The 111,685-nt window shown below is 56.3% G+C and carries 123 protein-coding genes and 1 tRNA gene; 35 read left to right on the forward strand and 89 right to left on the reverse strand.

Going from position 1 to position 111,685, the window contains the following annotated elements; all coding sequences use genetic code 11:
• A partial coding sequence (locus tag D9K61_RS27310) for an ATP-binding protein (protein WP_216825814.1) occupies nt 1–116 on the forward strand: 116 nt, incomplete at its 5' end.
• 154 nt (nt 117–270) lie between these two features.
• Complete coding sequence (locus D9K61_RS14160) at nt 271–1,845, forward strand: hypothetical protein (RefSeq protein ID WP_162946902.1); 1,575 nt, start codon at nt 271–273, stop codon at nt 1,843–1,845.
• A 230-nt stretch (nt 1,846–2,075) separates the two neighbouring features.
• Here the strand turns inward: D9K61_RS14160 and D9K61_RS14165 are convergent, their stop codons facing one another.
• The 3 genes from D9K61_RS14165 to D9K61_RS14175 all read right to left on the reverse strand — a co-directional run bounded on the left by D9K61_RS14165 (nt 2,076) and on the right by D9K61_RS14175 (nt 4,126).
• Entirely contained in the window at nt 2,076–2,588 is a 513-nt protein-coding gene (locus D9K61_RS14165) for a TetR/AcrR family transcriptional regulator (protein WP_162946903.1), read from the reverse strand.
• A gap of 56 nt (nt 2,589–2,644) precedes the next feature.
• Nucleotides 2,645–3,181 (reverse strand): dihydrofolate reductase family protein, encoded by a 537-nt coding sequence (locus D9K61_RS14170; protein WP_120633870.1) that lies wholly within the window; start codon nt 3,179–3,181, stop codon nt 2,645–2,647.
• Nucleotides 3,182–3,253: 72 nt separating this feature from the next.
• A complete protein-coding gene (locus D9K61_RS14175; RefSeq protein WP_162946904.1) occupies nt 3,254–4,126 on the reverse strand; it encodes a LysR substrate-binding domain-containing protein in 873 nt (290 codons plus the stop codon).
• 149 nt (nt 4,127–4,275) lie between these two features.
• Here D9K61_RS14175 and D9K61_RS14180 point away from each other — a divergent pair, with 149 nt between their 5' ends.
• The 9 genes from D9K61_RS14180 (at nt 4,276) to istB (ending at nt 15,575) form a co-directional block, all read left to right on the forward strand.
• Entirely contained in the window at nt 4,276–5,796 is a 1,521-nt protein-coding gene (locus tag D9K61_RS14180) for a trimethylamine methyltransferase family protein (RefSeq protein ID WP_256386758.1), read from the forward strand.
• 12 nt (nt 5,797–5,808) lie between these two features.
• Complete coding sequence (locus D9K61_RS14185; protein WP_120633872.1) at nt 5,809–6,900, forward strand: aminomethyltransferase family protein; 1,092 nt, start codon at nt 5,809–5,811, stop codon at nt 6,898–6,900.
• Nucleotides 6,901–7,151: 251 nt separating this feature from the next.
• A complete protein-coding gene (locus tag D9K61_RS14190; RefSeq protein ID WP_120633873.1) occupies nt 7,152–8,159 on the forward strand; it encodes a BMP family protein in 1,008 nt (335 codons plus the stop codon).
• A 6-nt stretch (nt 8,160–8,165) separates the two neighbouring features.
• A complete protein-coding gene (locus D9K61_RS14195; protein WP_120633874.1) occupies nt 8,166–9,707 on the forward strand; it encodes an ABC transporter ATP-binding protein in 1,542 nt (513 codons plus the stop codon).
• Entirely contained in the window at nt 9,697–10,746 is a 1,050-nt protein-coding gene (locus D9K61_RS14200; RefSeq protein ID WP_120633875.1) for an ABC transporter permease, read from the forward strand. Before D9K61_RS14195 ends, D9K61_RS14200 begins: the two co-directional genes overlap by 11 nt.
• Nucleotides 10,747–10,750: 4 nt before the next feature.
• On the forward strand, nt 10,751–11,695 hold the full coding sequence (locus D9K61_RS14205) for an ABC transporter permease (protein ID WP_120633876.1): 945 nt from the start codon (nt 10,751–10,753) through the stop codon (nt 11,693–11,695).
• A complete protein-coding gene (locus D9K61_RS14210; RefSeq protein ID WP_120633877.1) occupies nt 11,695–12,972 on the forward strand; it encodes an amidohydrolase family protein in 1,278 nt (425 codons plus the stop codon). Before D9K61_RS14205 ends, D9K61_RS14210 begins: the two co-directional genes overlap by 1 nt.
• A 342-nt stretch (nt 12,973–13,314) precedes the next feature.
• Nucleotides 13,315–14,814 (forward strand): IS21 family transposase, encoded by a 1,500-nt coding sequence (gene istA / locus D9K61_RS14215; RefSeq protein ID WP_120633986.1) that lies wholly within the window; start codon nt 13,315–13,317, stop codon nt 14,812–14,814.
• The gene (gene istB / locus D9K61_RS14220; protein WP_120633878.1) at nt 14,811–15,575 is read left to right on the forward strand and encodes an IS21-like element helper ATPase IstB; all 765 of its coding nucleotides are present in this window, start codon (nt 14,811–14,813) and stop codon (nt 15,573–15,575) included. Before istA ends, istB begins: the two co-directional genes overlap by 4 nt.
• A 730-nt stretch (nt 15,576–16,305) precedes the next feature.
• Here istB and D9K61_RS14225 read toward each other — a convergent pair.
• The 4 genes from D9K61_RS14225 to D9K61_RS14240 form a co-directional block, all read right to left on the reverse strand.
• A tRNA-Arg gene (locus tag D9K61_RS14225) sits at nt 16,306–16,382 on the reverse strand.
• 64 nt (nt 16,383–16,446) lie between these two features.
• On the reverse strand, nt 16,447–17,829 hold the full coding sequence (locus D9K61_RS14230) for an ATP-binding protein (RefSeq protein ID WP_120633879.1): 1,383 nt from the start codon (nt 17,827–17,829) through the stop codon (nt 16,447–16,449).
• An 18-nt stretch (nt 17,830–17,847) separates the two neighbouring features.
• The gene (locus D9K61_RS14235; protein ID WP_120633880.1) at nt 17,848–19,266 is read right to left on the reverse strand and encodes an NAD(P)/FAD-dependent oxidoreductase; all 1,419 of its coding nucleotides are present in this window, start codon (nt 19,264–19,266) and stop codon (nt 17,848–17,850) included.
• A gap of 3 nt (nt 19,267–19,269) precedes the next feature.
• Nucleotides 19,270–20,001 (reverse strand): TVP38/TMEM64 family protein, encoded by a 732-nt coding sequence (locus tag D9K61_RS14240; RefSeq protein WP_120633987.1) that lies wholly within the window; start codon nt 19,999–20,001, stop codon nt 19,270–19,272.
• Between the two features lie 295 nt (nt 20,002–20,296).
• Here D9K61_RS14240 and rpmH point away from each other — a divergent pair, with 295 nt between their 5' ends.
• The 3 genes from rpmH to yidD are packed head-to-tail and all read left to right on the forward strand — an operon-like array spanning nt 20,297 to nt 21,112.
• Nucleotides 20,297–20,431: a 50S ribosomal protein L34 gene (gene rpmH, locus D9K61_RS14245; RefSeq protein ID WP_005632162.1), complete on the forward strand. Its 135-nt coding sequence runs from the start codon at nt 20,297–20,299 to the stop codon at nt 20,429–20,431.
• A gap of 25 nt (nt 20,432–20,456) precedes the next feature.
• Nucleotides 20,457–20,882, forward strand: a complete 426-nt coding sequence (gene rnpA, locus D9K61_RS14250) for a ribonuclease P protein component (protein WP_120633881.1) — start codon at nt 20,457–20,459, stop codon at nt 20,880–20,882.
• The gene (yidD, locus tag D9K61_RS14255; RefSeq protein WP_120633882.1) at nt 20,879–21,112 is read left to right on the forward strand and encodes a membrane protein insertion efficiency factor YidD; all 234 of its coding nucleotides are present in this window, start codon (nt 20,879–20,881) and stop codon (nt 21,110–21,112) included. The genes rnpA and yidD overlap by 4 nt, the downstream gene beginning before the upstream one ends.
• A 5-nt stretch (nt 21,113–21,117) precedes the next feature.
• Here the strand turns inward: yidD and D9K61_RS14260 are convergent, their stop codons facing one another.
• Complete coding sequence (locus D9K61_RS14260; protein WP_120633883.1) at nt 21,118–22,053, reverse strand: alpha/beta fold hydrolase; 936 nt, start codon at nt 22,051–22,053, stop codon at nt 21,118–21,120.
• Nucleotides 22,054–22,167: 114 nt separating this feature from the next.
• On the opposite strand from D9K61_RS14260, the gene ttcA reads away from it, so the two are divergent.
• The 10 genes from ttcA (at nt 22,168) to D9K61_RS14310 (ending at nt 32,021) form a co-directional block, all read left to right on the forward strand.
• The gene (gene ttcA / locus D9K61_RS14265; protein ID WP_120633884.1) at nt 22,168–23,061 is read left to right on the forward strand and encodes a tRNA 2-thiocytidine(32) synthetase TtcA; all 894 of its coding nucleotides are present in this window, start codon (nt 22,168–22,170) and stop codon (nt 23,059–23,061) included.
• Between the two features lie 64 nt (nt 23,062–23,125).
• Nucleotides 23,126–24,658, forward strand: a complete 1,533-nt coding sequence (locus D9K61_RS14270) for a bifunctional diguanylate cyclase/phosphodiesterase (RefSeq protein WP_120633885.1) — start codon at nt 23,126–23,128, stop codon at nt 24,656–24,658.
• Nucleotides 24,659–24,784: 126 nt separating this feature from the next.
• Nucleotides 24,785–26,614 (forward strand): membrane protein insertase YidC, encoded by a 1,830-nt coding sequence (gene yidC / locus D9K61_RS14275; RefSeq protein ID WP_120633886.1) that lies wholly within the window; start codon nt 24,785–24,787, stop codon nt 26,612–26,614.
• Nucleotides 26,611–27,348, forward strand: coding sequence for an MOSC domain-containing protein (locus D9K61_RS14280; RefSeq protein ID WP_120633887.1), 738 nt, complete (start codon nt 26,611–26,613; stop codon nt 27,346–27,348). The genes yidC and D9K61_RS14280 overlap by 4 nt, the downstream gene beginning before the upstream one ends.
• Complete coding sequence (gene yihA / locus D9K61_RS14285; protein WP_120633888.1) at nt 27,345–27,998, forward strand: ribosome biogenesis GTP-binding protein YihA/YsxC; 654 nt, start codon at nt 27,345–27,347, stop codon at nt 27,996–27,998. Before D9K61_RS14280 ends, yihA begins: the two co-directional genes overlap by 4 nt.
• Before the next feature lie 26 nt (nt 27,999–28,024).
• Nucleotides 28,025–28,363 carry a DUF2946 domain-containing protein gene (locus D9K61_RS14290; RefSeq protein WP_254055785.1) on the forward strand — a complete coding sequence of 113 codons (339 nt, stop codon included), beginning with the start codon at nt 28,025–28,027 and terminating at the stop codon, nt 28,361–28,363.
• 66 nt (nt 28,364–28,429) lie between these two features.
• Complete coding sequence (locus D9K61_RS14295) at nt 28,430–29,833, forward strand: PepSY domain-containing protein (protein ID WP_120633988.1); 1,404 nt, start codon at nt 28,430–28,432, stop codon at nt 29,831–29,833.
• 113 nt (nt 29,834–29,946) lie between these two features.
• Entirely contained in the window at nt 29,947–30,810 is an 864-nt protein-coding gene (argB, locus tag D9K61_RS14300) for an acetylglutamate kinase (RefSeq protein ID WP_120633890.1), read from the forward strand.
• 21 nt (nt 30,811–30,831) lie between these two features.
• Nucleotides 30,832–31,527, forward strand: a complete 696-nt coding sequence (locus D9K61_RS14305; RefSeq protein WP_162946906.1) for a ferredoxin — start codon at nt 30,832–30,834, stop codon at nt 31,525–31,527.
• Nucleotides 31,524–32,021 (forward strand): histidine phosphatase family protein, encoded by a 498-nt coding sequence (locus tag D9K61_RS14310; RefSeq protein WP_120633891.1) that lies wholly within the window; start codon nt 31,524–31,526, stop codon nt 32,019–32,021. Before D9K61_RS14305 ends, D9K61_RS14310 begins: the two co-directional genes overlap by 4 nt.
• A gap of 48 nt (nt 32,022–32,069) precedes the next feature.
• Here the strand turns inward: D9K61_RS14310 and D9K61_RS14315 are convergent, their stop codons facing one another.
• From D9K61_RS14315 to D9K61_RS14475, 33 genes are all read right to left on the reverse strand, one after another.
• Nucleotides 32,070–32,861, reverse strand: coding sequence for an amino acid ABC transporter ATP-binding protein (locus tag D9K61_RS14315; RefSeq protein ID WP_120633892.1), 792 nt, complete (start codon nt 32,859–32,861; stop codon nt 32,070–32,072).
• Between the two features lie 12 nt (nt 32,862–32,873).
• Complete coding sequence (locus tag D9K61_RS14320) at nt 32,874–34,172, reverse strand: amino acid ABC transporter permease (RefSeq protein WP_120633893.1); 1,299 nt, start codon at nt 34,170–34,172, stop codon at nt 32,874–32,876.
• A gap of 3 nt (nt 34,173–34,175) precedes the next feature.
• Nucleotides 34,176–35,408: an amino acid ABC transporter permease gene (locus D9K61_RS14325; protein WP_120633894.1), complete on the reverse strand. Its 1,233-nt coding sequence runs from the start codon at nt 35,406–35,408 to the stop codon at nt 34,176–34,178.
• 124 nt (nt 35,409–35,532) lie between these two features.
• Entirely contained in the window at nt 35,533–36,549 is a 1,017-nt protein-coding gene (locus D9K61_RS14330) for an amino acid ABC transporter substrate-binding protein (protein ID WP_120633895.1), read from the reverse strand.
• A gap of 206 nt (nt 36,550–36,755) precedes the next feature.
• The gene (locus D9K61_RS14335; RefSeq protein ID WP_120633896.1) at nt 36,756–37,463 is read right to left on the reverse strand and encodes an ATP12 family chaperone protein; all 708 of its coding nucleotides are present in this window, start codon (nt 37,461–37,463) and stop codon (nt 36,756–36,758) included.
• 4 nt (nt 37,464–37,467) lie between these two features.
• A complete protein-coding gene (locus D9K61_RS14340; protein ID WP_120633897.1) occupies nt 37,468–38,139 on the reverse strand; it encodes an HAD-IA family hydrolase in 672 nt (223 codons plus the stop codon).
• Nucleotides 38,136–39,179: an RluA family pseudouridine synthase gene (locus D9K61_RS14345; protein WP_120633990.1), complete on the reverse strand. Its 1,044-nt coding sequence runs from the start codon at nt 39,177–39,179 to the stop codon at nt 38,136–38,138. Before D9K61_RS14345 ends, D9K61_RS14340 begins: the two co-directional genes overlap by 4 nt.
• Nucleotides 39,180–39,635: 456 nt before the next feature.
• On the reverse strand, nt 39,636–40,946 hold the full coding sequence (locus tag D9K61_RS14350; protein WP_120633898.1) for a replication-associated recombination protein A: 1,311 nt from the start codon (nt 40,944–40,946) through the stop codon (nt 39,636–39,638).
• A 3-nt stretch (nt 40,947–40,949) separates the two neighbouring features.
• Nucleotides 40,950–42,305 carry a trypsin-like peptidase domain-containing protein gene (locus D9K61_RS14355; protein WP_120633991.1) on the reverse strand — a complete coding sequence of 452 codons (1,356 nt, stop codon included), beginning with the start codon at nt 42,303–42,305 and terminating at the stop codon, nt 40,950–40,952.
• A 255-nt stretch (nt 42,306–42,560) separates the two neighbouring features.
• On the reverse strand, nt 42,561–42,983 hold the full coding sequence (rplQ, locus tag D9K61_RS14360) for a 50S ribosomal protein L17 (RefSeq protein WP_120633899.1): 423 nt from the start codon (nt 42,981–42,983) through the stop codon (nt 42,561–42,563).
• Nucleotides 42,984–43,100: 117 nt separating this feature from the next.
• A complete protein-coding gene (locus D9K61_RS14365) occupies nt 43,101–44,117 on the reverse strand; it encodes a DNA-directed RNA polymerase subunit alpha (RefSeq protein WP_120633992.1) in 1,017 nt (338 codons plus the stop codon).
• Between the two features lie 115 nt (nt 44,118–44,232).
• Nucleotides 44,233–44,622 (reverse strand): 30S ribosomal protein S11, encoded by a 390-nt coding sequence (gene rpsK / locus D9K61_RS14370; RefSeq protein WP_037311698.1) that lies wholly within the window; start codon nt 44,620–44,622, stop codon nt 44,233–44,235.
• A 14-nt stretch (nt 44,623–44,636) separates the two neighbouring features.
• Complete coding sequence (gene rpsM / locus D9K61_RS14375) at nt 44,637–45,005, reverse strand: 30S ribosomal protein S13 (protein ID WP_120633900.1); 369 nt, start codon at nt 45,003–45,005, stop codon at nt 44,637–44,639.
• 280 nt (nt 45,006–45,285) lie between these two features.
• On the reverse strand, nt 45,286–46,449 hold the full coding sequence (locus D9K61_RS14380) for a glycosyltransferase family 87 protein (RefSeq protein ID WP_120633901.1): 1,164 nt from the start codon (nt 46,447–46,449) through the stop codon (nt 45,286–45,288).
• Nucleotides 46,450–46,576: 127 nt separating this feature from the next.
• Nucleotides 46,577–47,239: an adenylate kinase gene (locus tag D9K61_RS14385; RefSeq protein ID WP_120633902.1), complete on the reverse strand. Its 663-nt coding sequence runs from the start codon at nt 47,237–47,239 to the stop codon at nt 46,577–46,579.
• Entirely contained in the window at nt 47,236–48,600 is a 1,365-nt protein-coding gene (gene secY, locus D9K61_RS14390; protein ID WP_120633903.1) for a preprotein translocase subunit SecY, read from the reverse strand. Before secY ends, D9K61_RS14385 begins: the two co-directional genes overlap by 4 nt.
• 109 nt (nt 48,601–48,709) lie before the next feature.
• Entirely contained in the window at nt 48,710–49,183 is a 474-nt protein-coding gene (gene rplO / locus D9K61_RS14395) for a 50S ribosomal protein L15 (protein WP_120633904.1), read from the reverse strand.
• A 232-nt stretch (nt 49,184–49,415) separates the two neighbouring features.
• Complete coding sequence (locus D9K61_RS14400) at nt 49,416–49,631, reverse strand: DUF1127 domain-containing protein (RefSeq protein WP_120633905.1); 216 nt, start codon at nt 49,629–49,631, stop codon at nt 49,416–49,418.
• Between the two features lie 240 nt (nt 49,632–49,871).
• A complete protein-coding gene (locus D9K61_RS14405) occupies nt 49,872–50,222 on the reverse strand; it encodes a hypothetical protein (RefSeq protein ID WP_162946907.1) in 351 nt (116 codons plus the stop codon).
• Nucleotides 50,223–50,375: 153 nt separating this feature from the next.
• Nucleotides 50,376–50,564, reverse strand: a complete 189-nt coding sequence (gene rpmD, locus D9K61_RS14410) for a 50S ribosomal protein L30 (protein WP_008757946.1) — start codon at nt 50,562–50,564, stop codon at nt 50,376–50,378.
• Between the two features lie 12 nt (nt 50,565–50,576).
• Nucleotides 50,577–51,146, reverse strand: coding sequence for a 30S ribosomal protein S5 (gene rpsE / locus D9K61_RS14415; RefSeq protein ID WP_120633993.1), 570 nt, complete (start codon nt 51,144–51,146; stop codon nt 50,577–50,579).
• Nucleotides 51,147–51,262: 116 nt separating this feature from the next.
• Nucleotides 51,263–51,622: a 50S ribosomal protein L18 gene (gene rplR / locus D9K61_RS14420; protein WP_120633907.1), complete on the reverse strand. Its 360-nt coding sequence runs from the start codon at nt 51,620–51,622 to the stop codon at nt 51,263–51,265.
• An 11-nt stretch (nt 51,623–51,633) separates the two neighbouring features.
• Entirely contained in the window at nt 51,634–52,167 is a 534-nt protein-coding gene (rplF, locus tag D9K61_RS14425; protein ID WP_120633908.1) for a 50S ribosomal protein L6, read from the reverse strand.
• Nucleotides 52,168–52,179: 12 nt separating this feature from the next.
• A complete protein-coding gene (rpsH, locus tag D9K61_RS14430) occupies nt 52,180–52,572 on the reverse strand; it encodes a 30S ribosomal protein S8 (RefSeq protein WP_120633909.1) in 393 nt (130 codons plus the stop codon).
• A gap of 13 nt (nt 52,573–52,585) precedes the next feature.
• A complete protein-coding gene (gene rpsN / locus D9K61_RS14435; protein ID WP_010437098.1) occupies nt 52,586–52,891 on the reverse strand; it encodes a 30S ribosomal protein S14 in 306 nt (101 codons plus the stop codon).
• A 19-nt stretch (nt 52,892–52,910) separates the two neighbouring features.
• Nucleotides 52,911–53,471, reverse strand: coding sequence for a 50S ribosomal protein L5 (rplE, locus tag D9K61_RS14440; protein ID WP_120633910.1), 561 nt, complete (start codon nt 53,469–53,471; stop codon nt 52,911–52,913).
• Nucleotides 53,464–53,775: a 50S ribosomal protein L24 gene (gene rplX / locus D9K61_RS14445; protein ID WP_120633911.1), complete on the reverse strand. Its 312-nt coding sequence runs from the start codon at nt 53,773–53,775 to the stop codon at nt 53,464–53,466. Before rplX ends, rplE begins: the two co-directional genes overlap by 8 nt.
• A 2-nt stretch (nt 53,776–53,777) precedes the next feature.
• Nucleotides 53,778–54,146: a 50S ribosomal protein L14 gene (gene rplN / locus D9K61_RS14450; protein ID WP_068340767.1), complete on the reverse strand. Its 369-nt coding sequence runs from the start codon at nt 54,144–54,146 to the stop codon at nt 53,778–53,780.
• 76 nt (nt 54,147–54,222) lie between these two features.
• Entirely contained in the window at nt 54,223–54,453 is a 231-nt protein-coding gene (rpsQ, locus tag D9K61_RS14455; protein WP_037311742.1) for a 30S ribosomal protein S17, read from the reverse strand.
• Nucleotides 54,454–54,457: 4 nt separating this feature from the next.
• Nucleotides 54,458–54,664 carry a 50S ribosomal protein L29 gene (gene rpmC / locus D9K61_RS14460; protein WP_037311745.1) on the reverse strand — a complete coding sequence of 69 codons (207 nt, stop codon included), beginning with the start codon at nt 54,662–54,664 and terminating at the stop codon, nt 54,458–54,460.
• A 194-nt stretch (nt 54,665–54,858) separates the two neighbouring features.
• The gene (locus tag D9K61_RS14465) at nt 54,859–55,077 is read right to left on the reverse strand and encodes a hypothetical protein (RefSeq protein ID WP_162946908.1); all 219 of its coding nucleotides are present in this window, start codon (nt 55,075–55,077) and stop codon (nt 54,859–54,861) included.
• A gap of 185 nt (nt 55,078–55,262) precedes the next feature.
• A complete protein-coding gene (locus D9K61_RS14470; protein ID WP_010437077.1) occupies nt 55,263–55,469 on the reverse strand; it encodes a cold-shock protein in 207 nt (68 codons plus the stop codon).
• 204 nt (nt 55,470–55,673) lie between these two features.
• Nucleotides 55,674–56,294: a 2OG-Fe(II) oxygenase family protein gene (locus D9K61_RS14475; protein WP_120633913.1), complete on the reverse strand. Its 621-nt coding sequence runs from the start codon at nt 56,292–56,294 to the stop codon at nt 55,674–55,676.
• Between the two features lie 145 nt (nt 56,295–56,439).
• Here D9K61_RS14475 and D9K61_RS14480 point away from each other — a divergent pair, with 145 nt between their 5' ends.
• Nucleotides 56,440–56,985 (forward strand): peptidoglycan-binding protein, encoded by a 546-nt coding sequence (locus tag D9K61_RS14480; protein ID WP_120633914.1) that lies wholly within the window; start codon nt 56,440–56,442, stop codon nt 56,983–56,985.
• Nucleotides 56,986–57,233: 248 nt separating this feature from the next.
• On the opposite strand, the gene D9K61_RS14485 is transcribed toward D9K61_RS14480, so the two are convergent.
• From D9K61_RS14485 to D9K61_RS14560, 17 genes are all read right to left on the reverse strand, one after another.
• Nucleotides 57,234–57,578 (reverse strand): hypothetical protein, encoded by a 345-nt coding sequence (locus tag D9K61_RS14485; protein WP_162946909.1) that lies wholly within the window; start codon nt 57,576–57,578, stop codon nt 57,234–57,236.
• 141 nt (nt 57,579–57,719) lie between these two features.
• Entirely contained in the window at nt 57,720–58,133 is a 414-nt protein-coding gene (gene rplP / locus D9K61_RS14490; RefSeq protein ID WP_085823145.1) for a 50S ribosomal protein L16, read from the reverse strand.
• Between the two features lie 12 nt (nt 58,134–58,145).
• A complete protein-coding gene (gene rpsC / locus D9K61_RS14495) occupies nt 58,146–58,856 on the reverse strand; it encodes a 30S ribosomal protein S3 (RefSeq protein ID WP_037311761.1) in 711 nt (236 codons plus the stop codon).
• The gene (rplV, locus tag D9K61_RS14500) at nt 58,856–59,236 is read right to left on the reverse strand and encodes a 50S ribosomal protein L22 (RefSeq protein ID WP_120633916.1); all 381 of its coding nucleotides are present in this window, start codon (nt 59,234–59,236) and stop codon (nt 58,856–58,858) included. Before rplV ends, rpsC begins: the two co-directional genes overlap by 1 nt.
• Nucleotides 59,237–59,239: 3 nt before the next feature.
• Complete coding sequence (rpsS, locus tag D9K61_RS14505; protein ID WP_010437056.1) at nt 59,240–59,518, reverse strand: 30S ribosomal protein S19; 279 nt, start codon at nt 59,516–59,518, stop codon at nt 59,240–59,242.
• A 3-nt stretch (nt 59,519–59,521) separates the two neighbouring features.
• The gene (gene rplB, locus D9K61_RS14510; protein ID WP_120633917.1) at nt 59,522–60,364 is read right to left on the reverse strand and encodes a 50S ribosomal protein L2; all 843 of its coding nucleotides are present in this window, start codon (nt 60,362–60,364) and stop codon (nt 59,522–59,524) included.
• 429 nt (nt 60,365–60,793) lie between these two features.
• A complete protein-coding gene (locus D9K61_RS14515) occupies nt 60,794–61,024 on the reverse strand; it encodes a hypothetical protein (protein ID WP_120633918.1) in 231 nt (76 codons plus the stop codon).
• Nucleotides 61,025–61,027: 3 nt separating this feature from the next.
• A complete protein-coding gene (locus D9K61_RS14520; protein WP_162946910.1) occupies nt 61,028–61,429 on the reverse strand; it encodes a hypothetical protein in 402 nt (133 codons plus the stop codon).
• A gap of 108 nt (nt 61,430–61,537) precedes the next feature.
• Nucleotides 61,538–61,714 carry a hypothetical protein gene (locus tag D9K61_RS26990; RefSeq protein ID WP_162946911.1) on the reverse strand — a complete coding sequence of 59 codons (177 nt, stop codon included), beginning with the start codon at nt 61,712–61,714 and terminating at the stop codon, nt 61,538–61,540.
• A 66-nt stretch (nt 61,715–61,780) separates the two neighbouring features.
• On the reverse strand, nt 61,781–61,999 hold the full coding sequence (locus D9K61_RS14525; protein ID WP_120633994.1) for a DUF6500 family protein: 219 nt from the start codon (nt 61,997–61,999) through the stop codon (nt 61,781–61,783).
• A 148-nt stretch (nt 62,000–62,147) separates the two neighbouring features.
• Nucleotides 62,148–62,444: a 50S ribosomal protein L23 gene (locus D9K61_RS14530; protein ID WP_085823275.1), complete on the reverse strand. Its 297-nt coding sequence runs from the start codon at nt 62,442–62,444 to the stop codon at nt 62,148–62,150.
• Nucleotides 62,441–63,058: a 50S ribosomal protein L4 gene (gene rplD, locus D9K61_RS14535; RefSeq protein WP_120633920.1), complete on the reverse strand. Its 618-nt coding sequence runs from the start codon at nt 63,056–63,058 to the stop codon at nt 62,441–62,443. Before rplD ends, D9K61_RS14530 begins: the two co-directional genes overlap by 4 nt.
• Nucleotides 63,055–63,780, reverse strand: coding sequence for a 50S ribosomal protein L3 (gene rplC / locus D9K61_RS14540; protein WP_120633921.1), 726 nt, complete (start codon nt 63,778–63,780; stop codon nt 63,055–63,057). Before rplC ends, rplD begins: the two co-directional genes overlap by 4 nt.
• An 18-nt stretch (nt 63,781–63,798) precedes the next feature.
• Complete coding sequence (gene rpsJ, locus D9K61_RS14545) at nt 63,799–64,113, reverse strand: 30S ribosomal protein S10 (protein WP_037314942.1); 315 nt, start codon at nt 64,111–64,113, stop codon at nt 63,799–63,801.
• A gap of 189 nt (nt 64,114–64,302) precedes the next feature.
• The gene (locus D9K61_RS14550) at nt 64,303–65,202 is read right to left on the reverse strand and encodes a helix-turn-helix domain-containing protein (RefSeq protein WP_162946912.1); all 900 of its coding nucleotides are present in this window, start codon (nt 65,200–65,202) and stop codon (nt 64,303–64,305) included.
• A gap of 452 nt (nt 65,203–65,654) precedes the next feature.
• Nucleotides 65,655–66,077 carry a hypothetical protein gene (locus D9K61_RS14555; RefSeq protein WP_120633923.1) on the reverse strand — a complete coding sequence of 141 codons (423 nt, stop codon included), beginning with the start codon at nt 66,075–66,077 and terminating at the stop codon, nt 65,655–65,657.
• Nucleotides 66,067–66,297, reverse strand: a complete 231-nt coding sequence (locus D9K61_RS14560) for a hypothetical protein (RefSeq protein ID WP_120633924.1) — start codon at nt 66,295–66,297, stop codon at nt 66,067–66,069. The genes D9K61_RS14555 and D9K61_RS14560 overlap by 11 nt, the downstream gene beginning before the upstream one ends.
• A gap of 78 nt (nt 66,298–66,375) precedes the next feature.
• Between D9K61_RS14560 and D9K61_RS14565 the strand changes: the two genes are divergently transcribed.
• The gene (locus D9K61_RS14565; protein ID WP_120633995.1) at nt 66,376–66,717 is read left to right on the forward strand and encodes a RidA family protein; all 342 of its coding nucleotides are present in this window, start codon (nt 66,376–66,378) and stop codon (nt 66,715–66,717) included.
• Between the two features lie 174 nt (nt 66,718–66,891).
• Here the strand turns inward: D9K61_RS14565 and D9K61_RS14570 are convergent, their stop codons facing one another.
• Nucleotides 66,892–67,332 (reverse strand): MarR family winged helix-turn-helix transcriptional regulator, encoded by a 441-nt coding sequence (locus D9K61_RS14570; protein WP_120633925.1) that lies wholly within the window; start codon nt 67,330–67,332, stop codon nt 66,892–66,894.
• 80 nt (nt 67,333–67,412) lie between these two features.
• On the opposite strand from D9K61_RS14570, the gene D9K61_RS14575 reads away from it, so the two are divergent.
• A complete protein-coding gene (locus D9K61_RS14575; protein ID WP_120633926.1) occupies nt 67,413–67,781 on the forward strand; it encodes an antibiotic biosynthesis monooxygenase in 369 nt (122 codons plus the stop codon).
• Nucleotides 67,782–67,856: 75 nt separating this feature from the next.
• Nucleotides 67,857–68,252, forward strand: a complete 396-nt coding sequence (locus tag D9K61_RS14580) for a hypothetical protein (RefSeq protein WP_254055786.1) — start codon at nt 67,857–67,859, stop codon at nt 68,250–68,252.
• A 74-nt stretch (nt 68,253–68,326) separates the two neighbouring features.
• On the opposite strand, the gene tuf is transcribed toward D9K61_RS14580, so the two are convergent.
• The 4 genes from tuf to rpsL are packed head-to-tail and all read right to left on the reverse strand — an operon-like array spanning nt 68,327 to nt 72,553.
• Complete coding sequence (gene tuf, locus D9K61_RS14585) at nt 68,327–69,502, reverse strand: elongation factor Tu (protein ID WP_120633928.1); 1,176 nt, start codon at nt 69,500–69,502, stop codon at nt 68,327–68,329.
• 57 nt (nt 69,503–69,559) lie between these two features.
• On the reverse strand, nt 69,560–71,677 hold the full coding sequence (gene fusA / locus D9K61_RS14590; RefSeq protein ID WP_120633929.1) for an elongation factor G: 2,118 nt from the start codon (nt 71,675–71,677) through the stop codon (nt 69,560–69,562).
• Between the two features lie 18 nt (nt 71,678–71,695).
• Entirely contained in the window at nt 71,696–72,166 is a 471-nt protein-coding gene (gene rpsG / locus D9K61_RS14595; protein WP_008756926.1) for a 30S ribosomal protein S7, read from the reverse strand.
• 15 nt (nt 72,167–72,181) lie between these two features.
• A complete protein-coding gene (gene rpsL, locus D9K61_RS14600; protein WP_005621086.1) occupies nt 72,182–72,553 on the reverse strand; it encodes a 30S ribosomal protein S12 in 372 nt (123 codons plus the stop codon).
• A gap of 394 nt (nt 72,554–72,947) precedes the next feature.
• On the opposite strand from rpsL, the gene D9K61_RS14605 reads away from it, so the two are divergent.
• Complete coding sequence (locus D9K61_RS14605) at nt 72,948–73,754, forward strand: putative rhamnosyl transferase (protein WP_120633930.1); 807 nt, start codon at nt 72,948–72,950, stop codon at nt 73,752–73,754.
• Here the strand turns inward: D9K61_RS14605 and D9K61_RS14610 are convergent.
• From D9K61_RS14610 to rplJ, 6 genes are all read right to left on the reverse strand, one after another.
• Nucleotides 73,751–74,608, reverse strand: a complete 858-nt coding sequence (locus D9K61_RS14610) for a DMT family transporter (RefSeq protein ID WP_120633931.1) — start codon at nt 74,606–74,608, stop codon at nt 73,751–73,753. The genes D9K61_RS14605 and D9K61_RS14610 overlap by 4 nt on opposite strands.
• Nucleotides 74,609–75,255: 647 nt before the next feature.
• Complete coding sequence (locus D9K61_RS14620; protein WP_120633933.1) at nt 75,256–75,798, reverse strand: hypothetical protein; 543 nt, start codon at nt 75,796–75,798, stop codon at nt 75,256–75,258.
• Between the two features lie 165 nt (nt 75,799–75,963).
• On the reverse strand, nt 75,964–80,205 hold the full coding sequence (rpoC, locus tag D9K61_RS14625; protein ID WP_120633934.1) for a DNA-directed RNA polymerase subunit beta': 4,242 nt from the start codon (nt 80,203–80,205) through the stop codon (nt 75,964–75,966).
• Nucleotides 80,206–80,254: 49 nt separating this feature from the next.
• Nucleotides 80,255–84,388 carry a DNA-directed RNA polymerase subunit beta gene (gene rpoB / locus D9K61_RS14630; RefSeq protein WP_120633935.1) on the reverse strand — a complete coding sequence of 1,378 codons (4,134 nt, stop codon included), beginning with the start codon at nt 84,386–84,388 and terminating at the stop codon, nt 80,255–80,257.
• A 251-nt stretch (nt 84,389–84,639) separates the two neighbouring features.
• Entirely contained in the window at nt 84,640–85,014 is a 375-nt protein-coding gene (gene rplL / locus D9K61_RS14635) for a 50S ribosomal protein L7/L12 (protein ID WP_010441182.1), read from the reverse strand.
• Between the two features lie 79 nt (nt 85,015–85,093).
• Nucleotides 85,094–85,612: a 50S ribosomal protein L10 gene (gene rplJ / locus D9K61_RS14640; RefSeq protein WP_120633936.1), complete on the reverse strand. Its 519-nt coding sequence runs from the start codon at nt 85,610–85,612 to the stop codon at nt 85,094–85,096.
• Between the two features lie 563 nt (nt 85,613–86,175).
• Between rplJ and D9K61_RS14645 the strand changes: the two genes are divergently transcribed.
• On the forward strand, nt 86,176–87,003 hold the full coding sequence (locus D9K61_RS14645; RefSeq protein ID WP_162946913.1) for an aminoglycoside phosphotransferase family protein: 828 nt from the start codon (nt 86,176–86,178) through the stop codon (nt 87,001–87,003).
• Between the two features lie 72 nt (nt 87,004–87,075).
• On the opposite strand, the gene rplA is transcribed toward D9K61_RS14645, so the two are convergent.
• Nucleotides 87,076–87,774: a 50S ribosomal protein L1 gene (gene rplA, locus D9K61_RS14650; protein WP_120633938.1), complete on the reverse strand. Its 699-nt coding sequence runs from the start codon at nt 87,772–87,774 to the stop codon at nt 87,076–87,078.
• 1 nt (nt 87,775) lies between these two features.
• Entirely contained in the window at nt 87,776–88,225 is a 450-nt protein-coding gene (rplK, locus tag D9K61_RS14655) for a 50S ribosomal protein L11 (protein ID WP_085823307.1), read from the reverse strand.
• 273 nt (nt 88,226–88,498) lie between these two features.
• On the opposite strand from rplK, the gene D9K61_RS14660 reads away from it, so the two are divergent.
• Nucleotides 88,499–89,320 carry an SDR family NAD(P)-dependent oxidoreductase gene (locus tag D9K61_RS14660; protein ID WP_162946914.1) on the forward strand — a complete coding sequence of 274 codons (822 nt, stop codon included), beginning with the start codon at nt 88,499–88,501 and terminating at the stop codon, nt 89,318–89,320.
• 126 nt (nt 89,321–89,446) lie between these two features.
• Here the strand turns inward: D9K61_RS14660 and nusG are convergent, their stop codons facing one another.
• From nusG to D9K61_RS14695, 7 genes are all read right to left on the reverse strand, one after another.
• Nucleotides 89,447–89,980, reverse strand: coding sequence for a transcription termination/antitermination protein NusG (nusG, locus tag D9K61_RS14665; protein ID WP_120633996.1), 534 nt, complete (start codon nt 89,978–89,980; stop codon nt 89,447–89,449).
• Nucleotides 89,981–90,215: 235 nt separating this feature from the next.
• Nucleotides 90,216–90,413, reverse strand: coding sequence for a preprotein translocase subunit SecE (secE, locus tag D9K61_RS14670; RefSeq protein ID WP_120633940.1), 198 nt, complete (start codon nt 90,411–90,413; stop codon nt 90,216–90,218).
• Nucleotides 90,414–90,513: 100 nt separating this feature from the next.
• On the reverse strand, nt 90,514–90,672 hold the full coding sequence (gene ccoS / locus D9K61_RS14675) for a cbb3-type cytochrome oxidase assembly protein CcoS (protein WP_120633941.1): 159 nt from the start codon (nt 90,670–90,672) through the stop codon (nt 90,514–90,516).
• Nucleotides 90,673–90,677: 5 nt separating this feature from the next.
• Nucleotides 90,678–92,855 (reverse strand): heavy metal translocating P-type ATPase, encoded by a 2,178-nt coding sequence (locus D9K61_RS14680; RefSeq protein WP_120633942.1) that lies wholly within the window; start codon nt 92,853–92,855, stop codon nt 90,678–90,680.
• Nucleotides 92,856–92,860: 5 nt separating this feature from the next.
• Nucleotides 92,861–93,319, reverse strand: coding sequence for a FixH family protein (locus tag D9K61_RS14685; protein ID WP_120633943.1), 459 nt, complete (start codon nt 93,317–93,319; stop codon nt 92,861–92,863).
• Nucleotides 93,320–93,321: 2 nt separating this feature from the next.
• Nucleotides 93,322–94,749 (reverse strand): cytochrome c oxidase accessory protein CcoG, encoded by a 1,428-nt coding sequence (ccoG, locus tag D9K61_RS14690; RefSeq protein WP_120633944.1) that lies wholly within the window; start codon nt 94,747–94,749, stop codon nt 93,322–93,324.
• A 98-nt stretch (nt 94,750–94,847) separates the two neighbouring features.
• A complete protein-coding gene (locus D9K61_RS14695) occupies nt 94,848–95,726 on the reverse strand; it encodes a LysR family transcriptional regulator (protein ID WP_120633945.1) in 879 nt (292 codons plus the stop codon).
• A gap of 127 nt (nt 95,727–95,853) precedes the next feature.
• Between D9K61_RS14695 and D9K61_RS27705 the strand changes: the two genes are divergently transcribed.
• Nucleotides 95,854–95,985, forward strand: a complete 132-nt coding sequence (locus tag D9K61_RS27705) for a hypothetical protein (RefSeq protein ID WP_256386756.1) — start codon at nt 95,854–95,856, stop codon at nt 95,983–95,985.
• A gap of 147 nt (nt 95,986–96,132) precedes the next feature.
• Here D9K61_RS27705 and ccoP read toward each other — a convergent pair whose 3' ends face one another.
• Genes ccoP through ccoN form a run of 4 tightly spaced genes read right to left on the reverse strand, consistent with a single transcriptional unit; the run spans nt 96,133 to nt 99,540 of the window.
• Nucleotides 96,133–96,996, reverse strand: a complete 864-nt coding sequence (ccoP, locus tag D9K61_RS14700; RefSeq protein ID WP_120633946.1) for a cytochrome-c oxidase, cbb3-type subunit III — start codon at nt 96,994–96,996, stop codon at nt 96,133–96,135.
• A complete protein-coding gene (locus tag D9K61_RS14705; RefSeq protein WP_120633947.1) occupies nt 96,993–97,178 on the reverse strand; it encodes a cbb3-type cytochrome c oxidase subunit 3 in 186 nt (61 codons plus the stop codon). Before D9K61_RS14705 ends, ccoP begins: the two co-directional genes overlap by 4 nt.
• Before the next feature lie 11 nt (nt 97,179–97,189).
• A complete protein-coding gene (gene ccoO / locus D9K61_RS14710; protein ID WP_120633948.1) occupies nt 97,190–97,918 on the reverse strand; it encodes a cytochrome-c oxidase, cbb3-type subunit II in 729 nt (242 codons plus the stop codon).
• Nucleotides 97,919–97,932: 14 nt separating this feature from the next.
• Complete coding sequence (gene ccoN, locus D9K61_RS14715) at nt 97,933–99,540, reverse strand: cytochrome-c oxidase, cbb3-type subunit I (RefSeq protein WP_120633949.1); 1,608 nt, start codon at nt 99,538–99,540, stop codon at nt 97,933–97,935.
• A gap of 201 nt (nt 99,541–99,741) precedes the next feature.
• Here ccoN and D9K61_RS14720 point away from each other — a divergent pair, with 201 nt between their 5' ends.
• Complete coding sequence (locus tag D9K61_RS14720) at nt 99,742–100,581, forward strand: universal stress protein (protein ID WP_120633950.1); 840 nt, start codon at nt 99,742–99,744, stop codon at nt 100,579–100,581.
• A gap of 42 nt (nt 100,582–100,623) precedes the next feature.
• On the opposite strand, the gene D9K61_RS14725 is transcribed toward D9K61_RS14720, so the two are convergent.
• Nucleotides 100,624–100,875: a GlsB/YeaQ/YmgE family stress response membrane protein gene (locus D9K61_RS14725; RefSeq protein WP_120633951.1), complete on the reverse strand. Its 252-nt coding sequence runs from the start codon at nt 100,873–100,875 to the stop codon at nt 100,624–100,626.
• A gap of 73 nt (nt 100,876–100,948) precedes the next feature.
• On the reverse strand, nt 100,949–101,692 hold the full coding sequence (gene fnrL, locus D9K61_RS14730) for a transcriptional regulator FnrL (protein ID WP_120633997.1): 744 nt from the start codon (nt 101,690–101,692) through the stop codon (nt 100,949–100,951).
• Nucleotides 101,693–101,753: 61 nt separating this feature from the next.
• On the opposite strand from fnrL, the gene hemN reads away from it, so the two are divergent.
• Together hemN and D9K61_RS14740 are read left to right on the forward strand one after the other, a co-directional pair.
• Nucleotides 101,754–103,109, forward strand: coding sequence for an oxygen-independent coproporphyrinogen III oxidase (gene hemN, locus D9K61_RS14735; RefSeq protein ID WP_120633952.1), 1,356 nt, complete (start codon nt 101,754–101,756; stop codon nt 103,107–103,109).
• A 213-nt stretch (nt 103,110–103,322) separates the two neighbouring features.
• Nucleotides 103,323–105,251 (forward strand): elongation factor G, encoded by a 1,929-nt coding sequence (locus D9K61_RS14740; RefSeq protein WP_120633953.1) that lies wholly within the window; start codon nt 103,323–103,325, stop codon nt 105,249–105,251.
• 20 nt (nt 105,252–105,271) lie between these two features.
• Here the strand turns inward: D9K61_RS14740 and D9K61_RS14745 are convergent, their stop codons facing one another.
• The 5 genes from D9K61_RS14745 to D9K61_RS14765 form a co-directional block, all read right to left on the reverse strand.
• The gene (locus tag D9K61_RS14745) at nt 105,272–106,849 is read right to left on the reverse strand and encodes an ABC transporter ATP-binding protein (RefSeq protein WP_120633954.1); all 1,578 of its coding nucleotides are present in this window, start codon (nt 106,847–106,849) and stop codon (nt 105,272–105,274) included.
• Nucleotides 106,846–107,952, reverse strand: coding sequence for an ABC transporter permease (locus D9K61_RS14750; RefSeq protein WP_120633955.1), 1,107 nt, complete (start codon nt 107,950–107,952; stop codon nt 106,846–106,848). Before D9K61_RS14750 ends, D9K61_RS14745 begins: the two co-directional genes overlap by 4 nt.
• Nucleotides 107,953–109,038: a microcin C ABC transporter permease YejB gene (locus D9K61_RS14755; RefSeq protein WP_120633956.1), complete on the reverse strand. Its 1,086-nt coding sequence runs from the start codon at nt 109,036–109,038 to the stop codon at nt 107,953–107,955.
• Nucleotides 109,039–109,044: 6 nt separating this feature from the next.
• Nucleotides 109,045–110,985: an extracellular solute-binding protein gene (locus D9K61_RS14760; protein WP_254055787.1), complete on the reverse strand. Its 1,941-nt coding sequence runs from the start codon at nt 110,983–110,985 to the stop codon at nt 109,045–109,047.
• A gap of 173 nt (nt 110,986–111,158) precedes the next feature.
• A complete protein-coding gene (locus tag D9K61_RS14765) occupies nt 111,159–111,671 on the reverse strand; it encodes a cytochrome c family protein (RefSeq protein WP_120633958.1) in 513 nt (170 codons plus the stop codon).
• Between the last annotated feature and the right edge of the window lie 14 nt (nt 111,672–111,685).

Consider the following 111,685-nt stretch of genomic DNA (forward strand, 5'->3'; position numbering starts at 1 on the left):
GATCAGAGCGCCTCACCGGTGCCTTGCTCGACCGGCTGACCCACCATGTCAGCATCCTGGAGATGAACGGAGAAAGCTATCGTCTGGCACAGAGCAGGGCTCGGCAGAACTCCTAATACGCGGAAAAGATTGGTCCTGACGGACCAAGACGCCTTGGCAACCGCCAGCTATTTGGGAGCGCGTTTGCCAAGGCGTCGGCCACCCAAGCAATGGACGACTTTTGCTCCGCCCCGTGGCAGAATTTTACTCCGCCGTTGACATTGGTGACAGTTGGCAATTATCTTTGCAGTAATTGATGAAGCCCAAATTATGACCCAAATACTTGTTACGCCTGACTCTCTTCAAGAAGCTCTTGATAAGGCTTCTGCAGGCGACAGAATTCAGTTGCAGGCTGGACGGTATGACGGAGTTTACACGATCAGCCGCCGCCGCGGGACAGAGCACAACAAAATTGTGATCGAACCAGCTCAAGATACCGACCCTACAGACTGTCAAATCAGCCAACGCATGACTGCCGAAGAGTTTAGGCCAAAGTCCAACCGCCTGGCGCAAAGCTCTCTCGATCTCGGCTACAGCTTCCCTGGGCTCTATCCGTGGATTGACGACGCGCGTCTGAGAGTTTTTCGCTGCGAGCACGTTACGGTTAGAGGCCTCTGCTTTCGTCAATCGTGGCCTACGCATATTTTTATCGACGCATCACGGGATGTCGTTGTCCAGGACTGCCGCTTCGAAGATGCCACATTCTGCATTGGTGCATTTGGGCCGACAACGCGAGATATCCTCGTCGAGCGTTGCACTTGGACTCAGGACATCGTGCCCAATCGAATTTGGCATCAAATACCTTGGCACCGGATTCATGGCGCAACAGTCGACACAGCCGGCGATTATCGACTGTTTGACGGAGACTTTTTTCGATCCAACGAAATCTCTGGTGGAGTAACAATTCGACACTGTAAAATCAAAGCAGCCTTCAATGCAATTCACGGCTACAATACGTCGTTGCAGGCTCCGCTGAACAGAGATTTCAACATTTACCAAAACAGCTTCGAACAGATCCGTGACAACGTGTTCGAACCTGAAGATGGTGCTTCGAACTGGTGGTTTCACCACAATGATCTGGTGGATGTCCACAAGTGGTTTTCAATTGAATGCGTCACGCGTGGTCCCATGTTCATTTTTTCAAACATTGGGTCTTTCCGAACTTGGCAAGGTTCAGACCCCTTGCCTGGTGACACAGATGAAAACACCGGGGGAGCAGTCTTTAAGGCCTTAAAGAAAGCGACGGACGCCAAAGGACCTTTCGACAGACTAAATGTGTTCCACAACAGCTTCCTCACAAGGTCGGCTTACATAAAGAAAGGCCTGCTGCCAGGGATGAACCACTTAAACAACGCCGTGTCCTATTCTCCTTCTTCTGGTGAACCGCCGAGAACGAAAGGTTTTTTTGGAAGTGTAGAGAAAGCGGAGTATCGGAAGAGGTTTACGTCCAGCTGGCAGAAGTGGAACATTCGGTTTGACGGTGATGTCATTGGATTTCCGGCCTTCGCCCAAGAGCTAAATCAGCCCATGTATCCGCTTGGTGCTGACATTGTCGAATGTGATCCAATGTTCATTGGCCAGGGACGAAATGCCGCCGATTTCGAGTTGGCCGCAAATAGCCCAGCCAGAACTGCGTCGATACCAATGCATCTCCAGCTTCCATCCAGCCAGTGGTCTTCCAACGGAGGAGACAACGTCGGAGCACTTCAAGGACCTCCAGGTTCACCCACATCAAACCGCTTCCCAGGACCATCATTTGCGCCAACTCTGGCCAAGCTGGATTACGAGACTTTTATGGGATCCTAAATCGCTTGCGAAGACGGCCCTAAGGCGACATCCAACAACCAGCTGAGATGCTGCGTTTGCATCCCGCTTTCCAGACATTCGCCGCGGGGGCGAAACTACTCCGATAGTAAACTCAACTCAGCCAGCGACAAATTACCCGATCCTGAAACGCCAGTGAACACTACAATCTGGTTCCGGGGGATGCTTAAAGATTGTTCCGGCGCGCTGCGCGGATGCGTTTGTTCTTCATGTTAGATCGCATCGTCCTTTCCGGCTGCTTGGCTCAGAATCCAGTCAACGCCGCGCAGAAAGTCGTCGATTGTCAGGGGATTGTTTTCTCCGCTTGAGGCCGAAAGCACAAAGCCATGCGCATAGTCGATTAGGAGGTGAACCAGGACATTGCCACCGTCGCTGTTCTTCAGCTGGTCCGTGCTGGGCTTTAGTTCCGCCGCCACAAGGGCGAGGTCCGCGCTCATGAGCGTCACATCATTCAAGATCGCGCGCAGCAGATTGGCGTTCTTCAACGCATACCGGTAGTAGGCCGCCAGTATGCTACGGGCCCGTTTGACCGGGGACCTCTCTTCGATGCCGTCTGCGACCCCCTTGAAGGCAAGCTCCACCAGATCGGTCAAAAGCTGTTTCTTGTTGCCAGCGTGATAGGTGACTGCCATCGGGCTGACGCCCAGCTGATCGGCAAGCACACGGAAAGACAGCGCATCGACATCGCCTTTCTGAACGATTGGCAGCGCAGTTCTAAGGATCACTTGCTTTGACAGGTGTTGCGACGATTTTACCGGTCGTCCAACGGACGCAACCTTGGTCACCGTTTCACCTTGTATTCAAGATCCACCAGCCCGGACGGGAAGGCGGTCGATGACACCAGATCCAGATCAATATCCGTGTCATTGGAGCCAAACAACCGGATGCCTTCGCCAAGAAGGATCGGCACGATGGATATTTTCATGTCCTCGATAAGCCCCGCCTGGATAAAGGACCGAATAATCGCGCCGCCATCGACATATGCCTGTTTCAAACCGCGCTTCTCCAACGAGGCCAACAGGGCTTTGGGCTCAAGTGTTGAAACCTCAACCCGGTCGCGCAGCTCCAAGGGAACGCCTTCTTCAGTCAGTTTGCGGCTCAGCACGATGCAGGGAATGGTATAGGGCCAGCCCCCAAAACCCAGCACCGTACGGAATGAGCCTGATCCCATGACGATCACATCCATGCGCTCCTGAAACTCTGCAAAGCCGTGATCTTCGTCTTGCGTCGCTTGCTTATTCAGCCAGTCAAGCGCGTGGTCGGGTCTCGCAACAAATCCATCGAGGCTCATGGCCATCATGATGTGCCCGGTTGTCATATCGGTGTCTCCGTGGGTCCTAATTTATACGGCGTATAAATATAGAGCCTATGACGTTCAAGTCGAATGTGGTCAGGATTGGGCTCTCAGCCAGGCCGAGAATGTAGCCACGGCGTCCGTTGCAACGGTGCCGTTCGGCTGAACCAGAAAGTACCCGTAGTCGGGAAGTTCAATTTCTGACAACCGGAACAGCAGTTGCGCCTCCAGGTCGGCCGACACCAGGTCATCCATCAAGGCAATCCCTTGCCCGTTGATGACAGCCTGTACCCGAACGTTGGGGTCGGGGACGATCAACACATCTTGACGCGTCTGCTGGGGCAGACATGCGGCGGTCAGCCAATCGGACCAGGCATTGCTGTCGTCCCGGTCTCTGAGCAATGTGAGCTGTGATATCGCCACGCCCATTCCTAATGCCTCAACTTTTTGAGCCACAGAAGAGTTCCCGACGGGATAGGGCGACAATGACATTAAGGGGGTCACCACGCCTTCCCCCCAATCTCCATTCCCCCACCTGATCGCCACATCAACCTGCTGCATTTCCCGCTCAGAAAACTGGATCATCGGCTGAATGCGCAGCTGCACATCCGGGTGGCGCTGCAAAAAGGTCATCAGACGCGGGGACAGCCATCGCGCTGCGAAATAGGTCGACACTCCAACAGTCAGGGATCGCGATGCGCGCCCCTTCATCTCCAGAATATCAGCTTCGATTTCCTGATAACGGGTCTGGCAAGCCGCCAGCAGCCTCAACCCTTCATCCGTCAGGGTAACGCCGCGTGTCGTGCGGCGGAACAGGGCCATCCCCAGATCAGCTTCAAGCGTCTTGATCTGATAGCTAATCGCACCCTTGGTCATGTTCAGCGCTGCGGCAGCGTCCGAGAAACTGGAATGCCGGGCGATCTCAGCGAACAACCTGAGCAGGTCATGATGGCGAAAGTGTCGGCGCATATCAAGCTTGTACAAAAATTTTGAACGCAATGGCCAGAAAATTTCGATTTTCAACTGCGCGGCAAACGCCAATCCTGCTGGGGAACAAATGAATCGGAGTTTCGCGTTTGAGTGCTTTGAACATCACCACGGACTTCTCGATACCAGCAGTGCGCCGCAGCCGTTCCCGTCGAAATCGACCGTCATGTCGCGACACGGTGTCTCCAGGCGCTCCATTCACGACGCGAAAAATCCCTGCATACGCGATGCTGAACTATGCGGCTTTGGCGCGGATCGAAGATCAGGCGGACTGGATTCTGAGCAAGATAGGCGTCGAATTCCGGGGGGATCATGAAGCGCTCGAATTGATTGCCGCGTCCGGTGCCCAAGTCGATGGTGAGCGCGTCAGGTTTGAGCCCGGGCATGCGCGCAACATTTGCGCCACGGCTCCGTCCGAGTTCAAGCTGCACAGTCGGGATCCGGCCAGGACCGTGACCCTCGGCGGAGACAATATTGTCCTGATGCCGGGATACGGGTCACCCTTTGTCAGCGATCTGACCAATGGCAGGCGATACGCCACGCTCGAAGACTTCCGGAACTTCGTAAAACTCACCTACAGCTCCCCTGCGCTGCATCATTCCGGCGGCACGGTGGTCGAGCCAACGGATGTGCCGGTGAACAAGCGGCATCTGGACATGTTGTTGGCCCACCTCACCCTGTCGACCAAACCCTTCATGGGGTCGGTCACTGCACCTTACCGCGCTCATGACAATATCGAAATGGCGCGATTGGTCTTTGGACGCGACTTCATGAACCGCAACGCCGTCATGCAGGCCAATATCAACGTCAACTCTCCGCTCGTGTTCGATGACACCATGTCCTCCGCGCTCCGCATCTATGCCGAAGCAAACCAGTGCGTGTGCGTCTCTCCGGCGATTTTCGCTGGGGCCATGGGGCCGCTCTCGCCTGCGGCAGTGGCAGCCCAAACGCTGGCCGAAGCGATGGTCGGCATCGCCCTGACACAGCTTGTCCGCCCCGGTTGCCCGGTTGTCATGGGGTCGTTTCATTCCAGCATGAACCTGCGCACGGGTGCGCTGACCTTCGGATCGGCAGAAGCGAACATGGTCACCATGGCACTGTCGCAACTGGGGCGCAGGCTCCGCGTTCCGGTGCGTTCAGGCGGCGGACAAATCACAGCATCCAACGCCCCCGACGGGCAGGCGATGCAGGACAGTACGGGGGCCATGTGGTCCACCCTTCTGTCCGGCGCGCATCAGGTCTGGCATGCGGCGGGTTGGCTAGAAGGCGGGTTGGTCATGTCCTACGAGAAGTTCATCATGGACGTAGATCACTGCGGCGCGATGCTGAAACTGTTGCAGGGTTTTGAAGTCGACGACGAAGCCTTCGGCCGCGATGCCTATCTCGAAACCCGCCCGGGCGAGAATTTCCTCTCCACCAGCCACACGCTGCGCCACTACAGATCGGCGAATTTTGAACCACAAATCCCGGATGCCGGTCCTTTCGAGACCTGGACAGAGAACGGCGCGCTCACGTCGGACCAACGCGCCACGGCGCGGTGGCGTCAGATGCTGGACAACTATCAACAGCCCGAAATCAACCCCGGCATCCAGACCGCGCTCGAAGACTTCGTGTCCGAGCGCAAGGCAGGCGTGCCGGACCAATGGTACTAGAAAGGAAGACCCATGACCGACGAACTCAGCCGCACATCCGCCCTCGCATCGCGCCACGCAGCGCTTGGTTCAGGATTGGAGGACTGGAACGGCATGGGTACGGCCTGGACCTATAACTCGGATCCCAACGATGAGCACGATGCGGTCCGTGAACGGGCCGGTATGTTCGACATGACTCCCCTGAAGAAAGTGTTCGTTCGAGGCCCCGAAGCCCTGGATGTGTTGGATCATCTCACCACGCGCGATCTGTCCAAAGTTGGACCGGGCAAGGCAGCCTACCTTTGCGTTCTGACGGATCAGGGCGGGATCGCCGACGATGCGATCGTGTCGAACAATGGCGGCAACGAATGGATGATCGTGCACGGGTCCGGCGACACTATGGCGCTTCTTGAAGCTTCGGCAGCGGGTCGCGACGTTCAGATCATCTTTACCGACGATCTGCATGACCTTTCGGTGCAGGGCCCCGCCTCTCTGGAGATCCTGAACGCCCACACGGATATCGACCTGGCCGAACTGACCTATTTCGAACACGCGCCAGCGGTTCTGTTCGGCCATCCGTGCCGCATCTCGCGCACGGGTTATTCCGGCGAACGCGGCTACGAGATCTTCGCAGACGGGACAGTGATTACGGATATCTGGGACAAGCTCGTGCAGGAGGGCGTCATGCCCTGTTCCTTTACTGCTCTGGACAAGGTGCGTATCGAAGCCGGGCTGTTGTTTTATGGCTATGATATGACCAAGGGCAACACCCCATGGGAGGTCGGCCTTGAGTTCACCGTCAGCACAACCAAGGCCGATTATCGCGGAAAAGCGGCCGTCGTGGCGGCAAAGGGGGCCGAAAAAGTAAACAATGTGTGCCTGGAAATAAATCACCCCGACATTGTGGCCGGTGGTGAATTGCTATCATTGGATGGTGAACCTGTCGGCGTAATCAACAGCCCCTGCTACTCACACCGGATGGGTAAATCCCTTGCCCTTGCGCATGTTGTTCCAGGACTGGCCGTTGGAACGACGCTGGCCGTGTCAGGCGATGGCCTGAACACGCAAGCAACCATCGCAGCAAGCCCCATCTACGATCCAAAGAAACTTCGCACCCACGAATAGAGGAGTCGTTGTCAGTTGCTGTAGAGCGCGGCCCGAAGCCGCCGCTCAACGGCACTAGTCAAGCCGCATTGCAAAACGCCAAAGCAGACGTTGCCAACACAGCAGGTCTATGAAGTTGACCTATTCCTGTTCCTGACCCTAAGCACATTTTCTAAGCAAGTTCTGATCGTATGGGCCCCTCATTCTCAAAATTCTTGACCAAATGATAAAATTACGTGTTACTTAGCGTCAATTGCCACGGGGAGGACATCATGAAAACATCACTATTTCTCAACCGCCGCCAATTTCTGATGACGACCGCAGCGTCGTCACTTTTGCTTGGGGCTGGTCGCGTTGCTGCCGCAGAACCGATCAAAACCGCCGGGATCTATACCGTGCCCGTCGAGCAGCAATGGGTCAGCCGCATCCACAACGCCGCGCTGACGGCACAGGATCGCGGGGATATTTCCTATTTCTTCTCAGAGAACGTCAGCAACACGGACTACGCCCGTGTGATCCGCGAATATGCCGAGGCGGGCAACAAGCTGATTATCGGCGAGGTATTTGGCGCCGAACAAGAGGCGCGAGAAGTCGCCGCAGAATATCCCGACGTTGCCTTCCTGATGGGCTCAAGCTTCAAGGAAGACCCGGCGCTGCCTAATTTTGCGGTTTTTGACAACTATATCCAGGACGCATCTTACTTGTCCGGTATCATTGCCGGCTCCATGACCGAGACGGGCAATATCGGCATGGTTGGCGGCTTTCCAATCCCGGAAGTGAATCGCCTGATGCATGCCTTCATGGCCGGTGCACGTGAGATGAACCCAGACATCACCTTCCAGGTCAGCTTTATCGGTAGCTGGTTTGACCCGCCAAAAGCCAAGGAAACGGCCTTTGCAATGATCGAAAACGGCGCGGATATCTTGTATGCTGAACGTTTCGGCGTTTCCGACGCCGCTAAGGAAAAGGGCATTCTTGCAATTGGCAACGTGATCGACACGCAGCCGGAATATCCTGACACCGTGGTCGCCTCGGCGATTTGGCATTTTGAACCAACCCTGGATAAGGCCATTGCCGAAGTGCAGGCCGGTAGCTTTACAGCCGCTGACTACGGCATCTACTCCTTTATGAATCAGGGCGGAACCTCCCTGGCACCCTTGGGCACATTCGACGGCAAGGTACCCGCACCGGCGCTTGACCTTGTCAAGAAACGCGAGGCCGAAATCAAATCGGGTGCATTCTCTGTGACCATCAACGACGACGAACCGACGTCGTCATAACCACCCATGGATACCTCTGTTGTTGAGGCGCTGACCCTCGATGCTATCACCAAGCGCTTTGGCACGCTGACCGCAAATGATGCGGTCAGCCTTTCTTTGAACAAAGGCGAAGTTGTTGCCTTGCTCGGTGAAAACGGGGCAGGCAAAACAACGCTAATGAACATCCTCTTTGGCCAATATACGGCTGATAGCGGAACCGTTCGGGTGTTCGGAAAAACTCTGCCACCGGGAAACTCTCGCGCTGCGCTGGATGCGGGTGTGGGGATGGTACACCAGCACTTCACCCTGGCCGACAACCTGACTGTGTTGGAAAACATCACTCTTGGGGTCGGTTCACTATTGAGCACAAGCGCGGGACGATCGGCAGCCCGCGACCGGATCAAGGCGCTGTCTCAAAAGTATCACCTGTCCGTGTCGCCGGGCGCCCGTGTCGGGGCGCTGACGGTGGGTGAACGGCAAAGGGTCGAGATACTCAAAGCGCTTTACCGCGATGTGCGCATTCTTATTCTTGATGAACCGACCGCAGTTCTGACGCCACAGGAAACGGATGATCTGTTTGCGACCCTCCGGCTGGCCATAGCGGATGGTTTGTCGGTTATCTTCATTTCCCACAAGCTGCATGAGGTTATGGCGATATCGGACCGAGTTGTCGTGTTGCGCCACGGGAAGATAACGGGCGGCGTTCGCACTGCCGATACTGACAAACACGCGCTGGCGACCCTGATGATGGGCACAGAGGCGACACCACCCAAGGTACCCCAATCGACGCCCGGGCCTGCTTTATTGAAACTGGATCGCGTCGCAACACCGGATGTCGGCAACGCTCCGGGGCTCAAGTCGGTGTCTCTATCTTTGCATGCCGGGCAAATCATCGGCCTGGCTGGCGTTTCCGGCAATGGCCAAGCCGCGATCGCAGATGTGGTTGGTGGGCTGGTGAAACCCGCCGAGGGGCGGATCGAGATCGGCGGATCTGACATCGACCGCTGGACCCCGCGCGAAGCAGTAAAAAGTGGCATCGCTCGCATCCCCGAAGACCGGCACAAAACCGGAACGATTGCGGATTTTGACCTGACCGAGAATGCAATTCTTGAGCGCTACCGTTCAGCGGGGTTCAGCAAGGCTGGTTGGCTGAATTGGCGCAGTTCACGGGCCTTTGCCGAGGCCATCATCAATAAATACGATGTGCGTTGTCCGGGCCCGGACACGCCAATCCGACTTTTGTCCGGTGGGAACATGCAAAAGCTGATCCTGGGGCGCGTGCTTGAGGCCGCACCGCAGGTTATTCTGGCCAATCAACCCGTGCGCGGGCTGGATATCGGCGCAGTCAATTATGTGCACGGCCAGTTGCTGGAAGCCCGCGCCAGAGGGGCCGCGATCCTGCTGATCTCGGAAGATCTGGATGAGGTCATGGCCATGTCCGATGTCATCCATGTGATTGCTGACGGACAGCTCTCACCCGGATTTGGCCGGGGCAGTATGACACCCACGGAACTGGGCCTATGGATGGCCGGACAAGGGTTTGAAAACGAGAATGCGCATGCGTCTTGAACCGATAAACAACCCCAGCTTTGGGCGCAAACTAGTCCCACCTGCATTGGCGTTGTCTGCGACAATTGTGATCGCATCGCTTTTGGCAATGATCGCTGGCGCAAACCCCTTTTCGGTTCTGGGCCTGATCATCAAGGGCGCATTTGGGTCGAAATTCGCGCTTCTTGAAACGCTCAATCGGGCGACACCGCTGATCTTTACGGGGCTTGCCGTTGCCGTGGCTTTTCGGGCCAAGTTCTGGAACATCGGGGCCGAAGCGCAGCTATACGCCGGAGCTCTGATCACGGTTTTATTGGGAACCGGAGCCTTGGCGTGGCCAAGTAGCCTGGTCCTTCCTGTAATTGCGTTGATTGCCGTGTTTGCGGGTGCGAATTTGCTGCTGGTACCGGCGCTTCTGAAAACCCGGTTTGGGGTGGACGAGGTGGTGACGACCCTGCTTTTCAACTTCATCTTCCTGCTGTTTATTTCAATGCTGTTGGAGGGGCCATTGAAAGATCCGATGGGGATGGGCTGGCCAAAATCGGCCCGACTGATCCCCGAGGCCCGCCTACCACGGATCGTCGACGGGCTGCGTCTGCACTGGGGTTTCGCCCTGGCGATCATATCGGCGCTTTGCGTCTGGGTGATCCAGACCCGCAGTACCTTAGGCTATGAGATGCGAGCCGTGGGCCTAAACAAACAGGCAGCAGGTTTCGCGGGCATTCCGGTGAATTTGGTGTTGGTCAAAACCGCGCTGCTTTCTGGCGGGCTTGCCGCCCTGGGAGGCTTTTCCGAGGTCGCCGGGCTGAAGGGGAGCCTGACCCTCGATCTGTCACCCGGATTTGGTTACACTGGCATCATCGTGGCGATGCTCGCCCTGCTCAATCCGCTGGGTGTGGTGATCGCGGCCCTGTTTGTGGCAGGCATTTTTGTCGGCGCCGACAGCATGAGCCGGGCCGCAGGCGTACCAACCTACCTAGCCGACATCATGCTGGCCGTCGCCCTTTTGCTGATGGTTCTGGCGATCATGCTGACGCGGTTTCGCGTGGTGAGGGACTAGCGCCATGGACATCATCGACATCCTCTTCACCGCCAGTTTCTGGGCCGCAGCGATCCGCATCGCCAGCCCACTGATTTTTGCGACCCTAGGCGAATTGATCTGTGAACGCGCCGGTGTGCTGAACCTTGGCATCGAGGGCATCATGGTTTCCGGTGCATTTGCGGGCTGGATGGCGGTCTATTCGGGCACCGGGCTTTGGGTTGGTGTCGGCGTTGCAATGGCTGTGGGGATGTTGTTTGGGCTGCTGCACAGCACCCTGACGGTGCCCTTTGGTCTGTCTCAGCATGTCGTTGGTCTGGGTGTCACACTGCTAGCGACCTCCTCAACCTACTACGCCTATCGGCTGGCCCTGCCAGAGGTTACCAGCCCGCCCAAGATCGTTGCGTTTCAGCCCTATGAAATCCCGTTGCTGTCGGACATTCCACTGCTTGGGCCCGCTCTTTTCTCGCAAACGCCGCTGACCTATCTGGCCTTTGTACTTGTTGCAGTTGTCGGGTTGGTTCTTTACCGAACGCCCTTGGGTTTGGCCGTACGTGCCGCAGGCGAAAACCCGGCAGCAGTGGCCGCACAAGGCCTGTCGGTGACCGCCATCCGCATGGGGGCCGTTATCATAGGCAGCGGGTTGATGGCCGTCGGCGGCGCGTTTCTAACGATGTCCGCGTTTGACAGTTTCTTTTTTGAGATGGTCAATGGGCGCGGCTGGATCTGCATTGCTCTGGTTGTCTTCGGGTCATGGCGGCCGGGCAAGGCAATGCTTGGGGCAGTGCTGTTTGCTGCCTTCGATGCGCTGCAGATCCGGGTTCAGCAAACAAGTCTTGGGGCGCAGGTCCCCTATCAGATATTCTTGATGATGCCCTACATACTCTCCATTCTCGCATTGGTAGTAATGTCACGCCGGGCTGAAGTACCCGCCGCACTTATGGTGCCATTCAACAAAGGGGAGCGGTGATGTTTGACCTGATTGTAAAAGGTGGCTTTCTGCCGAACGGCAGCGTCGCTGATATCGGCATCTCAGGCAGTAAGATCACCGCCATAGATCAACTCGGCACTGCCAAAGCAGGGCAGATCATTGATGCAACCGGCGATTTGGTTAGCCCGCCCTTTGTTGATCCGCATTTTCATATGGATGCGACGCTGTCCTATGGTCTGCCTCGCATCAACGCCTCAGGAACCCTGCTGGAGGGCATTGGGCTTTGGGGTGAACTCAAACAGGTCATGACCCAGGACGAGGTGATTGATCGCGCCCTGCACTACTGTGACTGGGCGGCCAGCATGGGATTGCTTGCGATCCGCAGCCATGTCGACACATGCGACGACCGGCTGTTAGGGGTCGAGGCGCTGCTCGAGGTTCGAAATAAGGTCAAAGACTACATCGATCTGCAACTGGTCGCATTCCCCCAAGATGGGTTCTACCGCGATCCCACGGCGCGCGAGAATACCATCCGCGCGCTGGATATGGGCGTGGATGTTGTCGGCGGTATCCCGCATTTCGAACGCACGATGCAGGATGGTGCTGCGTCAGTGACTGAACTGTGCGAAATTGCCGCCGCACGCGGCCTGCAAGTGGATATGCATTGTGACGAGACGGATGACCCACTATCGCGCCACATCGAAACGCTTGCGTTTGAAACCCAGCGGCTTGGACTGCGCGGGCGTGTGGCGGGCTCGCATTTGACCTCAATGCACTCTATGGACAACTACTATGTCTCGAAACTGCTTCCACTGATCGCAGAAGCTCAGATCAGCGCGATCCCGAACCCTTTGATCAACATCGTTCTGCAGGGGCGGCACGATACATACCCCAAACGCCGCGGTCTGACCCGGGTGAAAGAGATGCTAAGCGCTGGGATCAACGTTGGCTGGGGACAGGATTGCGTGCTTGATCCGTGGTACTCACTAGGAACAGCAGACATGCTGGACGTGGCCTTTATGGGGCTACATGTGGCGCAGATGACCAGCCCCGAAGAAATGCGGATCTGTTTTGATATGGTAACCGTGAACAACGCAAAGACGATGGGTTTGCAGGACTACGGGCTTCACGTCGGGGCCAAAGCATCCCTGGTCGTGCTTGATGCTGGCACCCCAACCGAGGCCCTGCGGCTACGCGCAGCGCGTTTGCACGTTGTGGCAAATGGCAAACTCATCAGTCAGTCCCCCCGCCCAGATGCAAGGCTCAATATCCAGGATCGCCCTTCTACGTCACACAGACGACATCTGGGAGTTTAGCAGAAGACCTAGGGTTAGGATTCAAAACTAGAACAAGCCGGTAGCAGTTCTGTGCGTTTTATCTTTTTGTTATTGATCTTGAGCCTGGTGGCTGAAACGCAGTACACCTGAAAACGTCCTTGGCCAAATCCGACCCGACTGTCTCTGCCGTCATTGGGTGGCTCCATTCCTCGCAGTCGAAAACACCTGCACCTTCGCTCCATCTCCCGGTCCCCCTGAATTGGTTCTGGCTGGTGTGCACGGCGGAGCAATACTCGGCCACGGTAGCGGCGGCATTGTGCTGTCGCGGGCGGCGTAAAAGTCGGCCACTTTTGCCCTTTCGGTATTCGGGAGGGTTTGGGGATATTCACCGTGGATTTGTATTTGAAGGTTCGTCACGCTCACTTTGAGGAAGGTTTGAGCGGGCGTCAGATTGCTCGGGATTTTGGGATCAGCCGGGACAGTGTTTCTAAGATGTTGGCGTATTCCGAACCGCCGGGGTATCGGCGGACATCGCCGATCAAATGGCCCAAGCTTGATCCGTATGTTGCACAAATTGACGAGTGGCTTGCAGAAGACAAAACCCGCCCGCGTAAGCAGCGCCATACGGCAAAGCGCATTTTTGAGCGGCTGCGCGATGAGTGCCGGTTTGATGGCGGATACACGATTGTCAAAGACTATGTGCGAACAAGGAAACGCGTATCACGGGAGATGTTTGTTCCCCTGAGCCATCCACCGGGACACGGCCAAGCGGACTTTGGCGAAGCGTTCGTTGTGATCGGCGGGATTGAGCAGAAGGCGTATTTCTTTGCCTTTGATTTGCCGCACAGCGATGCCTGCTATGTTCGCGCGTATCCCGCGGCCAACACCGAGGCCTGGCTTGATGGGCATGTGCACGCCTTTGCCTTCTTCGGCGCGGTGCCGCGCTCCATCCTTTACGACAATGACCGCTGCCTTGTGGCCAAGATCATGTCGGACGGCACCCGGCAGAGAACCCAGCGGTTCAGCGCGATGCTGTCTCACTACGTGATCGGGGATCGGTATGGCCGCCCCGGCAAGGGCAACGATAAGGGCAAGGTCGAGGGTCTGGTTGGCTATTCCCGTCGCAACTTTATGGTGCCGATGCCGCGTTTTCCAGGTTGGGACGCATTCAACGATTACCTGGAAGGCCAGTGTCGCAAAAGACAGGCCGACATCCTACGCGGACACAAGATCAGCATTGGTGAACGGCTGGAAGCAGATTTGGCGGCGATGCGTACCCTGCCAGCCGCTCCTTTTGAAGCCTGTGATCTGCAAAGCGGTCAGGTGACATCGACATCCCAGGTGCGTTATCGCGGCAATGATTACTCTGTGCCCGTTGCCTATGGCCACCGTGAGGTTTGGATCAAAGGCTTCGTTGACCGGATCATCATTGGGTGCGCAGCCGATGTCATCGCAGACCACCCTCGTTCTTACGACACAGGCGACATGATGTTCGATCCAGTACATTACCTGCCGTTGATCGAGCGCAAGATCATGACCTTCGACCAGGCAGCGCCATTGCAGGGCTGGGAGCTACCAGAAGCCTTCGCAACGTTGCAGCGTTTGTTAGAAGCGAGGCAGGGCAAAACCGGCAAGCGGGAATACGTGCAGGTTCTGCGCCTGTTGGAACGCTTTGAGATGGAGGTGCTTCATCTGGCGATTAAAGATACGTTGCAGATGAGGGCCATCAGCTTTGACGCCGTCAAACACTTGGCTCTGTGTCGCGTCGAGCGCCGTCCGGCCCGGCTGGATCTGGATGTCTATCCCTTCCTGCCCAGAACCAATATCGCAACGACATCTGCCGCGTCCTATATGAGCCTACTGGTAGGTGGTGGCGCATGACAGACACACCAGAACTGTTGTTTGCCCATCATCTCAAAACCCTGCGATTGCCCACCTTCCTTCGCGAACACGACAAGCAGGCCCGGATATGTGCCGCCGAAGGCGTGGATCATGTGCGCTATCTGGCCCGGCTGACGGAACTGGAACTGATCGACCGGGAACGGCGCATGGTCGAGCGCCGGATCAAATCTGCAAAGTTCCCGGCAGTCAAAAGCCTCGATAGCTTCGACTTCAAAGCCATCCCCAGCCTCAACAAGATGATGGTGCTGGAACTGGCCCGCTGTGAGTGGATTGAACGCAAAGAAAACGTCATCGCGCTCGGCCCGTCAGGAACTGGTAAAACCCATGTTGCCCTCGGGCTGGGGCTGGCTGCGTGCCAAAAGGGATTGCCGGTCGCCTTCGTGACCGCAGCCTCGCTGGTCCATGAACTGATGGAGGCCAGAGATGAGAAGCGCCTACTGCGACTGCAACGCCAACTGGCAAAGGTCAAACTGCTGATCATTGACGAGTTGGGGTTTGTGCCGCTGAGCAAAACCGGCGCCGAACTGCTGTTCGAGTTGATATCGCAGCGCTACGAGCGGGGTTCCACCCTGATCACCAGCAATCTGCCGTTCGAAGAATGGACCGAAACCTTCGGCACCGAACGCCTCACCGGTGCACTGCTGGACCGGCTGACCCATCATGTGAACATCCTGGAAATGAACGGCGAAAGCTATCGCCTTCACCAGAGCCGTGCCCGCCTCGCAAATACCGGAAAATGACCTTCACATGATTGGCCTGACGGCCAATGCGCCTTGGACCGTGCTTGCTATTTGTGGGCCGCAAGCTCCAAGGCGCGTGCACCAAACTGGCCTACTTTTGCGCCGCCCTAGTGGCAGGATTTTACGCCGCCGTTGACAGCTGGCCAAGAAAAACAGTTAGCTGACGAACTAAAGTGTACTTTGGGAATGCTGAGCTTCAAGCGGTAATGCGGTGCTGGTGCATCTAAGCGGATTTGGCATAGGGCAAATGTCTGCTTCCGCCGAGGTTACGCGTCCTGTGCGCACCTGCGGCGAAAGTCTGGTTTCCGCCTGATTCATTAGAATAACAACGCGTTCTGGCGCAAAAAGTACCGGCGCGGCCTGCACCGTCGCACTTGTTTTTGTGAGACAGCGGGATTTGGACAAGCCAAACGCCCCTGGCCATCAGGGGTAAGGCGCTGCCTTCCCCCTCGGGCAACCCTATTAGACAAAACCGTGTCCTCGGCTACGCCTGCGGGCCGCACCACTATTGTCGAATAGCATTGCCTCGCCCCCATCCGCGTTCGCCACGTGGCAGATCAGCAGGAACAGGCGCCTTCAGCGTCTGATCTGCAAATCAGCCCTGATTTTCCCAAAAGGGAAGTCAGGATCATTGAAATCGGTCTAGGTGCTGGATGATGGAAGTGAGGCGAAAATGGCAAGGTTCTGTCGCTGGTGGCAGAACTATGTGTCGCCTGACACAGCAAAAAAGTGGCGGACCGAGGAGGATTCGAACCCCCGACCCCTTGATTCGTAGTCAAGTACTCTATCCAGCTGAGCTATCGGTCCGCGTTGGTGAGGCGCTATTTAGACCCGGGGCGCAGGACGTGCAAGACGATTCTTCGAAAAATCTTCAAAAAGTCACGTCCCCGCGTGGAAGCCTTATTTCAAACGTGGTTCCCTCGGATCCTGTGTCTTTCAGAACCAAGTCACCGCCGTGGCCCCGCATCAATTCTTGCGAAATTGCCAAGCCCAGACCAGACCCACCTTTGCGCACCCCGCCCTGGAACGGAGTGAACAGATTCTCGCGCGCTTTGGGCGGCAACCCCGGGCCAGTGTCGCGGATCTCAACGCACCAACTGTCTTCATTTTCCTGGCCGACAATGGTGATTTGGCCTGGTTTGCCAGAAGCGACCAAAGCCTGCCTGGCGTTACGGACAAGATTCATGATCACCCGAAAAAGTTGTTCCGGGTCCGCTCGGGCCACAAGGTCATTGGGCACATCATTCACTATCTCTACGCAGGCATCAGCGATCGCAAGTTGTTCGCTGGCCGCAACATCTTCGGCCAAATCCCGCAACCGGACCATGTTCAGCGTCGGGGCAGGTTCTTCGGCGCGACCGAAGGCCAATGTGTTTTCGCAAAGGGAAACGGCGCGCGTTATCGAGTTCACCAGCTTCGGAGCCATCCGCCGGACAAGCGGGTCATCGCTGGCCTCGATCCGATCTGTGAACAGCTGAGCGGATGTCAAAATGTTACGCAAATCATGACTGACCTTGGCCACTGCCCCACCCAGTTGAGCCAATCTCTCACGTTGTTTGAGTGCCTGGGTCAGATCCGTTTGCAGCATCTTCAAGGCTTCCTCCGCCTCGCGCAGCTCGGTCACTTTGGAATTCGGCGAGATGATACCCCGGGCATCCTCAGGCGCGCTGGCGTAGCGCTGCATATAGCCGACCACGCTTTTGATTGGCCGGACAAGCACCACCCGCACAGCGAGAAACAAGAACGAGGCGGTAATGATCGAAATCACAAAGGACAGGCCCAGGATGCGCCATCCGTAGTCCGTCATCGCCATCCGCAAGGGGGCGCTGTCAGTGGTCACCTCGATCAGCAAACCGGCACCCTTGACCGGCTCACCGATCACACGGATGACCTGATCTTCGACTGTGAACAAACGGGTCATCGCGTCACGGATCAGAACCCAGGGCCCCGCATCCCTAAGGTCGTATGTTTTGGCGATTTGTTCAGGAATGGGGGACGACAGCATCAGCTGCCGCACTTCGTCACGGCGCAGAACGACGTTGTAGACACCGGCATTTGCCAGCAGTTCGGCCTCAAGGTCTTCGGCCAGCATATCGTCGGCCAATAGGGCCAGCGACGCGATCTGGGCGCGTTCCAGACGGTTCAGCAGGAAATCTTCCCGAAACCGCGCGATGGAGGGCACGAAGATCAGTACCTCGGCCAACATCACGAAGACCGTTGTCAGGATCAGGAAACGGCCGGACAGGGAATTCAAAGGACGCTCCTTTCCCGGTCAGGGAATCCAGCGCTGGACGAACCTGACCACTCGTTTAACTGTCTGATTCTCAAACAGCCTTGGCGAGAAATAGGCGCCCGCGGCGCGTTTGTTAAGCTCTCCGATTGTCGGATACGGGGCCACCATCGCAGCAATCTGTCCCATTTTCAGGTTATTGGCTATCGCCAGAGACCACAAATTGATCAATTCACCTGCCTGGTGGCCAACGATTGTTGCGCCTACAGGCCGACCTTTGACAACCATAACCTTGATGAATCCGGGTGTTTTACGTTCAGCCACAGCACGGTCGTTGTGGTGATAGTCAAACTGGGCAGTTTCGACGTTGCCGCCGTATTGCGCGTGTGCCTCTGCTTCACTCATCCCAACTTGCGCCAGTTCCGGCTGCGTGTATGTGGCCCATGGGATATGATTTGTCTTGGCTTTGGACGGCAAACCAAACAAGGCCGAGCGGATGATAATGCCCGCGTGGTACCCCGCAACATGGGTGAATTGCAGCCCGCCAGCGACATCCCCAATCGCATAAACCTTGCGGTTTGTCGTACGTAGAGTGTCATCTGTTTTAATGCCGGCCCGTGTTTGGTCGATGCCAGCGACTTCGAGATTCAGACGGTCGACATTGGCCTTGCGCCCTGCCGCCAGCAACAGGTGGGAACCAGCATAAATCTCACCGTTTTCGGTAACAACTTCGACTGCGCCATCAGAGCCTCGGATTTGCGCGACCATTGCGCTCTCGTGAATGGCGACGCCTTCCAAGCGCAAGGCATTGAGCACGACATCTGCCGCCTCGGGGTCATCTTTGCCCAGCGCCTTCATGCCTTCGATCACGGTCACTTTGCATCCCAGCCGAATATGGGCCTGCGCCATCTCCATGCCGATTGGACCACCGCCGATGATCAGCAGGTGGTCGGGTTTTTCCCGCAGCTCAAAGATGGTTTCGTTTGTGTAAAAAGGGACCTTGTCGAGCCCGGGTATGGGCGGGACCAGCGGGGAAGACCCCGTCGCAATCACGACGCGCCGCGCTGTGATCACCTGATCACCCGCCTGAACCTGGGTTGGAGAGACAAATGATCCGTATTCCCGGATCACCCTGACACCAAACCCCTCGAACCGCTCCTGACTGTCCATGGGCTCGATCTGGGCGATAACATCACGGACGTGATCCTTGGCAACGGCATAGTCCACTTGCGGTTTGTGGTCGGCAACACCGAAGACTGCCGAATGTGCTTGTCCGTAGGCTGCCTTACCGCTTGCAATCAGCGCCTTTGATGGCACGCAACCGAAGTTCAAGCAGTCACCCCCCATCTTGTGGCCTTCCAGCAAGATGACATCGGCGCCCATCTGGCTGGCACCCGCGGCAACGGACAACCCACCCGACCCGGCCCCAATCACCAGGATATCGGTTTTTGACTCGTTCATGATTCAGACGTCCTTCCGGCCACGCAGGTATTTGATGACGATCGGCAATGCAGCCAACACGCATAATCCAATGATTGGGCCCATCACAAAAGGTTCCCACAACAGTGACACGTCAGGCGTTTCACCGCGGTCGAATACGCCACCCAGGCCAACACCGATCCAAGTATAGACGATCCCGCCGGGAATAATGCCCAGCGCTGTTGTCAGCAGAAAGTTGCGGAACCTCACGCCAACCAAAGCTGGAACAAGGTTTGCGACAAAGAACGGAACAACAGGCACAAGCCGCAGCAGGAACAGCACCGAGATTTCGTTTTCCCGCAACCCGTCCTTGAGCTTTTTGATGGAGCCTTCCGACGTTTCCAATCGTGCTGTCAGCGCCTGACCCAGCCCCCATCGTGCCGCCAGAAATATCGCCGAGGCGCCGACAGTCGCTGCAAAAACATTGAACGCAGTTCCTGCAACCAGGCCAAACAGAAACCCTCCGGTCATCGAAGCAACAGCCGCACCCGGCAAGGAAAACGCCACGACCACGATGTAGATCGCCATAAACGCTACCGCCATCGCCCAATAATTCGCGTCTCTCCACGTTAGCAATGCCTCGCGGTTGTCACGCAGAGTTTCAAAAGTCAGGTAATCCCCAAGTGTAAAGAACCCGACCGTGGCAACGGTAAGGATAACAAGCAATGGGATGTGGCGTGCAATCCCGCTGCGGGGTTGCTGGGTTGTTTCGCTCATCTGGTTGTCCGGTTTATTGGGTTCCATCCTTCCCCCAAGATGCGCTGCCTGCGCGCCCAGCAACAGGGTGTTCACGGCGCCTTGAAGTTTGCGACTGTGAAAGTGAGTGTTTTCCGCATAAAAGCCGGTTTTTGAAATGTTTTGCGACAGCGGGTTACAGAATTGTTGCAAAAGGCACAAAAACCCCGACCTAGGGGTTTGACTTACCCTACTCTTAGCAGTAGAGGACGGGCTTCGAACACCACGGGCAGGCGAATCCGCGCCGCACCCGACCGCATAGATTGGAGACGGAGCGATGAAACGCACCTATCAGCCTTCGAACCTGGTTCGCAAACGCCGCCACGGTTTCCGCGCGCGCATGGCCACCAAGGCCGGCCGCAAGATCCTGAACTCGCGCCGCGCACGTGGCCGCAAGTCGCTGAGCGCATAAGCCGCTCACCGATCAGGTTATGAACATGACGCCGCCGGAGGCCCCTGAGGATGGTAAGAACCAGCCCGGGGAAACGCCCCCGGCGGCGTCCGTTTGCGCGCCTGAAACTCTGATCGTTCTCAAGAATCGTTCCGACTTCCTCAATGCTGCGCGGGCGCGCCGGCAAGGCACCTCCTCGATGATGGTGCAGGCCCGCAAACGCGCCCCGGATGAAGCGCCAGGGATTCGCGTTGGCTTCACCTGCTCCAAGAAGGTTGGCAACGCCGTGGCCCGAAACCGCGCGAAACGTCGGTTGCGCGAAGTCGCGCGTGCCGTTCTGCCGGTGCAAGGTCTTGATGGCTGGGACTATGTGCTGATCGGACGCGCCGACGCCACAGCAGAGCGTTCGTTTGACGCGCTGTTGAACGACTTTCAGTACGCGCTGCGCAAATTGCACAGTGTCAAGAAATGACCCTGCTTGCGCATCTCCTCGGCTTGCCCGTACGGGCCTATCGTCTGATCTTTAGCCCTTGGGTTGGCTTCAATTGCCGCTATCAGCCGACTTGTTCGGCCTACGCGCTGGAAGCCTTGGAAAAACACGGCGCGGCCAAGGGCACGTGGTTGGCCGCGCGCCGTATCTGCCGGTGCCATCCCTGGGGCGGTGATGGCTATGACCCGGTGCCCGATGACCAAAAGGACTGATCTGCTCAGAACAGCGCCAGATTGCCCCGATTCGTATGAGCTCGGGTTGGAATCACTTCGCGGTCCAGCTTGCCCATAAAGGTATGGTGCAGGTCTTCATAGAAGCGCGGTGAGTCGAAATACCAGCTGTGGCTTGCTGATTTACCGTCTGGAAAATCACCGCGATTGTCTTTGAAAAACTTGCCACAGTAAAGGTTCACTGCCTTTTCCGGATGTTCATCTGGCATACCCACGCGGCCAAGCCTGCGTGACACCCCGACACGTTTGACCTCGGAAATCGACAGTGCCTCGTCGAAGGGGCTGTAGTAACAGGTCAGCCGAGTACACCTGCGCAGAAGCGATGAGGATTTCGGGTTACCAACGGCAAGCGATTTCGACGAAATATCCGCCGCCACAAAGGCGACCTGACTGGTTGTCCAGCTGTGTTGTGCGGTTGTGTGATCGTCATCTGCATAATCCATCGCCTCGCGCACCAGAAAGGTTCCCATGGAATGCGCCAGAACGTGGATATTGTAGCGGCAATCAGGCGTCTGCATCCGCGATAGCCTTTTGATGCCATGGGTGAACAGCTTGTCCGCAGACCGACGTGCATCGGCCCGGTCCGAGTTGTAGCCAAGAACCGACCCGTCGCTCGGCCAATCAAAGCTTATCACCGTTCCCTTAAACCCGTGCGCCTCTAACCCCGAGCGGATTTTGCGGTGGCGTTCCAGCATTTCAAATTGCTCGGTATTGAACCCGTGCACGAAAATGACGATGTGACCGTTCTCTTCATCTGTTGCACCTGCCCCGGCCTGAACCCGTCCAATCCAATCCGAAACCGGGATTTCGTGCCGTCGCGCCGGGCGTCTGGCATTGGAGGGGATGGCCAGATATCGCGTGCCACCCGGTTTGTTCGAATAATGGTCGCCATCGCGGCCGCGGACAGAAAAAAAGTAGTCCATCGATCAATCCTTTCAAAAAATATCTGCGCACCATAGCACAGCTTGCCTCTTGAATCAGGTCTTTGCAGCGCGGCGCTTCCATGGCATATGCCCGCAAGCCTGAGGAGAGCCGACATGCTGGACGATGACAGCGATATCCATCCCCTATTCGCCGGTGCGCCCTCGACCACCGAATTCAAGAAGCTGCGCAAGCGCATCGTGCGTCAGACTCGCGAGGCGATTGAACAGTACGGGATGGTGGCCCCATCAGCACATGACAAAGACGGCAAACCGCCCCGCTGGCTGGTTTGTTTGTCCGGTGGCAAGGACAGCTACACCCTTTTGGCGGTTCTATACGAATTGAAGTGGCGCGGACTGCTGCCGGTTGATCTATTGGCCTGCAATCTGGATCAGGGGCAACCGGGCTTTCCAGCCACCGTCCTGCCGGAATTTCTAGGCCGGATGGGTGTGCCCCACCGGATTGAATATCAGGACACGTATTCAGTGGTTATGGACAAGGTCCCGCAGGGCCGGACATTCTGTGCACTATGCTCGCGTTTGCGGCGCGGAAACCTGTATCGCATCGCGCGCGAAGAAGGGTGCTCGGCCGTTGTACTGGGTCATCACCGGGACGATATCCTTGAGACGTTCTTCATGAATCTCTTCCACGGCGGACGTCTGGCCACAATGCCGCCCAAGTTGGTGAATGAAGAAGGTGATCTTTTTGTGTATCGCCCGCTGGCCCATGTGGCCGAGGCCGATTGTGAGAAATTCGCCAAAGCCATGACATATCCTATCATCCCGTGCGACCTCTGCGGGAGCCAGGACGGGCTGCAACGTCAACAGGTCAAACAGATCCTGGATCAATGGGAGAAGAACAGCCCCGGCCGTCGCCAGGTCATGTTCCGTGCCCTGACAAACGCGAGGCTGTCTCATCTTTTGGATCCGAAACTATTTGATTTTGCCGGTCTTTCTTTGAAATCCGGCGAAAACGCAGAAAATTCAGACGAAATTCCTCTGTTGCGTTAACGACTGACTCAGACTGGTTTCCTACGCTCCACCTTGCGCGATCCATGCCCAGGGCCGAAAACCAATGCGGAACCATCCTTTCTTTGAGCGATTAATCCATTCTCTGATCAGCATGCTGAACAGCCCGGCCGCGCTGGCCTTTCTGCCAGCGCTCTGCCTGGGCGCCTTTTGGGTTGGAGGGGAACGCGCGCTAGTCGCCGCAGCGCTGGGCCTGCCATTGATTTATGCAGGCGTTGGCATTTTGGGTGTTGGCGCTGCTCGGGCCAACCGGCACATTGGTGGTCTTTTGGCAAACGATCAGTTCAATCTTGAGCTGGAAAAGGTATTCGAGGCTGCAAATCGCAGCGGCGAAGCGTCGGCCTGCATTGCTGTGGCACTGGATGACTACAACCAGCTGCTTGATCTCCACGGACAAGCGGCAGCAAACCACGTGACCGAACAGTTCTGCACCCGCGTTCTGTCCATGATCCGCAGCCACGACATCGCCACACGCATCGGTGGAAACAAAATGCTGATCGGTCTGCGACCAGCACAACAGCTGGATCTGGAAGCGTGCATTCAAATGACGGGGCGCATCCAATCCGTTGTCGAGGACCCCGTGATGTTGAATGGCACAGGTGTGTACATGTCATGTTCCATTGGCTTTTGCCTAAGTACGAATGAACCCGATAGCAACGTGGAACAGTGGATCGACGCCGCAACTGGCGCACTTGTAGAGGCCCAACAAAATGGACCATCTACAATCAGGGCGTTTTCAACGGAAACACGGCGCAGGTCGCGGATCAGAACCAATTTGCGCAAGGAATTTGATGCGGCGCTAACCAGCGGAGAGATCTGCCCCTGGTTTCAACCGCAGGTGTCGACTGACACCGGGCGCGTTACAGGTTTTGAAGCACTGGCCCGTTGGGAACATCCGCAAAAGGGCGTTCTTGGACCGCATATCTTCCTGCCTTTTGCCGAGCAGGCAGAACTTATGGAGCGTCTGGGGCAAACAATAAGACACCACGCATTCACTGCCATTCGTGCCTGGGATCGCGCTGGTGTTGTCGTTCCCCGGATTGGCGTGAACTTTTCGTCGGACGAGCTGAGAGACCCGGGCCTTACTGATCGCCTCAAGTGGGAGCTGGACCATTTCGACCTGACGCCCGACCGGTTGGCCGTCGAGGTTTTGGAAACCGTTTTTTCAAGGCGACCCGACGACGTGATCACCCGCAATGTCACCGGTCTCGCTGCGCTGGGATGTTGCATTGATCTTGATGATTTTGGCACCGGACACGCGTCGATTGCATCAATCAAACGCTTTAACGTCACGCGGATCAAGATCGACCGATCGTTTGTTGCCAAATCAGATCAGGACCCCAGCCAACAGCAACTCGCCAGCGCCATTCTGACCATGGCGGAACGGCTACAGCTTGAAACATTGGCCGAAGGCGTTGAGACACCTGGAGAACATGCTTTGATGGCGCAACTGGGCTGTGACCACGTTCAAGGGTTCGGGATTGGGAAGCCCATGCCCTTTGACCAGACCCTGGATTGGATTGCCACGTATCGCAATAAAGTCAACGGTGTTCCGAAAATCGGAAGGCAAACTGGGTAAAGGACCTGAGTTTACCGCAAAGAAGACCCATCCGTGACGAAATGACGGGCGATTCCGCTTGACCTTTCGGCCTGCACTCTGTTGAACCCTGCGGGTGTCTTTCACTGCTCAAGGTGCCTGTCCCAGATGGACGATCAGAACAAGAATCTCATCCTCGCAACCGCGCTCAGCTTCCTGGTGATCCTGGTTTGGTTTGTCCTGTTCCCTCCGCCAGAGCCGGCACCTGTACCCGAGCAGTCCGAAATCACCGCTGCGCAAGGCGATGAGGTTCAAGCCCCAAGCGCGTCCGGCACGGGCACCGTGGGCGAGGCGACAGCTTCCGCCGAGGAGGCTTTGCCCGAAGATCAGGCCCCCCGTGTTCAGATCGATACGCCGCGCCTGCAAGGCAGCCTGTCTCTGTCGGGTGGACGTATCGATGAGCTGTTCTTGAAGGATTACAAGGTTTCGATCAAAGAAGGCGCACCTATCGTCGAACTCTTGTCCCCCGTCGGATCAGAATCCGCCTACTACGCGCTATATGGCTGGGCGCCAGGTGCCGGAGTGACTGGCACGGATGTTCCAGGCCCAAACACCCTGTGGACGCTTGAGCAGGGCGATACGCTGGGCGTTGACACGCCTATTACGTTGGTCTGGAACAATGAAAGCGGTCTGACATTCCGCCGCACCATATCGGTGGACGAGGATTACATGTTCTCGGTGACACAGTCAGTGGAAAACGCCACTGACGCCGAGGTTGGTATGGCCCCCTATGGCATTCTGGCCCGTCACGGAATTGGCGAAGACGGGGACCTGCCCGGGTTGAAGAACTTCTTCATCCTGCATGAAGGCGTGATGGTCATGGCCGATGGCGTTCTCGACGAAATCGATTATGGCGACGTTCAGGATTTCGACATCGATCCAGTCGAACGCGCCCAAGCCGAGGTATTTCAGGTCAAAGAAGGTGGCTGGGTTGGGTTTACCGATCACTATTGGATGACCACCCTGATCCCCGCAGAAGGTGCGACCTTCAAAGCTGCGGCAAAATACGATGCCCGCCGCAAGATTTATCAGACAGAAACGGTTCTGCCGACCCTGACCGTTGCGCCCGGTGCGACCGAGCAGGTCACCACACGCCTGTTTGCCGGGGCAAAGGAATGGGAAACCATCCGCGAATATGAGGCGGAAGGGGTGCAAAAGTTCATCGAGAGCATCGACTGGGGCTGGTTCTCTTTCCTGACCAAGCCGATTTTCTGGTTGCTGCACAACATCAACGCCCTGATTGGCAACATGGGCTGGTCGATCATCGCCCTGACCCTGATCATCAAAGCAATCCTGTTCCCGCTTGCCTTCAAATCCTACGTCTCGATGGCGAAGATGAAGGAATTGCAGCCGCAGATGGAGGCCCTGAAAGAGGCCGCAGGTGACGACCGTCCGAAGATGCAGCAAGGTATGATGGAACTGTACAAGAAGGAAAAGGTGAACCCGGCCGCAGGCTGTTTGCCGATCCTGATGCAGATCCCCATCTTTTTCTCATTGTACAAGGTGATCTTTGTCACGATCGAACTGCGTCAAGCCCCCTGGTTTGGGCCGTTCCAGGATCTCAGCGCGCCAGATCCGACCTCGATCATGAACTTCTTTGGCTGGCTGCCTTGGGCCGGTCCGCAGCCAGATAGTTTGATGGCATTGATCTTTATTGGTATCCTGCCTCTGCTATTGGGCATTTCGATGTGGCTGCAGCAGAAACTGAATCCGGCACCAACGGACGCGACACAAGCAATGATCTTTGCCTGGATGCCATGGGTCTTCATGTTCATGCTGGGCGGTTTCGCCAGCGGCCTGGTTGTCTACTGGATCGCCAACAACACGATAACGTTCACCCAGCAATACTTGATCATGCGTAGTCAGGGATTTAAGCCGGACGTGTTTGGCAACATCATATCCGGGTTCAAACGGACGCCAAAAACGGATGACAAATGAGCGGATCGATCACCAGCCTGTGGCGGCATCCAATCAAAAGCCATGGGCGCGAAAGCCTTGATGACGTAACTGTATCTCCCGGGCAGACACTGCCCGGGGATCGCGTTTGGGCGGTCGCCCATGAGGCGTCTAAGGCCGACGGCAGCAAATGGGTGCCTTGCGCCAACTTCAGCCGCGGATCGAAGGCACCAAATCTGATGGCTATTTCTGCACGTCTTGAGGGCGACACTGTTACGCTCAGCCATCCTCAGCAGCCGGATTTGCAGTTTGCCCCTGATTCCGAGCAGGACGCGTTTCTAAACTGGGTCAAACCACTGATGCCCGCAGATCGCGCCGCATCCGCGCGGATCATTCGTGTTCCGGGTCGCGGGATGACAGACAGCGATTTTCCGTCGATCAGCTTGTGCAACATGGCCTCGCACCGTGCGGTAGAACAGAAGCTGGGCCGTGACCTGTCGGTTTGTCGCTGGCGTGGAAACATCTGGTTTGATGGCCTGCCCTTGTGGGAAGAGTTTGACTGGCTGGGTAAGGATGTTCAGATCGGCGAGGCCGTGTTCAACGTGCGCGAGCGCATAGTGCGCTGCCTCGCAACCACTGCCAATCCAGAGACCGGTGAGCGGGATGCAGATACGCTGGGCGCCTTGAACAGCTGGGACCATCAGGATTTCGGCGTTTATGCCGTCGTGGTTCGGGGCGGCAACATCCGTGTTGGTGACAAGGTTCAGGTGCTATGACCTCACTTCCTTTTCCACTGGCTGAAGACCCCGACGCCTTTTCCTTGGAACGCGGCCGCAAACTGTTCGCAGGCCCATCAGAGTTCGTCAAAGGTGTCGTCGGAATGGATGGCCTGCCGGCCCCTGACCGGCTTGAGGTTTGTTTCGCAGGACGGTCAAATGTGGGGAAATCCAGTCTGATCAATGCACTGACTGGTACCAAAGGTTTAGCGCGCGCATCAAACACGCCAGGTCGCACGCAAGAGATCAACTTCTTCACACAAGGCCCAGAGCTGTATTTGGTCGACCTGCCAGGATATGGCTACGCCAATGCGCCGCTTAAAATTGTCGAGAAATGGCAGCGGCTGCTGAAAAAATACCTGAGCGGACGCCAAACCCTGCGTCGCGCCTTTGTTCTGATCGACGCGCGCCACGGGGTGAAATCGGTCGATGACGAGATCATGAAACTTTTGGACACCAGCGCGGTTACATTTCAGTGCGTTATGACCAAGGCGGATAAGGTTAAAGTCAAGGATCGTGAAAAAGTGCTAGATCAGGTGCGCACCGCCTTGTCCAAACACCCGGCAGCCTACCCTGAAATCGTACTGACCTCGTCTGAAAAGAATGACGGTGTTCCAACTTTGCGCTCGATCATCGCGCATCTGGAATGAAAGCGATCGCGCGCCTCCTCAGTCTTGTGACCCTTCTTGCCTTGGTCGCGACCGGAGCGATCCCGCAGGGTTGGATGCCAACGCAGGGTCAGGACGGCAAAGTCCTGCTTGTCATATGCACCGGGGAAGGAACGATCGAGCAATGGGTTGATCTGGACCCAAGCGATCCAATGCATGACGAGACAGACAACCGATCGAAGTGTTCGTTTGCGGGGCTGTTTGCAGATGCGAATGTGCCAAATTCGGGCGCCCTGAAACACCTCGACTTTCCACTACAACTGCGCTGGGCGTACGCGGAATTCACACACCGCAGCGCGGGTTTCCATGCCCGCTATGACGCGCGAGCGCCACCTCAAACCTCCTGAAACAGCGAAGTCTTGTTTGCACCTGCGCACCTCGTGCGCAGGGCAATTCCGCATCTGGAGATTGATATGGCAATGAACAGCCAAACTATGGGGCAAAGCCCCGCGCAGAACCGTACTGTGCAAAAATTCTACTTTGCTGCCTGGAGGTGGCATTTCTACGCCGGGATATTTGTGATCCCATTTCTGATAACTCTCGCCGTAACTGGGTTGATGATGATGTTCATCACGCAATTCGACGGCCGTGACGGCGAAAAGATCAGCGTCGAGATTCAGGGCACAGCCCTGCCCGTTTCTCAACAAGCCGAGGTCGCGCTGACCGAGGTGCCGGGGTCGGTGGTCGAATGGATTGGCCCAAAGGGAGGCTATCTGGCCACTGTTTTCCGCATCAAAACGGAAGGCGGTCAGCGCCTTGTGGCCGTGGATCCCTATGCCGGCGAGGTACTGGAAATATGGGACCGTCGGGCGGGTTGGTATGATCTTGCAGACAACATTCACTCGTCCCTCATGATCGGAACGACCGGAGACCGGATCCTCGAAGTTGCCGCTGGTCTGAGCCTGGTTCTGATCTTTACCGGACTCTACCTTTGGTGGCCGCGTGGAAACGCTGTATCGGCCTTTGTGCCCAATTTCCGCGCCAGGGGACGGGCCCTGTGGAAGTCGCTTCACTCTGTCGTCGGGATTTGGATGTCGGGTTTGCTGGTCGTCTTCTTGATCTCAGGCCTGTCCTGGGCTGGCGTCTGGGGCGGTATGTTCGTCCAGGCCTGGAGCAGTTTTCCAGCCGAGAAATGGGACAATGTGCCATTGTCGGATGATCTGCATGCCAGCATGAACCACGGACATCAAAATGACGTCCCTTGGGCACTTGAGCAGACACCGATGCCCGCCTCCGGATCTAAGGCAGGTATTGACGGCGTGCCCGAGGGAACGACGATCAATATCGACGCGCTTGTTGCGCTTGGAACAACTCTCGACATGACAGGGCGTTTCCGCGTGGCTTACCCAAGTGGTGACAGCGGGGTCTGGACCCTGAACCGCGACAGCATGAGCAGCGATTCAACAGATCCGGGGAATGACCGCACCGTTCACGTAGATCAGTACACCGGAAAGATCCTCGCCGATGTGCGATACGAGGATTACTCGCTGATGGGTAAAAGCATGGCCCTAGGTATCCCGTTTCACATGGGATTGATGGGCACGTGGAACTTCGTACTCAATGTCGTCTTCTGCCTGTCTGTGATCTTTGTCTGCATCTCAGGCGTTGTGATGTGGCTTATGCGTCGCCCCCAACGCGCCGGACGATTGGCAGCCCCGCCATCGCCGGCGGAAATGCCGCTTTGGAAAGGTGCCGTCCTGATCGGACTGTTCACGGCAATGGCCTTCCCCTTAGTCGGCCTGACACTGCTTGGTGTTCTGGTCTTTGACCTGCTGATCTTGAACAACATCCCCGCGATGAAACGGGCCTTAAGCTGATCTGGTGCGGCTGCGCTGACCAGGCGCAGCCGCACTTTGCAGCAATTGCTGCTATCTGGTCTTGGCAGCCCGTTCCAAAGGCCCTAACAGGGTTGATCAGAGGACTGACAGCCATGAAGACAAGAGATATGAACCGGGATTGGATCGCAACTGCCGCCACATTGAACAGCGCACTGCCTTATCTGCAGCGCTATGACGATGCTATTGTCGTCATCAAACTGGGCGGCCACGCCATGGGCAGTGACGAAGCCATGGAGAGCTTCGCACGTGATGTGGTTCTGATGCGGCAGGTCGGTGTGAACCCTGTTGTCGTGCATGGTGGCGGGCCGATGATCAACGCGATGTTGAGCCAATTGGATATCCAGTCCGAGTTTGTAAATGGCAAACGTGTCACCGACAAAGCAACGGTTGAAGTCGTCGAGATGGTGCTTTCGGGCCTTGTGAACAAACGTATTGTTCAGGCGATCAACCGTCAGGGTGGCACCGCTGTTGGCCTTTCGGGCAAAGACGCCAATCTGATGACCTGCGACCAAACGGATGCCTCCTTGGGGTTCGTCGGTTCACCCGCGCAGATGAACCCAAAGGTTTTGCACGATCTGTTTTCGCATGACGTGATCCCGGTCATCGCACCGCTGGGTGCTGGTAATGACGGGGAAACATTCAACGTCAATGGCGACACTGCAGCGGGGGCAATCGCCTCGGCCTTGAAGGCAGACCGCCTGTTGTTGCTGACGGACGTTTCTGGTGTCAAAAACGCTGCCGGTGATGTGGTCACTGAACTGAAAGCGGGGCAGATCCGCGAGATGACGCTCGAAGGGACGATTGCTGGCGGGATGATCCCGAAAACCGAAACCGCGCTGGATGCCTTGCACAGCGGAGTACGCGCAGTTGTCATTCTGGACGGGCGTGCGCCGAATGCGGTACTGCTGGAATTGTTCACGGAACACGGTGCCGGTTCGCTGATCCGGCCAGACTAAGCCAAAAGGCGCGGAGGGGGTATGGCGGAACAGTCTGAAACTACCTCTGAGACAAGCAGCCGTTTGTCCTACGCCCGCGTCGAAGAAACCGCGAGCGAGACAGGATTGATCGTTATGGGGGCACTGCACCCCCGCGTGACCCAGGCCAAACACCCCGAAGGTGGTACACTGGTCCTGCTCGGCGCAGGTGATGCGTTCTGGCCTGCGTTAAAGGCCTCGCCCGAATGGCTCGATCAACACCCTGATCCGGTTGATCGGTGGTCTTCGCGGGTCATCGGGGACATGGCCAGTGATCTGGGCGCACAGGCGCATTTTCCCTTTGGCGGCCCGCCATATGCCCCTTTCATCGACTGGGCGCTTAAGTCAGGGCGGACGTTCAGCAGCCCCGTAGGGGCGCTGGTGCATGACACGGTGGGGATGATGATCTCGTTTCGCGGCGCGCTCCACTTCCCCTCTGAATTTGACGTACCAGAAGCATCGGCACCCTCACCCTGCATCACCTGTGACGCGCCCTGTACATCAACCTGCCCTGTGGGCGCCCTGAATGCCGAGAGTTTTTACAATGTCGACGCCTGCCACAGGTACCTGAGCACAGCTGCGGGCCAAATCTGCATGACCGGTGGATGTGCCGTACGGCTGGCTTGCCCTCTCAGTAAAGGCGCAGGTCGCCGTGCGGAACAGTCCTCCCACCACATGAGAGCATTTCACCCGACATGAGCCGCACCCTGATCCTGACACGCCATGCAAAATCAAGTTGGGACGACCCGCTACAGTCAGACCATGACCGTCCTTTGAACAAACGCGGGCGAAAGTCGGCACCTGCCATTGGTGCTTGGCTGACAAGAAATGGCTGGCTCCCTGATGAGGTTATCTGCTCTACCGCTGCCCGCACACGCGAGACATACGAAAGGATGGGGTTGCAGCCCAACTCGACTGGCTTCGCGCGCCGCCTGTATCACGCCGGGGCCCATGACATGCTAAACGTCCTGGAAGGCGCCACAGGGACCTGTGTGTTGATGCTGGGGCACAACCCCGGGATCGCGGCCTTCGCCGATCAGATCGTTCGGCAAGCGCCGAACCACATAAGGTTCCACGATTACCCTACCTGTGCGACGACCGTTGTCCGCTTTGATGTTGCCAGTTGGGCAGATGTCCAATGGCACAGCGGTGAGGTTTTGGGTTTTGTCATTCCGCGTGAGTTGCTGGAATAGAAAAAGGCGAGGACCTGCCCCGCCTTCTTGCATTGATATTGAACTGGGTCAGTGCCCCAGAATCTGGCTGAGGAACAGTTTGGTCCGCTCGCTTTTGGGGTTGTTGAAGAACTCTTCCGGTTCATTCTGCTCCACGATCTGACCCTCATCCATGAAGATCACGCGGTTCGCCACCTGACGGGCAAAGCCCATCTCGTGCGTCACGCACAGCATGGTCATACCCTCTTCGGCCAGCTCAATCATAGTGTCGAGCACCTCTTTGATCATTTCCGGGTCAAGGGCCGAGGTCGGTTCATCAAACAGCATGATCCGCGGCATCATGCACAGGCTTCGGGCAATCGCCACACGCTGCTGCTGACCACCCGAAAGCTGACCAGGATACTTATCCGCCTGCTCGGGGATCTTCACCTTTTCCAGGAAGTGCATGGCGCGCTCTTCGGCCTCTTTCTTGGGCGTCTTGCGCACCCAGATCGGGGCCAGCGTGCAGTTCTCCAGAATGGTCAGATGCGGGAAAAGGTTGAAGTGTTGGAACACCATGCCAACCTCGGACCGGATCTTGTCGATGTTCTTGAGGTCATTCGACAGCTCGATCCCATCCACAACGATAGAACCCTGCTGGTGTTCTTCCAACGCGTTCAGGCAGCGGATCAGGGTTGATTTCCCTGACCCCGACGGCCCCGCGATCACGATCCGCTCGCCCTGATTGACGGTCAGATTGATGTCGCGCAGCACGTGGAAAGATCCGTACCACTTGTTCATTCCGTTGATGTCGATGGCGATCTCATCGCTCACCTGCATTTTCGAGCGGTCGATTTCACGTTCAATTGCAAGTTCAGACATGTGTTGAACTCCTTAATGATGATCAGTGGCAAGACGACGTTCGAGCCACTGCGAATATTGTGAGATGCCGTAGCACACGACAAAGAACAGGAGCGAGGCAAAGCCCAGCAGCTCCCAGTAGACGCCATTCCATTCGGTCGAAGCCAGGATCGGCCCGCGAATCATACCCAACAGGTCGAACATCGAGATGACCGAGACCAGCACGGTATCCTTGAACAGACCCACCGCGACATTCACGATACCAGGGATCGAGATCTTCAATGCCTGTGGCAGGATGATCAGCCGCATCGCCTGAGGGTAGTCGAGACCCAGACTGTCCGCTGCTTCGTACTGCCCGCGCGGCAAGGCTGCCAGACCGCCGCGGATCACCTCGGCGATATAAGCGGCCGAGAACATGGTGATCATGATCACGACGCGCAGGAACAGGTCGACCGTGCTGTCAGGCGGGAAGAAATACGCCAGCATCACCGAAGCCACAAACAGCAGCGTGATCAACGGCACGCCACGAATGAATTCGATAAAGATGACGCAGACCCACTTGATCAGTGGCATGTTCGACTGACGTCCCAATGCCAAGGCGATACCCAAAGGCACAGAGAGCGACACGCAGGTCACACCCAGCATCATGTTCAGCATGAAGCCACCCAGATCACGGCTGGGCACGGATGAAAGCCACGCATTTTGTGATGCGCTTTCAGGGATCAGCGCACCGCCGATATTCCAGATGACCAAAGCGACAACGATGGCCCCAAAGAACCCTGCAGCAAAGCTGTTCTTGCCAAATTTCTGGAAGACGCCGCCTGCGACCACACATCCGATCAGAGCGACCAGCGGTACCAGGATGCTGCCACCCCAGATCAGCCAGAACGCGATGAACGGGTATACGGCCGTGAACAACAGCAGTTTGCGCGGCAGGTCAAAGAACAGAACCGGAGCAAACGCAACCAGCATAAGGACAAGGGCCAGGTTCGGACGCCAATAGGAATCGACCGGGTATTTGAACCCATAGATCAGCTGTGGCCAGCGTTCGGCAAGCACCGCGAAACACGCACCGGTTTTGCCCGCCAGTATCTCTCGGCATTCTGCCAGCGAATTCGCATTCCAGACCCCGTTAAAGATCCAAGGCAACGTGTTTTTCAACAACAGGTAGACCAGGATCAGCGACAGAACCGTCAGGATCGTGTTCGCCACGCCCGAAAATAGGTTTTCACGAAGCCATTTGACCACGCCGGTTTCGCGGGCAGGAGGAGGTGATTCCGGGATGTTCCCGTCAGCCACAAACGCGATCGGATTATTTGTTTGATCAGCCATGGCTCAGCGCTCCTTCAGCTTAACGGAAGCGTTGTAGAAGTTCATCACCGTCGAAATCAGCAGCGAAGCTGTGAGGTAGAACAACATCAGCAACAGAACACATTCGATCGCGCGACCAGTTTGGTTCAGCGTGATGCCACCCAGCGTCGCAGTGATATCCGCATACCCCACGGCAATCGCCAGCGACGAGTTTTTGGTGATGTTCAGATACTGCGAAATCAATGGTGGAATGATCACACGCAGTGCCTGCGGCAGGACCACAAGGTTCATGATCCGACCCTGACGCAACCCCAGAGCGCCCGCAGCCTCGGTTTGACCTTTCGAGATGGCCTGAATGCCCGCACGCACGTTTTCTGCGATAAACGCGCCAGTATAGATCGACAGCGCAAACCACAGGGCGATCAGCGGGCCGCCGACATTGATGCCGCCACTGAAGTTGAACCGTTTGAGTTCCGGGATGTTCCAGGTCAGACCCATCACGACCATCAGCAGGGCAAACGGCACCAGCCATACAGCCAGATTCAAGATCAGTGTCTTGGGCCGTTCACCGGTCTCTTCCTGCTTCTTTGTTGCCCTTTTGTTGATCTCGCGCGTGGCGAACCAGGATCCAATCAGAAACGCAATAACCAGCAACCAGTTCAGCGCTGTTGAGCTGAACAACCCGTTCGCGAACTCAGGTCGCGGGACATATGCACCCCGGTTGGTGAACGCAAAAGCGTCAAACAACATGCTGGATGACGGGTTTTCACCACGGAAGGCGCTTGGTGCAGGTAGAACCGCCGTCATTATCGTGAAGATGATGATGATCCAGATCAGCACCGGAATATTCCGGAAGATCTCGACATAGACCGCCATAAGTTTCGACACGAGCCAGTTGTTGGACAGCCTTAGAACACCGGCAGTCACACCAAAGATGGTTGCGGTGATACAGGCAAGAAACGCCACCAGCAGCGTGTTCAACAGACCAACCAAAGCCGCACGTGCGTGCGAGGACTGGCTATCGTATTCGACCAGTCGCTGGTTGATGTCGTACCCGGCGGCATCGCCGAGGAATGAATATGAAATATTGAGCCCTGCGGCTCTCAAATTCTGGATCAGGTTGTTGCCCAGATACCAGATACAAAGCGCAATAACGATGGCCGCGATCACCTGAAATGTCAGTGAGCGATAGCGGGTATCGTTTATGAGCATCGACAGCCGAAATTCAGATTTCGGCGGGTCAGTCATAGTCGACATATTTTGGGATCCCCGTAGCTTGCGGGCTACTTATTCTGGCGAGGTTTTCCCCGCTCTACATCTGCCCGCAGCAGTTTATTATGGAAGAGGGCGCGAGTTGCCCCGCGCCCTCTTCCCTTTAGTCTTAGCGGAACGGCGGTGAATAAAGCAGACCACCATCGGTCCACTGTGCGTTCAGACCGCGTGCCAGACCGATCGGAGTTTCTTCCCCGATGTTTTTGGCAAACACTTCACCATAGTTGCCACCCGCTTTGATCGCGCGTGCAGCCCAGTCAGCGTCCAGACCCAGCATCTCGCCCAAGGTACCTTCGGTGCCCAGCAGACGGTTGACTTCTGGGTTGTCGGTGCCGGCGCTCAGCTCATCGATATTGGCCGAGGTGACGCCCAGTTCTTCTGCTGAAATCATGGCGTTCAGAGTCCAGCGTACAACGTCGCCCCACTCGTGATCGCCGTGACGGACCAGCGGGCCCAGCGGCTCTTTCGAGATGATTTCAGGCAGCAGCACGTGCTCATCCGGGTTTTCGAACGTAGCACGGGTTGCGGCCAGGCCCGAAGCGTCGGTGGTGTAAACGTCACACGCACCTGCCAGGTACTGCTGCTGTGCTTCAGCGTTGGTTTCGATCGGAACCGGCTCGTAGCTGATGTTGTTGGCACGGAAGAAATCGGCCAGGTTCAGCTCGGTGGTGGTGCCGGTCTGGATACAAACGCGGGCGCCGTCCAGTTCCTTGGCCGAGCTTACGCCCAGTGCCTTGGGAACCATGAAGCCCTGACCGTCATAGTAGTTTACGCCAGTGAATTCGAACTTCAGGTCGACGTCGCGGCTGAAGGTCCAGGTCGTGTTACGAGCCAGCATGTCGATCTCGCCCGACGCCAGCGCGGTAAAGCGTGTCTTACCGGTGGTCGGAACAAATTCAACAGCGTTCGCGTCACCCAGAACGGCCGCGGCAACCGCGCGACAGACGGATACGTCAAAACCCTGCCATTCGCCATTTGCATCGGGCGCAGCAAAGCCGACCAGACCTGTGGTCACACCGCAGTTCAGTGTACCGCGCGCCTTAACGTCGTCGACGGTTCCTGCCACGGCTGCACCAGCGGCCAGACCGGCAATCGTTGCCGCGCCCAAGATTACGGATTTTTTCATTTTTACCTCTTCCTGATTTTCCGCCCCTGATTGAGGCGGCTCTGTCCGGCAAGTGGATGCCGGAAAGGTTACCCCAAAGGTGTCTCCCCTTTAGTGGGCATGAGTTTGGTCGCATTCATAAACAAACGTCAAGGGTTGGATCAGCGAAAACGATGGGTCGAGCCCATTGGTTTTGCTCATGCGGCCAATTTTTAGGTCAGAAAGGATCAAACCGATATATCGAAGAAGTTCTTGGCGTGCAAAAACGCAGTTTTCTTGGTTTCAGAAGCTGCATGGGCTTCATCATCATGGCCCCATTGTTCGATCTGCCACAGCTCATCCAGCCTTGAAATACGCCAGATCTCGTCCGGCGCGCGCCAATTCATCGCCGCCGCAAACCCGAGAATCAAAGACCCCGACAGGCTGACTAGATCGTGGAATGCAGCCAGTTGAAACTCATCCAATGCGTGAACATGCTGTCGCAGGTTCGCCAGGGCTTCATCTGATTGCGGTTGATGCAGAACTCCGGACACGGGCACCAACCGAGCCGAAAACGTGTCGGCCGCCCAATCCAGTGCCGGATCCCATTCAGCAGACTGCTTGTTCAGCAATTCCTGAGGATGCGTTGCCCGGTAACACAGCAGATCGGAATCGCCGTAGTCGGCCAGCATATCGGCGACCTCGCGATGCTGAATGCGCACCTTATCGATCGCCGCGTTGGCCGTGCGGGTGAACGGCATCAGTGCCGGGTCCACCACCTTGTCCTGCGCGTCCCATTCGGCGCCGACAGCCTCAGCCATGGCGCGGGTCGGCAGGGTCAATGTTTCCCTCGCCGGTGTTTTGACCCGGCTGCCATCCAGTTCAACCGTATAACCGCCATCGGCTTCGACAACTGCGCTTTCTGTCCAAAACCGTTTCGGTTTCCACTCGCTCATGAGTTCAAGTCCAGATCTTGGCCAGTGTGGTGGGCAACTGGTCGAAGGTTTCAATCACACATGCCGCAGCGGTCAGGGCGGAGTTATCGTGATAGCCCCAGGATACACCGATGCCGGTCACCCCAGCAGCTGCCGCCATATCCATGTCAAAGCTGGTGTCGCCAATCATCGCGGCATTCGCCTCTGACACACCGGTTTCCGCCAATGCCGTCTGCACCATCGAAGGATGCGGCTTCGACGGATGGTGATCGGCAACTTGCCGGGTCACAAAGTACTGCTCAAGCCCATGCACCTCGATCAGCGCATCCAGTCCGCGCTGAGATTTTACTGTTGCAACACCCAGGAGCACTTCGGGGATTGCGTGCAGCGTTTCAATAACCTCTCTGGCGCCTGGATAAAGCGGAGAGCTGGCCGCGCCCAGTTCCAGCCGATGCGCGTGATAGGCCTGCTTGTAACCCTCGACCAATGCCTCTTGAACCGAAGTCGGCTGATCCGGTGCCAGTTGGGCCATGGCGTGGGGCAATGACAATCCAACTATCGACAAAATCGCATCGCGATCCGGCACAGCGACCGAAGCAGCCCGAAAGCTGGCCGTCATTGCGTGGACGATGCTAACCTGACTGTCGACCAACGTACCGTCGACATCAAAGAGAACCAACCGCAAGGGTGCGCTCATTGCAGCGCCTCAAACGGATCGTCAGCTGCCAGATCTTCGGTCCAGCCGAACGTGTCCCAGCTATGTTTCATATGCTCGGGTAGCGGGGCAGTCACTGTGATCGGTTTGCGGGTCGTTGGGTGTTGAAAGGACAAGCGCTGCGCATGCAGATGCAGCTTTTTGCTGATCATGCCACCCAACTGAGCACCCCAACCGTCGCCCATGTTTTCCTGACCCGAGCCACCGTATTTTCCATCGCCGATGATCGGATGCCCAATAGCAGCCATATGCGCGCGCAACTGATGGGTGCGACCGGTAATCGGCTCCATCGCCACCCAAGCCGCGCGACCGGCCACGCGATACAATGTGGCGTACAGCGTATGGGCGCGTTTTGCGCCCGGCGTGTCGTCAAGGTCGCCCAGATGAACTGGTATCATCTTTTCGCCTTCGCCCTGTTTGCCGTGACCAGACGCCTTGACCAGACCTGTCTTGATCTCTCCCAGATAAGGGGTCGGTACACCGGCGACCAAGGCCCAGTAGATCTTGCGCGTGTCACGGTGCCGAAAGGCAGCCGTTAAGCCTTTGGCGGCCTCGCGGGTGCGGGCCATCAGCAAGACGCCCGAGGTATCCTTGTCCAAACGATGCACGAGGCGTGGGTTTTCGTCGTAGCCAAACCGCAAAGCCTCGGACAAGCTGTCCACATGGCGGGTCTGACCACTGCCGCCCTGAACTGGCAAACCCTGGGGCTTGTTCAACGCCAGGACATGGTCGTCTCGGTAGATGACACAGGACTGGATCATCTTGGTGTCAGCATCGGAAATCCGCCGTTTGACGTCGACGGGCTTGTGATCTGCATCCGGCAGAGGCGGAACCCGCACAACCTGCCCGACCTCAAGCCGGGTAGAAGCTTTGGCCCGGCCGCCATCTACGCGCAGCTCACCCTTGCGGCACATCTTTTCGATGCGGCCTTGGTTGACGTGCGGGAACAGACGGCGCAGCCACCGATCCACGCGTTGATCGCCATCACCTTCTGCAACCGTAATCATCTGCACGCCACTCATGCCATTGCCCCTTGCGCCGTGCGGCTGCCCCGCTCGGACTGTCCCGATGTCAGTGTGTTTGAAAACATGCGCGTCTGTCGCGCGCAAAGCCAAAAGAGTCAAGGACAAGCGCCGCCAGATCATGATCTCAGATGTTGGAAATCGCCGCCCCGCCCCGCACCGTCGCGAAACCTAACAGCGTCTGCGGTGCCTTCGCGCCGGATCGCCTCGAGCCCGCTGGCCCGTTCAGCCTCACGAGCGTCGTGTACGGCCCAGACCACAGGGTTCGATGAGCGAACCAGCGATCAAAGCTTTTGCATGTTCGGTATCAACAGCGTTTCTGACTTCGGACCGATCATGGATGATCGTTCAAACGTCGTCCATTCACTTGCCTATAATACGACGACCTAATTGGGCAAAAACTGTCCCAACCGGCCACTAATCACGTTTCAAGAAAGACCAGCTAACTGAAGTTAACTAGCTGTTTCGCTGCGCCCGTAGCTTCGCAAAGTAATCCAGCCGCTTCTTCAACTCGCGCTCAAAGCCACGCTCGACAGGGTGATACAACACTGGCCGCGTCATGGTTTCGGGGAAATAGTTCTGACCGGAAAACCCATCTTCTGCCTCATGGTCATAGGCATAACCGGCCCCATACCCCTGATCTTTCATCAGTGATGTCGGCGCGTTCAGGATGTGTTTTGGCGGTGGTTCACTGCCGGACTGCTTGGCCAGTTTCATCGCGGCCTTATACCCGACATATGCACCGTTGGATTTAGGCGCCAGTGCAAGATAGACCAATGCCTGCGCCAGCGCCAATTCACCCTCGGGTGAGCCAAGGCGTTCGTATGTTTCCCACGACTGCAGGCAAATCGCTTGTGCCTGAGGATCGGCAAGCCCGATATCTTCAACGGCCATTCGGGTGATCCGGCGTGCCAGAAACCGAGGGTCCTCGCCCCCCGTCAGCATCCGCGCGAACCAATATAGCGCCGCGTCCGGATCCGAGCCGCGTACCGATTTATGTAGCGCCGAGATCAGGTTGTAATGCTCGTCACCCGATTTGTCGTATTTTGCCGCGCGCCTCATCAGCCGTGTCGACAAGGCATCAGAATCCAGTGGGGTTTCGACATTCCATGCTGCAACCTGCTCAATCAGGTTCAGCAGGGCCCGCCCATCTCCATCTGCCATTTCGTGAAGCGCATCGCGCGCGGCTGGTGTCAGCGGCAAGGCGCGGTCCAGCTCTTTTTCCGCGCGTTGGGTCAGGCGCTCCAGATCTGTAAGGCTGAGACGTTCGAGCACCAGAACCTGTGATCGGCTCAGAACCGCGGCGTTGAGTTCGAATGAAGGGTTTTCCGTCGTTGCCCCTACCAGCAGGATGGTGCCATCCTCCATATGGGGCAGAAATCCGTCCTGTTGGGCCTTGTTAAAACGGTGAATTTCATCAACGAACAACAGGGTGCCCTGCCCGTTCTGACGCCGGATTTTTGCGGCCTCGAACACTTTTTTCAGGTCCGGAACACCCGTGAAAATTGCACTGATCTGGACAAAATGCAGATCCGTTTCCTGCGCGAGCAACCTTGCAATCGTGGTCTTTCCGACACCCGGAGGCCCCCAGAAAATCAGACTGGACAGGCTGCCCGAGGCCAGCATGACACCCAATGGCGCATCTGGACCCAACACCTGTTCCTGCCCGATGACCTCGGACAGCGTTTGTGGCCGTAGTCGGTCGGCCAGCGGGCGGTGCGGTGCTGGCACGGGCTCGGTCGCCCCGGTGTCGAACAGATCGCTCATGATCTACAGCCGAAACCGCAAGGAAACGGTGCGCCCGCCGCGTTGGATAGTCATTTGCACTTTGCGACCTGGATCAGTCAAAGCCATCTTGACGTCCCTAGGATCTTGTATCTCATCACCATTGATGTCGATCAAAATATCGCCCACCCGAAGACCGGCGCGGCCCCCATAGGGCCCAGGATCGACGACAACGACGCCGGTTTGGGACAACAACAACCCCAGCCGAGAAATCACGGCCGGGTTGATCCGTGAGATCGTCAGATCGGGCAATACGGTATGTTCGCTCAGGGTTGTTTCATCAGCTGTTGGCGTCTCAGGGGCCTTGATCAACGCGACTTCGACCTCAGCGCTCTGCTCACCTCGCATCCGTGTCAGGACCGATGTGCCCCCAACACCGGCCACAGACATGCGAAACTTCATTTCGGCGGGCGAGTTCACCTCATCCCCATCCACATGCGTCACAACATCCCCGACCCGAAGTCCCGCTTCTGCCAGTGGGCTTAGCTCATGCAGATCAGAGATCACGACGCCCTGCGGGATGACCAGACCCAGCGATTCAGCGATATCGGCGCTCATATGCTGACCCGCCATACCAGCCCAAGGGCTGACAAAACTGTTGTTTCCCGCCTGCGCCTGCCGCAAAAACTCGGCCACCAGATTGGCGGGGATGGCAAAACCGATCCCGTTCGATCCGCCAGATCGTGTCAGGATCGAGGTGTTGATCCCAATCAGGTCCCCGTTCACATCTATCAATGCCCCGCCCGAGTTCCCCGGGTTGATCGCCGCATCGGTCTGGATGAAGTAGCCGCGGGCGTTGCCGGTGGCCGTACCCGTTCGCGCCAACCCGGAAATGATGCCGGACGACACAGTCTGACCCACCCCAAACGGGTTCCCGATGGCAAGCGCCAGCTCGCCCACTTCGACCTGATCTGAATCGCGCAGGTTTAAGTAAGGAAGATCCTCGGCCTCTTCCAGACGGAGTATGGCAATGTCGCTTTCCTCGTTCCCCAGCACGACTTTGGCCGAGAACTCCCGCCGGTCGGTTGTAACAACGCGAATTTCGGTCGCCATGCCCACGACGTGATAGTTGGATACGACATAGCCATCACCGGACAAGATCACGCCGGATCCTAGCGAATTCTGAACACGCGGCTGCGGCGCACCAAACCCTCGGCCAAAGAAATCCTGGAAAAACGGATCGGAAAATAGGGTATTTGCCCGACCCTGTCGGACAATCTTGGCATAAATGTTAACAACCGCCGGTGACGCCTGTCTGACCACCGGTGCAAATCCAAGGCTGATTTCGGCCTGGCTTTTAGGAACCCGCGTATCTGCGCCCGCCGCAAATGCGCTTACCATCAGCACAAGGGAACATATGATCTTTCGCACCGCCGACCCTCCGAAAATCTTGCTCAACGGATATGCGGGGCGATTGGCTTGAATGCAAGCAGCTTGGACTTTGGAGCACCTCAAGAGAATACATATGCGTCATACCAAAAAAACAACCGCGCTGTTGAATTGGGCTGATCTTCTTTGGGTTGAAGAAGATTGACTGCACAAAAGAAAACCCCCGCGTCCGGGACACGGGGGTTTTACCTCGGATATGCGCGAGGTTTATTCTTCGTCTGCGGCCTCTTCGGCAGCAACGCGGGCTTTGTCAGCCGCGCCTTTGGCGTCCAGATCACGATCAACGAATTCGATGATCGCCATCGGCGCCATGTCGCCATAGCGGAAGCCTGCTTTCAGGATGCGGACATAACCGCCCTGACGCTCGGCGTAGCGGGGGCCCAGGATTTCGAACAGCTTTGCGACGTATTGGTCTTCTTTCAGCTGCGATGCGGCCTGACGACGAGCGTGCAGGTCGCCGCGTTTGCCCAGAGTGATCAGTTTTTCAACGATCGGGCGCAGTTCTTTTGCCTTGGGCAAAGTTGTCTTGATTTGCTCATGTTCGATGAGCGAGCCTGCCATGTTCGCAAATAGAGCCTTACGGTGCTCATGAGTACGGTTCAGGCGGCGATAACCACGTGCGTGACGCATTTTCTAGTTCCTTCTTAAGCTTTTGCTTTGTCTGGCCGGCGATGCGTGTCACCGGCTCTCCTTGGGGCGGAAGTGCCCATATCGTCCCCGGCAGCCCGGGCATTGGGGAAGACGCGTTTAAAACGCGTCTTCGAATTTCTTGGCCAGATCTTCGATGTTGTCTGGCGGCCAGTCCTCGACATCCATGCCGAGGTGTAGACCCATGCCAGACAGCACTTCTTTGATCTCGTTCAGCGACTTGCGGCCAAAGTTCGGGGTGCGCAGCATCTCGGCTTCGGTCTTTTGGATCAGGTCGCCGATGTAAACGATGTTGTCGTTCTTCAGGCAGTTTGCCGAACGAACCGACAGTTCCAACTCGTCCACTTTCTTCAGCAGCAGCGGGTTGAACTCCAGACCATCGTCCTCGTCCTGGCGGCCAGCCGATTCAGGCTCGTCGAAGTTGACGAAGATCGACAGCTGATCCTGCAGGATACGTGCGGCGAAAGCCAGCGCATCTTCCGGCGTGATCGAGCCGTCGGTGTCGATCTTCAGGGTCAACTTGTCATAGTCCAGAACCTGACCTTCGCGGGTCGGCTGAACGTCATAGGCAACCTTTTTGACCGGCGAATAGATCGCGTCGATCGGGATCAGGCCGATGGGGGCGTCTTCCGGCTTGTTCTTTTCAGCCGAGACGTAACCCTTGCCGGTGTTGACGGTCAGTTCCATGAACAGGTCGGCGCCATCGTCCAGGTGGCAGATGACGTGATCGCGGTTCAGAACCTCGATACCGGCGCTTTCGCTGATGTCACCAGCGGTGACAACGGCGGGGCCTTTGGCATTGATCGACAGGCGCTTGGGTCCTTCGACTTCCATGCGCAGGGCAACCTGCTTGAGGTTCAGGATGATGTCGGTGACATCTTCGCGAACGCCAGCGACTGACGAGAACTCGTGCAGGACGTTGTCGATCTGAACGCTGGTGATGGCCGCGCCTTGCAGCGAGCTCATCAGAACGCGGCGCAGCGCGTTGCCCAGTGTCAGACCAAAGCCACGCTCCAGCGGCTCGGCAACCAGGGTTGCCTGACGCGCCGGATCGTTGCCCGGCTTGCCGTCAAGCTGGGTCGGCTTGATCAATTCTGCCCAATTCTTATGGATCATGTAATCCCTCCATTCCTGTCCGCGCCCCATGACCAACAAGGTGCAGACGCCCGAGGTTCAAAATGACGTGCTGGGGCCGTGCGAAAACGCGGGCCCCAGCTCAATTCTAATTCGCTTAGACGCGGCGACGCTTCGGCGGGCGGCAACCATTGTGCGCAATCGGCGTCACGTCGCGGATCGACGTGATGTTGAAGCCCACGGCAGCCAGCGCGCGCAGTGCCGATTCACGACCCGAACCGGGGCCCTGAACTTCGACTTCCAGCGTCTTTACGCCGTGATCCTGCGCCTTCTTGCCGGCGTCTTCCGCAGCCATCTGAGCAGCATACGGAGTAGATTTACGCGACCCCTTGAACCCCATGGTCCCGGCCGACGACCATGCAATGGCATTGCCCTGCACGTCCGAGATCAGGATCTTGGTGTTGTTGAAGGTCGAATTCACATGGGCGACGCCCGATGCGATATTCTTGCGCTCTTTTTTCTTGGTACGAGTCTTTTCGCGTGCCATCAGTCAGACCCCCCTTATTTCTTTTTACCGGCAATGGCCTTTGCGGGGCCTTTGCGAGTACGAGCGTTGGTGTGAGTACGCTGACCGCGAACGGGCAGGTTACGACGATGGCGCAGACCGCGATAGCAGCCCAGATCCATCAGGCGCTTGACGTTCATCTGAACTTCACGACGCAGGTCACCTTCAACGGTGAAGTTCGCGTCGATGTGCTCGCGGATGGCCAGAACTTCGGCATCCGACAGTTCATTGACACGACGCGATGCGTCGATGCCTACGGCTTCGCAGATGGCCTGCGCCGAGGTGTTGCCGATACCGGTAATATATGTGAGGGCGATAGGTACCCGCTTTGCAGTCGGGATGTTTACGCCGGCAATACGTGCCACGTGTCACTTTCCTTTTTTGTTGCGGTTCCGTAGCTCCGGAACCTTTTTTCACAACATAGGCCCGAAGCGCAAAGCGACGAGCTGCAGCTGATTCAGATGGCGATTCAAGGCGGAAAAAATCCGGACCAAGGAATCGCTTCTCCGCTGAGATAGCGCTGGTTAGGGGTAAACGCCATAGCCGTCAAGAGGAAGTGCTCAGATTATGCGCAACAAGACCTTTGGTCACCTTTTTTAACGCCTAAAACCAACGCACTTCTTCTGTCCTCCAGTGGTGAAATTCTTACGGCTCCACCCGCGTCCGAGGTAGATGATAGAGCACGAACAGCAGGACAAATGGCGCCAATTGAACCCTGAAAGCAAGCGCGCCCAATGCGCTTAATAGAGGCAATAGCCAAACGACTGCAATCACAACGGGCTCCCGTTGCCGAAAGCGCCCGGAAAGCAGGTGATGGTCGCCCTCAAACCACAACGCCGCTGCAAATTGCAACATGACCAGGTCATAAACAAAGCTGTACGGCAAAAGCAGCAGAGTACCCAACACCAGCCAGAGAACCCAGTGGCTTTGGCTCTGGCTTCGGCCAGGCCAGCGCAGGATGAGCAAGACGAGGCAAATCGACGCGAACGCAACATGAAACAAATAGGATTGACCGGTCCCAAAATCCCAAAGACGCCCTTGCATGAATGAGCTTGGCATCATCCATTGGACGGGTCCCTCCCACGTTTCAATGACGTGGACTTGCGCCTTTGACGTCACGGCCAGAAACAACTGCCACACCTCAACACCGTAGACAAACACCGTGGCCGCGATTGCACCGACAAGAAAAACCGCACCCCATGCAATCACCTTGAAACGGCGCTGGGCGACCAACATCGGCAGAACGCAAAGACCCAGGTGCGGTTTTACGGCGACCATCGCCCAGATCAAACCAGCGCCAACGCTCCGCTTATTTAGCGTCAATGCGACTGCGGTCGTCATCAGGGATGAGATAAAAAAACCGTTCTGACCCGCAACTATGTTCCAGACGCTGGCAGGCGAGAGGCATATAAACACCCCCCAAAACCATTTGAGCCCACATATACGAGTCGCCACAAAAACGAGGCCCATTCCGGACAATGTCCAGATCAAGTAAGCGGGGAAATAAGAGAAAAGCGCAAGAAACTGCGAAACTGGCCACAATAACGGGGGATAGGACCATCCGTGCACTGGATAGTCCGCTCCATGTAACTTCTTGATCTCCGCCCAATAGTCGTTGGGCTGAAACAGGATATCCCAGCGACCTTCCGAGATGAGTATGCCACCGGTATGGGTGTTCAGAAAATCCCGACCGACAACATGATCGCCAAAGTCATAGCCGTTTTGCGTCGTTACAAAATACAGGACCAACACAGCACAACCGAGCAGGCTGACCAAGGTGAAGAAGAGGTACTTGTTGCACCGAACCATTTCAAACACCGTTCGAACGTATTCTGGAAGAATGGATACCGACTTCAGCCCGAAATGCGACCTATCGTAACGACCAACCCCGCCTTTCAGATGCGGCGCTCAGGTGGGCGTAGCTTCGATTTTCTTGTCAGCCGTTAGATTTCACTGCCGCCAACACATCAGAGATCGCACCCTGAACCTCCTCAATCTCGCCCAGACCATTGATCTTCGAGAGCTGCCCATTGGCATAGTAGTAGCCAATCAGAGGAGAGGTCTTCTTGTAGTATTCCATCAAACGGGTGCGCAGGCTTTCTTCGTTGTCGTCGGCCCGACGTTTGAATTCGTTTTCCTTGCCGCAATTGGTGCAGTGCCCGTCTGCAGGGATGGGTTTGGTCATGTCGTTATAGACCTCACCGCAACCGGCGCATGTCGAGCGGGCCGTGATGCGCTGAACCAGCGCCGCGTCATCAACTTCCATCTCGATCACAACGTCCAGGCTCTCGCCCGTGCTGTTCAGCAACTCACCCAAAGCGTCCGCCTGAGCCAAAGTGCGTGGGAAGCCGTCAAAGATGAACCCACCGCCGGCGCCTTGCTCCAGCTTTTCGCGGATCAGCCCGATCACAATCTCGTCGGTGACGAGTTCGCCTTTGGCCATCACTTCGGCCACGCGCTTGCCCATCTCTGTGCCGCTGTCCTTGGCCTCTCGCAGCATGTCGCCGGTGCTCAGCTGCACCATGTTGCGGGTATCAACCAAGTGCCGCGCTTGCGTGCCTTTGCCTGCCCCTGGGGGGCCCAAAAGTATGATGTTCATCGACGAGAGGGTCCCTTCCTGCCGCGTTTCTTGCTTTTGCCGCGCAGTTGGGACTTTTCGATAAGACCTTCGTATTGATGCGCCAACAGATGGCTCTGAACCTGCTGGATCGTGTCCATGGTCACTGAGACGATAATCAGAACCGAGGTGCCGCCGAAGTAAAACGGAATGGCGAATTGACCGCGCAGGATTTCCGGCAGCAGGCAGACCGCCGCCAGATAGGCCGAGCCCAGAACCAGCACGCGGTTGACCACATATTCCAAATACTCGGCAGTTTTCTTGCCAGGGCGAATGCCGGGAACAAAACCGTTCTGCTTTTTCAGGTTATCTGCAACATCATCCGGCTTGAACGACACGTTGAACGTATAGAAGTACGCAAAGAACACGATCATCGAAGCGAAGAACAGCAGATACAGCGGCTGTCCGGGGCCAAAGTTGGCCAGCAGCCAGGACATCACCGGTCCGTTCGCAGCGCCTGACGAAAAGGTTGAGATCGTCACAGGCAACAGCAGCAACGAACTTGCAAAGATCGCGGGGATAACGCCCGCCGGGTTGACCTTGACTGGCAAGTGGCTCGAACCGCCTTCATAGACCTTCATACCCGCCTGTCGACGCGGATACTGGATATGAACCTTGCGCAATGCACGCTCCATGAACACCACGAAGGTGATCACTGCGATGACCATAATGATAACGCCGACGATCACTGCAGGGCTGATTGCACCTGAACGGCCCGACGCGAAGAACTGCGCCAGAGCGGCAGGAACCTCGGCGATAATGCCGACGAAGATGATCAGAGAGATACCATTGCCGATGCCGCGCGCGGTGATCTGTTCACCCAGCCACATCAGGAACATGGTGCCGCCAACCAACGTAATCATGGTGGACATGCGGAAATAGAGGCCAGGATCGGTTGCCAGATCGCCGGATTCCAGCGAAACCGCCAGACCATAGGCCTGAACCGTGGCCAGCGCCACAGTACCGAAACGGGTATATTGGTTGATCTTCTTGCGGCCCTGCTCGCCCTCTTTCTTGAGTTGTTCAAGCGCGGGAACCATGGATGTCAGCAGCTGCACGATGATCGAGGCCGAAATGTAAGGCATGATGCCAAGGGCAAAGATACCCATCCGACCCAACGCCCCACCGGTAAACATCGAAACCATGCCACCGATGCCCTGCCCCGCTTGTTCCATAAACTCGCGCAGCGCCTGACCATCAATGCCTGGCACCGGAATAAAGGTGCCCAGACGATAGACGATCAGCAAAGCGAGCGTGAACAGGATGCGGTTGCGCAAATCGGTGGCTTTGCCCAAAGCAGCCCAGCTAGTGTTGGCTGCCATTTGTTCAGCTGCTGATACCATAAATCGGTCTCTCTTATGCAAACACCGCCCGGAACCGTTTTCCGGCTCGGGCGGCGTCTTGGAAAACTCTGAGGACTATGTAAGCGGGTCTTGGCCCGCTCACAAGCGCTTACTCTGCCGCAGCAGCTTTTGTGACCGCAAGTGATCCGCCCGCATTCTCGACCGCTTCAACAGCAGCTTTCGAAGCACCGGTGACTTCCAAGTTCACTTTCGCGCTGATTTCGCCTTTGGCCAGAACGCGGATGCCGTCCAGTTTGCGGCGCACCAGGCCAGAAGCAACCAATGCATCCTCGGTGATCGCAGCTTTGGCGTCCAGCTTGCCGGCTTCGACAAATTTCTGGATCAGGCCCAGGTTGATAACAGCAAATTCCTTGCGGTTCGGCTTGTTAAAGCCACGCTTTGGCAGGCGCTGGTACAGTGGCATCTGGCCGCCTTCGTAGCCATTGATGGCCACACCCGAACGGGATTTCTGACCCTTGATACCACGGCCACCCATTTTACCTTTGCCGGAACCGGGTCCGCGGCCAACACGCGTGCGTTGTTTGGTGGCGCCTGGGTTGTCGCGCAATTCATTCAGTTTCATTTCGCTTCTCCTAAGCCGGATGTGACCCCGAAGCGTAATGGGTCAACCACGGCATTTCTTGGTTTTGATTCTCGTGGACACGATGCCACCGGAGCCCGATACAGCCTTGTGCCCATGGTTGCAAGGTTTCTTGTATCGCATGGCTTGGTAGCCGCAATTTTGTGATCAGAACACCTAAACACAAAAGAGGCGCCGTGCGGCGCCTCAAAGTTCGTGAATCAGCCGGGCTGATTTACGCGCAATATGCGTGCTCGCGCGCGATGTCTGCGATGTCGCAACGGCGGACACCGATATCGTCCAGCTCGCGTGTGCTCATACGGTTGAGTTCGGTGTAGGTGCGGGTGTATTCGCTCGCCCGGGCGCGGTTTTCTTTTACGCGCTCGATCAGGTTTGCAAAACGGGCGCTCAGGTTGAAGCCGCCATGTGTCAGTGTTGCTGTGTGTGCCATATCTCTATTCCTTTCGAATGTCGGGGCGTATTCCCCGATGTCACTTGTTTGTTCCTTATTCGGACAAGGCTGAGATAGGCGTGAGAGCTACCGCTAACAACACGCGTTTTGGTCTAACCGGTATGCATGCGGGGAATGGCAGCGCAAACCCCGCCTTGACTAGGAAAGTCTAACGAAACCCGGCGAGCAGGTCGTTGATGCTGTCGATCGCAAAGCCGCTAACGCAAACACCACACAGCGTCAGAGATTGGTGCCATCTGACACCTGAAGCAGCGTCCAATGCTTGGAATGTGCAACGACTTTGGCACCCTCCGACATCCGATCTTCGATTGCGCCCTTTTCATGCTTCGGGCAACCAATGAGAAAATATCCGGCCTCAACCAGATCACTTGTGGCGTTGTTCTTCTTAATCCTCACGCAAACCTCTTCCTGCGTTGGGTAAGGATCGCCGACTTTCAGACCGGATACGAAAGGCTCCGTATAACCTTGTGTCGTGGGTTCAGACTCGTAACCCAGTACGTTTTCAGGTCTGCACGCAGATGCCGCAATGCCAATCATGGCAAAGGACAACATCAAAAATAAATTCTTCAATATCAAATCTCCCTCAACTCATGGCTGAGTATGCATGGGGCAACTCTCGATACAACAGGCGTTTCAGCCATTTCCCCTTGGCCATATCTCCTAACCAAAAAAAACGCCCCCGACGACGTCGAGGGCGTTTCTATTTCTTCAAAGATATCGCGCTTAGCCGCGTTCTTCGATGATCTCTACCAGATGCGGGATCTTGTTGACCATGCCGCGGACCGAAGGCGTATCTTCCAACTCACGGGTTTTGTGCATCTTGTTCAGGCCCAGACCGATCAGGGTTGCGCGCTGTTCGGCGGGGCGGCGGATCGGGGAGCCGATCTGCTTGACGACGATGGTTTTTGCCATAACGTGCTCTCCTTATGCTTCTGCTTCAGCAGCAGCTGGTGCTTCGTCCCGCTTGGGCAGGATGTCAGCAACCTTTTTGCCGCGACGCTGTGCGACCGAACGCGGGCTCTGCTCTTTGGTCAGGCCGTTGATGGTTGCGCGGATCATGTTGTACGGGTTCTGAGAGCCCAGCGACTTGGACACAACGTCCTTGACACCCAGCATTTCGAACACGGCACGCATCGGACCACCGGCGATGATACCGGTACCTTCAGGTGCTGTGCGCATAACCACTTTACCGGCGCCGTGACGGCCTTCCATATCGTGGTGCAGGGTCCGACCTTCGCGCAGCTGCACGCGGATCATCTGACGCTTGGCTTGTTCAGTCGCCTTACGGATGGCCTCGGGTACTTCTTTCGCTTTACCCTTGCCAAAGCCGACGCGGCCCTTCTGGTCGCCGACAACTACCAGAGCGGCGAAGCCAAAGCGCTTACCACCTTTTACGGTTTTCGACACACGGTTGATCGCAACCAGACGATCTGCGAATTCCGGAGTTTCGTCGCGGTCACGACCACGGCCCCGGCGGTTATCACGTTCTGCCATTTTGGCATCCCTTTTCTCTAGTGGCGCCATCAACGCCGTTTGTTCAATCCAAGTGAGCCCCGACTGATGCCGGGGCTCCTGGATCATCGGGGTGGCCGACTGGCCACCCTCAGGTTTTAGATCTTCAGACCACCTTCACGCGCAGCGTCGGCGACAGCCTTCACTTTGCCGTGGAACAGGAAGCCACCACGATCGAAATAGGCCTCTTCGACACCTGCCTTCTTGGCACGTTCGGCGATGGCCACGCCCACTTTGGTGGCCGCTTCGACGTTGTTCTTGCCAACAACACCCAGATCCTTTTCCAGGGTCGAGGCCGAGGCCAGAGTCACGCCGCGTACGTCGTCGATCAGTTGAACAGAAATGTTCTTGTTCGAACGGTGTACGGACAAACGCGGACGACCCGCGTTGACCTTGCGAAGTTTGTTCCGAACGCGCAGGCGGCGCTTCAGAAACAGGGTTCTTTTGCTGTTTGCCATTGTTTGCGTCCTTACTTCTTCTTGCCTTCTTTGCGGAAGATGAACTCACCCTTGTAGCGGATGCCTTTGCCCTTGTAGGGCTCGGGACGGCGCCAGTCGCGGATTTTCGCCGCTACTTCGCCCACCTGCTGCTGGTCGTTTCCTTCCACAATGATCACAGTCTGCTTCGGTGCGGTGATGGTGACACCTTCCGGAGCAACGAAATCAACGTCGTGGCTGTAGCCCAAGTTCAGCTTCAGGGTGTTGCCCTGCATCTGAGCCCGGTAACCAACACCCTGGATCTCCAGCTCTTTCTTGAAGCCTTCGGTCACACCGGCCACCAAGTTGGCGACCATCGTGCGGCTCATGCCCCACTGCTGGCGCGCGCGCTTGGACATACCGCGAGGGTTGATTGTAACCACGTTATCTTCGACCGACAGCGTAACATCGTCGGTCGCGGTGAAACTGCGGGCGCCTTTCGGGCCTTTAACTTCGATGGTCTGGCCGGAAACCGATGCGGTTACACCGCTGGGCAGTTCGACCGGACGTTTACCAATACGAGACATTGACAGACCTCCTTAGAAGACGGTGCAGAGCACTTCGCCACCAACATTGTTGGTGCGTGCGTTCTGGTCCGACATCACACCTTTCGGAGTGCTGACAATCGACACACCCAGACCCTGACGGACCTGCGGGATGTCATTGACGCCCATGTAAACGCGACGACCGGGTTTCGAGACCCGCTTCAGTTCGCGAATAACAGGAGTGCCTTCGTAGTATTTCAGGCTGATTTCGATGGCCGGATGACCGTTGTTGCCGGTCGTCGCTTCATAGCCACGGATGTAACCTTCGTCCGCCAGCACGTCCAGGACCCAACCACGCAGCTTGGAAGCCGGGGTGGATACGGTGGACTTGCCACGCATTTGTGCGTTGCGGATGCGGGTGAGCATATCGCCGATAGGATCGTTCATATCATTCTCTCCCTTACCAGCTCGATTTCACCATGCCGGGGATCTGACCTGCAGAACCCAGCTCGCGCAGCGCAATACGGCTGACCTTCAGCTTACGGTAGTAAGCGTGGGGACGGCCGGTGAGCTGGCAGCGGTTGTGAAGACGGGTTGCCGAGCTGTTGCGCGGCAATTTCGCCAGTTTCAGACGCGCTTTGAAACGCTCTTCCATCGGCTTGCTTTCGTCATTCGCGATCTCTTTGAGCTCGGCACGCTTTGCGGCATATTTGGCCACCAGGCGCTCGCGCTTCTTTTCGCGTTCGATCATTGCTTTTTTAGCCATGTCTTAATCCTCCCGGCGCTCAGGCGTTGAACGGCATGTTGAAAGCTTTCAACAGTGCCTTGCCTTCAGCGTCGGTTTTCGCTGTGGTGGCAATTACGATATCCAGGCCCCAGACCTCATCGACTTTATCGAAGTCGATTTCCGGGAACACGATGTGCTCTTTCATGCCCATGGCAAAGTTGCCCTGACCATCAAAAGACGGCTTCACACCGCGGAAGTCACGAATACGTGGCATCGCGATGGTGATCAGACGATCCAGGAATTCGTACATCCGGTCACCGCGCAGGGTTACCTTGGCACCCAGCGGCATGTCTTCACGGACGCGGAAGCCCGCGATCGACTTTTTCGCCAGTGTCGCAACAGCCTGCTGACCTGCAATCGCCGTCAGATCCGCAACAGCCGCTTTGGCTTTCTTGGAATCACGAACAGCTTCTGCACCACAACCGATGTTCAGAACGATTTTTTCCAGCTTGGGCAGCTGCATGTCGTTCTCGTAGCCGAACTCTTCTTTCAGAGCGGCACGGATAGTTTCAGCGTACTGAGCTTTCAGACGCGGGGTGTAGTTTGCAGTATCAAGCATCGATCACGTCCCCCGTGGTCTTGGCGAAGCGTACCTTCTTGTCGCCTTCCATGCGGAAGCCAACGCGGGTTGCTTTACCGTTTTTGTCCAGCAGAGCCAGGTTCGACAGTTCGATCGGGTTTGCCTGAGGCAGACGACCGCCCTGATTGTTCTGGGTCTGGCGGGTGTGGCGGATCGCGATGTTCACGCCATCAACGACAGCTTTACCGGCAGATGGGTCAACCGAGGTGATAGTCCCCTCTTTACCCTTGTCCTTACCGGCCAGCACGACGACCTTGTCGCCTTTGCGGAGTTTAGCAGCCATGATTACAGCACCTCCGGAGCGAGCGAGATGATTTTCATGAAGTTCTTGCCACGCAATTCGCGAACAACGGGGCCAAAGATACGGGTACCGATCGGCTCGTTGTTGTTGTTCAGGATGACGGCGGCGTTGCGATCAAAACGGATCGCTGTGCCGTCTTCGCGACGGACTTCTTTGGCGGTGCGCACGACGACGGCTTTACGGACGTCACCTTTCTTTACGCGGCCGCGCGGGATGGCTTCCTTCACCGAGACGACGATAACGTCACCTACGGAGGCGTATTTACGCTTGGAACCACCCAGGACCTTGATGCACTGAACTCGGCGTGCGCCGGAGTTGTCAGCGACATCCAGATTGGTCTGCATCTGGATCATGTGGTTTCTCCCGACCTGTGGGGGCTGGTCTGGTTAAATCCCCCAGGGTTTCGACAAATGGAAAAATCCTGAAAGCTTAAGCTTCCAGAACTTCCCAACGTTTCGTCTTCGATTTCGGCGCGCATTCGATGATGCGGACTGTGTCGCCGACCTTGAAGGCGTTCTTTTCATCGTGAGCCCGGTATTTCTTGGACTTACGAATGGTTTTCTTCAGAACCGGATGCGTAAAGCGGCGCTCGACGGAAACGGTTACAGTTTGGGCGTTGGCATCGCTTGTTACGGTGCCGGACAGGATACGCTTGGGCATAGGATTACTCCTCCGATGCCGCAGCAGCGGCCTTTTCGTTCAGAATGGTTTTGACACGGGCAGCATTGCGGCGGGCCGCTTTGATGCCGGCGGTGCTTTCCAGCTGACCGGTTGCCTGTTGAAAGCGCAGGTTAAAGCTTTCTTTCTTCAGGTTGGCCAGTTCCTCGCGGAGCTGGTCCGGGGTCTTGTCACGCAGTTCTTGGGCGTTCATCGCCTTTTTCCTTTGCTCAAAACACCAGAAGGCCCCTTACAGGGTCACCTTTGACCTGGTGGATGAATGATAGACATACGAATCCCCCGACTCGGCCGGGGGACACGCAAGATGCCGCTCTATAGGGGGTTCGGGGATGGGTGGCAAGGGAAAGTTTAGTGCATCGGAATACAGGCAAACTAACTAAGTGAAAGTTATATCTGCTTGCAGGCTTCTATAGCTTGAAACATCACATAAAACGTTGCGCAAAACGTCACCGCCATAACAACAATTTCAGCTGGGGTGATGTTTCGCATTCCGCGCAATCCTACGATCGCCAGAATGCTCTCCCTCACGTTCCATCCCGTTCGATGAAGTAACAGCAAAAACAGCACCAACATGCCTCCCCAAAATACTGGAGCAGCAGTTTCCATGGCCTGACTGACGCATGGGTTTATCCCACTAGTAGTTAAAGCTAACACCGATCAAATCCTTCATAGCGATCTCCATCTGTGTGTTGCCCTGTGGTCAATCGCAATGTTGGCACCATATTCCACAAACGCAAAACGCGGCCTCGTTTACACGAGACCGCGTCTTCAACTGTCAAAGTCTGAGTGACTTACGCCAGAGCGATGTTCACAGCCGACTCACGACCGTCACGGCCGGGCTCGATGTCGAATGTTACTTTCTGGTCGTCGGCCAGGCCGGTCAGACCCGAGCGCTCGACAGCAGAGATGTGTACAAACACGTCTTTGCCACCGGTCTCCGGTGCGATGAAGCCAAAACCTTTAGTTGTGTTGAACCATTTTACGGTGCCATTGGCCATATCCGTAGTCTCCTAATAAGTTGCTGTCCGCGGAATTGCGACAGCGCGGCATTGTCGGTCTGGATCGAGAGACTGAACGCCGAGAATCGGGAGACAGTGGTCGAAAAAGAAAAACGTAAGCGTGCCCCACATCGTTGATGTTGCGACACATTGCAAGGAATATTCGCATATTACTTTGAATCGTGATCGCAATAGGCGATGGCGTTAGTCCCACTTGTAGTTAAAGCTGACGCTGATCCGCTCATCCTCAGCCATATTCATCGGCACCTCGTGACGCAGCCAGCTCTCCCAAAGCAGGACGTCGCCCACCTCGGGTTTCACATAGATGAACGGCTGCATCTCACGTCGCGCTTCTTTCTGCCGCACCGGAGCGGCCATCATGCGGGCTGAACGGGGATCTTCCAACTTCAGCGCGCTGGTGTCCTTTGGCATCGACACATAAGTCGTGCCCGAGATCACGCTGTGCGGGTGGATGTGGCTGGCATGCATCCCGCCCTCGGGCAGAATGTTGATCCACAGATCCTCAAGCTTCAACTCGCCCTCACCCAGATCAAACTCCAGATCCTTGGCAAAGGCGGCAACGTGCTGGTCCAGAACCTTGACCAAATCCGCGAAGATCGGAAACCGCCAGGGCAGATCCGTCAACGAAGCATAGCTTGTGTAGCCGGGATAGCCGTTTTCTTCACACCACTCCTGCCCGGCCTCATCATCTTCGGCAATGACAAGGCATGAGCTCTCGAGCTCTTCCGGGTCGATCTTGGGATCGAATTCGGACAGAGCAGCGCGATAAAGGCGGGTGACAAAAAGTGATTCAATCTTTGGCATAGGCGTCCTCATACCCCAGCTTTTAAGTAGATGCGAGGGCGGGTTATCTTCTCGCCAACTTTCCCCTGCGATGTGGGATTGGTCATCTGCTAGCTTTGATGTGTAGGGGCACGTTAGGCCCAGTTCAAACAGTGAGAGAATCCAAATGTCCATTTTGAAGAGAGGCCTTACCGGTGCGCCGGTAAAACGGCTGCAGGAAAAGCTTGGAGTTGGCGCCGACGGCATATTCGGCTCTGGTACTGAACAAGCGGTTCGGGATTTCCAGAAATCTGCCGGGCTGGCGGTTGATGGCATCGCAGGCCCTGACACGTTTTCAGCGCTCGGGCTGCATGAACTGGTCCTATTGCGTCAGGGCACACGCGGCGTGGCCGTTAAGAAACTCCAAGAAGGCCTCGGGATCGGTGCCGATGGGATATTTGGAGCCGGAACTGCCGCTGCCGTTAAGGAGTTTCAGACTGCAAACGGTCTGGATGCTGACGGCATGGCCGGGCCGGAAACACTGGCCAAAATGGGCAGCTTTGCAGAGATGACTGCCGAGACGGTTCAAATGGCCGCCGTTCAACCGGACGAAGCCCATTTCGAAAGCGAAGCATTGCCAGAATTCAAAGGCAGCACAGCCGTCGCCGGAACAGCAGTCGAAGTCCCAGAGGAAAAATCCGTTTGGGGTAAAGTCAAAGGCTGGTTCTCGTAACCCATAAGGAAAACCCCCGTCGGTATCTCGACGGGGGTTTGAACTTCATCAGACAGGGGTTGCCCCAAGTTTACTTCCATCTTTCTGGTTCGATTCTGAGATCGAATTCTGAAAGGTCCGCGAGATCAGAGACGGGTAATGAAAAACGACTTAGTCCGGGACATGATTTTTGTTCTTCGCCAAAACTGCTACGGTCTACGACAGACAAATTCGCAGCGCCGATTGTGGTCAACAAATCTTCTAGTCGTTTAAGAGCGGTCGCTCAGTTTTCGAACCCTTAGCTCCCATAGCAGTAGCAAAATGAGGATCAATGGCGCCCAGAGTAGATACAGAACCATGTTAAGAAAGATCGTATGGCTATAGGTGTCAGCGACAACTTGTGGAATTGTACTGCACCGGGAATACCAAAAATCGTCGAGCGCACAGTCGGCCTCAAACAACCAACCCAAGTTTAGCACCACACCAAAATAAAGGCCGCCGTAGCGCAAGAACAGCGTCAAGGCCTTGCTGCGTGCAAAGAAACTCAGACCTATCCCGACCAACGGCACCATACCGTAAATTGCAATAACCGCTACGAGTGTACCTAGTGACATACGTTATGCATTCTCGGAAGTATCAGGTCAGTTTTTGAGTAAGCTTTAAGTGGCTACCATCCAAGCGTTTTTCAAACAAAAAAAACCCGCCGGTTTCCCGACGGGGTCAATCTTGTAGCGAACAGGGTTACCCCCAGCTGCTTACCAGTCTTCGCGAACGACGACGCGGGTCTTGATCGGCAGCTTCATCGCGGCCAGACGCAGCGCTTCGCGGGCGATGTCGTCATTGACGCCGTCAATTTCGAACATCACGCGACCGGGCTTGACCTTGCAAGCCCAACGGTCGACCGAGCCCTTACCTTTACCCATACGAACTTCGATCGGCTTTGCAGTGACCGGAGTGTCGGGGAAGATGCGGATCCAGACACGACCTTGACGTTTCATGTGACGCGTCATGGCACGACGTGCGGCTTCGATCTGGCGTGCAGTTACACGCTCAGGTTCGAGAGCTTTCAGACCGTAGGTGCCAAAGTTCAGATCAGAGCCGCCTTTGGCTTCACCCTTGATCCGGCCTTTGTGCATCTTGCGGAATTTAGTACGCTTTGGTTGAAGCATATCTTTCCCTCCTTAGCGACGACCGCCACCAGCACCACGAGGTGCAGGGCCGTCCTGGAGTTCCTGTGCTTTACGGTCACGTGCCTGCGGATCGTGCTCCATGATCTCACCTTTGAAGATCCAGACCTTGATCCCGATGATCCCATAAGGAGTCATCGCTTCGGCTTGTGCGTAATCGATGTCGGCGCGCAGCGTGTGCAGAGGCACACGGCCTTCGCGGTACCACTCGGTCCGTGCGATTTCAGCGCCACCCAGACGGCCAGCGACGTTCACCCGGATACCCAGAGATCCCATGCGCATAGCGTTCTGAACAGACCGCTTCATCGCGCGACGGAACGAAACCCGGCGCTCCAGCTGCTGAGCGATGGACTCGGCAACCAGCTGTGCGTCAAGCTCGGGCTTGCGCACTTCGACGATGTTCAGGTGCAGTTCGCTGTCTGTCATCAGGGCGATTTTCTTGCGCAGTACTTCAATGTCTGCGCCTTTCTTGCCGATGATGACACCCGGACGTGCTGTGTGGATCGTGACGCGGCACTTTTTGTGCGGACGTTCGATAATCACACGGGCGATGCCGGCTTGCTTGCACTCTTTGTTGATGAACTCACGGATCTTCAGATCTTCCAGCAGAAGATCACCGTAGTCCTTGGTATCTGCATACCAGCGGCTGTCCCAGGTGCGGTTCACCTGAAGGCGCATGCCGATCGGATTGACTTTATGTCCCATTAGGCTTGCTCCTCAACTTGACGCACCTTGATGGTGATCTCCGAGAACGGCTTCATAATCTTGCCGAACCGACCACGTGCACGCGGGCGACCGCGCTTCATGACCAAGTTCTTGCCAACCCATGCTTCGGCAACGATCAGCTCGTCGACGTCCAGGTTGTGGTTGTTCTCGGCGTTGGCGATTGCGGACTGAAGGCATTTCTTCACATCCTGCGCGATCCGCTTGTTCGAGAACGTCAGGTCGGTCAACGCCTTCTCGACTTTCTTGCCACGGATCATCTGTGCAACCAGGTTCAGTTTTTGCGGGCTGGTACGGAGCATGCGCGTTTTCGCCATTGCTTCGTTTTCGGCCACGCGGCGGGGGTTCTTTTCCTTGCCCATGACTTACTTCCGTTTCGCTTTTTTGTCAGCGGCGTGACCGTAATAAGTCCGAGTTGGCGAGTACTCACCGAACTTCTGACCGATCATGTCTTCCGAGACGTTGACGGGGATATGCTTGTGGCCGTTGTACACACCAAAAGTCAGACCCACGAACTGGGGCAGAATGGTGGAACGACGCGACCAGATTTTGATAACTTCGTTGCGGCCCGACTCGCGCGCTGCTTCGGCTTTTTTCAGCACATAAGCATCGACGAAAGGACCCTTCCAAACAGAGCGAGACATAGATTAACGTCCCTTCTTCTTGGCGTGCCGCGAGCGGATGATCAGCTTCTGGGACGCTTTGTTTTTGTTGCGGGTACGCTTACCCTTGGTGTCCTTACCCCAAGGCGTAACCGGCGTACGGCCACCCGAGGTCCGACCTTCACCGCCACCGTGCGGGTGATCGATCGGGTTCATGGCAACACCACGAACCGACGGACGCACGCCCTTGTGGCGCATACGACCGGCTTTACCGAGGTTCTGGTTGCTGTTGTCGGGGTTGGACACGGCACCGATGGTGGCCATGCATTCCTGACGGACCATGCGCAGCTCGCCCGAGCTCAGACGGATCTGAGCGTAGCCGCCATCACGGCCAACGAACTGAGCGTAAGTACCAGCCGCACGTGCGATCTGACCGCCTTTGCCAGGCTTCATCTCGATGTTGTGGACGATGGTACCGATTGGCATGCCCGAGAACGGCATTGCGTTGCCCGGCTTGATGTCGGCCTTGGCGGATGCCACGACTTTGTCACCAACAGCCAGACGCTGCGGAGCCAGGATATATGCCTGCTCGCCGTCTTCGTATTTTACCAGTGCGATGAATGCGGTCCGGTTCGGGTCATATTCGATCCGTTCAACGGTTGCCGCGACATCAAATTTGTTCCGTTTGAAGTCAACGATCCGGTAGAGACGCTTTGCGCCACCGCCGCGGCGGCGTGAAGTGATCCGTCCGGTGTTGTTCCGGCCGCCCGATTTGGTCAAACCCTCAGTGAGAGACTTGACCGGACGTCCTTTCCAAAGCTCCGAACGGTCGATCAGCACCAGCCCGCGCTGGCCCGGCGTCGTCGGCTTGTACGACTTGAGTGCCATGCTTTCTGTCTTCCGTTTAGCAAGTGCGGGGTCATCCCCGCTATGTGATAGGCCCCCGTAGGTGCCAAGGGTATAGGGCCCCGAAGGTCCCCGGTTTCAAATATCATAAGCCCCGGAACGAATCCGAGGCCGTAAGATTGGGTGCATATAGCTGTGTTGGGGATGGGTGTCTATAGGTAATAGCAGAGGTACTTTGGGCGGCTCTTAACGAATGCCTCAAGTAGACATATATGTCTCTCAAACGCATGACCACTTATCAAGTCAGCGGTTAGTTGTAGTTGGCTAGAGAAATAAGCTCGTCCGTTGCCTGAATAGGTCCCTTTTCGTACAACTTCGACACCTCTTCCAACTTCATTATTTCAGCTTGGGGCAACTCGACTGAGATATTGAAGTCATCTTTTAATTTTGCTTGAGCGGTTTGAGCCCAGTTCAGAACATAGAGCCCACATCACCATTCTCAGAGATTTTGGAAAGCCCTCTCAAATCAACTTGAATCTCTGTTAACTGTTTATGCTTTTCCCTATGACCTTCAATATCTGTAATCGGCGATCCGAATTCTTTTCCGATCGCGTCCCTTGCTTGGCTATGACCTTTCAAAATTGGCTCGCGAACCACCTTGTAAAGCTGTGCAACGATATCGAACAGAAAGATGCTATCCATCTTTTACTTCAGATCAGAAAAGTCAATCTTTTGCCCAAGTTCGTTATGCTTACTAACGAGGTCATCATAGAGTGCCCAATTGTCTTGCCACTTTGAACCATCGGAAAGCCTCCCTTGCAGTACACGCTGCAATACAACTTCTCTCGTGTAGACAGAGACAACCGACTTTAAACGGTCAATAAGCTGTTCCGCTTCTTTTTGCTTGTCCTCCCAAAGCTCAGCTTCAAATCCCAGTCCCTTGAAGCGTTTAAACCTCGCTATGTTTGAATAGATAAAGCTAAAAAAGGCCATCGCGAAAGTGGCCGACGCCCCCGCCAGATCTTCCGCCCAGAGACGGCTAAAGCTAAAGAAAAGCAACACTAGGCCAACGAGACCGAAGAACAGTTGCTCCCATTTGTCTCTCACCAAAGACAGGTCCGATCAGAGGCAGGTGGTCACGTCGACAATGCTCCCCTCTTCCAGGGTTACATGCTTTCTTAACATCTTTCCGCTTGCCCAACCGGCCCCGCACGATCACTTCTTGTCGCGCGCGGCTTTCTCTTCTTTGGTCAGTTTGGCGTTCCAAACATTCTTGCTCAGACCAAGCTCAGCGGGCGCGGGTTTGGTCTTGCCGACGCTGACTTTGCCTCCTTTATTCAGGAACTCCTGAATAAGGGCTTCATCCGTCGTTTCTTTGGGGACATGTTTCATGAGGGTGACCCTATCCGCATCCCGCGCCCGGGGCAACGGCGGCAGCGCGGGCATTGCCGCAGCGCCTCAGGCACCCGAGTTAATCATGTCGCGGATCTTCACCGCCTTCTCGAAATGATCCAGCTTGTGCTTTTTGATCCACCACTCCGCTGCTTCCATAAGCAATTCTGGATCATCGTTCTTATTGGCAAAAAACGCGCAGAACGACAGGCCAACGGCCTCAGCTTTCTTGGCAATCTTTTCGTTGCAGACTGCGGTGGCCTTGGCTCTCAGACTTGATCTCAATGTGGTCGCTCCGTCGTTGCCCTTAGGCCAGTAGCACACCGCTTGAGTGATTGGAATCTGGCAAGCGTGGGCCAAAACAGGCGGTCGCTAAAACAAAAGAACCCCCGCTTGCGCGGGGGCCTTTATCTCGCTCCAAAGACAGGTCCGATCAGAGACCGGTAGAGATGTCGATGGTGTTACCCTCTTCCAGGGTCACATATGCTTTCTTGACGTCTTTCCGCTTGCCCAACTGGCCGCGGAACCGCTTGACCTTGCCTTTGGTGATGGTGGTGTTGACCGCCTTCACCTTGACACCAAACAGCGATTCAACCGCTTCTTTGATCTGCGGTTTATTGCTGTCGATCGCTACTTCAAAGACAATCGCGCCATTCTCGGACGCCATAGTCGACTTTTCGGTGACGATCGGCTTGCGGATCACGTCGTAGTGTTCTGCCTTCGCGCTCATTTCAGTCGAGCCTCCAGTGCTTCGACACCCGCTTTGGTGAGCACCAGAGTGTCACGCTTGAGGATGTCATAAACATTTGCACCCATCGACGGCAGGATATCCAAACCTTCGATGTTGCGCGACGCCTTCAGGAAACCTTCGTTCACGGTCGCGCCGTCGATGACCAGAGCGCGTTTCCAGCCCAGATTTGCAACCTGTTTGGCCAGAGCGGCAGTCTTGCCCTCGGATGCGGCGTCTTCGATCACGACCAGTTCACCAGCTGCCATTTTGGCAGATAGCGCATGGCGCAGACCGAGTTTGCGGAACTTTTTCGGCAGGTCGTGACCGTGCGAGCGCACGACGGGACCTTTGTAAACGCCACCACCCCGGAAGATCGGTGCCGAACGTGCGCCGTGGCGTGCGCCACCGGTGCCTTTTTGGCGATAGATCTTCTTGGTCGAGTAGGACACTTCCGAGCGGGTCTTGACCTTGTGGGTGCCAGCCTGCGCGTTGTTGCGCTGCCAACGGACCACACGGTGCAGGATGTCCGCGCGCGGCTCGAGGCCGAACAGGTCTGCATCCAGCTCGATGTTGCCGGCTTTGCCGCCGTCCAGTTTGATTACATCAAGTTTCATGCTTCACCACCTTCCGCGGGAGCTTCTTCCGCAGGTGCTTCAGTTGCGACACCTTTTACGGCTGCCGGGAAAGGCAGACCTTCGGGTGCTTTCTTCTTGACGGCGTCCTTGACGGTAACCCAGCCCGATTTCGGTCCAGGAACGGCGCCTTTGATGAACACCAGACCACGGTCGGCGTCAGTTTTGACGACTTCCAGGTTCTGGGTGGTAACACGGGCAGCACCCATGTGACCGGCCATCTTCTTGCCTTTGAACACCTTGCCCGGATCCTGACACTGGCCAGTTGAACCGTGCGAACGGTGGCTGATCGAAACACCGTGCGAGGCGCGAAGACCACCAAAGTTGTGGCGCTTCATTGCCCCAGCAAAGCCTTTACCGATCGAGGTGCCCGAAACGTCAACCTTCTGACCTTCCAGGAAGTGTTCTGCCGAGATTTCGGCACCCACTTCGATCAGGCCATCAGCGGAAACGCGGAACTCGGCCAGCTTACGCTTGGGCTCGACCTTTGCAGCGGCATAGTGACCGCGCATCGCCTTCGAAGTGCGTTTTGCCTTGGCGGCACCGGCACCCAGCTGAACAGCGGTATAACCGTCTTGCTCATCGGTGCGCTGTGCAACGACCTGCAGGTTGTCCAGGTGAAGAACGGTCACAGGAATCTGCTTGCCGTCTTCCATGAACAGGCGGGTCATGCCGACTTTTTTTGCGATAATACCAGAGCGCATAATCAATACCCTCCGATCTTACGACTGCAACTTGATCTCGACGTCCACACCAGCAGCGAGGTCGAGCTTCATCAGCGCGTCAACGGTCTGGGGGGTCGGATCAACGATGTCGAGCATACGCTTGTGCGTACGGATCTCGAACTGGTCGCGGGATTTCTTGTCAACGTGAGGGCCACGGAGAACCGTGAACTTCTCGATCTTGTTCGGCAGCGGGATCGGGCCGCGCACGTTCGCGCCGGTCCGCTTGGCAGTGTTGACGATCTCTTGCGTGCTGGCATCCAGAACGCGATAGTCAAATGCCTTGAGCCGAATACGGATATTTTGGCTTTGCATAATAACAGCCTTTTATCAGGCGTTGAGGTTGAGAGGAGGACAAGCGCGCATCGCCAACCCTCTTCGAACCCAAAAGGCGGGAATCACCCCGCCTTGATGTTCTTATAGAGAACTCGCGCGATTTACAGGGACGTGGGGGGTTTGGCAAGGGAGAAATGAAACGTGCTAACCCGCCCCTGCGCGTGATGGTCAGGATCCGCCATAAGCCGCAGAATAGCGTTCCTGCAAAAGCGCGCTGCGTCGGCCGAATACTGATCCGGGCACGCCATGGCCGGGTAATTCCCAGATACCAAACCCCGGGTCCAATGCATGGTGCCCCAAACAGGTCATACCAATATCCCGGCAAATCTGGGCGCCACCGGCAGAGACCGAGATGGTACCGATGCCGTGCAGCAGGACATCCCGCTCGGCCATCGCCTCAAGAAACGTGACAAAAGACGCCATCAGCAGCGCACTTGCCCCGGCATGACCCGAGCGCACGATCAAGGCTGGGCAATAGCCGAAATACGAACCCGGCAGGATGGGGCGATGAAGCCGATCCGCTGACAGATCAGCCTCAATCAGTTTGCCGGTTCTGAACAGAGCTTCATCTTCGGGCAACAGGAAGGGGAGCGTCCATTTCGCGACCATCGTATCGCCGCACATGATCGCACCCCAATGTTCGCGATGGGTTTCGTAAATCGGCAAAAACACATCTACACTTGGCTCAAAACCTGAAGGCAGATCACCAAGGTCCGCATCGGCAAGCGCGATCGATGCGAGGCTCGCGTCCCGCCAGGAGCCAGCAAATATCTTGTCGACCAGCACATCATCCAGTTGGCGATACTGACATTGTGGCGGGTTCTTTGCTCGGGCATCCCAGTCCTTGCGGCAGGCCACTACATCCTCACGCCTCCACCCAAGGCGGTCTGACAATCGGTGCTCAAGGTCACCACGGATGAACGATACAGAGCGCTCGTATTTTCCGACGGCATCAACGCTCACTCCCAACGCGTCCGCGAGCTCTTCTTGTGTCATGCGGCCTTCGCGACCGTGTGCCGTGCGGTGCGTCCTGAGCATGCGCGCAAATCGGGACGGTGTGTTGGTCATTGGCCCAATCAAACAAGACAACATTGATAGACCACAATGGCATCCCGCCAGCCAAATTACAAAGCCGGTTACGGATTGCTTACGGCAACTTACCAGAGCGCGGCTTACGTCAGTTACGAAAAGCGGATAGCACGCTCAAGATATCTGGAGTTCGCCCCGTCAGGAGAGTGCCCAGATGACCCGACGCATCCCCGTAACATCCAACGCGATTGCAGTAATTTTCCCGTCTTTGCGCCGAAATCAGACCGCACGACGCGCCGCTGTAACACCAAAAGAGCGTGCACGCCGCAGTATGCAACGCAGGCCGGGATGGTCAAAACAGCGTAGACAGCTCAGGGGCCTGTCTGCACTGAAGGTAAGAACTGATTGAGGGGGCGGTCTTTGTCAGCTTGGCCAGAAGGTTCCTGTTACTCCAGCCCTGCAATGGTCCTTGGGGACGGATACCGCTGCCATCATATCCAATAGGTCAGTGCCAACGGCAGCACGAGCAAGGCAGCCAAAGTCGATAGCAGGATGAAGCCTGCCACATCCGGGGCCTCGTCCGGCAGATACTGGTCGATAACCAGGTAGTTGGCCACTGAAGACGGCATGAGGCAGTTCAGGATCACCACCCCGCGCTCGGTTCCGGCAAATCCGAACATTCTAACAACAGCGATCGCAACAATCACGGCGAGCGCCAGATGCAGAATGGTCAAGATGATGGCCTTCTTTGCATTGCGGACCTTGAACGAGGCCAGCGAGAAGCCCATCGTGTAGGCCATGCCGGTATCGCCAAACGCCAAAAGCGTAACCGGCAGGCCGATACCCCCGATATTTCCGTACATCAGCGGGCCCAGAAAGGCCGGGGTGGAACATCCCAGAAATCTAAGCGCCATGTATCCAAGCACGCCAAATGACAACGATCAGAACTGCGGCCGCCATCACATTAAGAAAGATGCCAATATCGACCGAGGCGGTAGACAGATGAGAAATGACAAGCGCCGGAAAGCCCACATAAGAGATCAGGCCATTCACCACCTTGTTGTCGAACGGCGCCCGAAACGCCGCAACTTCAGGTTTCTTGAATTTCCCTACATAAGTTTCTGTTTGCCTCAATCTGGAACTATGGTCATGAACGGCGGCGGTCGTGCACGACACGTGCGTCCGATTGACCAGACAAATGAGGATGACCCCATGATTGAACGCATAGAAACCGGCGAACGTTCGTCCAAGATTGTGAAGCATAACGGTGTCGCCTACCTGACCGGACAGGTCGCCGAAGGTGAGACAATTCAAGAGCAGGTCCGCATCTGTCTGGACAAGATTGATGCCCTTTTGGAAAAAGCGGGCTCATCGCGAAACAACATGCTGCGTGTGACGATCTGGCTGGCCGATATGAAAGACTTTGCCGGTCTGAATGAGGTCTGGAACGCGTGGGTTCCAGCGGGTCACGCCCCCGCACGCGCTTGCGGAGAAGCCAAGTTGGCGCGGGCCGAGCTCAAGGTCGAATTCACTGTGGATGCGGCCTACGACTGAGATCAGTTGGACTGGCGATGTTGACGATCTCGTAAGAGCGAGCATCAAATATCCGATGATCGAATGCCGTCAGTCATGTATGGACGTAATAGTCAGCCGATTTGGGCAGAGGGTTGGGGCGCAAAGAGAGGGGCGTCGCCAACCCTCTTCCAACCCTGGAACCGGGATCTCATCTTATTTGCGCTGAGGTGCCCGCATGCCAGAGATAATACGGCGCATTAACACCATGAATCGCTCCTGCTCAGAGACAGTCAGAACCTTCAACGCTTCGGCGTTCACATTCTGCGCGCTGTCATAGGCATTTTCCCGCAATGCGGCAGATTTGTCTGTCAGCCAGATCAATTGTGCTCGGGCATCAGAAGGGTTTTTCGTTCGCTTTATCAGGCCATCGCGCTCCATTCGGTTGAGCGTGTTGGCCAAGGTTGCTTGTTCAACGTCAATCTTCGCCAACAAGTCCTTCTGCGAGACGCCATCCTTGAGCCATAGCTCCAACAAGATTGGGAATTGCCCGATAACGATGCCAAGAGGTGCAATTCGTTGCTGTAAATCTCTGGCGAACAGACGCGCAATGTGATTGACCAAGTATCCGGCCGAGTCTTCTTTCCTAAATTCCATATTTGAATTTTAAGCTTGAATAGCAAGCTATGCAATATTACATAGCTTGCTATGTTTATAATCTCTGAAAAGGATCTGTGATGGCTGGCATCGAAGAACTAGATCAAGTGACCACCCTGGCCGACCAACTGCAAACGGAGGAAGGTCCAATCGTTCTAATCAACCTGTTTACGGTTGATGCGAAAGACGAGGCTGCTTTGCTCAAGGCCTGGGCACATGATGCAGATTTCATGAAAGCCCAACCGGGTTACATTTCGACCCAGATTCACAAAGGTATCGCAGGCAGTTCGACGTTCGTGAACTACGCCGTTTGGCAGGATGTCAAAAGCTTCCGCGACGCTTTCACTCACCCCGAATTTCAGCGTCGCATCGCCGAATACCCCGACAGCGCGATGGCGCGGCCACATCTTTTTCGAAAGCTTGCGGTCGAAAACCACTGTGTCGCATAACACTATGATTGGAGCAGCCACATGTTGAGAGCTATCCACCCGATCGCCGGATTAGTTGGGTTTTTGACGATCTTGGTGTTCTGGACCACCACCATCTCCAGCGAATTGTTTGGAACCTACGCGACTGTCACGACAGTAAAATCTATGATCGTCGCCGGGCTCTTTATCCTCGTACCTGCGATGATCATCGTCGGAGCATCAGGATTTTCCATGGGGCACAGCCGCATAGACGCACCAGCGATGGCCAAGAAGAAGAGGATGCCAATCATCGCCATGAACGGCTTGCTAATTCTGGTTCCTGCGGCGCTATATCTGAGCGCGAAGGCCAACGTCGGCTCGTTCGATACGCGCTTTTACACTGTTCAGATCATTGAACTTATCGCGGGTGCAACAAATTTGATTTTGATGGGGATGAGTATCCGCGATGGTCGGTCGATGAGCAGGCGAAGAAGGGCTGCGCCAAGGAAGTGACGCAAAAAGGCCGCCCGTTGTTGGGCGGCCTTCTTTAGTTCACCAATGTGGCGGGCTGACGCCCGGCCTGCCGATTACTCTACGATCTTCGACACGACGCCGGCGCCGACGGTGCGGCCGCCTTCGCGGATGGCAAAGCGCAGGCCGTTTTCCATCGCGATCGGTGCGATCAGCTCAACTTCGAACGACACGTTGTCGCCAGGCATAACCATCTCGGTGCCTGCTGCCAGGGTCACGGTGCCGGTTACGTCCGTGGTCCGGAAGTAGAACTGCGGGCGGTAGTTCGCGAAGAACGGCGTGTGACGGCCACCCTCTTCCTTGGTCAGGATATAGGCTTCGGCTTCGAACTTGGTGTGCGGTGTAACCGAACCCGGCTTACACAGAACCTGACCACGCTCAACACCTTCACGGTCGATACCACGCAGCAGGGCGCCAATGTTGTCGCCCGCTTCACCGCGGTCCAGCAGCTTGCGGAACATTTCAACACCGGTACAGGTGGTTTTCTTGGTGTCGCGGATGCCGACGATTTCGATCTCGTCGCCAACATTGATCACGCCACGCTCAACACGGCCGGTCACAACCGTACCACGACCCGAGATCGAGAACACGTCTTCGACCGGCATCAGGAAGGGCTGGTCAATAGCGCGCTCAGGTGTCGGGATGTACTCGTCCACAGCCGCCATCAGCTTGCGGATGGATTCCTCGCCGATTTCCGGGTTGTTGCCTTCCATCGCGGCCAGAGCCGAACCGGCAATGATCGGAATGTCGTCGCCGGGGTATTCATACGAAGACAGCAGTTCGCGGATTTCCATTTCCACCAGTTCCAGCAGCTCTTCGTCGTCAACCTGGTCCACTTTGTTCATGAACACGACCATGGTCGGGATGCCAACCTGGCGGCCCAGCAGGATGTGTTCACGTGTCTGCGGCATCGGGCCGTCAGCAGCGTTCACAACCAGGATCGCGCCGTCCATCTGCGCCGCACCGGTGATCATGTTCTTGACGTAGTCGGCGTGGCCGGGGCAGTCAACGTGGGCATAGTGACGGTTTTCCGTCTCGTATTCCACGTGGGCGGTCGAGATGGTGATACCACGCGCTTTCTCTTCCGGCGCGCCGTCAATCTGGTCATACGCTTGGAAGTCACCAAAATACTTGGTGATCGCTGCCGTCAGCGTGGTCTTGCCGTGGTCAACGTGGCCAATCGTTCCAATGTTGACGTGCGGCTTATTACGCTCAAACTTTTCCTTTGCCATGATGGCCTCCTGTCATTGAGAAAGGGAAGAGGTCGAACGCCCCTTCCCTGATTTCGCTTATGCGTATTTCGCCTGAATCTCGTCCGAGATGTTCTGCGGAACCGGATCGTAATGCGAGAACTGCATGGTGAACTGGGCACGGCCCGACGACATCGAACGCAGAGTGTTGATGTAGCCGAACATGTTGGCCAGCGGCACGTTCGCGTCGATTGCGATGGCGTTGCCGCGGGGTTCTTGTCCAGACACCTGACCCCGACGCGATGTCAGGTCGCCGATGATCCCGCCGGTATATTCTTCCGGGGTGATCACTTCGACCTTCATGATCGGTTCCAGCAGTTTCGCGCCCGCTTTGCGCATACCTTCACGCATACCCATGCGTGCGGCAATTTCAAAGGCCAGAACAGAGGAGTCCACGTCGTGGAACTTACCCTCGATCAGCGCAACCTTGAAGTCGATCACGGGGAAGCCAGCCAGCGGGCCGCTATCCATGACGGATCTGATCCCTTTTTCGACGCCTGGGATATATTCCTTCGGCACCGAACCACCAACAACGCGAGATTCGAAGGAATAGCCTTCGCCCGGTTCGGTTGGCGTGATGATCATTTTCACTTCAGCAAACTGACCCGATCCACCCGACTGTTTCTTGTGGGTGTAAACGATTTCAGCTTCGTGGCCGATGGTTTCACGGTATGCCACTTGCGGCGCACCGATGTTGGCCTCGACCTTGAACTCGCGCTTGAGACGGTCCACCAGAATGTCCAGGTGAAGTTCGCCCATGCCCTTCATGATAGTCTGACCGGATTCCATGTCAGTTTCCACGCGGAAGGACGGGTCTTCGGCGGCCAGACGGGCCAGACCCTGGGACATTTTCTCCTGGTCGGCTTTTGTCTTCGGCTCAACCGCGATCTCGATCACCGGGCTCGGGAAGGTCATGGTTTCCAGTACCACCGGATCGTTGACAGCACAAAGCGTGTCACCGGTTGTGGTGTCTTTCAGACCCGCCAACGCGATAATGTCGCCCGCGAACGCTTCCGTGATTTCTTCACGGTTGTTCGAGTGCATCATCATCATCCGGCCAACGCGCTCTTTCTTGCCTTTGGTCGAGTTCAGCAACGTGTCGCCCTTATTCAGGACGCCCGAGTAGATCCGGGTAAAGGTCAGCGAACCAACAAAGGGGTCGTTCATGATTTTGAACGCCAGACCCGAGAACGCCATGTCATCATCCGCGCGGCGCGGAATGTCACGGGTTTCAGTTTCGTCACCTGGTTTGAAGCCCATGTAATCGACAACGTCCAGCGGGCTGGGCAGATAATCGATCACAGCATTCAACAGCGGTTGAACACCTTTGTTCTTGAACGCGGAACCACCCAGAACCGGAACGAACGCGATTTCCAAGGTACCTTTGCGCAGCAGGGCGCGCAGGGTTGGAACGTCGGGCTCGTTGCCTTCCAGGTATTCCATCATCGCGTCGTCGTCCATTTCGACGGCCGCTTCGATCATCTTGCCGCGCCATTCGTCAGCCATGTCTTTCAGGCTGTCACGGATCGGTGCTTTGATCCAGCTTGCGCCCAGGTCTTCGCCCTGCCACAGCCATTCTTCCATGGTGACCAGATCAACCAGGCCTTCCAGCTCGGTCTCTGCGCCGATCGGGATACCAACCGGAACAGCACGTGCGCCGGTGCGGTCTTCGATCATGCGAACGCAGTTGAAGAAGTCAGCGCCGATCTTGTCCATCTTGTTGACGAACACCATACGCGGAACCTTGTAGCGGTCAGCCTGACGCCACACGGTTTCGGTCTGAGGCTCAACACCGGCGTTTGCGTCCAGAACGCAAACCGCACCGTCGAGAACCGCCAGCGAACGTTCAACTTCAATGGTGAAGTCAACGTGGCCGGGGGTGTCGATGATGTTCAGCCGGTGCTTAGGCGAGTCAGCAGTTTCGCCATCTTCGGTGCGTTCCCAGAAGGTGGTGGTCGCAGCCGAGGTGATGGTGATGCCGCGTTCCTGCTCCTGCTCCATCCAGTCCATGGTGGCGGCACCGTCGTGCACCTCACCAATGTTGTGGGATTTGCCGGTGTAGTACAGGATGCGTTCCGAGCAGGTGGTTTTACCTGCATCGATATGCGCCATGATACCGAAGTTACGGTAGTGGTTGAGTGTATAATCGCGTGCCATTTTGATAAACCTCTGGAATTACCAACGGTAGTGGCTGAAGGCTTTGTTCGCCTCGGCCATCTTGTGGGTGTCTTCGCGCTTCTTAACGGCAGTACCGCGGGACTGTACGGCGTCCAGCAGTTCGCCAGCAAGGCGCTCTTCCATGGTGTTTTCGTTACGGCCACGCGCAGCAGTAATCAGCCAACGGATGGCCAGTGCTTCGCGGCGCTCGGGGCGCACTTCGACCGGAACCTGATAAGTTGCACCACCAACCCGGCGCGAGCGAACCTCGACCGACGGTTTGATGTTGTCGAGCGCTTCGTGGAACACTTCGACAGGGGCGCGCTTGATTTTGCCTTCAACGCGGTCAAATGCGTTGTAGACGATGCGCTCTGCAACCGACTTTTTACCGTCGATCATCAGGTTGTTCATGAATTTAGTCAGAACCTTGTCGCCAAATTTGGCGTCAGGCAGGACTTCGCGTTTTTCAGCGGCGTGACGACGTGACATATCAGCCTCTCCTTCTTATTTGGGACGCTTCGCGCCGTATTTCGAACGACGTTGCTTACGGTCTTTGACGCCTTGGGTATCCAGAACACCGCGCAGGATGTGGTAACGGACACCGGGAAGGTCTTTTACACGGCCGCCACGGATCAGAACAACCGAGTGTTCCTGCAGGTTGTGGCTTTCACCGGGGATGTACGAGATGACCTCGAACCCGTTGGTCAGGCGCACCTTGGCAACCTTACGCATAGCCGAGTTCGGCTTTTTCGGTGTGGTGGTGTAAACACGTGTACAGACGCCGCGTTTTTGCGGGCACTGCTCCAGGTGCATGGACTTCGAGCGTTTTACTTTCGGCTGCCGCGGCTTGCGGATCAGCTGTTGGATCGTTGGCATTCCGGTTATATCCCCGTTTTGCAACACACATGACATGCACGCGCATTGCGTGCGGTTAAATTCGCTGCACTTATGCGTCCACAAGCGCAAAACCCGCGAGCGTTCCCATTCCGAGGTGAACGTCGCGGTTTGTTATCAGAGGGCGCGAACGATAAAAGTGTCCGGGCCTTGACCAGTTCATTACTGGAATCGGTTATGGGGCGGCCCCCGCACCGAGATGTGCGCGTAATAGGGAGAGTCGGGCCGAGTGTCAACAGCACATCAGCTGGCCTACCCGGCCAACCTGATTGCACTGACTTATCAAGGCGGGCCCTAAGTTTCCAGCACCTTCGCCAGTTGCAGCCCATCTGCGACATCGGCATAGTCACAACAGAGATCTGCCAGTGGATAAATCATGCAAGTCATCGGCCTCTGCCGCTTTTCCTATCCCGCAATTGGCGGCTACCAAGTCCAACATGAAACCATCGAAGCGCGGCGGAGCTATTTGTACAGTCCCGCGCGATTGCAAGAACGGTTTCGCTTGTTTGAATCCTCTACCCTGCCCTGTATTCGAGAACAGACCGACGAAGAATTCGAGTTTCTGATCGTGATCGGAAATTGCCTCCCGAAAGAGCACTGTGAACGGCTCAGGGATCTGACCACTGATATCAAGCAGATCCGAATACTCGAGCGAGAGCCCGCCCAACATCGGGCGGTGATGAGAGAAATCCTCAATTCATCCCGCAACAACCCTGACCAACCCTGTCTTCAATTCCGCCATGACGACGATGACGCCGTGTCAGTCGACTTTGTCGAAAGGCTACGTATTGCCGCCCATGACAGCCGTGGGGTAATCGAGCGTAACAGGACTGTGGGCATCGACTTCAACAACGGGTTTCTTGCGCGGTTCGAGCCGGATGGCGTGCGCGCGAAACCGATCTTCAATTCGCTTCTTGGTGTAGGCTTGGGCATGTACATCGCCGGAAACTGCTCGCAAACGATCATGAGTTTCGCGCACAACAGGATCGGCCGCTTCATGCCCGTGGTCAGCTTTCCCGACGCCCCGATGTGGGTGCGGGCCTTGAACAGCTTCAACGATTCTCATCATGCGCGCAACGACACCCGAGAGTTGCCGCTTTTGTCATCGGAAGCCGAAAGCGAATTTATCGCGCGCTTTGCCATCGATCAGAACACGGTCCGAAAGGTTCATTCCACAGGCTAACGTGACCGTTCCCGCACCAAAGTGAACAGACCAGCCCCTACAATCAACACGGCCCCCAGCATCGTCAGATTGTCAGGCCATTCGCCAAATATGCCCCAGCCCAGACCCAAGGCCCAGATCAGGCTGGAGTACCGGAACGGTGCCACGAATCCGACGTCACCTTGGCGCATCACCATGACGCTGAACGAATACCCCATCAAAACAAACACCCCCGCCGCAGCCACCAGCGCCCCCGTTGTGACAGAAACCGGCACCCAACCCTCGAACACCGAAGCAACCGCTGCAGCCAGCGCAATTGACACGGATGTTGCAAGTGTCACGACCATCGAAGGGACGTCTGCAGACATGCGACGGGTAATCAGATCCCGAGCGGTCACAGATGCCACCGCGATGAGTGCATAAATCGAATAAACGCTGAATCCGTCGGGGCCCGGTCTGACGATCAACAACATGCCCGCAAACCCCAGCGTGATCGCCAAGACGCGACGCCAACCGATGTGTTCCGAGAAAAGCAACGCCGCGCCCAGGGTGACCGTCAAGGGCAGCGCCTGAAGAACAGCCGTCACGTTGGCCAGAGGCATATTTTTCAATGCCGTGAGGAAAAAGAACGTCGCAGACAGTTCAGCGATACAACGCATTGCAACCAACCACTTGTCATAGCGCGGAAAGTTCAGGTGCAGCGCACCCAAGGAACGCGCCAGGAAATAGACAAGGACAACCGCCAGAATCCCTCGGATTGCGACCAACTGGAAAAGCGGCAGGTCTTGCAGTGCGATTTTCACCAACGTGTCGTTCAAGGTGAAGGCAGCCATGCTGCCCATCATCAACAGCGCGCCCTTGGTATTTGGTGTCATGGCGAGTGGGTCCGAAACAACGATGTCGACGCATTGGTCTTACAAGCTGAAGAGATGTCAATCTCCGCGAGGTCAAGCAAAGAAAGTTTCACACGCTCTCGAGATGAAAATCGGCAATCATTCAGAGGTCTTTGCGGTGGAACCCAAAGCGGTTAACCAGAATGGGTATCATCCGAGAAGACCGCGATACGTCGCAGTTTTCGCCGTATCCACTCAAAGTCAGGTATGTGGACAAAGCTGCCATTGTAAATTCAACCTAAAATTTCGCTCGAATATCGAAGAGCTTTGTGGTCCTTTCTCTAATGGCACTCTTCAAGTGGAGCGAGAAATATGAAATTTGACTATGGCCAAAGTGTCCAGATTTTTGAGACCGCCCCGGCGAAATTCCTAGAATTCGGGAGCGTTGGCTCAGTCTGCGGCGTGGATCAAATAGAGACCCAAAAGCGCTCAGCCGAGTTTGATGCGCCGATTGGCACACCTGTTTACCTAATCGAGGCTCCATGCGGAAATGCCATCGAGGTGCCCGAAATACACTTAGCCTTGTTGTAGGTTTGGGCTCAATCCGGTCATCCGACGTTTTCGCTAGGACATTGAGCCGGTTCTGGCGACCTCAAGGTTCGCTGAGCAGACAGAGCGGACATTTATCCTCAATGAATGTCGTTCTGGTGTGCAGGAACTCTTGGCAAATCTATCGCCAAGGAACTGACCCATTTACACTCGTGGCCGTTACGCGCAGCAATGATCCGGTCTTCAACATGACTTGCCTCCCAAACAGCAACGCATTCCAATCCAAGGCACTCGCTCAGAAGCGCTGGCCGTTCCCAGCCTTGCTCCGAAAAGTCTGAATGATAAAGCGAAAGAGCCCCGGAAATACTGTCCTGCTTGAAACGATAATCTTCCTTCATCACATCGATTCGAGGCTCAACCCGGCCAACTTTCAGCCAAAAACCTCTGCTAATAACGTCACGATAGACAAAGGACTTGAACAACATCCGTAGGTGAACCAAATCTTCGATTGCCGGGCGTTCTGAGAAATATCCCTCAAATACCGCGACAAAATACTCTTCCCCAAGTTGCCCATATGCCCAACAGTTTTCAGCTATTGGAATCTCAATTAATGCCCCAGCTTGCCAGCTCTGCCGTTTTGTAGGTTGGCCTCTTTGTGCTCGTAGTAAGTTATTCGTGCCCATGCTTCGTGCATCGCACGCTGAGCACCTATTCTCAATGTCAAAGAAGGGCTCGAAGCAGCCCTTCCAAGCGGCAGTTGCAGCGAAATAGGAACCGCACGACTTGATAGTCAGCAAAAAAAGGCCCCGCAAAAATGCGGGGCCTGATCATTTGGTATCAGAGTGTGCTTACTCGCGGCTTTCCGGGGTTTCCACCAGAACATCCAGTTCGTCTCCGACCATGTCGTCATCCATAACCGGCGCAGCCAGAGCAGCGGCCGCTTCGGCCTCTTCCCGGCGTGCTTCGATCACCACGTTGTCACGCGACTGAGCGACCCGCTGTACGCTTTGTGTCGCACCACCGGTACCGGCCGGGATCAGACGGCCGACGATGACGTTCTCTTTCAGGCCAACCAGCTTGTCTTTCTTGCCCTGAACCGAAGCTTCGGTCAGAACCCGGGTGGTTTCCTGGAACGACGCCGCCGAGATGAACGAACGCGTCTGCAGCGAGGCTTTGGTAATCCCCAGCAGGATCGGCTCACCCTGTGCCGGGCGACCGCCACGTGCGAGGGTCTTTTCGTTGGCCGCATCAAACTCTTGCTTGTCGACATGTTCGCCTTTCAGCAAGGTCGAGTCGCCCGAGTCCAGGATCTCCCACTTCTGCAGCATCTGGCGCACGATGACCTCGATGTGCTTGTCGTTGATCTTCACGCCCTGAAGACGATAAACATCCTGCACTTCGTCGATCATGTAATCCGCCAGCGCTTCGACACCCATGATGGACAGGATGTCATGCGGGGCCGGGTTACCGTCCATCAGGTATTCACCCTTCTGGATAAAGTCGCCTTCCGCGACCGGGATATGTTTGCCCTTGGGCACCATATACTCAATCGTTTCCATCGACTCATCCGCCGGCTCGATGCTGATGCGGCGCTTGTTCTTGTAGTCGCGGCCAAAGCGCACGTAACCATCGGCTTCTGCGATGATCGCGTGATCTTTTGGACGACGGGCTTCAAACAGTTCGGCCACACGTGGCAGACCACCGGTGATGTCCTTGGTCTTGGCGCCTTCACGCGGGATACGCGCAACGACTTCACCAGCCTCGATTTTTTCACCGTCTTCGATCGACAGGATCGCATCCACCGACATCGGATAGTGAACCGGGTTGCCCGCATCATTGCGGACCGGCTCGCCATCTTCACCAACGAGAATGATCTCGGGCTTGAGGTCGCTGCCTTTGGGGGCGGCGCGCCAGTCGATCACGATCTTCTGGGTCATGCCGGTTGCATCGTCGGTCTCATCCCGGACAGCAATGCCTGACACAAGGTCAACATATTTCGCGGTACCGGCTTTTTCAGCGATGATCGGCAGGGTGTAGGGGTCCCATTCGTACAGCTTGTCGCCACGAGCCACCTTGGCGCCGTCTTTGACAAACAGCTTGGAGCCGTAGCCCAGCTTGTGGCTGGCACGCTCTTCGCCATGTTCGTCGCTGATCACCAGCTTCATGTTCCGGCCCATCACCAGGCTTTCACCTGCCGAGTTGACCAGAATCTGCGGGTTTTCGAACGACACAACACCGTCCTGGCTAGCTTCCTGGAAGGACTGCTGACCACCCTGGGCAACACCGCCGATGTGGAAGGTCCGCATCGTCAGCTGTGTACCAGGTTCACCAATGGACTGGGCGGCGATGATGCCGACCGCTTCACCAGTGTTAACCCGTGTACCGCGTGCAAGGTCACGACCGTAGCACGTGGCGCAGACGCCCTCTTCAGACTCACAGGTCAGCGGCGAGCGGATGCGCATGGATGCAACACCAGCTTCGTCGATGGTGTCAGCCATACGCTCGTCGATCAGTTGACCGGCGGCGACCAGAACTTCATCCGTACCTGGACGCAGAACATCATCGGCAGAGACACGGCCCAGCACACGTTCCGCCAGCGACGAGACAACTTCGCCATCGTTGACGGCCGCTTCGGCTGTGATCGCACGCTCGGTACCACAATCGATCTCGCGAACGATGCAGTCCTGCGCCACGTCCACAAGACGACGGGTCAGGTAACCCGAGTTCGCCGTCTTCAGAGCGGTATCCGACAGACCCTTACGGGCACCGTGGGTCGAGTTGAAGTACTCAAGAACGGTCAGACCTTCCTTGAAGTTCGAGATGATCGGCGTCTCGATGATGTCGCCATTCGGCTTCGCCATCAGGCCGCGCATCCCGCCCAGCTGCTTCATCTGAGTGACCGAGCCACGCGCACCGGAGTGCGCCATCATATAGACCGAGTTCGGTTCCTGTTCGGACCCATCCGCTGCCCGCTCCGAAGACGAGATCGTGCCCATCATCGCATCAGTGACGCGGTCGTTACACTTCGACCAGGCATCGACAACTTTGTTGTACTTTTCGCCCTGAGTGATCAGGCCGTCCATGTACTGCTGTTCAAAGTCCTTCACCTGACTGCGGGTCTCATCAACGATGCCCCACTTGTCACCCGGGATCACCATGTCGTCCTTGCCGAACGAAATACCGGCCTTGAACGCTTCTTTGAAGCCCATCGACATGATCTGGTCACAGAAGATCACCGACTCTTTCTGACCGCAATAACGGTAGACGGTGTCGATCACCTGCTGCACTTCTTTCTTCCGCAGCAGACGGTTGACCAGCTCGAACGGGGCCTTGTTGTTCATTGGCAGCAGCGCACCTAGGCGCAGACGGCCCGGAGTGGTCTCAAACCGCTGTTGAACTTCGTTGCCTTCGCCGTCGATCTGCGCGATCCGCGCGGTGATCTTGGTGTGCAAATGCACTTCACCGGCGTCCAGCGCGTGCTGAACTTCTTCGATCGAACCAAAGACCTTGCCTTCGCCGATCATGCCTTCGCGTTCCAGCGTCACGTAGTAGAGACCCAGGATCATATCCTGCGATGGAACAATGATCGGCGCGCCGTTTGCAGGTGACAGAACGTTGTTCGTCGACATCATCAGAACACGCGCTTCCAGCTGGGCCTCAAGGCTCAGCGGGACGTGAACAGCCATCTGGTCACCGTCGAAGTCGGCGTTAAAGGCCGAACAGACCAGCGGGTGCAGCTGGATGGCTTTACCTTCGATCAGGACCGGCTCGAACGCCTGAATGCCAAGACGGTGCAGCGTTGGCGCACGGTTCAGCATGACAGGGTGTTCGCGGATCACCTCGTCGAGGATATCCCACACTTCGGGGCGCTCTTTCTCGACCAGTTTCTTCGCCTGTTTGACAGTCGAAGACAGACCTTTGGCTTCGAGGCGCGAGTAGATGAACGGCTTGAACAGTTCCAGCGCCATCTTCTTGGGCAGACCACACTGGTGCAGCTTAAGCTCCGGACCGGTCACAATCACCGAACGGCCTGAGAAGTCGACGCGTTTGCCCAGAAGGTTCTGACGGAAGCGGCCCTGCTTGCCTTTCAGCATGTCCGACAGCGATTTCAGCGGACGCTTGTTGGCGCCGGTGATCACGCGGCCACGACGGCCGTTGTCGAACAGAGCATCCACGGATTCCTGCAACATCCGCTTTTCGTTGCGGACGATGATGTCAGGCGCGCGCAGTTCGATCAGGCGCTTCAGACGGTTGTTCCGGTTGATGACGCGGCGATACAGATCGTTCAGATCCGAGGTCGCGAAACGACCACCATCCAGCGGTACCAACGGACGTAGCTCTGGCGGGATGACCGGAATAACCGTCATCACCATCCACTCAGGCCGGTTGCCCGACTCGAGGAAGCTTTCGACTACCTTCAGACGCTTGATGATCTTCTTAGGCTTCAATTCGCCTGTTGCTTCGGCCAGATCAGCGCGCAGCTGCTCGGCTTCGGCTTCCAGATCGATCTGGGCCAGCATCTCACGAATGGCTTCGGCACCGATGTTCGCAGTGAACGCGTCCATGCCATAGGCATCCTGCGCGTCCATGTACTCTTCTTCATTCAACATCTGGCCATAAGACAGGTCGGTCAGACCGGGCTCGATGACGACATAGTTTTCAAAGTACAGAACACGTTCCAGATCGCGCAGCGTCATATCCAGCATCAGGCCGATGCGCGACGGCAGCGACTTCAGGAACCAGATGTGCGCGACCGGCGCGGCCAGCTCAATGTGGCCCATACGTTCACGGCGAACTTTCTGCAGCGTGACTTCCACACCGCATTTCTCGCAGACAACGCCGCGATACTTCATCCGCTTATATTTGCCGCACAGACATTCGTAATCTTTGATCGGGCCAAAGATACGCGCGCAGAACAGGCCGTCACGTTCGGGCTTGAACGTCCGGTAGTTGATGGTTTCGGGTTTCTTGATCTCGCCATAGGACCAAGACAGAATCCGCTCTGGCGACGCCAACGAGACCTTGATCTCGTCGAAAACCTTGGGCGGCGTCAGCGGGTTGAACGGGTTGTTGGTGATTTCCTGGTTCATTTTGCGTCCTTACAAATTGGGATGGGATGAGTTTGGGGCGTTGCCGCCCCTACTCTTCCTCCGCATCCAGGAGTTCCATATTCAGGCCGAGGCCACGGACTTCTTTCACCAGAACGTTGAACGATTCCGGTACGCCCGCTTCAAAGTTATCCTCGCCCTTGACGATCGACTCATAGACCTTGGTCCGGCCGGCGACGTCATCCGATTTCACGGTGAGCATCTCCTGCAGGGTGTAGGCTGCGCCGTAGGCTTCCAGAGCCCAGACTTCCATCTCACCAAAGCGCTGACCACCGAACTGCGCCTTACCACCCAGCGGCTGCTGGGTAACCAGGCTGTACGGCCCGGTCGAACGCGCGTGGATTTTGTCATCCACCAGGTGGTGCAGTTTCAGCAGGTACTTGATGCCAACGGTGACCGGACGCGCGAATTGCTCACCCGTACGACCGTCGAACAGAACCGACTGACCGCTTTCCGAGAAGCCCGCACGCACCAGCGCATCGTTGACGTCAGCCTCTTTGGCACCGTCAAAGACCGGGGTCGCGATCGGGACACCGCGGGTCACGTTGCCCGCCGCCTCGATCAGATGACCTTCGTCCATGCCGGCAATGCCTTCTTCATAGACATTCTCGCCATAGGCCAGCTTCATCGCTTCGCGAACCGGGGTCAGGTCGCCGGAACGGCGGTATTCACCCAGTGCCTCGTCGATGTTCAGACCCAGACCGCGTGCGGCCCAACCCATGTGGGTTTCAAGGATCTGACCAACGTTCATACGCGAAGGCACACCCAGCGGGTTCAGACAGAAGTCAACCGGCGTACCATCGGCCAGGAACGGCATGTCTTCCATCGGAACAACCTTGGAAATCACACCTTTGTTCCCGTGACGACCGGCCATCTTGTCGCCCGGCTGCAGCTTACGCTTCACGGCGATGAAGACTTTGACCATCTTCATCACACCCGGCGGCAGGTCGTCACCACGACGGACTTTTTCGACCTTGTCTTCGAAACGGGCGTCCAGGGCGCGCTTGAGCACTTCGTACTGCTCGTTCAGAGCCTCTACGATCTGGGCGTCCTTCTCGTCTTCCAACGCCAGCTGCCACCACTGACCACGGGTCAGCATGTCCAGCAATTCCTCGGTGATCACCGACCCTGCCTTGACACCTTTCGGGCCTTTGACAGCGGTTTTACCCAGGATCAGACCTTGCAGACGCGCATAGATGTTGCGGTCAAGGATCGCCAGCTCGTCATCCCGGTCACGGGCCAGACGTTCGACTTCCTCACGCTCGATCTGCAGCGCACGCTCGTCTTTCTCGACGCCGTGACGGTTGAAGACGCGGACTTCCACGACCGTACCGTAATCACCCGGCTTCACGCGCAGCGAGGTGTCGCGCACGTCAGATGCTTTTTCACCAAAGATGGCGCGCAGCAGCTTTTCTTCCGGGGTCATCGGGCTTTCGCCCTTCGGAGTGATCTTGCCGACCAGAATATCGCCCGGTTCAACATCCGCGCCGATGTAAACGATGCCAGCCTCGTCGAGGTTGCGCAGCGCTTCTTCACCGACGTTCGGGATGTCGCGGGTGATCTCTTCCGGGCCCAGCTTCGTGTCACGAGCGGCGACTTCGAATTCCTCGATATGGACCGAGGTAAAGACGTCATCACGCGCGATACGTTCCGAGATCAGGATCGAGTCTTCGTAGTTGTAACCGTTCCACGGCATGAACGCGACGACCACGTTCTTACCCAGTGCCAGTTCACCGATATCGGTGGACGGACCATCGGCGACAACCTCGCCTTTCGTGACGGTGTCACCCACTTTCACCAGCGGACGCTGGTTGATGCAGGTGTTCTGGTTCGACCGCTGGAATTTGCGCAGACGGTAGATGTCAACGCCAGCGTCGCCCAGTTCCAGATCTTCAGTAGCACGGATAACGATACGCTGGGCATCGACCTGGTCGATGATACCGGCACGTTTCGCCTGAATCGCAGCGCCTGAGTCGATGGCCACCTTTTCCTCGATCCCGGTGCCGACCAGCGGCGCCTCGGCCCGCAGCAGCGGAACCGCCTGACGTTGCATGTTCGAGCCCATCAGAGCGCGGTTGGCGTCGTCATTTTCAAGGAACGGGATCAGCGATGCAGCAACCGATACCAACTGTTTCGGGCTGACGTCGATCAGGTCCACATTCTCGCGCGGGGCAAGGGTGTAGTCGCCGGACTGACGGGTCGAAACCAGATCGTTGATGAACTTGCCATCCGCATCCAGTGTCGCGTTCGCCTGCGCCACAGTGTGACGCATTTCCTCGGTCGCGGACATGTAGTGAACCTCATCGGTCACCTCGGCGTCTTTGACGACGCGGTATGGTGTTTCGATGAAGCCATACTTGTTCACGCGGGCAAAGGTGGCCAGCGAGTTGATCAGACCGATGTTCGGGCCTTCCGGCGTTTCAATCGGGCACATCCGGCCATAGTGGGTCGGGTGTACGTCGCGCACCTCAAAGCCCGCACGCTCTCGCGTCAGACCACCGGGGCCAAGCGCCGAGAGACGACGTTTGTGGGTGACTTCCGACAGCGGGTTGGTCTGGTCCATGAACTGCGACAGCTGCGACGAACCGAAGAATTCGCGAACAGCAGCTGCAGCCGGTTTCGCGTTGATCAGGTCCTGCGGCATGACAGTGTCGATCTCGACCGACGACATACGCTCTTTGATCGCGCGCTCCATGCGCAACAGGCCAACACGGTACTGATTTTCCATCAGTTCGCCGACCGAACGCACACGACGGTTGCCGAGGTGGTCGATATCGTCGATGTCGCCTTTGCCATCGCGCAGTTCAACCAGTGCCTTGATGCAGGCCACGATATCTTCGCGACGCAGGGTGCGCAGCGTATCCGGCGCATCCAGAGCAAGACGCATGTTCATCTTCACGCGACCAACGGCCGACAGATCATAGCGCTCGCTGTCGAAGAACAGCGTTTCGAACAAAGCCGAGGCCGCTTCGACGGTGGGCGGCTCGCCCGGACGCATGACGCGGTAGATGTCCATTAGCGCGGTGTCGCGGCCCATGTTCTTGTCTGCGGCCATGGTGTTGCGCATGTAGGGGCCGACATTGACGTTATCGATATCCAGAACCGGGATATCGGTGACGCCCGCATCGATCAGTTCTTTCGCAGAACCACCGATAAGGTCGCCGTCTTTGTCGTATTCCAGCGTCAACTCATCACCGGCTTCGACATAGATCGCGCCAGTTTCTTCGTTGATGATGTCCTTGGCGACAAATTTACCGACTATATGATCGAACGGCACCAACAGGTTGGTGACAGTGCCCTCTTCGATCAGTTTCTTGACAGCGCGAGGCGTAACTTTCTTGCCTGCTTCTGCAATCACCTCACCGGATTTTGCATCAACCAGATCATAGGTCGGGCGCGTGCCACGTACACGATCGGGGAAGAACGGCGTGACCCAGCCCTTCTTCTTGTCCAGCTTGTAAGACACCGTGTTGTAGTAGGCGTCCATGATTGCTTCCTGGTCCAGACCCAGCGCATACAGCAGGGTTGTCACAGGCAATTTGCGGCGACGGTCGATGCGGGCGAAGACGATGTCCTTGGCGTCGAACTCAAAGTCCAGCCAGCTGCCGCGATACGGGATGATGCGGCAGGCAAACAAAAGCTTGCCCGAAGAATGCGTTTTGCCTTTGTCATGGTCAAAGAACACACCGGGCGAACGGTGCATCTGGGACACGATCACACGCTCGGTGCCGTTCACGACGAAGGTACCGTTCGGCGTCATCAGGGGCATGTCGCCCATGAACACGTCCTGTTCCTTGATGTCCTTGACCGACTTGGCGCCGGTGTCCTCATCAACATCAAACACGATCAGACGCAGAGTGACCTTCAGCGGTGCGCTATAGGTCATGTCGCGCTGCATGCATTCTTCGACGTCGTATTTGGGTTTTTCCAGATCGTATTTCACGAACTCCAGAACGGAGGTTTCGTTGAAATCCTTGATCGGGAAAACCGACTGAAACACGCCTTTGATGCCTTCGCCGTCTGTGGGCTGTTCTGCATCGCCGGAGCGCAGGAATAGATCATAAGAAGATTTCTGGACCTCAATGAGGTTCGGCATCTCCAGCACTTCGCGGATTTTGCCGTAATATTTCCGAAGACGTTTCTGGCCAAGGAACGATTGAGCCATGTCAGATGTCACCTTTCGATGTTCTCAGCGGGCTAAGACACCGTCGGGCCCCGGCGCCTTGCACATTAGAGACGACACGTCCGGATCAATTCGTGGCCACCGTCCCGAATGGTGGCCTCCCGATCCGCGAACCGCGTCTTAGAAAACACCCCAGCACCAGAGGCCCTTTCTAAGACAGGTTCGGCTGGACCCGGATTTCACCGGATCCAGCCAAAATTTGCGGCACATCAGCGATGCACCTGTCGAATGGCTTAGGCCAGCTCGACTTCGGCGCCAGCTGCTTCCAGCTTGCCTTTGACTTCTTCGGCTTCGTCTTTCGACACGCCTTCTTTGATCTTGCCGCCAGCTTCGACCAGCTCTTTGGCTTCTTTCAGGCCAAGACCGGTGATGCCGCGAACTTCTTTGATCACGTTGATTTTCGAAGCGCCGGCGTTCTTCAGAACGACGTCGAATTCGGTTTTTTCTTCCTCGGCTGCGCCACCGGCGTCGCCGCCTGCTGCAACCATTACGGCGCCTCCAGCTGCGGGCTCGATGCCGTATTCGTCTTTGAGGATGGTTTTCAGTTCTTGTGCTTCCAGCAGGGTCAGACCCACGATGCTTTCTGCGAGTGCTTTCAGATCAGCCATTGTATCAGCTCTTTCCGTTTACAGTGTGTGTTCCAACGTCAGGGTATTTACCCTACGCAGATCATTCAGTGCCAACCGCTTACGCAGCTTCCGCCTTCTCTTCGATGGTGGAAAGGATGCTTGCGATGTTGCTTGCAGGTGCGCCAATCGCGCCGGCGATGTTCGAGGCAGGTGCGCCAATGCAGCCCACGATCGAAGCAATAAGCTCCTCGCGAGACGGCATTTTCGAAACTGTTTCGACGCCTTTGCGGTCCAGAGCGTTCTCGCCCATTGCACCGCCAAGGATTTCGAACTTTTGGTTCTCCTTGGCGAAGTCCTCGGCCACTTTGGCTGCTGCCACAGGGTCCTCGGAATAGGTCAGAACGGTCATACCCGTCAGCAGGTCAGCAATGCTTTCACATGGCTTTCCGTCGAGGGCGATTTTGGCGAGCCTGTTCTTGGCAACACGCACGGCACCACCCGCGTCACGAGCACGTGCGCGAAGGTCCTGCATCTCGGCAACTGTCAGACCGGCGTAGTGCGAAACCACTACGACGCCAGAGCTTTCGAAGATTTGGCCGAGTTCCTCGACCACTTTCTCTTTCTGGGCTCTATCCACAGTTCTCTCCAAGTTTGGGGTGATATTTCACCCCGGCTCATATTTGCCGCGGCTTACGCCCCGGCGTTCAGGTCCGTTGTTACGGGATTGAGCCAAAATTCGCCCGAGGGTGGGACCCTCGAAATTCTTTGGTCTTACCCGTCTCAGGCAGGGAATTAAGGGGCCGAATGGACCCACCCACCGTCTTGGACGAAACAAAATAAAGCGCACGACGAATCGTACGCTTTACTCCGCAGTTCTCTTTAGGGCAGACGCGCGGGGTTTCCAAGGGGTAAATTGCCTCGACCGGGTCTTTCAGCCAGGCTTCGCCAACAAAGGCTCGCGCACACCATAAGCACCTCTTGGTTTGGACCCATTGACACCGGTTACCGGCTCGGGTCCAGTCGAGCCGGACTGGTACTCTGACCCGGAATATGTGGTTTCCAACCGAAATGTTCAACCTAACTGAAAGCGAACAGGCCTTAGCATCCGAATTCGTGGGCGAGTTTTCGTGTCGGCTTCCAGCTGATGGTGCGCCACAATTCGAGTGTTGCTATAGATCTCACGGCTTTCCAAACTCCAGGATGGTTCTAAAAGTTCAGTCGGGCACGCGAACCTATGCGTTGAAGATCGATACCGAGTCTCCTGCCTCTGGGCGGCTTAAAGACGAATTTGATCTGCTGACGAAGCTTTCCACCTACTTTGGCGGCAACAAAACATCACAGGTTGTGCACCCGATTTATTTGTCGCCCGGAAACGCCTTTTTCGTCACCGAATTCATCGATCGGCCAACAGCCGTTGACCTGATCTACAACAGCACAAATGACGATCAGGTTGCCCAGGTTTTTCGCCGCGCAGGGTCATGGCTAAATGATCTGCACGGATTTCGACCTGCTGAGGACTACGCTTTTCGACCAAAATGGATGACCGACAGCATTCAAGATCTGTACCAATCCCTTCCGCCGGAGCTTGCAGAAGAAAGCCAGCGGATGGTCAACTCCGTGCTGGCCGAAGCAGAACGTCTAAAGGGCGTCCCTGATATTCGGGTTTTTTCGCATGGCGATTTTCACGGCCTCAATCTGATCGTCGGACAAGGCCAAACGATCGGGCTGGATTTCACTGAAGCGCGTGACAAACTCGCAGTCTATGACATCGTCGACTTTCTGAAATCCGATATCTTTCGGGATGGCGCCGGCGCCGATGTGGACCGCAGCGGCATCCTCAAACGCAACAAAGAGATGTTCTTTAGGCTGTACTGCCACCCCATCAACATCGAAATTCTGGATTTCTGTATCCGAGGACGCCTGTTGAAAGACTGGCTGCGCCTATGCCAGCCGGATCACACGTGCAGCGACTTTGAGGACCACATGCGTACACGGCTCGAAATTCGACTTAAGCAAGCCTTTCGGTAGAAAACCCAAAAAAGAAAAACCCGGGCAGTTCGCACCACCCGGGTCTAATTCTATCATAGCTAGAGCTAGAGCTTATTCGCCCGAAGCAGTCGCCACGTCCAAAGTCACACCGGGGCCCATGGTTGAGCTCAGCGCGATTTTCTTCATGTAGGTGCCCTTGGCACCTGCTGGTTTGGCTTTGGCCACGGCCGAGATAAAGGCACGAACGTTTTCGACCAGCTTGGCTTCGTCGAACGACGCTTTGCCAACACCGGCGTGCACAACGCCACCTTTTTCCGCCTTGAACTGAACTTCACCACCTTTGGCTGCTTCCACGGCTGCTTTCACATCCATGGTCACGGTGCCAACTTTGGGGTTCGGCATCAGGTTGCGGGGGCCCAGAACTTTACCCAGACGGCCAACAACAGGCATCATGTCCGGGGTCGCGATGCAGCGATCGAATTCGATGGTGCCGCCCTGAACGGTTTCCATCAGATCCTCTGCACCAACGATATCCGCGCCAGCTTCTTTCGCTTCGTCAGCCTTGGGGCCGCGAGCAAAAACAGCAACGCGCATCGCTTTGCCTGTGCCGTTAGGCAGACCAACAACGCCACGAACCATCTGGTCTGCGTGCCGCGTGTCGACGCCCAGGTTCAGAGCAATCTCGACGGTTTCGTCAAACTTCGAAGTTGCGTGGGCCTTAACCAGTGCAACCGCTTCTTCAACCGACAGTTCTGTCTTGCCAGCGAAAGCTTCGCGCGCAGTGCGCGTACGTTTACCGAGTTTTGCCATCTTACTTCACCTCGATGCCCATAGAGCGGGCCGAGCCCAGGATGATCTGCATTGCGCCTTCGACGTCGTTGGCGTTCAGATCCTTCATTTTGGCTTCGGCGATTTCACGCACCTGCTTAGAGGTCACGGATGCCACGGTCTCACGACCCGGGTTTTCCGCGCCACGGGGGCGATTCCGCTTGCCAACCGGCTTCAGACCAGCCGCTTTTTTCAGGTAATAAGACGCAGGCGGCGTCTTGATGTCCATGGTGAAGGACTTGTCCTGATAATAGGTGATCACGGTCGGGCAAGGTGCGCCCTGCTCCATGTCTGCGGTCTTGGCGTTGAACGCCTTGCAGAATTCCATGATGTTGATGCCGCGCTGACCCAGCGCCGGACCAACTGGCGGCGACGGGTTCGCCTGACCTGCAGGAACCTGCAGTTTCATTGTACCAGCAAGCTTCTTGGCCATTTGGTTTTCCTTTCAACGTAGGTAGGACGCGTCCCACCCGATTTATGTTGCGTGGTCCAATCCGGGATCGCGATCCCTGCAATCTCCCACGAGAGAATCTCGCCCGAAGACGATAGGGGGCCATTACATAGGAACGGAGGGGTTGGCAAGTGGCTGGCCCAATAATCCGAAACGACCGCTTAGGTGCCCAAAGTACTTGTCCAAATCAAAAGGCCAAGGCTAGGCTTGGTAAATGACAACTTGATTTTGGGATTGTTGATTTGGACAAGCGAAATGGATTTTGAGGGCAAGGTAGCGGTCATCACTGGTGCTGGGAGTGGCATTGGCAAAGGCATTGCTCGTGTGTGCTCAGAGGCGGGAATGAAACTGGTCTTAGCTGGCTACAATTCCGAACCACTCCAAGCGCTGTCTGCGGAGTTGAGCGACACCGAAACGCTCTGTGTGCCTACAGATGTTTCTCAATTGGACCAGGTTGAGGCTCTTGCGACATCCACGTCGGAAAGGTTTGGCCAGGTCGATTTCCTGTTCAACAACGCTGGTGTTGGACCAACAGGTCGGACACAGGACACTTCGATGGAGGATTGGCGCTGGACGTTGTCGGTCAATCTCTGGGGGCCGATCAACGGCGTGCAGGTTTTCTTACCGATTATGGAGCGGCAAGGGTTTGGCCACATAAATAGTACTGCATCCGAATCCGGGCTGTACGGGACCAGCCATCTTGCCGCCTATAATGTTTCAAAGTTTGGTGTTGTAGGGTTGATGCAAAGCCTTGAGCGGGATCTGCGGTCTGCAAATTCCCCGCTGTCAGCTTCGGTGTTTTGCCCAAGTGCCGTAAAAACGGAAATATTGGATAGCATGCGTAACAGAACACCTGAATCTGTTGCCAAGCATCAGGAGACAGAAGAGGCGCGCCAATTCGCTGCAATGATCAAGCCAGTCATCGCAAATGGAATGGACCCCAAAGAAGCTAGTCGTATCGTCCTAACGTCAATTGCCGATGGCAAGTTCTGGATTTTTTCGCACCCTCATGTCCCTGATACAGCCATGGAACAAGCCGTCGCAATGGTAGCAGACCAGACCCTGACGAGCCTTTGATAGTTATGCAAATGTCTTTGGATTGATCAATTGAATGGGAATGGCAAAAAGGTCCGTTAAGCAGACATAATAAAACGCCACGTTGCATGTAGCATCGCGGCGTTTCAAAATTCGCTGAGAAGCTTCTTAGCTCTGCTTGGTAACCTGAACAAAATCCAGCTCGACCGGGGTTTCCCGACCGAAGATCGACACCGAAACCTTCAGTTTCTGGTTGTCGTCGTCCACGCCTTCAACCATGCCGTCGAAATCCTCGAACGGGCCGTCGTTGACCTTGACCTTCTCGCCGACCTCAAAGCTGATCAGCAGCTTGGGCGCGTCTTCGCCCTCCTGGACACGGTTGAGGATCTGGTTGACCTCGGCATCGCGCATCGGCATCGGACGACCTTGCGGGCCAAGAAACCCGGTGACCCGGTTGATCGAGTTAACCAGGTGATAGCCCTGATCGGACATTTCCATATGCACCAGCACATAACCGGGCATAAAGCGGCGTTCGGTCGTGACTTTCTTACCCCGGCGCACTTCGATCACCTCTTCGGTGGGCACCAGAACCTCGTCGATATCGTCCTCAAGGCCCTGTTCAGCCACCGACGTGCGGATCTGCTCTGCGATCTTCTTTTCGAAATTCGAAAGAACGCTGACCGAGTACCACCGTTTCGCCATGAACCTGTCGTCCTTGTTTGCCTTAGGCCGCATCACATTTTCGGACGCAGCCTGAATTAAAATCCTATCGCGGAGCCACCGCGTCGTTCGGAATAAAAAGCGGCGCGCAGTCCGAATCGCCGCACGCCTATCCCAAAAGGTACCGCGTCACCTACTCTGACATCGCGCACTGTGCAAGAGGGCAGAGGCAATTGCATTGCAATTTCAGCAGCGTTTTGGCCCCGAAAGATCCGCCTTATCCGAAGGAGGTCAGGATCAGCTGCAGACCACCACGAATACCCAGATCAACCAGCGCGAAGAACACAGCCGTCAAAGCTGCCATGATGAACACCATAACCGTGGTCAACAGCACCTCGCGCCGCGTGGGCCAGACGACCTTTGCAACTTCGGCACGGACTTGCTGAATGAACTGGATCGGGTTGGTGGTAGCCATTTGGCGTTATCTCTCTGCTAGCGGATGGGCGGGACATAGCCGGGCATTGCGGCAATTTCAAGGGCAGTTGGATCAACTCTGATTTTTGGAGCCGCCCTGGTCAGGGCTTGGGTTTATCGTCCCATTCATCGCTCAGGATCCGGCGCGCGTCTCCTTCAGGATCTTCGTACTGGTTCGAACGCACGGTATAGACAAATGCAACCAGACCAACTCCGCCCAGAAACAATGAAATCGGGATCAGATAGGCGAGAACGTCCATTCACATCACCTCAACCGCAGCGCGTTCAAAGACACCGTAATCGATGAGGTCGACATCGCCAAGGCCGCGATCAAGGGCGTCGCCAGGCCAGCCACGGCCAGTGGCACGGCGATCACGTTATAGACGGTCGCGATCCGGAAGTTCTCGCGAATGCGCCGGGTGGCTTTGACTGCTGTGTCACAGGCATCTGCAATGGGCGACAAATCGTTGCCCAGCAGCACGATATCTGATGCAACCCGCGCTGCATCCAATGCTGAGGCCGGAGAGATTGAAACATGGGCTGCCGCCAGTGCAGCGGTATCGTTCAGACCGTCGCCCACCATCAGCACGCGATGGCCATGACTGCCCAGTTCCTGAATGCGTTGGGCCTTATCCTGTGGCAAGGCTTCGGCCATCCACGTCTCGATCCCCAGCCTATCAGCCATTATACGCACGGCACCTTGCGAGTCACCAGAGATCAGAATGACGTCTTTGCCTGTGGACCGAAACGCCCGAACCGCGTCAACCGCGCCTTGACGTAAAGCATCCGAGAACTGGAAAGCCACGGGAGCCTTGTCGCCGATTGCCAACCAGGCGAAGGTTTCCACACCTTGTTCACCTCCCACCCAGGCAGCGCGCCCCAGACGTACCCGTTGACCATGCAATTCACCTTCGGTTCCGTACCCTGGAATCTCAGTGATCTCGCGCAGATCGGCAGGTTTTACCCCCGCCGCACGGGCCGCTTTGGCCAACGCTGCGGACAACGGATGTGCCGAGGCTTCGGCCAGTGCAAGTGCGACTTCAAGATCCTCGCGGGAATGCGCGCCCAGATTCGTTAGCTCCGGCGTCCCTGACGTGAGCGTACCTGTCTTGTCGAAAACAACCGTGTCCACTTCGGACAATCGTTCCAGCGCAGTAGCATGTTTGATCAGCATCCCCTTGCGAAACAACCGGCCCGAGGCTGCCGTTGTGACCGCAGGCACCGCTAGACCCAGTGCGCAGGGACAGGTGATTATCAAAACCGCCGCGGCGATATTCAGCGCCGTGCGTAGATCGCCTGAGTAGATGAGCCACCCCACAAAGCTGAGCGCTGACAGGATGTGAACGCCCGGCGCGTAAAGCTTGGCAGCCTTGTCTGCCAGCGACGTGTATCGCGACCGACCGGATTCGGCGATGGCCACCAGGTCAGCCATGCGATGCAATGAGGTGTCTTCGCCTACCGCTGTCGCGCGGATCGTCAGAGGCCCTGTCAGGTTAACCTCGCCCGCACTAACAGAGTGGCCGATTTCAGCAAACACAGGCAGGGTTTCACCGGTCAATAACGAGCGATCCAATTCGGACCGGCCGGAAACGATTTGACCATCGACAGGCATCCGCCCCCCCGGGCGCACCAGGATCAGGTCGCCCAAGTTCAACGTGGCGACGGCGACTTCTTTTTCGACCCCATCCATTACACGAATGGCGCGGGGAACCTCCAGCGCTGTCAATTCTTCGGCAGCAGACCGCGCTGCGGCCCGTGTGCGATAATCCAAATAGCGCCCAGCCAACAAAAAGAAGGTCAGGGTCAAAGCAGCATCAAAATATGCATGCTCGCCACTAAGCGCGGTTTCCCAAAGTGATGTGATCAACGCCAGCAGAATGGCCAGCACAATTGGCACATCCATATTCAGTCGTCTGACGCGCAGTGCGCTCCAGGCGTTGGCAAAGAAAGGTTGCGCGGAAAAGGCAATCGCAGGCAAGGCAATCGCAGCCGAAATCCAGTGGAACATGTCGCGCGTTGCGTCGCTTGCCCCGGACCAGACCGAGACAGACAGCAACATCACATTCATTGAGGCGAACCCGGCAACTGCCAACCTCATCAATAAATCGCGCCCAGCCTTGTTGGTCTGCGTAGCCGCCAAAGCGCCGGGGTCCAATTCATGCGCCTCAAACCCCACACCTTCCAACACGGGGATCAAATCTGCGGCCGACGTCTCGGGCACAGCTTTGATCATGGCGCGTTTAAGCGTCAGGTTCACCCGCGCATCTTCGACACCGGGATGGGCATTCAGTTCTCGTTCAACCGTCGCAATGCAGGCCGAACAATGAATACCCGGCAGAGACAAGGCGATTTGCACATCTTCCGGAATGGGGCGGGCAGGCTCTGGCGGCGTGGCAATGCAACCCGGACAAGCCGCAGTACCGGAAGAAAGGTGCGCTGTCACAGCCCCTACCCTTTCACATAAAACGGAACGCGCTGCGCAAACTCTGCGCCGTCGCTGTCGCGCGCCACCAACCGGACGTTCCAGTTTCCCTCACCCAATGTGGCGGGTGTGGCATAGGCCGTCCCGTCGAACGAAAAATCCGGTGTGAAATCGTCGCGCACATGGGTTGCGCGCCCGACTACAGCCTGAAGTTCGGCCACCTGAACCGGTGCACCACTTTGGTCCGTGATATGCAGGATCAACAGACCACCTTTGACCTCGGCCCGAATTTCCCAACCCAATGCCTGATGTTCTTTCAGTCGCGTGTTGAACTCCTGACTGGCCACGTAAGAATTCTTGACCTCAAGCCCCGGGAAGGTTTTGACCGCGCTGTAGGCCAGCACAAGGTTCACGCCAATAATCACGGTGAACGCCGCGACAAAAACCGCCAAAGCGTGTTTTCCGGTGAATTTTCGCTCAGCCATGATCAGTTCCCTCGTCCATTGAACGTGGTGTCCTTATAGGCGCGTTCACCGCTGCTCAGGTCTTCCACCCAGATCCGCACCGGCGTTGCATCAGCGCTTGCAGGCACCGTATCCTTGGAAGACACGATGTACACGCGGGTCAATTGTGCCGTATCCGCAGTGACGTTCACAGTGTCAATTTCCGTGCCCTCGATTGCCAGTTTCATCGCAGAATCGCCGGTCAGAGACAGCTTGAACAACCGATCCTCGCCATGCTTGTTGCGCAACCGAACGTCATATGTGTTGCGGATCGTGCCATCTGAAAGGGTTACGAAAGTTGGGTTTCGCACCGGCGCGACGGTCAGATCGATGTCCGAGCGGATGAACAAGGCAAACATCAGCGCAAAGCCAACCAGCGACCAAAGCGCGGTGTACATAACGGTGCGGGGGCGGAAGACATGTTTCCAAACGCTTCTGGGTGGCTCACCCGATCGTTCGTTGGTTTCGTCACTCAGCGCCATGTAGTCAACCAGACCCCGAGGTTTGCCAATCTTGGCCATCATGTCGTCGCACGCGTCGATACATAAGGCACACGTGATGCATTCCAGCTGCTGGCCATCCCGTATGTCGATGCCCACAGGACAGACATTCACGCAGGCCATGCAATCAATACAATCGCCCAGCTCAGAATCGGTCGTCCGCTTGCCTTTGCCACGAGGCTCGCCCCGCCATTCGCGATAACCAACGACCAGCGTGTCCTCATCCATCATTGCAGCCTGAATGCGCGGCCAGGGGCACGCATAGATACAAATCTGCTCACGAGCGAACCCGCCGAAGAAAAAGGTCGTTCCGGTCAGGATCAACATGGTTGTGTAGGCAACCGGATGCGCATTGCCGGTCACCAGATCCCGCGCCAGAGTTGGGGCATCGGCAAAATAGAATACCCACGCGCCACCCGTGGCCAGGCCGATCAGGAACCAGGATACCCATTTCGTCAGCCGAAGCCTTGCTTTGCGGAGATCCATTTTCTCCTGCCGTTGCAATCGCAACCGGGCATTTCGGTCACCTTCGATCCAGCGCTCGACCAGAATGAAAAGGTCGGTCCAGACGGTCTGCGGGCAGGCATATCCGCACCACACGCGACCAAGAGCCGAGGTGAACAGGAACAGGCCAAGACCCGCCATGATCAGCAGACCTGCCACAAAATAGAACTCGTGCGGCCAGATCTCGATCCAGAAAAAGTAAAACCGGCGGTTTGCCAAGTCCAGCAGGACTGCCTGATCCGGCAGGCTGGGGCCGCGATCCCACCTGATCCACGGTGTCACATAATAGATGCCCAGCGTAACCAGAAGTATGATCCATTTCAGATTGCGAAACGGACCGGATACGCGCCTTGGGAAAATGGGCTCTCGGGGGGCGTACAGGCTGGGTGCGGGATCGGAATCGCTCACTGGCTGGCTCCACTAATGGATGTTCTTGGAACGCTTCTTCCAGATCATGTGCTGGTAAACTTTGACATGGGTCAAAACGCGCATCAAACAAACATCTTTTAACACATTTCCCGTGCCTGATGTTTTAGCCATCTCACAAAGGTCTTCACGGCCGGTCTGACAGGCGTTTTACCAGTCAATACGTGGTATCCGCTGCCTTCCGACTCGGCATACAGTTCAATCAGCCGACCCGAGGCGATGTCCTGCTCGACGAAATGTCGCACGGTGGCCGTCACTCCCTGACCCGCGCGAAGCCCCTCCAGCAGCAAATTCCCCGGAAGAGAGATACTTCCGGCGCTGGGTCCGTGATCCACACCGCGTTTGGCCAGCCATGTCGTCGCCTCGGTTGTTCCGAATTCCTCTAGCCATGGCAGCTGGCCAAGATCTTCTGGAGTCCACGAAGTCTTGTCCCCCAGCAAACTGGGCGCTGCAACAATGACAAATGGCGTTTCAAGCAACATCTCGCCGTCGACCCCGGGCCAGCCGCCTACACCGTATCGGATTGCAACATCCACCCCGCCGGGGTTTAGCGTGACAAGGTGCGGGGTCGGATCGAGCGCCAGATTCACGTTAGGATGTTCCGCCTGAAAAGCCGGCAGGCGCGGCATCAACCAGAACGCCGCAAAGGATGCGGTCAGTGAAACATGAACCGGGCGTTCTTCGCCTGTCCGCATCAAATCCTCGACAGCGGTACCGATTGAACCAAACCCAAGTTGCAAAGCACGTGCCAGTTGCTGCCCTTCTGTGGTCAGCGACAACGACTTTCCAGTTCGGTCCAACAAGGCGACACCCATGTGCTTTTCCAAGGCGCGCAATTGTTGGCTTATTGCAGCATGGCTGACATTTAGCGCGGCCCCGGCCAAAACCACACCACCCTTTTCAGCAAAGGCTGAGAAGGCTCTGAGCGAAGCCAGCGGCGGTAGGTTGAGCCAATCCATATGTAATTTCCCCTTACATATAAGAATTGCAATTGAGTCGCATTTCTTGCCTCAAAGATCAATCCTGAAGCTGTTCCAATTCAATCAGAGGAGAGATCCGATGCTCTCGGTCTTTGCCAGAACTTTCATGAACGCCACCCAAATGCGTGGGCCTGATGACTATCACGCGCGGCGCAAGGACACCCCGCAAAAACGTTGGCTGCCGGATGCGCATTGGTGGAAAGAGGACATCCGTGACGGCAATGCTCCACGCCATTGAGGTGGGGCTGCGTACCTGTCTGGACCGGATCCGATCCGGCATGTAATCTGAAAAGTAGCACCGGCTGTTCTGGAAACGCGCGAACAGATGGAACAGCCGGTGCCCTAACCTCCGGGCGGAGCACCGCCCGGAGGTATTCCTGACCCGTTACTGACCGCCACCCAGTTGGTGGACATAGGCAGACACAGCGCGGATCTGTGCCTCGGTCAATCGGGTATCCCATGGAGGCATGATGCCAAAGCGGCTGTACTTGACCGTCTCGGTCAATGCCTCTTCGCTGCCACCATAAAGCCAGATAGCGTCTGTCAGGTTCGGTGCGCCCTGGAAGACATCGCCGGTGCCGTCTTCTCCGTGACAGGCTGAACAATTGTCTTCAAAGACGACTTTACCCGCCTGCGCGGCTGCATCATCGCTCTGCGCATTTGTCAGTGACATCACATATTGAACTACCTGAGTGATCTCTTCCGGCTCAAGGATCTCGCCGAAGGCAGGCATCTCGGAATAGCGCGTGTCGTCGCTTTCCTCACTGCGGATGCCATAGCTGACGGTGGTTACGATATCATCCAACGCACCGCCCCATAGCCAGGCGTCGTCCAACAGATTCGGAAAACCGGTTGCGCCTTGCGCGCCCGAGCCATGACACTGCGCGCACCACGTGCGGAATACGGCACCGCCCGAGTTTACCGCGTATTGTTGTAGCTCTGCGTCCTTGGCGATGTCATCCAACGGGGTTTCGACCAGCTTGGCATTCCACGGCGCGTTTGCCTCTTCAAAGGCGACCATTTCCTGCTGTACCAATTCGCGCGAGGACCACCCCAGAACACCTGCAGTTGCGGACTGTACCAGAGGCCATGCGGGATACATGATCGTATAGATGACGGCCCAGATGATGGTGACGTAGAAGGTCCACAACCACCAGCGTGGCATCGGGTTGTCGAATTCCTCGATTCCGTCCCAGGTGTGGCCAGTGGTGTTCGGATCACCCGGCTGTTTTTCAGGTGTCTTGCTCATTTACTCGCCTCCTTGGAATCGGCGGGTTTGTCTTGATGCCGGAACGGGATGTTGGCGGTGTCCTTGTATTCTTTGCTGGCGCCGGGGCGAAAAACCCAGATGACGATGCCAATGAAAAAGACGAACAACAGCAGCAACATCCAGCTATCCGCGAACTGCCTGAGGATTGTGTATTCTTCCATCACACCCTCCTTTAGCGATTTGCATCTGGGGTGAAGGTCGAGAAATCGACCAATGTACCCAGCATTTGCAGATAAGCGATCAGTGCGTCGGCCTCGGTCAACTCGGGCTGGCCGTCAAAGTTCCGCACGTTGACCTTTTCGCCATAGCGTTCCAGCAGACCGTCATAGTCGCTGTCCGGATCAGCCTGCGCACGGAAATCCGCCACCGCGCTTTCCAGCATCTCGTCGGTATATGGCGTACCGACCAGAGCGTTGGCAGCCATGACATCCCCAATGTATTTACCGTCAATTTTACGGTGCTCAAGGAAACCATATTTCGGCATCACCGATTCCGGCACCACCGATTGCGGATCACGCAGGTGATCAACCTGCCACTGGTCCGAATACCGCCCACCCACACGCGCCAGGTCGGGCCCGGTACGCTTGGAGCCCCATTGGAACGGATGATCATACATCGACTCAGCCGCCAGCGAGTAATGGCCATAGCGTTCGACCTCGTCCCGCATCGGACGGATCATCTGGCTGTGACAGACATAGCAGCCTTCACGGATGTAGATGTCACGTCCCGCCATTTCCAAGGGGGTGTAAGGGCGCATGCCCTCCACCTTCTCAATAGTGTTCTCAAGGTAGAACAACGGGGTGATCTGCACGATGCCACCGATGGTCACGACCAAAAAGCTGAAGATCAGCAAGAGGGTCGCGTTGGTCTCGAGGATCTTATGTTTGTCGAGAATTGCCATTGCTCCGGCCCTCCTTATTCAGCCGGGACCGCAACGGTCAGGCTGGCCTCTTTGGCCGGCGCTTTCCGTACAGTCATCCACAGGTTGTAGCACATGATCACTGAGCCAGCGAGGAACAGGACCCCACCCAGACCACGCACCACATACATCGGGAACTTGGCGGCCACGGTGTCGGCGAACGAATTCACCAGGAAGCCATTGGCATCTACTTCGCGCCACATCAGGCCTTCCATGATACCGGTGACCCACATCGACGCGGCATATAGAACGATGCCGATTGTCGCGAGCCAGAAGTGCCAGCTGACCATCTGCAGCGAGTACAGACGCTCTCGCTTCCACAGAACAGGCACCAGAAAGTACAGCGCGCCAAAGGTGATCATACCGTTCCAGCCCAGCGCGCCTGAATGCACGTGCCCGATAGTCCAGTCGGTGTAGTGGCTGAGGCTGTTGACCGCGCGGATCGACATCATCGGGCCTTCGAACGTGGACATGCCGTAGAAGCCGACCGAGATCACCATCATGCGGATCACCGGGTCGGTGCGCAGTTTGTCCCATGCACCAGACAGAGTCATCAGGCCATTGATCATACCACCCCAGGACGGCATCCACAGCACGATCGAGAACACCATGCCCAGCGTCGATGCCCAGTCAGGCAGCGCGGTATAGTGCAGATGGTGCGGACCGGCCCAGATATACAGGAAGATCAGTGCCCAGAAGTGGATGATCGACAGCTTGTAGCTGAACACTGGACGTTCGGCCTGTTTTGGGATGAAATAGTACATCATCCCCAGGAAGCCCGCAGTCAGGAAAAAGCCCACGGCGTTGTGGCCGTACCACCACTGGATCATGGCGTCTTGCACACCCGACCAGACGATTACGGATTTCGAACCCCAGATGCTGACAGGGACAGTCATGTTGTTGACCAGATGCAGCATCGCGACCGTCACGATGAAGGCCAGATAGAACCAGTTTGCCACGTAGATGTGGGGCTCTTTCCGCTTGACGATCGTGCCCAGATAGACGGCCAGATAGGCCACCCAGACAACGGTCAGCCACAGGTCAACGTACCATTCAGGCTCGGCATATTCCTTGGATTGGGTTCCGCCCAGTACATAGCCTGTCGCAGCCAGAACGATGAACAGCTGGTATCCCCAGAACACGAACCATGCGAGGTTTCCGCCCCAAAGGCGCGCAGCACTGGTCCGCTGAACCACGTAAAACGAGGTTGCGATCAATGCATTTCCGCCAAAGGCAAAGATAACTGCCGAAGTGTGCAACGGCCGCAAACGCCCAAAATTCAGGTAACCCTGCGCCCATTCAAAGTTTAGCTCAGGAAAAGCCAGCTGAAACGCGATGAAGGTTCCCGCAAGGAACCCGACCACACCCCAAAAGGCGGTTGCGATCACGCCATAACGTATCACGTCGTCCATATACTCTGACGAGCGGTCTACAAGGATATCTGGCTCATCGGTGTTGCGTAGCGTCCAGATGAACAGTCCACCGGCAATCAACATCACCAGCACCGCATGCACCTGATACGCCAAATCCCGTGCGTAGTTGGACCCGATCGCTGCGAACAGCACGACCAGCCCAAGCACGATCAGCTTGATGTAATTCGACATTTTGCGTCCCTTTGAATTGCCTCACGCGATTCTGATTCCCTTGCCGCGCAAGACCCTTTTGTCTGGCTGCTGTTTTGTCGGACAGCGACCATTGCTGCTTTGATCTGTGTCAAGACAATAACCCGATTTCTGTGACAGGCATAAGCTGATGAATGGGTTACCTGGTCGCATGGGACCAAATGCTCAAAATATGAGGTCGATATGGGCTATAAATCTCTTCTCACGGTTATGACCGAAACACAGACAGCTCAGGCAGCATTGGCACAGATGGCGGCATTGGCAGAAGCGCAGGATGCTCATGCCGAAGCGTTGTGTCTGGGTGTGGATCGTAGTCAGACCGGCTATTATTACGCCGGAGCCAACGCACTGATCCTTCAGGAAACTCTGAACCGGGCCAATGCCGAGGCGGACGAGGTGCTGAATTTCGCTAAGGACTTTCTGGGCAAGACCGGCGTTCGCTGGTCCGCCGAAAACGGCGTCGCGCAAATTGCGGATATCGGTCGCCACGTGGCGCACCGCGCGCGGTTCTCGGATCTGGTGGTCCTTCCCCATCCCTATGGCGAGGATCGGGGGGCCGAGGCGGAACCAATAGTCGAAGCCGCCATGTTCGAAGGTCATGCCCCTGTTCTGGTGGTTCCCAGTGACGCCGAGCCGTTTTCTGTGCCGCGCAAAGTGATGATTGCCTGGAACGAGAGCATCGAAGCCATGCGCGCCATTCGCCGCGCCTTGCCCTTCCTAAAACAAGCCGACGTGGCGCATATCGTGGTGATCGACCCTCCACGCCACGGCCCGGATCGGTCCGATCCCGGTGGAATGTTGTCCCAGATGCTGGCACGGCACGGCGTGAAATGCGAGATCGAAGTTCTTAGCAAAACCATGACCCGAGTGTCCGACATTCTGAACCGCCACGCGTCAGATACGGAATCAGATCTAATCGTCATGGGGGCCTATGGTCACTCGCGGTTCCGCGAGGCCATTCTGGGCGGTGCAACACGTAACATGCTGGAACAGTCGGTCGTGCCGGTTTTCCTCGCCCACTGATCTGAAAAATTCAGTAAGCCGCCCGACAAGGCGGCTTATCTATCAGCGTCGTATCAATCCGATCAAGAACAGCAAGATCACGGCGCCGACGGTGGCAAACAGGATTGACGAGATCAAACCGCCGCCAACAGCGAACCCAAGTGCCGGGAATATCAAACCCGCCAGAAAGGCCCCGACAATCCCGACAATTATGTTCCCGATCAGGCCAAAGCCGCGGCCTTCCATTATCTTTCCCGACAACCAACCGGCGATTGCACCGATCAATACCATTGCCAAAAGACTACTGAATGTCATGCGCTGCTCCTGATATTCGTTTCATCCAGGCCAGTAGATCACGGCTGCAGCACGGGGTCACGTAGGAACCTGATCAGATCAGAAAACCACCATCTGAATCGTCGCCTGCCTCGTCCATCAACCGCGCCATATCCGGAATCGTGACGTGACGCTTGCCTTCCAGCGAAATGACACTGTCCCTTTTCAAAGCGGATATCTGTCTGCTGACCGTTTCCAGGGTCAGGCCAAGGTAATCGGCCATTGCCTCACGCGTCAGTGGCAGGTCAAACACAATTGGGCCAGACTGAACCTTCTGACTGACCGACGCATCCCGGCGCGCGATGATCGACAAAAGGCTGGCGATTTTCTCACGCGCAGTCTTGCGTCCCAACACCAACATCCATTCGCGGGCCGCATCCAGTTCGTCCAGCGTCATCTGCAACAAACGGTGCGCGATATGAGGCGTCGAGTTCATCAGGTCTTCGAACGGCTTTTTGCGAAAACAGCACATCACAACATCAGTTGTCGCCTGCACATCATAAGGGGCCGTTTCACGACCGGGACGGCCGACAAAATCGCTTGGCAGCAGCAACCCGACCATCTGCGTCCGGCCGTCTTCCATCGTCTGTGTCAGCGATGCAATGCCCGACACAACCGACCCGACAAAGCTCATCTGATCCCCAGACCAGATGATTGTCTGCCCTGCCTCAAAGCTGCGGTAGTACTTGATACCCTCAAGTTCTTCGAGTTCATCAGTATCACAATGCGCGCAGACAGCCCGGTGCCGGATCGGGCATCCGTCGCAATTGGTGTGGTCAAACTGTGCCTTCACGGTCATGCGCATTTCCACTTGATCTCTGTCAAAGTCGCTAAATCGTATCTCACCTAAGGGTATCGCTATGATAGTGAAACCACAATTGGCAAAGCTTGGACTATTTGACGCGAAAGTCCCGCGTTACACAAGCTATCCCACCGCCCCGCATTTCAACAACGACGTAGGGGCCGATCGTTTTGGCGACTGGATTTCGGGGATTAAACCCGGCAGCGCGATCTCACTGTATATCCACGTACCATTCTGCCGCAGGCTGTGCTGGTTCTGTGCCTGCAGGACCCAAGGAACGCAGACAGACAATCCAGTGATCGCCTATGTGGATGTTCTGAAGGCAGAACTGGACCTGTTGGCCGACCGCTTGCCAAGCGGCGTTGTCCTGTCACGCCTGCACTGGGGCGGCGGCACGCCGACGTTGCTGAACCCGGAATTGATGCGCGATCTGGCCCAACACATCCTTGGCATCGTCCCGATGGGGCCAAACGCCGAATTCTCGGTCGAGATCGATCCCAACGAAATTGACAACGCACGTCTCGACGCGCTGGCCGAAGCGGGAATGAACCGCGCGTCAATTGGCGTTCAGGATTTCGATGACGAAATTCAAAAGACCATTGGACGCATCCAAAGCTACGATACCACGCGTGATGCGATTGATATGATCCGGGCCCGAGGTATCAACAGCCTGAACGCCGATATTCTGTATGGCCTGCCGCACCAAAACAAAACGCGGATGACGGAAAGCGTGCAAAAGCTGCTGTCGCTCAGCCCTGATCGTGTCGCACTTTACGGCTACGCGCATGTGCCATGGATGGCCAAGCGGCAACAGATGATCCCGTCTGATGCCCTGCCCACACCCGAACAGCGGCTGGTGCTGTTCGATACCGCGCGGCGACTGTTTATGTGGGACAACTACACCGAAATCGGAATTGATCACTTTGCCACAAATGACGATGGCCTAACCCACGCTTTGCGTGCGGGCCGTCTGAAACGCAATTTCCAAGGCTATACCGACGATCAGGCCGAGGTTCTGATCGGGATCGGGGCCAGCTCAATCTCTCGCTTTCCGCAAGGGTACGCACAGAATGCTCCGGCGACGTCTGCCCATACGAAGGCAATCCGCAATGGCCATTTTTCGACCTCGCGCGGGCACCTGTTCAAAGGGCAAGATGTTTTGCGCGCGCGTTTGATCGAGGCTCTGATGTGCGATTTCCAGATCGACACTGCCGAAATCCTGCGGGACCACGATATCTCGGCTGCCGAATTACAAGACATGTATAGCGCCGCGAATGCAACGTTTGATGGGATTTTGAGCATAGACGAGGGCGGGCTGTTCGTCCCGCCCGAGGCGCGCCCATTGACCAGAATGATCGCCCGCAGCTTTGATGCGTATGACCTCAGCAAAGCCGGGCACAGCTCGGCGATCTGAAACAAATTGGGCGGGCCAATATCGGCCACTCCGCAGTAATCCGGAACCGGGGCTTGACGTACGCCATGGCTTTTCTCCACACTAAAGATGTGGGGAAACTGACCACCCCACAGCCTGAGGCAGGCGAAATTACAGGCGATCCATGCCGACGCTGACGCGCTCGACAACCCCTTTCGTGCATCCATTATGCAACCTGAAAGAGGGACAGCACCTATGCGCGTTTTTACCGTCCTCGGCCCCAGTCAATCGGGCAAGTCTACGCTGGTCGAGGCCATCAGTCGCCTCGATGGCCGGCCCACCACATTCGACGTATCCGGAACCGTGCACTTGCACGGTTTTTCTTATTTAGACGAGCCCTGGTGCGCGGTTGACGTGGATGGTGGCGGCGATGCGCTGGCTTACGTTGGTCCGGCCATGGCGATCTCGGACGCGGCCGTGATCGTCGTTCCACCTGACCCGGACGCCGCCGTTTTATGTGCCCCTTATCTGCGTTTGGTCGAAGAAGCCGGTATTCCCTGTTTCTTGTTCATCAACCGGATGGACAGCCCAAATGGCCGGATCCGCGACATTATCGCGGCGCTGCAAACCTATTGCACTCACCATATCACGTTACGGCAGGTCCCGATCCGCGACGGAGGTACGATCATTGGTGCCGTTGATCTGATCTCGGAACGGGCCTGGAAGTATCAGGAGGGACAGCCCTCGGCCCTGATCGAGCTACCGCAAGCCGTGGAAGACCGTGAACAGGAAGCCCGTACCGAATTGCTGGAAACCCTATCGGATTACGACGACCATTTGTTAGAGCAACTGATCGAAGACAAGCAGCCACCCAGCGCCGAAATCTATGACCTTGCCGCACAAGTGTTGCAAAGCCACCAACTGATCCCAGCCTGTCTGGGCGCAGCCAACCACGGCAATGGTCTTACCCGGCTAATGAAGGCGCTACGCCATGAAGCGCCGGAATTTGACATCGCGGCAGGCCGGGATGAGGCGGCAGATAATGCTCGCGCCATCGCAGGTTTCGCAGATGTTAAAAAGCATATCGGCAAGATCGTCGTGCTGCGTGGTCTTGGTGATGGCGTCAAAGCTCATGAGGCTTTGGGCGGGGAAACAGTCGGCAATCTGACCACGCTGGACGCCAAAACTCAGATCGGTGCTTTGGAGGCCGGGCAGGTCGGCTTGGCGGTGAAATCCGATCATCTCAACCCCGGCTTTCTTTATGACAGCACGTCGGCCACGCCACTCCCGGAATGGGCCGCATCACACCCGGTTGGACACCGGCAAGTGGTGTCCCCGGCCCATGAACGTGATGACGTGCGTCTTTCAAATGCCTTGACCCGAATGGTCGAGATCGACCCGGGCCTGCATATGGAACAGGACGAATTGAGCGGCCACGCGGTTCTGGGCTCGCAAGGTCCCCAGCACATGCGTCGGGTGACGGCCAAGCTGGCCGAGGATTTTGGCATCGAAATCCAAGCCGAACCGGTGGAGACTGCATATCGCGAAACCATCAAATCAACCATCGAACACCGACAGAGACATCGCAAACAATCCGGCGGCGCCGGGCAATTTGCGGATGTGGTGATCTCGGTTGCACCGATGCCGCGCGGTTCAGGGTTCCAGTTCGAAGAGGTTGTGAAAGGCGGATCGGTTCCCAAAAACTATATCCCGTCCGTCGAACACGGCGCCAAGGACGCATTGGTTCAGGGACCCGAAGGATTCCCTGTGGTGGATGTGAAGGTCACGCTGAAAGATGGAAAACACCACAATGTCGACAGCTCGGACTACGCTTTCCGAACGGCTGGCAAAATCGCTGTGCGCGAGGCGTTGCCCCAGGCAAAGCCCGTTGTCCTACAGCCGATCCTGAACGCGGAAATCCATCTGCCATCAGATTTCGTAGGCGATCTCGTTCCGACAATCAGCACCTTGCAAGGGCAAATTCTGGGATTTGAGGGCAACCCAAATGCAGCGGGCTGGGAGGTTTTCAACGCGATGTTGCCGGCCGTGGCCGAGGATGAACTGCACCGAACGCTTGCCAGTGCCACCCGGGGTACAGGCTGGGTCAGGCTGAGCTTTGACCATTACGAAGAATTACGCGGGCCAGTGCCCAAGGCCGCTGCACGGGAAACAGCCAACGCCTGACAGGTAAAATCGGCGGGTTATCAGCCCGCCGCTGCAATCAGTTCACGGGTGTATTCTGTCTGGGCGTTTTCGAACAGGTCCTCGGCAGTGCCCATCTCGATCACGTCGCCATTTCGCATGACGATGACGTTGTGTGACATTGCCCTCACGACCTTCAGGTCATGGCTGATGAACAAATAGGCCAGCCCGTATTTTCGCTGCAAGTCACGCAGCAAATCGACAATTTGAACCTGGACGGTCATGTCCAGCGCACTGGTAGGTTCGTCCAGCACCAGAAGTTTGGGTCGCAGCACCATGGCGCGTGCAATCGCGATACGCTGACGCTGCCCGCCTGAGAACTCATGCGGATATCGGTCCATCGAGGCCGGATCCAAACCAACTTCGGTCATCACCTCGGCCACCAGATCACGCGGGGCGCGATGCGGGTCGACTTTGTGGATCGCCAATCCTTCAGCAATAATCTGCTGGCAGGTCATACGTGGGCTGAGGCTGCCGAACGGATCCTGAAACACGATCTGCATGTCCTTGCGCAACCGCCGCAGTTCGCGCGTGGACCAACGGCGCACATCCTGATCCCGATAGGTAATCCCACCTTCGGAAGCAATCAGCCGCATAATCGCCAACGCTAGCGTTGTCTTGCCCGAGCCGCTTTCCCCGACAATGCCCAGAGTCTCGCCCGCGCGCACACTCAGCGTCGCGTCGTTGACGGCCTTTACGTGGCCAACGGTGCGCTTCAGAAAACCACGTTGGATCGGGAACCAGATTTTCAGGTGATCGGTTTGTGCAACCACTTCCGCGTCCGTGGGCACCGGGTCGGGCGAACCGGAGGGTTCAGCCGCAAGCAGCTTGCGCGTATACGGATGCCGCGGGTTGTCAAAGATTTCGACTGTCGGACCGGTTTCGACGATCTCGCCGTCTTTCATCACACAGACTCGATCTGCGATCCGTCGCACGATGCCCAGATCATGGGTAATGAACAACATCCCCATGTTTTCCGACGTCTGCAGTTCGGCCAGCAGTTCCAGAATCTGCGCCTGAATAGTCACGTCCAACGCCGTTGTCGGCTCGTCGGCAATCAGGATGTCGGGCTTGTTGGCCAATGCCATGGCGATCATGACCCGCTGCCGCTGCCCGCCGGACAGTTGGTGCGGATAGCTGTCCAACCGATCCTGAGGGTCTCGGATGCCCACTTTGATCATCAGCTCAATAATCCGGTCCCGCGCCTCCTCTCCGGTCAGACCCTGATGCAGCGCCAGCGATTCCGCCATCTGCTTTTCGATCGTGTGCAGCGGATTGAGTGAGGTCATCGGCTCTTGAAAGATAAAGCTGATGTCGTTGCCACGCACATCCATAAGATGCTGATCTGAGGCTCCGATCATTTCCTGGCCATCATATTTGACCGAACCCTCGACAATCGCGCTGTCGCCCAACAGGGACACGGTGGACAACGCTGTCACGGACTTGCCAGAACCGGATTCGCCGACCAAAGCGACGGTTTCACCGCGATCAACAGTGAATGAGACGCCTTTCACGGCAGCTGATATCTGACCGTCCTGCCGGAACGAGACCTTAAGGTTGTTCACGTCCAGTAAGCTCATGAAAAGGTCTTTCTCGGGTCAAATGCATCGCGGACGCCTTCAAAGATGAAAACCAGAAGCGATAGCATGATGGCAAAGGTGAAAAACGCGGTGAAGGCCAGCCAGGGGGCTTGCAGGTTCTGCTTCGCCTGCAAGGTCATTTCACCCAGAGACGGTGAAGAAGAGGGCAACCCAAAGCCAAGGAAGTCCAAAGAGGCCAAACCGCCGATGGTGCCCGTCACGATGAACGGCATGAATGTCAGCGTCGCCACCATTGCGTTTGGCAACATGTGACGGAACATGATCGTCATGTTACCCACGCCTAGCGCTCGTGCCGCACGTACATATTCAAGGTTTCGCGCACGCAGGAATTCGGCCCGCACAACCCCCACCAAGCCCGTCCATCCAAAAAGGATCATCAAGGCCACAAGCAGCCAGAAACTTCGCCCGAGAATGGCGAACATGATGATGATGACATACAGCGACGGCGTCGCAGACCAGATCTCGATGACCCTCTGAAAGATCAGGTCAAGCCAGCCTCCGAAAAACCCCTGTATGGCCCCGGCGAAGATCCCGATCAGACTGGCCGCTCCGGTCACGATCAGCGTGAACAGGATCGACAGGCGGAACCCATAGATCACCCGTGCCAGCACATCCCGTTTGGTGTCATCCGTGCCCAGCAGGTTTTGGCTGTTGGGCGGCAGAGGTGCCGCTCCGGGGCGGTCCACGCTGGTGTTGAAGGAATACGGGATCAAAGGCCAGATCGCCCAGCCACGTTCAAACCCGTCGGCCTGGAAACGACCCGCATCAATCTGTTCGATGATACCATCCGGGTCGTCGAAACACTGCTCAAGACCACCGCTGTCAATCAGGCACCGGACCTCGGGGTCGCGATAAATCGCCTCGGTTTGGAAGTCGCCGCCAAAATCAGTCTCGGCATAGAAGTTGAAGATGGGCGTGTAGAACTCACCGCGGTATTTCACCAGGATCGGTTTGTCATTCGCAATGAATTCGGCAAACAACGAAAGCCCGAAAATCACCGAGAAAATGATCAGCGACCAAAAGGCCCGGCTATTGCGCCGAAAGCTGCGCCAGCGCCGTTGGTTGAGAGGGGAAAGTGCCATTTAACCCTCCCGTTTCTCAAAATCGATACGAGGATCGACCAAGACGTACATGAGATCACTTATGATACCGACAACCAGACCCATCAGGCCAAAGATGAACAGTGTGCCGAATATGACCGGATAATCCCGCGCCACAGCGGCCTCGAAACCAAGCCGGCCAAGACCATCGAGCGAAAATATCGTTTCGATGATGATAGAACCGCCAAAGAACACGCCGATGAACACAGCAGGAAAGCCCGCAATGACGATCAACATCGCATTGCGAAAGACATGCCCGTACAAGACCTTACTTTCGCTCAGCCCTTTGGCGCGCGCGGTCATAACGTACTGTTTCTTGATCTCATCCAGAAACGAATTCTTGGTCAGCAAGGTCAGCGTCGCAAAGGCCGAAATCGTCAGGGCGATAATTGGCAGAGCGATGTGCCAGAAATAGTCTGCGATCTTACCAAACAGGCTCAGGCTTTCCCAATTGTCCGAGGTCAGCCCTCTCAGCGGGAATATCTGCCAGAAAGATCCGCCCGCAAACAGAACAAGCAACAGGATCGCAAAAAGAAAACCGGGAATCGCATAGGCGACGATGATGGCGCCGCTGGTCCATGTATCAAACCGCGAGCCATCTTTGATCGCCTTGCGAATTCCAAGCGGGATCGACACCAGATAGGCGATCAATGTGGACCACAGACCCAGCGAGATGGATACCGGCATCTTTTCCAGAACCAGATCGATGACACTTATCGAACGGAAATAACTCTGGCCGAAATCCAGCGTCAGGTAATTGCCCATCATGTTCAGAAACCGCTCGAGTGGCGGTTTGTCGAAGCCGAATTCTTTCTCTAGGTCTTCAATGAATTCCTTGGGCAGGCCGCGTGCGCCGATGTACTCGCTGTCAGAACCAAAGGTCTCTTCGGTCTGAACATTGTCTCCACCTGCGAAGCCTGCAAAAACGTCGCCCTCACCCTGCATTTGGGCCAGTATTTGTTCGATCGGTCCACCCGGCACAAATTGCACCAGAGTGAAGTTCAAAATCATGATGCCAAGCAATGTCGGTATGACCAGCAGCAGCCGGCGAAGAATATACGCTCCCAAAGCCTGTTACCTCACCGCGCCTGCTGCTTTCAGTTTCTGGTACTTTTCTTCATTGAACCACCAGAAGTCAAACTGACCGACAGCCAGAGGCGGTAGTTCCTCGGGGTGTTCAAACATGTCGTAGTAGGCGACCCAAGTGTCCGCCACATAGCCAGCGGGCACCTGAATACGCAGATACCGCAAAACCCTGTCCAGCGACTTTAGGGCTGCAACCTCTTCTTCGCGGGACTTCGTTTCGAGGGCCGCGTCGATGATCGCATCTACAAGCGGCTCTTGCAGAGACTGTGGATTGTAGGACGACACCACCGCAGTCTCGGATCCATAAAATTGCTTCAGTCCCGTCCCGGCCTCAAGGAAGGACTGGTTGCGGAAAAAGATCATGTCGAAGTCTTTGTCGTAGAACCGTTGTATCCACTGGGCGCTGTCGATTTTCTCAACGTTCACAGCGACGCCAAAGCTTTCAAGGTTGGACGCATATGTCGTTACAATGGCTTCTGCGGTATCCGAAGTAGCCGCCGAAAGCATAATCGTGATTTTCATCGGGTTGCCTTCGGCATCCTGAAGTTTGCCATTCGCGGACACCGTCCAGCCTGCCTCTGACAACAGTTTCAGCGCTTTACGCTTGTTGCCGCGATCCACCGTGCGGTTTCCTTTCGAGCTATGAGCTCGAACGGCTTCCTGTGTAAATATCTCGTCCGGGACCAGATCGCCCAGCGATCTCAGGAACGCGGTTTCCTGATCGGTCGGCAAGCCTTCAGCTGCGATTTCAGAGTTTTCCGCGAAGGAATGGCGCTGTTCAGTCAAACCGTATTGAAGTGACTCCGAAGTCCACTCGAAATTAAAGGCCAACCCGAGCGCTTCACGGACTTTTATGTCCTTGAACGGCTCGCGCTGCATGTTGAAAATGAATCCCGACGGCGACGGCGGAGTCATAACAGGAATGCTGTCGCGCTTTACGTAGCCTTTCTCGACTGCGGGAAAGTCATAGCCTGTCGCCCACTTCTTGGTGCTGCCTTCAGCCCGAAACGTATAGATCCCGGCCTTGAAGGCTTCGAATTCAGCTGCGTCATCCGCAAAATATTCAACCCGTACAGTTTCAAAGTTGTGTCGGCCCACGTTAATCGGCAGATGCCATCCCCAATAATCCGGATTGCGGCGGTAGACGATGTATCGGTTGAGCTCATAGTCATCGAGGACGTAAGGGCCGCTTCCCATAGGGGTCTGCAGACTTTGCTTGTCAAGCCGTTCACCCGTTTCTTCGTACCACGCTTTGGAAAACACTGGCGTACCGCCGACCTGCGAGATCAAAGATCGACGGGATATACCGTCTACGAAGTTGTATTTGATCGTATGGTCATCAATGATCTCATACCCTTCGATGCGCTGGCTGACGCCACGCGCATAACTGCGGATTCCTTGTTCCAGAAACAGATCATGGGTGAACGCAGCATCATGTGCTGTCAGTGGCGTACCATCGGCAAAGCGTGCTTCAGGTCGCATATAGAAGATGCACCATTCTTTGGTACTCGGGTATTCTACCGACTCCGCCAGCAACCCATAGGCTTCGGTTATGGAATCCGCCGGTGAGGCAGACCCAAAAGGACTACTGCCAAACATGCTTTCAGCAATCAGGCCAGAGTATCGGCCCGCTTTGCCTTGCCAGTTAAAACGGTTCATCCCATCAAACGTACCACGTGTAGAAACCGAGATTTGGCCTCCTATCGGGGCGTTCGGGTTCACATAGTCAAAATGTGGAAAATCGGCCGGATACCTAAGATCGCCAAAATAGGAGTAGCCGTGTGCCTTGATAACATCGCTGCTTTCGCCCGCCGCAAAGGCGCTTCTTGCGCCCGGCGTCAATGCTGCAACGGCACTTCCGCCCAAAAGCTGCAGCGCAGTTCGCCGCTGCATACCGTTCTGTACCGGTCTCTTGCGTCTACCTGTCATGCCCGCCTCTCCTACACCCCGTGGAACGTCTTAATGCGCCTAAACCTAGCTAAAGGTCCAGTGATTACAGTTGCAAGTTTAGAACGCGTGAGCGCTTTGTGAAGATTCCTTAAGACAAAAAAAGCCGCTGCACGGGGCAGCGGCTTTGAAAACTCTTAATCTTCAGCAAGCAATCAGTTGCCGATTGTCTGCAGGTAAGCGATCAGATCGGCGCGATCCTGAGGTTTTTTCAGGCCAGCAAAGCTCATCGAAGTACCAGAGATATATGCGCTGGGGCGTGTCAGGAACGCGTCCAGTGCCTCAGGTGTCCAGTTGCCACCATGCGCCTGCATCGATGCTGAATAGCCGGTGAAACCATCGGCCGAAGCTACAGGGCGATCAACGATAGCAAAAAGGTAAGGACCAGTGCCGTTTGCGCCATCTTCCAACTTGTGGCAGGCGGTGCACTTGCGAAATACTCTCGCCCCCTTTTCAGGGTCAGCAGCGGCCAGCATTTCCTCGAAAACCACTTCTTCGCCATCGGCGCTTTCGCCAGAGCTTTCGGTTTCGATAATGTATGCGGCCTCACCATCGCCATGGCCACCTACATGATAAAGGACATCCGCCCCCCATTTGGCCAGAAGCAGCACCAGGAAAGTGCCAAACAGGCCTGCTGCGGCCTTGGTAACTGTCATCGTGTCGAACATTGATCGCGTGTCCA

It is taken from the genome of Ruegeria sp. EL01 (assembly GCF_900313035.1).
Classification (GTDB): domain Bacteria; phylum Pseudomonadota; class Alphaproteobacteria; order Rhodobacterales; family Rhodobacteraceae; genus Ruegeria.

Excerpts from the sequence above, each read along its gene's own strand:
- D9K61_RS14170 (WP_120633870.1), bottom strand. The coding sequence starts at position 3,181 with ATGACAACCGGGCACATCATGATGGCCATGAGCCTCGATGGATTTGTT.
- D9K61_RS14175 (WP_162946904.1), bottom strand. The coding sequence starts at position 4,126 with ATGCGCCGACACTTTCGCCATCATGACCTGCTCAGGTTGTTCGCTGAG.
- D9K61_RS14185 (WP_120633872.1), top strand. The coding sequence starts at position 5,809 with ATGACCGACGAACTCAGCCGCACATCCGCCCTCGCATCGCGCCACGCA.
- D9K61_RS14190 (WP_120633873.1), top strand. The coding sequence starts at position 7,152 with ATGAAAACATCACTATTTCTCAACCGCCGCCAATTTCTGATGACGACC.
- D9K61_RS14195 (WP_120633874.1), top strand. The coding sequence starts at position 8,166 with ATGGATACCTCTGTTGTTGAGGCGCTGACCCTCGATGCTATCACCAAG.
- D9K61_RS14200 (WP_120633875.1), top strand. The coding sequence starts at position 9,697 with ATGCGTCTTGAACCGATAAACAACCCCAGCTTTGGGCGCAAACTAGTC.
- D9K61_RS14205 (WP_120633876.1), top strand. The coding sequence starts at position 10,751 with ATGGACATCATCGACATCCTCTTCACCGCCAGTTTCTGGGCCGCAGCG.
- D9K61_RS14210 (WP_120633877.1), top strand. The coding sequence starts at position 11,695 with ATGTTTGACCTGATTGTAAAAGGTGGCTTTCTGCCGAACGGCAGCGTC.
- istB (WP_120633878.1), top strand. The coding sequence starts at position 14,811 with ATGACAGACACACCAGAACTGTTGTTTGCCCATCATCTCAAAACCCTG.
- D9K61_RS14235 (WP_120633880.1), bottom strand. The coding sequence starts at position 19,266 with ATGAACGAGTCAAAAACCGATATCCTGGTGATTGGGGCCGGGTCGGGT.
- D9K61_RS14240 (WP_120633987.1), bottom strand. The coding sequence starts at position 20,001 with ATGAGCGAAACAACCCAGCAACCCCGCAGCGGGATTGCACGCCACATC.
- rpmH (WP_005632162.1), top strand. The coding sequence starts at position 20,297 with ATGAAACGCACCTATCAGCCTTCGAACCTGGTTCGCAAACGCCGCCAC.
- rnpA (WP_120633881.1), top strand. The coding sequence starts at position 20,457 with ATGACGCCGCCGGAGGCCCCTGAGGATGGTAAGAACCAGCCCGGGGAA.
- yidD (WP_120633882.1), top strand. The coding sequence starts at position 20,879 with ATGACCCTGCTTGCGCATCTCCTCGGCTTGCCCGTACGGGCCTATCGT.
- D9K61_RS14260 (WP_120633883.1), bottom strand. The coding sequence starts at position 22,053 with ATGGACTACTTTTTTTCTGTCCGCGGCCGCGATGGCGACCATTATTCG.
- ttcA (WP_120633884.1), top strand. The coding sequence starts at position 22,168 with ATGCTGGACGATGACAGCGATATCCATCCCCTATTCGCCGGTGCGCCC.
- D9K61_RS14270 (WP_120633885.1), top strand. The coding sequence starts at position 23,126 with ATGCGGAACCATCCTTTCTTTGAGCGATTAATCCATTCTCTGATCAGC.
- yidC (WP_120633886.1), top strand. The coding sequence starts at position 24,785 with ATGGACGATCAGAACAAGAATCTCATCCTCGCAACCGCGCTCAGCTTC.
- D9K61_RS14280 (WP_120633887.1), top strand. The coding sequence starts at position 26,611 with ATGAGCGGATCGATCACCAGCCTGTGGCGGCATCCAATCAAAAGCCAT.
- yihA (WP_120633888.1), top strand. The coding sequence starts at position 27,345 with ATGACCTCACTTCCTTTTCCACTGGCTGAAGACCCCGACGCCTTTTCC.
- D9K61_RS14295 (WP_120633988.1), top strand. The coding sequence starts at position 28,430 with ATGGCAATGAACAGCCAAACTATGGGGCAAAGCCCCGCGCAGAACCGT.
- argB (WP_120633890.1), top strand. The coding sequence starts at position 29,947 with ATGAAGACAAGAGATATGAACCGGGATTGGATCGCAACTGCCGCCACA.
- D9K61_RS14305 (WP_162946906.1), top strand. The coding sequence starts at position 30,832 with ATGGCGGAACAGTCTGAAACTACCTCTGAGACAAGCAGCCGTTTGTCC.
- D9K61_RS14310 (WP_120633891.1), top strand. The coding sequence starts at position 31,524 with ATGAGCCGCACCCTGATCCTGACACGCCATGCAAAATCAAGTTGGGAC.
- D9K61_RS14315 (WP_120633892.1), bottom strand. The coding sequence starts at position 32,861 with ATGTCTGAACTTGCAATTGAACGTGAAATCGACCGCTCGAAAATGCAG.
- D9K61_RS14320 (WP_120633893.1), bottom strand. The coding sequence starts at position 34,172 with ATGGCTGATCAAACAAATAATCCGATCGCGTTTGTGGCTGACGGGAAC.
- D9K61_RS14325 (WP_120633894.1), bottom strand. The coding sequence starts at position 35,408 with ATGTCGACTATGACTGACCCGCCGAAATCTGAATTTCGGCTGTCGATG.
- D9K61_RS14330 (WP_120633895.1), bottom strand. The coding sequence starts at position 36,549 with ATGAAAAAATCCGTAATCTTGGGCGCGGCAACGATTGCCGGTCTGGCC.
- D9K61_RS14335 (WP_120633896.1), bottom strand. The coding sequence starts at position 37,463 with ATGAGCGAGTGGAAACCGAAACGGTTTTGGACAGAAAGCGCAGTTGTC.
- D9K61_RS14340 (WP_120633897.1), bottom strand. The coding sequence starts at position 38,139 with ATGAGCGCACCCTTGCGGTTGGTTCTCTTTGATGTCGACGGTACGTTG.
- D9K61_RS14345 (WP_120633990.1), bottom strand. The coding sequence starts at position 39,179 with ATGAGTGGCGTGCAGATGATTACGGTTGCAGAAGGTGATGGCGATCAA.
- D9K61_RS14350 (WP_120633898.1), bottom strand. The coding sequence starts at position 40,946 with ATGAGCGATCTGTTCGACACCGGGGCGACCGAGCCCGTGCCAGCACCG.
- D9K61_RS14355 (WP_120633991.1), bottom strand. The coding sequence starts at position 42,305 with ATGGTAAGCGCATTTGCGGCGGGCGCAGATACGCGGGTTCCTAAAAGC.
- rplQ (WP_120633899.1), bottom strand. The coding sequence starts at position 42,983 with ATGCGTCACGCACGTGGTTATCGCCGCCTGAACCGTACTCATGAGCAC.
- D9K61_RS14365 (WP_120633992.1), bottom strand. The coding sequence starts at position 44,117 with ATGATCCATAAGAATTGGGCAGAATTGATCAAGCCGACCCAGCTTGAC.
- rpsK (WP_037311698.1), bottom strand. The coding sequence starts at position 44,622 with ATGGCACGCGAAAAGACTCGTACCAAGAAAAAAGAGCGCAAGAATATC.
- D9K61_RS14380 (WP_120633901.1), bottom strand. The coding sequence starts at position 46,449 with ATGGTTCGGTGCAACAAGTACCTCTTCTTCACCTTGGTCAGCCTGCTC.
- D9K61_RS14385 (WP_120633902.1), bottom strand. The coding sequence starts at position 47,239 with ATGAACATCATACTTTTGGGCCCCCCAGGGGCAGGCAAAGGCACGCAA.
- secY (WP_120633903.1), bottom strand. The coding sequence starts at position 48,600 with ATGGTATCAGCAGCTGAACAAATGGCAGCCAACACTAGCTGGGCTGCT.
- rplO (WP_120633904.1), bottom strand. The coding sequence starts at position 49,183 with ATGAAACTGAATGAATTGCGCGACAACCCAGGCGCCACCAAACAACGC.
- D9K61_RS14400 (WP_120633905.1), bottom strand. The coding sequence starts at position 49,631 with ATGGCACACACAGCAACACTGACACATGGCGGCTTCAACCTGAGCGCC.
- rpmD (WP_008757946.1), bottom strand. The coding sequence starts at position 50,564 with ATGGCAAAAACCATCGTCGTCAAGCAGATCGGCTCCCCGATCCGCCGC.
- rpsE (WP_120633993.1), bottom strand. The coding sequence starts at position 51,146 with ATGGCAGAACGTGATAACCGCCGGGGCCGTGGTCGTGACCGCGACGAA.
- rplR (WP_120633907.1), bottom strand. The coding sequence starts at position 51,622 with ATGGCAAACAGCAAAAGAACCCTGTTTCTGAAGCGCCGCCTGCGCGTT.
- rplF (WP_120633908.1), bottom strand. The coding sequence starts at position 52,167 with ATGTCTCGTATTGGTAAACGTCCGGTCGAACTGCCCAGCGGTGTAACC.
- rpsH (WP_120633909.1), bottom strand. The coding sequence starts at position 52,572 with ATGAACGATCCTATCGGCGATATGCTCACCCGCATCCGCAACGCACAA.
- rpsN (WP_010437098.1), bottom strand. The coding sequence starts at position 52,891 with ATGGCTAAAAAAGCAATGATCGAACGCGAAAAGAAGCGCGAGCGCCTG.
- rplE (WP_120633910.1), bottom strand. The coding sequence starts at position 53,471 with ATGCTTGATACTGCAAACTACACCCCGCGTCTGAAAGCTCAGTACGCT.
- rplX (WP_120633911.1), bottom strand. The coding sequence starts at position 53,775 with ATGGCTGCTAAACTCCGCAAAGGCGACAAGGTCGTCGTGCTGGCCGGT.
- rplN (WP_068340767.1), bottom strand. The coding sequence starts at position 54,146 with ATGATCCAGATGCAGACCAATCTGGATGTCGCTGACAACTCCGGCGCA.
- rpsQ (WP_037311742.1), bottom strand. The coding sequence starts at position 54,453 with ATGCCCAAGCGTATCCTGTCCGGCACCGTAACAAGCGATGCCAACGCC.
- rpmC (WP_037311745.1), bottom strand. The coding sequence starts at position 54,664 with ATGAACGCCCAAGAACTGCGTGACAAGACCCCGGACCAGCTCCGCGAG.
- D9K61_RS14465 (WP_162946908.1), bottom strand. The coding sequence starts at position 55,077 with ATGGAAACTGCTGCTCCAGTATTTTGGGGAGGCATGTTGGTGCTGTTT.
- D9K61_RS14470 (WP_010437077.1), bottom strand. The coding sequence starts at position 55,469 with ATGGCCAATGGCACCGTAAAATGGTTCAACACAACTAAAGGTTTTGGC.
- D9K61_RS14475 (WP_120633913.1), bottom strand. The coding sequence starts at position 56,294 with ATGCCAAAGATTGAATCACTTTTTGTCACCCGCCTTTATCGCGCTGCT.
- D9K61_RS14480 (WP_120633914.1), top strand. The coding sequence starts at position 56,440 with ATGTCCATTTTGAAGAGAGGCCTTACCGGTGCGCCGGTAAAACGGCTG.
- D9K61_RS14485 (WP_162946909.1), bottom strand. The coding sequence starts at position 57,578 with ATGTCACTAGGTACACTCGTAGCGGTTATTGCAATTTACGGTATGGTG.
- rplP (WP_085823145.1), bottom strand. The coding sequence starts at position 58,133 with ATGCTTCAACCAAAGCGTACTAAATTCCGCAAGATGCACAAAGGCCGG.
- rpsC (WP_037311761.1), bottom strand. The coding sequence starts at position 58,856 with ATGGGACATAAAGTCAATCCGATCGGCATGCGCCTTCAGGTGAACCGC.
- rplV (WP_120633916.1), bottom strand. The coding sequence starts at position 59,236 with ATGGGCAAGGAAAAGAACCCCCGCCGCGTGGCCGAAAACGAAGCAATG.
- rpsS (WP_010437056.1), bottom strand. The coding sequence starts at position 59,518 with ATGTCTCGCTCTGTTTGGAAGGGTCCTTTCGTCGATGCTTATGTGCTG.
- rplB (WP_120633917.1), bottom strand. The coding sequence starts at position 60,364 with ATGGCACTCAAGTCGTACAAGCCGACGACGCCGGGCCAGCGCGGGCTG.
- D9K61_RS14515 (WP_120633918.1), bottom strand. The coding sequence starts at position 61,024 with ATGGATAGCATCTTTCTGTTCGATATCGTTGCACAGCTTTACAAGGTG.
- D9K61_RS26990 (WP_162946911.1), bottom strand. The coding sequence starts at position 61,714 with ATGAAACATGTCCCCAAAGAAACGACGGATGAAGCCCTTATTCAGGAG.
- D9K61_RS14530 (WP_085823275.1), bottom strand. The coding sequence starts at position 62,444 with ATGAGCGCGAAGGCAGAACACTACGACGTGATCCGCAAGCCGATCGTC.
- rplD (WP_120633920.1), bottom strand. The coding sequence starts at position 63,058 with ATGAAACTTGATGTAATCAAACTGGACGGCGGCAAAGCCGGCAACATC.
- rplC (WP_120633921.1), bottom strand. The coding sequence starts at position 63,780 with ATGCGCTCTGGTATTATCGCAAAAAAAGTCGGCATGACCCGCCTGTTC.
- rpsJ (WP_037314942.1), bottom strand. The coding sequence starts at position 64,113 with ATGCAAAGCCAAAATATCCGTATTCGGCTCAAGGCATTTGACTATCGC.
- D9K61_RS14550 (WP_162946912.1), bottom strand. The coding sequence starts at position 65,202 with ATGACCAACACACCGTCCCGATTTGCGCGCATGCTCAGGACGCACCGC.
- D9K61_RS14555 (WP_120633923.1), bottom strand. The coding sequence starts at position 66,077 with ATGGCGCTTAGATTTCTGGGATGTTCCACCCCGGCCTTTCTGGGCCCG.
- D9K61_RS14565 (WP_120633995.1), top strand. The coding sequence starts at position 66,376 with ATGATTGAACGCATAGAAACCGGCGAACGTTCGTCCAAGATTGTGAAG.
- D9K61_RS14570 (WP_120633925.1), bottom strand. The coding sequence starts at position 67,332 with ATGGAATTTAGGAAAGAAGACTCGGCCGGATACTTGGTCAATCACATT.
- D9K61_RS14575 (WP_120633926.1), top strand. The coding sequence starts at position 67,413 with ATGGCTGGCATCGAAGAACTAGATCAAGTGACCACCCTGGCCGACCAA.
- tuf (WP_120633928.1), bottom strand. The coding sequence starts at position 69,502 with ATGGCAAAGGAAAAGTTTGAGCGTAATAAGCCGCACGTCAACATTGGA.
- fusA (WP_120633929.1), bottom strand. The coding sequence starts at position 71,677 with ATGGCACGCGATTATACACTCAACCACTACCGTAACTTCGGTATCATG.
- rpsG (WP_008756926.1), bottom strand. The coding sequence starts at position 72,166 with ATGTCACGTCGTCACGCCGCTGAAAAACGCGAAGTCCTGCCTGACGCC.
- rpsL (WP_005621086.1), bottom strand. The coding sequence starts at position 72,553 with ATGCCAACGATCCAACAGCTGATCCGCAAGCCGCGGCAGCCGAAAGTA.
- D9K61_RS14605 (WP_120633930.1), top strand. The coding sequence starts at position 72,948 with ATGCAAGTCATCGGCCTCTGCCGCTTTTCCTATCCCGCAATTGGCGGC.
- D9K61_RS14610 (WP_120633931.1), bottom strand. The coding sequence starts at position 74,608 with ATGACACCAAATACCAAGGGCGCGCTGTTGATGATGGGCAGCATGGCT.
- D9K61_RS14620 (WP_120633933.1), bottom strand. The coding sequence starts at position 75,798 with ATGGGCACGAATAACTTACTACGAGCACAAAGAGGCCAACCTACAAAA.
- rpoC (WP_120633934.1), bottom strand. The coding sequence starts at position 80,205 with ATGAACCAGGAAATCACCAACAACCCGTTCAACCCGCTGACGCCGCCC.
- rpoB (WP_120633935.1), bottom strand. The coding sequence starts at position 84,388 with ATGGCTCAATCGTTCCTTGGCCAGAAACGTCTTCGGAAATATTACGGC.
- rplL (WP_010441182.1), bottom strand. The coding sequence starts at position 85,014 with ATGGCTGATCTGAAAGCACTCGCAGAAAGCATCGTGGGTCTGACCCTG.
- D9K61_RS14645 (WP_162946913.1), top strand. The coding sequence starts at position 86,176 with ATGGTTCTAAAAGTTCAGTCGGGCACGCGAACCTATGCGTTGAAGATC.
- rplA (WP_120633938.1), bottom strand. The coding sequence starts at position 87,774 with ATGGCAAAACTCGGTAAACGTACGCGCACTGCGCGCGAAGCTTTCGCT.
- rplK (WP_085823307.1), bottom strand. The coding sequence starts at position 88,225 with ATGGCCAAGAAGCTTGCTGGTACAATGAAACTGCAGGTTCCTGCAGGT.
- D9K61_RS14660 (WP_162946914.1), top strand. The coding sequence starts at position 88,499 with ATGGATTTTGAGGGCAAGGTAGCGGTCATCACTGGTGCTGGGAGTGGC.
- nusG (WP_120633996.1), bottom strand. The coding sequence starts at position 89,980 with ATGGCGAAACGGTGGTACTCGGTCAGCGTTCTTTCGAATTTCGAAAAG.
- secE (WP_120633940.1), bottom strand. The coding sequence starts at position 90,413 with ATGGCTACCACCAACCCGATCCAGTTCATTCAGCAAGTCCGTGCCGAA.
- ccoS (WP_120633941.1), bottom strand. The coding sequence starts at position 90,672 with ATGGACGTTCTCGCCTATCTGATCCCGATTTCATTGTTTCTGGGCGGA.
- D9K61_RS14685 (WP_120633943.1), bottom strand. The coding sequence starts at position 93,319 with ATGGCTGAGCGAAAATTCACCGGAAAACACGCTTTGGCGGTTTTTGTC.
- D9K61_RS14695 (WP_120633945.1), bottom strand. The coding sequence starts at position 95,726 with ATGGATTGGCTCAACCTACCGCCGCTGGCTTCGCTCAGAGCCTTCTCA.
- D9K61_RS27705 (WP_256386756.1), top strand. The coding sequence starts at position 95,854 with ATGAACGCCACCCAAATGCGTGGGCCTGATGACTATCACGCGCGGCGC.
- ccoP (WP_120633946.1), bottom strand. The coding sequence starts at position 96,996 with ATGAGCAAGACACCTGAAAAACAGCCGGGTGATCCGAACACCACTGGC.
- D9K61_RS14705 (WP_120633947.1), bottom strand. The coding sequence starts at position 97,178 with ATGGAAGAATACACAATCCTCAGGCAGTTCGCGGATAGCTGGATGTTG.
- ccoO (WP_120633948.1), bottom strand. The coding sequence starts at position 97,918 with ATGGCAATTCTCGACAAACATAAGATCCTCGAGACCAACGCGACCCTC.
- ccoN (WP_120633949.1), bottom strand. The coding sequence starts at position 99,540 with ATGTCGAATTACATCAAGCTGATCGTGCTTGGGCTGGTCGTGCTGTTC.
- D9K61_RS14720 (WP_120633950.1), top strand. The coding sequence starts at position 99,742 with ATGGGCTATAAATCTCTTCTCACGGTTATGACCGAAACACAGACAGCT.
- D9K61_RS14725 (WP_120633951.1), bottom strand. The coding sequence starts at position 100,875 with ATGACATTCAGTAGTCTTTTGGCAATGGTATTGATCGGTGCAATCGCC.
- fnrL (WP_120633997.1), bottom strand. The coding sequence starts at position 101,692 with ATGACCGTGAAGGCACAGTTTGACCACACCAATTGCGACGGATGCCCG.
- hemN (WP_120633952.1), top strand. The coding sequence starts at position 101,754 with ATGATAGTGAAACCACAATTGGCAAAGCTTGGACTATTTGACGCGAAA.
- D9K61_RS14740 (WP_120633953.1), top strand. The coding sequence starts at position 103,323 with ATGCGCGTTTTTACCGTCCTCGGCCCCAGTCAATCGGGCAAGTCTACG.
- D9K61_RS14745 (WP_120633954.1), bottom strand. The coding sequence starts at position 106,849 with ATGAGCTTACTGGACGTGAACAACCTTAAGGTCTCGTTCCGGCAGGAC.
- D9K61_RS14750 (WP_120633955.1), bottom strand. The coding sequence starts at position 107,952 with ATGGCACTTTCCCCTCTCAACCAACGGCGCTGGCGCAGCTTTCGGCGC.
- D9K61_RS14760 (WP_254055787.1), bottom strand. The coding sequence starts at position 110,985 with ATGACAGGTAGACGCAAGAGACCGGTACAGAACGGTATGCAGCGGCGA.
- D9K61_RS14765 (WP_120633958.1), bottom strand. The coding sequence starts at position 111,671 with ATGTTCGACACGATGACAGTTACCAAGGCCGCAGCAGGCCTGTTTGGC.